Genomic DNA, 86,751 nt, shown 5'->3' with positions numbered 1-86,751 from the left:
CCGCAGTTCTACTTCCGTACCACTGACATCACTGGTGCGTGTGAACTGCCGGAAGGCGTTGAAATGGTAATGCCGGGCGACAACATCCAGATGTCTGTTACCCTGATCAACCCGATCGCGATGGAAGAAGGTCTGCGCTTCGCCATCCGTGAAGGTGGTCGTACCGTGGGTGCCGGCGTTGTATCCAAAATCATCGAGTGATCCACTCCTTGATTGATTGAGAAAAGCCCTCTTCGGAGGGCTTTTTTTGTGCCTGACGAAAAATTTACTGCCAAAAGTGGTTAAAAATTAAACTTTCAGTTGACGCTGAAATGGCCACTGAGTAAAATTTGCGTCCCCTTCATTCGAGGGGTGGTCGGCTATTGCCGTAAAAAAACTTACAGGAAATGCGTGATCAGAATGCAGAACCAAAAAATCAGAATTCGTCTGAAGGCTTTTGATCATCGCCTGATCGACTCATCCGCTCAGGAGATCGTTGAGACTGCCAAGCGGACAGGAGCTCAGGTGCGTGGTCCGATCCCACTTCCTACTCGCAAAGAGCGTTACACTGTACTGATTTCCCCGCACGTCAACAAAGACGCGCGTGATCAGTATGAAATTCGTACGCACAAGCGTGTCCTGGACATCGTTGAGCCGACAGAAAAGACTGTCGACGCACTGATGAAGCTGGATCTCGCTGCGGGTGTTGAAGTGCAGATCAGCCTCGGCTAATACGCACTGCGCAGAATTATTCAATTAATGAAGCGCTATTTGTGGAATGCACCTGAAAAGGGCAGCCATAGTGGGTGACAGCCCCGTACACAACTGGCAAGAGGTAAAAACATGTCTGTAGGACTTATCGGACGTAAAGCGGGTATGACCCGCATCTTCACAGAAGATGGCGTGTCCGTGCCAGTCACCGTCATCGAAATGGAACCGAACCGTGTAACCAGCGTTAAAACTGTCGAAAATGACGGTTATGCGGCGGTACAGGTGACTACTGGTAGCAAAAAGGCTAACCGCCTGAGCAAGCCGGAAGCTGGTCACTTTGCCAAAGCTGGTGTTGAAGCCGGTCGCGGTTTGTGGGAGTTCCGTCTGAATGGTGACGAGGAAATCAACGTTGGCGATTCGCTGACTGTTGAGCGCTTCGAAGCAGGTCAGAAAATCGATGTTACCGGTCAATCCAAGGGTAAGGGCTTCCAGGGCGGCGTTAAGCGCTGGAACTTCAGCACTCAGGATGCCACTCACGGTAACTCCATTTCTCACCGTGCTCCGGGTTCCATTGGTCAGTGCCAGACCCCGGGTCGTGTCTTCAAAGGTAAAAAGATGGCCGGTCACATGGGTGCCGAGCGTTGCACCGTACAGACTCTTGAAGTCGTACGTGTCGATGCTGAACGCAACCTGCTGATCGTCAAGGGAGCAATCCCGGGCGCCACCGGCGGCGATGTCATCGTTAAACCTGCTGTTAAAGCACGCGCCTGAGGAGGTTTGCCATGAATCTGAATCTGACTGGAGCCACTGGATCGGTTGAAGTATCCGATCTGGCATTTGGTAAAGAGTTCAATGAGACGCTGGTACACCAGGTTGTGACTGCTTACATGGCAGCTGGCCGTCAGGGTACCAAAGCGCAGAAAAACCGTTCCGCAGTATCTGGTGGTGGCGCCAAGCCGTTCCGTCAGAAAGGTACCGGTCGTGCCCGTGCGGGTACCAGCCGTTCACCGCTGTGGCGTGCGGGTGGTGTAACCTTCGCCGCTCAGCCGCGTAACTTCGCTCAGAAGGTCAACAAGAAGATGTACCGCGCTGCCATGCGTTGCATCATGTCTGAGCTGGTTCGTCAGGAGCGCCTGGTTGTCGTAGAAGACTTCCAGCTGGAAGCACCGAAAACCAAGCAGTTCGTAGCCAAGCTTGATGAACTCAAGCTGGATAACGCGCTGTTGATCACCGAAAACGTCGAGCAGAATCTGTATCTGGCTGCACGCAATGTTCCGCATGTGGATGTGCGCGATGCTGCCGGTATCGACCCGGTTAGCCTGGTTGGTTTCGAGAAGGTCCTGGTAACAGTGCCTGCTCTGAAGAAAATTGAGGAGGTGCTGGCATGAACCCGGAACGCATTTACAAAGTGCTGCTCGGACCGCACATCTCTGAAAAAGCCACTATCGTTGCCGAAGGCAGCGAACAGGTAGTATTCCGTGTAGCTAAAGATGCAACCAAGCCGGAAATCAAACAGGCCGTTGAAGAGCTCTTCAACGTGAAGGTTGCAGGCGTCAACGTTCTGAACATCAAGGGCAAGACCAAGCGCACCATGCGTGGCATGGGCAAGCGCAACGATGTTCGTAAAGCGTATGTCCGCCTGGCCGAAGGTTCTGAAATCGATTTCCTGGCGGGCGAATAAGAGGGGTTGAACCATGGCAGTTATTAAAGCGAAGCCGACCTCTGCTGGACGTCGTCATCTCGTCAAGGTGGTCAGCGAAGACCTGCATAAAGGCAAGCCGCATGCTGCGCTGCTGGAAAAGAAAAGCAAAAGCGGTGGTCGTAACAACAATGGTCGCATCACGACGCGTCACATCGGTGGCGGTCACAAGCACCATTACCGTGTAATCGACTTCCGTCGCAACAAGGATGGTATCCCGGCTCTGATCGAGCGTCTGGAATACGATCCGAACCGTTCCGCCCACATTGCGCTGGTTAAATACGCGGACGGTGAGCGTCGTTACATCATCGCACCCAAAGGCCTGAAAGCCGGTGCGAAGATTGTGTCCGGTGATGATGCCGATATCAAAATCGGTAACACCCTGCCGCTGCGCAACATCCCGGTTGGTAGCACTGTTCACTGTGTTGAGCTGAAGCCCGGCAAGGGTGCCCAGCTGGCACGTTCAGCAGGTGCTTCCGCACAGCTGGTAGCCCGTGAGGGTACTTACGCAACTCTGCGTCTGCGTTCTGGCGAAACCCGCAAGGTACTGGCTGAGTGTCGTGCAACCCTCGGTGAGGTGAGCAACTCTGAGCACAGCCTGCGTCAGCTGGGTAAAGCCGGTGCTATGCGCTGGCGTGGTGTTCGTCCGACCGTTCGCGGTGCGGCGATGAACCCGGTTGACCACCCGCATGGTGGTGGTGAGGGTCGTAGCTCTGGTGGTCGTCACCCGGTTACTCCGTGGGGCGTACCGACCAAGGGTCACAAGACTCGCAAGAACAAGCGTACCGATAAACTGATCGTACGCCGTCGTAAGGCTAAATAAGAGGAATCAGCTGTGCCACGTTCACTGAAGAAAGGTCCGTTTATTGACCTTCACCTGCTGAAGAAGGTAGAGGCTGCAATCGAAGCTAACGAACGTCGTCCGATCAAGACCTGGTCACGTCGTTCTACAGTTTTCCCGCAGTTTGTGGGGCTTACTATTGCAGTACATAATGGTCGTCAGCATGTTCCGGTATACATTACCGAAGACATGGTCGGCCACAAACTGGGCGAGTTCGCTGCGACACGTACATACCGCGGTCATGCAGCCGACAAGAAGGCCAAGAAGAAGTAAGGGGGTAGATGATGGAAGTTATCGCCAAGCACACAGGCGCTCGCATCTCCGCCCAGAAGGCCCGACTGGTCGCTGATCAGATCCGTGGTAAATCTGTGGGCGAAGCTCTGAATATCCTGGCGTTCAGCACGAAGAAAGGTGCTCACCTGGTCAAGAAGGTTCTGGAGTCTGCTATCGCGAATGCGGAGCACAACGAAGGCGCCGATATTGACGAGCTGCGCGTTTCAGCTGTCTTCGTTGATGAAGGTATGACCATGAAGCGCATCATGCCGCGTGCCAAGGGCCGCGCTGATCGCATCCTGAAGCGTACGTCACACATCACCGTCAAGGTGGCCGACTAACGGCTGATTGCTAGGAGATTTCAATATGGGTCAGAAAGTCAATCCGACCGGTATTCGGCTTGGCGTCGTCAAGGACCATGCGTCTGTATGGTATGCCGACAAGACTGAATACTCAGCAAAGCTGCTGAACGATCTTCAGGTACGTAAGTACCTGGACCAGCAGCTTAAAAATGCATCCGTAAGCCGCATCGAGATCGAACGTCCGGCTCAGAATGCCAAGATCACCATTTACACGGCTCGTCCGGGTATCGTGATCGGCAAGAAGGGCGAAGACGTCGAGAAGCTGCGCACTGCTGTTTCCCAGATGATGGGTGTGCCTGTGCACATCAACATCGAGGAAGTGCGCAAGCCGGACCTGGATGGAAAACTGGTTGCACAAAGCGTTGCCAGCCAGCTGGAACGCCGTGTGATGTTCCGTCGCGCCATGAAGCGTGCGGTACAGAACGCGATGCGTCAGGGCGCCAAAGGCATCAAGATTCAGGTTAGCGGTCGTCTCGGCGGTGCCGAGATCGCACGTACTGAATGGTACCGTGAAGGTCGTGTTCCGCTGCACACTCTGCGTGCGGACATCGATTACGCTACCTACGAAGCCCACACCACTTACGGTGTGATCGGCGTTAAAGTCTGGATCTTCAAGGGTGAGATCCTCGGTGGTATCGAACAGGTACGTGCCGAGAAGAACGCGCCCAAGAAGAAAGGTAAGTGAGGTAGACGTCAATGCTGCAACCGAAACGACTGAAATACCGCAAGGTAATGAAAGGTCGCAACCGCGGCCTGGCACAGCGCGGCAGCAAGGTCAGCTTTGGTGAGTTTGCACTGAAGGCGACCGGACGCGGCCGTATCACTGCGCGCCAGATCGAAGCGGCCCGTCGTACCATGACCCGTCACGTCAAGCGTGGTGGCAAGATCTGGATCCGTGTATTCCCGGACAAGCCGATCACCACCAAGCCGCTGGAAGTACGTATGGGTAAAGGTAAGGGTAGCGTGGAGTACTGGGTTGCCCAGATCCAGCCGGGTAAGGTCCTGTTCGAAATGAGCGGTGTACCTGAAGAGCTGGCTGCCGAAGCCTTTGCGCTGGCTGCTGCGAAGCTGCCGGTTTCTACAACTTTTGTTAAACGGACGGTGATGTAATGAAAGCTACAGAACTGCGTGACAAGTCCGTTGAGGAGCTTCAGCAGGCTCTGCTGGGTCTTCTGAAGGACCAGTTTAACCTGCGTATGCAGAAGGCGACTGGCCAGCTGGCACAGACTCACCTGCTGGGTCAGGTTCGTCGCGACATCGCTCGCGTTAAGACAGTACTGAACGAAAAGCAGGTGGCTAAATGAGCGCGGAAAAACGTACTCGGACTGTGACCGGTAAGGTCGTCAGTGACAAGATGGATAAAACCATCACTGTTCTGGTTGAGCGTAAAGAGAAGCACCCGATTTACGGTAAATTCGTTAAGCGCTCCACCAAACTGCATGCTCACGATGAGAAGAATGAGTGTCAGATGGGGGATCTGGTAACAATCGCAGAATCCCGTCCGCTGTCCAAGACCAAAACCTGGTCTTTGATTCGCATTGAAGAGCGTGCAGCAAAGGTGTAAACTTACGCACCTTTGCTCCATTACGCCAATTCACCGCGGCTGCCAGGAGCGGTTGCGGTGATGGTTTATACAGTTTGTGGAGTAGACCATGATTCAGACTGAAACGATGCTTGATGTTGCTGACAACAGCGGCGCCAAGCGAGTGCAGTGTATTAAGGTCCTGGGTGGTTCTCACCGCCGCTACGCCTCTGTTGGCGACATCATCAAGGTGACCGTCAAGGAAGCGATTCCGCGCGGTAAGGTGAAGAAAGGTCAGGTTCTTAAAGCTGTCGTAGTACGTACCCGTAAGGGTGTTCGTCGTCCGGACGGTTCACTGATCCGCTTTGATACAAACTCTGCGGTTCTGCTGAACGCGAGCGATGCCCCGATCGGTACTCGTATCTTCGGCCCAGTAACGCGTGAGCTTCGCAATGAGAAGTTCATGAAGATCATTTCCCTGGCGCCTGAAGTGCTGTAAAGACTCTGTTTAAGCTAGACAGTGTCTGTAAAAACGCCACTCCCGTAATGGGTTTGGCGTTTTTGAGCATGAGAGGGTAGCAGGAAAGACAAGGTAAGATAATGCGTAAGATTCGTCGCGACGATGAAGTCATCGTTATCGCAGGAAAAGACAAAGGCAAGCGCGGCAAGGTGATGCGCGTGCTGCAGAACGATCGTCTGATCGTTTCCGGCATTAACATGATCAAGAAGCACCAGAAGCCGAACCCGATGCTGGGTCAGCAGGGTGGTATCGTTGAGAAGGAAGCCGCTATCGCGACTTCTAACGTTGCCATCTTCAACCCGCAGACCGGCAAGGGCGATCGTGTGGGCTTCAAGCTGCTGGAAGACGGCACCAAGGTCCGCTACTACAAGTCCACCGGCGAAACCATCGTTGGTGCTAAGTAAGAGAGGTTGGTGCAAATGTCCAGATTGAAAGCGCTTTACGCAAACGAAATCAAGCAGCAGCTCAAAGACGAGCTGAACTGCCCGAACGTCATGGCTGTTCCCCGTATCACCAAGATCACCCTGAATATGGGTGTCGGTGAAGCACTGGGCGACAAGAAACAGCTCGAAAACGCCGTTGCCGACATGACTGCAATCGCCGGCCAGAAGCCGATCGTAACCAAGGCACGCAAATCCATTGCGGGCTTCAAGGTACGTGAAGGTTGGCCGATCGGCTGCAAGGTGACACTGCGTGGCGAGCGCATGTGGGAATTCCTGGACCGTCTGGTTGACGTTTCCATCCCGCGTATCCGCGACTTCCGTGGCCTGAACCCGAAATCTTTCGATGGCCGTGGCAACTACAGCATGGGCGTTAAAGAGCAGATCATCTTCCCGGAAATCGACTACGACAAGGTCGATAAGCTGCGTGGTCTCGATATTACGATCACCACTACCGCGAAGAACAACGACGAAGGTCGTGCACTGCTGTCTGCGCTGCAGTTCCCGTTCAAGAAATAAGAAGGGTTGAATAATGGCTAAGGTTTCAATGATTCAGCGTGAGCTCAAGCGCGAGAAAAAGGCTGCTAAATATGCTGCCAAGCGTGCCGAGCTCAAGGCAATTATCGCAAGCCCGAACAGCTCTGAAGATGAGGTTTGGGACGCACAGATCGCGCTGCAGAAGCTGCCGCGTGACGCTAGCCCGGTGCGTAAACAGCGTCGCTGCCAGATTACTGGCCGTCCGCACGCTGTATATCGCAAGTTCGGACTTTGCCGCAACCAGCTGCGTGAAGCAGCGATGCGCGGTGATGTCCCGGGCCTGAAGAAGGCGAGCTGGTAATCCGGCTCGCGAACGGTAAGCACAGTGGTCTGGGCAGGTAACTGCTACCGCACTGCGCTGCACTTAAGAGGACGTTAATAGCATGAGTATGCAAGACACCCTCGCGGATATGTTTACCCGTATCCGCAACGGCCACATGGCTGAAAAGGCCCATGTCGCCATGCCGTCTTCCAAGCAGAAAGTTGCCATCGCAACTGTGCTGAAGGAAGAAGGCTACATCACCGATTTTGCAGTTGAAGGTGATGTTAAGCCGGTTCTGTCCATCGAACTGAAGTACTTCGAAGGCAAGCCGGTTATCGAAGAGATCAAGCGCGTAAGCCGTCCGTCTCTGCGTATCTACAAGAACGCAGCCGAGCTGCCGAAAGTAGCCGACGGTCTGGGTATCGCTATCATCTCTACCAGCAAAGGCGTCATGACTGATCGCGCTGCTCGCAAGGCAGGCATCGGTGGTGAAGTGGTCTGCACGGTATTCTAAGAGGTATTCCAATGTCACGAATTGCGAAGAAACCCGTAGCAGTACCGGCCGGCGTAGAGGTGAAACTGGCAGGCCAGTCCCTGACTGTAAAAGGCAAGCAGGGTGAACTGAGCCTGGACATGCACCCGGCAGTGAGCGCCGAACAGACCGATGGTCAGCTGGTATTCGCTCCGCGTGATGGCGCCAAGCAGTCCATGGCACTGACCGGTACTACTCGTGCCCTGGTCAACAACATGGTATTGGGCGTAAGTGAAGGTTTTTCCAAGACCCTGACTCTGCTGGGTGTTGGTTACCGTGCCCAGGCTAAGGGCAAGGTACTGAACCTGACGCTTGGCTTCTCTCATCCGATCGATTACGAATTGCCCGACGGTATTACCGCCGAAACCCCGAACAACACGACTGTTGTTATCCGCGGTGCTGACAAGCAGCGCGTGGGTCAGGTGGCTGCAGAAGTTCGCGCATTCCGTCCGCCTGAGCCTTACAAAGGCAAGGGTGTTCGTTATGAAGACGAATATGTACGCCGTAAAGAGGCTAAGAAGAAGTAAGGCAGGGTCATGAACGTTAAGAAACAAGCTCGTGTTCGTCGTGCGCGTCGTGCGCGCATGCAGATGCGTGAGCAGGGCGCAGTTCGTCTGTGCGTTAACCGCTCACCGCGTCACATTTACGCGCAGGTTATCTCTGCTGACGGCAGCCAGGTTCTGGCCTCTGCTTCTACAGTAGAAAAGGATCTGCGTGAAGGTGCTACCGGCAACATCGAAGCAGCCAAGAAAGTGGGTGCTCTGATTGCCAGCCGTGCTAAAGAAGCAGGCGTATCCAAGGTAGCGTTTGACCGCTCCGGTTTTAAATACCACGGTCGTGTTGCAGCTCTTGCTGATGCTGCTCGCGAAGGCGGCCTGGAATTCTAAAGGTTTCTATTATGGCAAATCACGAACAGAAAGACGGTGAACTGCAAGAGAAGCTGGTTCAGGTAAACCGCGTCGCCAAAGTGGTGAAAGGTGGTCGTATCTTCGGTTTCACAGCGCTGACTGTCGTAGGTGACGGCAATGGCCGCGTCGGCTTCGGTCGTGGCAAGGCTCGCGAAGTACCTGTCGCTATCCAGAAGGCTATGGAGCAGGCTCGCCGTAACATGATCAGCGTTGAGCTGAACGGTCACACGCTGCAGTACCCGGTTAAAGCCCGTCACGGTGCATCCAAGGTTTACATGCAGCCCGCGTCTGAAGGTACTGGTGTTATCGCCGGTGGTGCGATGCGTGCGGTACTGGAACTGGCAGGTGTCCACAACGTACTGGCGAAGTGCTACGGCTCTACCAACCCGGTAAACGTGGTACGTGCAACCATCAACGGCCTGAAGCAGATGTCTTCACCTGAAGATGTTGCAGCCAAGCGCGGCAAGTCCGTGGAAGAGATTCTGGAGAGCTAAGCGATGGCCAAGACTATCAAGGTAACTCAGACTCGCAGCACCATCGGTCGTCTGCCGAAGCACATCCAGACCATCAAGGGCCTGGGTCTGCGTCGTATCGGCCACACCGTAGAGCTGGAAGATACCCCGGCGGTGCGCGGCATGATCAACAAAGTCAACTACATGGTCAGTGTAGAAGGCGAATAAGAGGAGTCACCCAATGCGTTTGAATTCTCTGCGCCCGGGCGCCGGTTCCAAGCACGCTCCCAAGCGTGTCGGCCGTGGTATCGGCTCCGGACTGGGTAAAACCTGTGGCCGCGGTCACAAGGGTCAGAAGTCCCGCTCTGGCGGAAGCGTCAAGCCGGGTTTTGAAGGCGGTCAGATGCCTATTCAGCGTCGTCTGCCGAAATTCGGTTTCACTTCTCGTCAGGCGCGTTACGTTGCTGAAGTTCGTCTGAACGAACTGGCGGCTGCCGGTGTTGACGTTGTCGACCTGGCTGCGCTGAAACAGGCTGACATCATTCGTGAAGAGATCAAATCTGCACGTGTGATTCTGTCTGGTGAGATCAAAAAGGCAGTCACCGTTAAAGGTCTGAAAGTGACCAAAGGTGCACAGGCTGCGATCGAAGCTGCTGGCGGTAAAGTCGAGGCGTAAATGGCTAAGCAAGGACAAATACCGGCGGGCATGCAGAGCGGACTGAAAGAGCTATGGTCTCGACTCAGATTCGTTCTGCTGGCGATCATCGTGTACCGGATCGGGGCGCATATCCCCGTTCCGGGCATCAATCCTGATCGTCTTGCCGCGCTGTTTGATCAGAATCAGGGGACGATCCTCAGTCTCTTCAACATGTTCTCGGGTGGTGCACTGGAACGCATGTCGATCCTGGCACTGGGTATCATGCCCTACATCTCTGCCTCTATTATTATGCAGTTGATGACCGTTGTGAGCCCGCAGCTCGAGCAGTTGAAGAAAGAGGGTGAGGCCGGTCGCCGCAAGATCAGTCAGTACACGCGCTACGGCACTGTGATCCTGGCCACCTTGCAGGCACTGGGCATGTCGGTTGGCCTGGCCAATCAGGGTGTCGCCTTTGCGGCGGACTTCAGCTTCTACTTTGTGGCTGTGGTAACTCTGGTGTCCGGAGCTGTATTCCTGATGTGGCTGGGTGAGCAGATCACTGAGCATGGCATCGGAAACGGCATCTCCATTCTGATCTTCGCCGGTATTGTGGCGGGTCTGCCCAGTGCGATCGGCCAGTCCTTCGAAGCGGCGCGTCAGGGTGATCTCAATATCCTGGCGCTGCTGGCCATTGCCGTGTTGGCGATCGCCACTGTTGGTTTTGTAGTGTTCATGGAACGCGGTCAGCGCCGCATCACCATTAACTATGCAAAACGCCAGCAGGGACGTCGCGTATACGCTGCACAGTCCAGCCATCTGCCGCTCAAGGTCAATATGGCGGGTGTTATTCCGCCGATCTTTGCGTCCAGCATTCTGCTGTTCCCGGCTTCCGTTGGCCAGTGGTTTGGTCAATCTGAAGGTATGGAATGGCTGCAGGATGTGGCTCTGGCTCTTGGGCCGGGACAGCCGCTGTACATCCTGCTGTTCGCTACCGCGATTGTATTTTTCTGCTACTTCTACACTGCGATTGTTTTCAATCCGCGTGACGTGGCAGATAACCTGAAGAAATCAGGTGCCTTTATTCCAGGGATTCGTCCCGGTGATCAGTCTGCACGGTACATCGATACTGTGCTGAGCCGCCTGACTCTGTTTGGTGCGCTTTACATCACAGCCGTTTCACTGATGCCCCAGTTCCTGGTGGTAGCGTGGAACGTACCCTTCTACTTCGGCGGTACTTCACTGCTGATCGTAGTGGTTGTGGTGATGGACTTCATGGCTCAGGTGCAGTCACACCTGATGTCTCACCAGTACGAATCACTGATGAAGAAATCGAATCTTAAAGGCGGCGCAGGACTGCTGCGCTAAGCCTAATGAGGTGGATCATGAAAGTACGTGCATCTGTTAAAAAGATTTGCCGTAACTGCAAGATCGTACGTCGCAACGGTTCCGTGCGCGTGATCTGCAAAGTGGAGCCCCGTCACAAACAGCGCCAGGGTTAATCCACAGCTGGCCGGGAGTGGAGGTGCGTAGCCTTGATTTATTTTTGATCAGGGTGTAGTATTGCGCGCCTTCCACGAACTAAAGAATGACTGGTTCTGGTGAGTATCTCCCAGGACATTAATATGGAGTACATTGAATGGCCCGTATAGCTGGCGTCAATATTCCTGACAATAAGCATGCGGTAATTTCTCTGACTTACATTTTCGGGATTGGCCGCACGACTGCCAAACAGATCTGTGAAGCTACCGGCATCGCGCCGAGCACCAAGATCGCAGAACTGTCTGAAGAGCAGCTCGATAATGTTCGTGGTGAAATTGCCAAGTTGACCGTAGAGGGCGATCTGCGCCGTGAAGTCAACATGAACATCAAGCGTCTTATGGACCTCGGTTGCTACCGTGGCCTGCGTCACCGTCGTAACCTGCCGGTGCGTGGTCAGCGCAGCAAGACGAACGCGCGTACCCGTAAAGGACCGCGTAAGCCGATCCGTAAGTAAGCGATAGGAATTTCCGAATATGGCTAAGCCAGGTAATCGCACTCGTAAAAAGGTTAAAAAGCAGGTAGCGGATGGGCTCGCGCACATCCACGCCTCTTTTAACAACACAATCATCACCATTACCGATCGCCAGGGTAACGCTCTGAGCTGGGCAACTGCCGGTGGTTCAGGCTTCCGTGGTTCCCGTAAGAGCACACCGTTTGCTGCTCAGGTAGCAGCTGAGCGTGCCGGTCAGGCAGCTCTGGAATACGGTCTGAAAAACCTCGACGTGTTTGTGAAGGGTCCTGGACCCGGTCGTGAATCCGCTGTTCGTGCTCTGAACGGCTGTGGTTACAAAATCACAAACATCACGGACGTGACACCGATTCCGCACAACGGTTGTCGTCCGCCGAAGAAGCGTCGCGTTTAATCTGGAGACGGTAATATGGCTCGTTATCTTGGACCCAAGTGCAAGCTGTCTCGTCGTGAAGGCACCGATCTCTTCCTGAAGAGTGGTGTCCGCGCGCTTGATAGCAAGTGCAAAGCAGAAACAGTACCCGGTGTTCACGGTGCCCGTCGCGGTCGCCTGTCTGAATACGGTCTGCAGCTGCGTGAAAAACAGAAAGTGCGTCGTATCTACGGCGTTCTGGAACGTCAGTTCCGTGGTTATTACAAAGAAGCAGCCCGTCGCAAGGGTGCAACCGGTGAAAACCTGCTGCAGCTTCTGGAAGGCCGCCTGGACAACGTTGTATACCGCATGGGTTATGGTTCTACCCGTGCCGAAGCACGTCAGGTTGTTTCCCACCGTCAGATCACTGTTAATGGTCAGGTTGTGAACATTCCTTCCTACCAGGTACAGCCTGGCGACGTAGTAGCTGTTCGCGAAAAAGCCAAAAACCAGCTGCGTATCAAACACGCACTGGAACTGGCTGGTCAGCGTGCCCCGGTTGAGTGGGTTGAAGTTGACGCTGCAAAAATGGAAGGGACTTTCAAAGCCCTGCCTGAGCGCAGTGATCTGTCAGCCGACATCAACGAGCACCTGATTGTCGAGCTCTACTCGAAGTAATTTTGAACTCTTGACTGGTGGAACTATGCAGCGTTCAGTAAACGAGTTTCTATACCCACGTCACATTGACGTGCAGGAGATCAGCAAGACCCGTGCGAAAGTGACTCTCGAGCCGCTTGAGCGTGGGTTCGGCCACACTCTGGGCAATGCGCTGCGCCGTATCCTGCTCTCTTCCATGCCGGGATGTGCCATCTCGGAAGTTGAGATCGAAGGTGTACTGCACGAGTACAGCAGCATCGAGGGTGTTCAGGAGGATGTCATTGAGATCCTGCTGAACCTCAAAGGTGTTGCCATCGCTCTGCACAACGGTGATGAAGCGCTCCTGACGCTTTCCAAATCGGAAGCGGGAGTTGTGACCGCTGGTGATATCCAGCTGAATCAGGACGTCGAGGTTGCCAACCCCGACCACGTGATTGCACACCTGAACCCGGGTGCCACACTGAACATGCAGCTGCGTGTGACCCGTGGCCGTGGCTATGTGCCTGCTGATGCACGCACCAGCGACGAAGATGAAACTCGTGCCATTGGTCGTCTGCTGCTGGATGCCAGCTACAGTCCTGTTCTGCGCGTGTCTTATGCAGTAGAAAGTGCACGTGTAGAACAGCGTACCGACCTGGATAAACTGGTAATCGATATCGAGTCTAACGGCACTATCGATCCAGAAGAGTGTATCCGTCGTGCAGCTACTATTCTGCAGCAGCAGCTGGTCGTATTCGTAGACCTTGAAGATGCTGGTGAGCAGACCCGTTCTGAGCCGGACGAGCCGGAGATCGATCCTGTTCTCCTGCGCCCGGTCGACGATCTGGAGCTGACTGTACGTTCCGCGAACTGTCTGAAAGCAGAGCAGATCTACTACATTGGTGACCTGATTCAGCGCACCGAAGTAGAACTGCTGAAGACTCCTAACTTGGGCAAGAAATCCCTGACCGAGATCAAGGATGTGCTGGCGTCCAAGGGCCTGTCTTTGGGCATGCGCCTTGAAAACTGGCCGCCGGCCAGCCTGAAAGGCGACGATAAAGTCGCCTCTTGAGTCTGATTTTCAGCCCTAAGTTGTAAAGGATTTAGAAAATGCGTCATCGTAAATCTGGTCGACACTTAAATCGTACAAGTGCGCACCGCAAAGCGATGTTCAAGAACATGGCAGTCTCCCTGTTCGAGCACGAGCTGATCAAGACCACTCTGCCGAAAGCGAAAGAACTGCGCCGTTTTGCTGAGCCACTGATTACTCTGGCCAAGACTGACTCGGTTGCTAACCGTCGTCTGGCGTTCTCCCGTACTCGCAGCAACGAAGCTGTTGGTAAGCTGTTCAACGAGCTGGGTCCGCGTTACGCGAACCGTCCCGGCGGTTATGTTCGCATTCTGAAATGCGGCTACCGTGCAGGTGACAAGGCTCCGATGGCTTACGTCGAGCTGGTTGATCGTCCTGCTGGCCAGGCTGTTGCCGACGAAACTGAATCTTCCGAAGATTAAGTTTCAGGCATTAAAAAACCCGGACTCCTCAGGGACTCCGGGTTTTTTTGTGCCTGTTTGCAGCGGTTGGGTGGCAGCCAGCCCGAGGCCGGCTGCGTCCAGGTTCAGAGAATTGGCTTCAGGAAGCGCCCGGTGTGAGAGGCTTCAACCTCTGCAACCTGTTCCGGTGTTCCGGTGGCGATAATCTGACCGCCGCCACTGCCGCCCTCGGGCCCCAGATCCACAATCCAGTCGGCGGTTTTGATCACATCCAGGTTGTGTTCGATCACGACGATGGTGTTGCCGTGGTCCCGCAGGCGATCCAGTACCGTGAGCAGTTGCTGGATATCGTAGAAGTGCAGCCCGGTTGTGGGCTCGTCCAGTATGTACAGCGTCTTGCCGGTATCACGCTTGCTCAGCTCGCGTGCCAGTTTCACGCGCTGCGCTTCACCGCCGGACAGTGTGGTGGCAGCCTGACCCAGCCGGATATAGCTCAGCCCCACATCAATCAGCGTCTGCAGGCGTCTTGCCAGTGCGGGTATGGCATCGAAGAACTCGCGTGCATCTTCGACGGTCATCTCCAGCACTTCATCGATGCTTTTACCCTTGTACTGCACTTCGAGTGTTTCCCGGTTGTACCGCTTGCCCTTGCAGACATCGCAGGGGACATAGACATCAGGGAGGAAGTGCATCTCGACCTTGATCACCCCGTCGCCCTGGCAGGCCTCACAGCGTCCGCCCTTTACATTGAAGCTGAAACGGCCCGGCTTGTAACCGCGTGAGCGCGCTTCCTGAGTGCCGGCAAAGAGTTCGCGGATAGGGGTAAAAATACCGGTATAAGTGGCTGGGTTGGAACGCGGAGTGCGGCCGATGGGGCTCTGGTCGATGTCGATCACCTTATCCAGATGCTCGAGGCCTTCGATGCTTTCATACGGCGATGCGTCCAGCGTCGTGGCATGGTTCAGCACCTGCGCCGTCACCGGATAGAGCGTGGTGTTGATCAGAGTCGATTTGCCGGAACCGGATACGCCGGTAATACAGGTCATCAGGCCCAGCGGGATCTCCAGATCAACTGACTTCAGGTTGTTCCCGGTGGCGCCGTTGAGCTTGAGCATGCGGTCGGGATCGATCGCCTTGCGGGTAGCGGGTACTTCGATGCGCCGGCTGCCGCTGAGGTATTGGCCGGTAACCGATTCCGGTGTATCCATGATGGTTTGCGGTGAACCGGCGGCGATCACCTGGCCACCGTGTACACCGGCCCCCGGACCGATGTCGATCAGGTAATCAGCCTTGCGGATGGCGTCTTCGTCATGCTCAACGACGATCACGGTATTGCCGAGATCGCGCAGGTGTTCCAGCGTATGCAGCAGCCGTTCGTTGTCGCGCTGATGCAGGCCGATGGAGGGCTCATCAAGTACGTACATGACGCCAACAAGGCCGGCACCGATCTGACTCGCCAGACGAATGCGCTGCGCTTCACCGCCTGACAGGGTTTCCGCACTGCGCTCCAGCGACAGATAGTCCAGTCCTACATTGACCAGGAAGGTGAGTCGCTCACGGATCTCCTTCAGGATTTTCTCCGCGATTTCGCCCTGCTTGCCACTCAGGCTGAGCTGCTGGAAATAGTGCTGTGCCTGGCCGATGGGCAGACGCACCAGGTCAGGCAGGGTCTGCCGGTCGATGAATACATGACGGGCATCACGTCGCAGTCGGCTGCCATGACAGCTGGGGCAGGCATGCATGTTCAGGTATTTGGCCAGATCGTCCCGCACGGTCTCGGATTCGGTTTCCCGGTAGCGGCGTTCCAGGTTATTGATAACCCCTTCAAACGGGTGCATTTTCTTCACCCGTTCGCCGCGGTCGTTGCGGTAGTAAAAAGCGACGGGCTCATCACCCGACCCGTGCAGCACGACCTTTTGCTGCTCCGCTGTCAGGTTTTCATAGGGCGTATCCAGGTCAAAGCCGTAATGCTCGGAAACGGCCTGCAATTGCTGGAAGTAGTACAGGCTGCGTTTGTCCCAGCCGCGGATAGCGCCCTGAGCCAGAGTCAGTGTCGGGTCCTGAATCAGCTTGCGGGCATCGAAATACTGCTTCACCCCCAGGCCGTCACAGGAGGGACAGGCGCCGTGCGGGTTGTTGAAGGAAAAAAGCCGCGGCTCAAGCTCCTGGATACTGTGTCCACAGGTCGGGCAGGCGAAGCGGGCCGAAAAGACCATCTCCTCGAGCCCGTCTTCCATCGGAATGACGCGGGCAATCCCGTCGGTCAGATCCAGTGCGGTCTCGAAGGATTCCGCCAGACGGGTCTGCAGATCATCCCGTACCTTGATGCGGTCCACCACGACTTCGATGTCATGCTTCTTGTTCTTGTCCAGCGCCGGCATGTCGTCCAGGTCGACCACCAGCCCATCGACGCGAGCACGGACAAAACCCTGGCTGCGGAGCTGGTCGATGAGGTGCAGGTGCTCACCCTTGCGGCCTTGAATCACCGGTGCCACCAGCATCACCTTGCTGCCTTCCGGCAGGGCCAGTACCTGGTCGACCATCTGACTGATGGTCTGGGCTGCCAGTGGCAGGTCATGATCGGGACAGCGCGGTTCACCGGCCCGTGCGAACAACAGACGCAGGTAATCATAGATCTCGGTGATGGTACCGACGGTTGAGCGCGGGTTGTGTGAGGTGGACTTCTGCTCGATGGAGATCGCCGGTGACAGGCCTTCGATATGGTCCACATCGGGCTTTTCCATCATGGACAGAAACTGGCGGGCATAGGTGGATAGAGACTCGACGTAGCGCCGCTGGCCTTCCGCGTAGAGGGTATCGAAAGCCAGAGAGGATTTTCCCGATCCTGACAGGCCCGTGATGACGATTAACTGGTCGCGCGGGATATCGAGGTCTACATTCTTCAGGTTGTGGGTGCGCGCACCCCGTACCAGAATATTGTCCATTATTGCTCCGCTGTCGCTGCAAAAGGTCCATTATAGAGCTTTGCCCGCAGCGGCTAAACCACAGCCTTGGCTGCGCGTGCACGGGGCACGACAGCCTTACTATCCAAAGCGGCGGTATGCTATTCTGAACGTTTGAATCCAGCGGCAGGATGCTGCAGATATGAACAACCGAAAACGGGAGAGAACTAGATGGCGCGTGGTATTAACAAGGTCATTCTTGTAGGCAATTTGGGGGCGGACCCGGAAGTGCGCTACATGCCCAGTGGCAATGCGGTGACCAACGTGAACCTGGCGACCAGCGACAGCTGGAAGGACAAGCAGACCGGTCAGATGCAGGAGCGTACCGAATGGCACCGGGTGGTGTTCTTCAATCGTCTGGCTGAAATCGCCGGTGAATACCTGCGTAAGGGCTCCAAGGTATACGTTGAGGGTTCTCTGCGTACGCGCAAATGGCAGGGTCAGGACGGCCAGGACCGCTACACCACCGAAATCGTTGCCAGTGAAATGCAGATGCTGGACAGCCGCGGTGGCGAGGGCGGTGGTTATGCACCTCAGGGCGATTCCATGGGCTATGGCCAGCCCCAGCAGCAGGCGCCGCGTCGTCAGCCGCAACAACCGCCGCAGCAGCCTCAGCAGCAGGCACCCCAGTCCCAGCAGCCGCCCGCACCGGGCTTTGACGACTTCGACGACGACATTCCGTTCTGATCAAGTCGCCACGTGCCGGTGCAAGCCCCTGTTTAGCAGGGGCTTTTGTATTTATGGGCGGTTAATTTTTTGCACTGCAGCAGGTGTGCAGCGCATTTGAATAGGGTATGCTCGAGTTATGTCTACCCATTCAAACAGGCATTAGAGAAGAGTCAGGTCGAGTTCATCCCCTATGGTCGCCAGCGCATATACACTTTCCGCCAAGGTGCTTATTTGTGGAGCCAATGGTCAGGTCGGCCATGCGCTCGCCGAGCTATTGGAGAAGGCCCCCGGTATTGAGGCGGTTCCCATGAGCCGTCGGCAACTCGATATCACCTCCACCGATGCTGTTTACAAACAGCTTGAAAAACACCTGCCCGATTATGTGATCAACTGTGCCGGTTTTAACCGGGTCGATGCGGCTGAGCGTCAGCCGGATCAGGCCATGGCCGTGAACCGGGACGGGCCGGCTCTGCTTGCCGCAGCCTGTGCTGCGCTGTCGATTCCGCTGATTCACCTTTCCTCCGACTATGTGTTTGATGGGCACTACGCCAGTGGCTACAGCGAGGATGATGAACCCGCACCGCTGGGTGTGTTTGGTCGCAGTAAATGGGAGGGGGAAGAGCAGATACGCCAGCATCAGCCTCAGCACCTGATTCTGCGGGTGAGCTGGATCTTCAGTGCTCGCGGCCACAACTATCTGTTGCGCATCCTGGAGCAGGCCCGTCAGCAGGCCGTTATTGATGCCGCTGACGACCGTCGCGGCTGTCCCACCTCGGCCGATGATGTGGCGCGTGTGCTCTTGGCCATGTTGCGGCAGCTGACCTGCGGCATTGATGTCTGGGGCACCTATCATTATTGCGGAGCCGAGATCACGACCCGCTACGGGTTCAGTGAGGCTATTCTGGCAGCGGTGCGACAGTATGAAGAACTGAAGGTGGAAAGCCTGAGGGCGGTTGCGACAGCGGATATGCACCCGCTGGTGGAACGTCCCGCGTCCTCGGTCCTGAAATGCCGCAAACTGCTGTCCACTTTTGGCATCCGCCAGCGCCCCTGGCGCTCGGAGCTTCAGCGAGTCATTCCCGACATCTACGGCGAGTAACGCGGGCCGCCGGCGGCGCGGCTAGAATATCCCCAGTGTCGGGGAGCGTGTGATGGCGACCCCCAACATATATCCCACACTGGCCAGCGCCCCCAGCAGTGCTAGACTTCTTGTACGCAGGTTGCGCCCGCGCTTGAGTGCAACCGTACCGAAACCGATGTACGCCACCAGCCCCAGTATCTTGGCGGTCAGCCAGTGATGCGTCAGCGGGTACTGGGAAATCGTCAGCATCAGGCCAATAGCGCTCAGCAGCAGCAGGGTATCAATCACATGCGGTGTAACCTTGAGCCAGCGCGCCTTCAACGCCCCGGGCCAGGCATACATGCAAAGTGCACGCAGTAAAAACAGTGTGATGCTCAACCCGACCAGTGTCAGGTGGGTGTGCTTCAGCATGAGATATACATTCAATTTGGCTACATTCCTATAACTGATTTCTATTTTCGACCTATACTGCTGCAAGGACCGTCGAGAGACAGGTCGCGTATACAAGAACTATAACGGGCGCGCACGGTCTTTTGAATCATGACACAACAGACAGACTCACTGGTCGATGGCTTCGGCCGACATATCCACTATCTGCGAATGTCCGTCACGGACCGCTGTGACTTCCGCTGTGTGTACTGCATGAGCGAAAACATGCAGTTCCTGCCTCGCGAACAGATACTGACGCTGGAAGAGATGCTGCGACTGTCGCAGGTATTCGTGTCGCTGGGGGTGCGCAAGTTGCGCCTGACAGGCGGTGAGCCGCTGGTACGTCGTAACCTGATGTGGCTGATGGAACAGCTGGGCGAGCTGCCGGCCGAGCTGGTGATGACCACCAACGGTTCCCAGCTGAGCCGGTTCGCGACAGATCTGGCCGGTGCCGGCGTGAGTCGGCTCAACATCAGTCTGGATACCCTGCAGCCGGAGCGTTTCCGCCAATTGACCCGCACCGACCGCCTCGAACAGGTCCTGAAGGGCATTGATGCGGCCTGTAATGCGGGCTTCAAGCGCATCAAGCTCAATACGGTCGTGCTGAAAGGGCGCAATGATGACGAAGTGCCCGCGCTGGTTGAGTTTGCCCGCCAACGCGGCCTGGACATCAGCTTCATCGAAGAGATGCCGCTTGGGCATATCAGTGAGCACGCCCGTGCCGAAACCTTCTGCTCCAGTGAGGAGCTGCGTGAACGCCTGTCAGCGCGTTACGAACTGCTGCCAACGGCGGAGCGTACCGGTGGCCCTTCACGCTACTACCGCATGCCGGACAGCGAGAGCCGTATCGGCTTCATCTCCCCGCACAGCCATAATTTCTGTGGTGACTGTAACCGGGTCCGTCTGACGGCGGAAGGGCGGTTGCTGTTGTGCCTCGGCAATGAGCACTCGCTGGATCTGCGTGCACTCCTGCGTGCCGGCGCAGATGATGATGCGCTCAGGGAAGCCATCATCGGGTCGATGGCCATCAAGCCGGAACGTCACCATTTCAATCTCGATGAAGAACCCCAAATCCTGCGTTTCATGAATATGACCGGCGGCTAGGCGTCGGCGTTAAGGAGAGACTGTGACCGAATCAATGCAGCCGCTGGATATTGCGGTATTGACCATTTCCGATACCCGTACCCCTGAAACCGACAGCTCGGGCGACCAGCTGGTCCAACGCCTGACGGAAGCGGGGCACCGCCTCGCTGATCGGGCGATCGTCCCGGATGATGTGTACCGGATCCGGGCCCAGGTATCGGTCTGGATTGCAGACCCGCGTGTGCAAGTCATTGTAAGCACCGGCGGCACCGGGTTTGCGCTGCGCGACTCGACTCCGGAAGCGGTTGCCCCTCTGTTCGACAAGTCGGTGGACGGCTTCGGTGAACTCTTTCGTCAGGTCTCCCATGACGAGATCGGCAGCTCCACCATCCAGTCCAGAGCGCTCGCGGGGCTGGCCAATGGTACCCTGATCGCCTGCCTGCCGGGCTCAACGGGGGCCTGCCGCACCGGCTGGGATCGGATCCTGCACGAGCAGCTGGACAGCCGTCACCGTCCCTGCAACTTCGTGGCCCTCCTTCAGGCAGCACGGGAGCGGGCTGAATGAGCGATTTGATGCCACTGGAAGAGGCACTGGATCGATTGCTCAGCCGGATTCCATTGCCTTCCGCAACGGAAGAGGTTCCGCTAGGGGAGGCGCTGGGGCGTGTACTGGCCGAGCCGGTCAGCGCGGCCACCGATGTGCCCCCCGCGGATAACAGCAGCATGGATGGCTATGCACTGGCGGGCCGGGATTTCCGCCCGGGCGAGCCCATGCCCATATCACAGCGTATTGCCGCCGGCTGTGCACCTGAGCCGCTGCGTGCGGGTACGGCGGCGCGCATCTTCACGGGTGCCGAAATTCCCCCGGGAGCGGATGCCGTGGTGATGCAGGAACAGGCAGAAGCAGAGGGCGGGCAGGTGCGCATCTTGGCCGAGATCAAACCCGGTCAGAATATTCGTTCACGAGGGCAGGATATGGCAGCCGGCACGCCATTACTGGAAGCGGGTGTGATGCTGCGGCCCCAGACGCTGGGCGTGCTGGCGTCGACCGGTATTGAGCGGGTCAGGGTGTACCGGCGTCCCAGTGTGGCCCTCCTGTCGACGGGGGACGAGCTGGTTCAGCCGGGACAGGCGCTGGGCCCCGGGCAGATCTATGATGCCAACCGGTTCCTGCTCACCGGCCTGCTGCAGCAGGCCGGGGTGGTGGATATTCGTCCGATGCATGTACCCGATGCGGCGGAGCCTACTGCACAGGCATTGCGGGAAGCCGCCCGGGCGGACCTGATTCTGTCCAGTGGCGGTGTATCCGTCGGCGAGGAAGACCACGTCAAGGCACAGGTGGAAGCGCTGGGCGAACTGAACATCTGGCGCATCCGGGTGAAGCCCGGCAAGCCCTTTGCCGCCGGTCGTGTGGGCGATACACCGTTTATCGGTTTGCCCGGTAATCCGGCGTCCAGTCTGGTGACCTTCTGCCTGCTGGCGTTGCCGGCTCTGCACCGTTTGCAGGGGCGCCAGGTGCAGCCGCCCTGGCAGTTGCAGCTGCCGGCCGGCTTCAGTCGTGAGCAGCCCCAGACACGGGACGAGTTCCTGCGGGTACGGGTTGAAAACGGACGCTTGCTGCCACAGGGAAACCAGAGCTCAGGCGTACTCAGCAATACGCTTGAGGCATCGGGCCTGGCACGGGTGCCGGCAGAGACCTCGGTGGCTGAAGGCCAGTTACTGACCTTCATGCCGTTCAGCAGTCTGTGCGGGTAAGCCGCCCAGACTGCAAAACAGCGCTATAACAGGGTAAAATGTGCGCTTTTGAGAAGCTAGAGGCTCAAGCCCCGCGCATGAACGCACAAAACCAGGTTACAGATCCCTTCCAGTCGATCCGTCCCTACCGGGATAACGAAGTTGAGGCGGTGCTGCAGCGCCTGATACGCGATGACGAGTGCATCTCGGCACTGACGCGATATCAGTTCCCGCGTGCATCCAGCAGCTTTGGCTGGCTGTTGAAGCCGCTGGTGCGTATTGCCGTTGCGGCGCGCGTGGGTGATATCGAGGATGTGCAGAGCTTCCAGATGCTGGTCGCCGACTATATGCAGAAAATGATTGCGCGTACGACCACACGTGTCAGCTGCTCCGGCCTGGAACGCCTGGACCCCAACGAAGCCTACCTGTTTGTGTCCAACCACCGTGATATCGCCATGGATCCGGCCTTCGTCAACTGGGTGCGGCATCAGGGCGGCATGTCCACGGTGCGCATCGCCATAGGGGATAACCTGCTGCGCAAGCCCTATGTCTCCGATCTGATGCGCCTGAACAAGAGCTTCATCGTCAACCGCTCGGCCAAGGGGCGCGAGCTGATGACGGCGCTGAACCAGTTGTCATCCTATATCGATCACAGCGTCTGCAACGGACATTCGGTCTGGATCGCCCAGCGTGAAGGGCGCGCAAAGGATGGCAATGACCGCACCGATCCGGCGCTGATGAAGATGTTCTACATGTCGCACCGCAAGCAGCGCAGCCTGTCTGAAATGGTCGAGCGGCTGAATATCGTGCCGGTGGCCATCTCCTACGAACTGGATCCCTGTGATGCGCTCAAGGCCGAAGAGCTTGCCGCGATCGCGTTGCACGGGGCCTACGAGAAAAGCGAGTTTGAAGATATCGCCAGCATCGTGCGGGGTATCACCGGTGACAAGGGAGCGGTTCACGTCGGTTTTGGTGAGCCGCTGGAAGGCACATTCGACTCACCGGAAGCCCTGGCTGCCGAGATCGATCGTCAGATTTACCTGAACTACCGACTGCATCCGAGCAATCTGGCTGCGGCCGGCGAAAGTGTCACGGCGGAACAGCAGGCCGCGTTTGACGCCCGTCTGGCGTCCGTCAGCGAAGAGGCACGTCCCTTCCTGCAGGCGATGTACGCCAACCCGGTACGCAACTACCATCTGGCCCAACAGGAGGGCGCATGAGCGAGCTGACACATCTGGACTCCCGTGGCGAAGCCCGCATGGTGGATGTGAGTGACAAGGCGGTGACCGTACGTGAAGCTGTGGCGCAGGGCCGGGTGCGCATGCAGCCCGAGACGCTCAACCTGATTCAGGAGGGCGGTCATCCCAAGGGGGACGTGCTGGCGGTTGCCCGCATAGCCGGCATTCAGGCGGCCAAGAAAACCTCGGATCTGATTCCCCTGTGCCACCCGCTGATGCTCAGTTCGGTCAAGGTTGAGCTGCAGCCCGACCCTGATCAGTCCGCTGTCCTGATTGAGGCGCGCTGCCGACTCAGTGGGCAGACCGGTGTAGAGATGGAAGCCCTTACGGCAGTGAGTGTCGCGGCGCTCACCCTGTACGACATGTGCAAGGCGGTCGACAAGGGCATGACGATCGAGGGCGTCGAGCTGATGCAGAAAACCGGCGGCAAGAGTGGCGACTGGCAGCGGGGGGACAACACATGAAACTGGTGTACTTTGCCCGCGTGCGCGAACAGCTGGGCTGTGATGAAGAACTGCTGGAGCGACCGGACGGTGTGGAAACGCTGGGAGATCTGGTGAATTGGCTGGCGCAGGCACGGGGTGAACCCTGGGCCAGGGTGCTGACCGCGCCCGATCTGATCTATGCCCTGAATCAGGAGGTGGCGAGTGCCGATGCCCGTCTGTCCGATCAGGATGAAGTCGCGTTTTTTCCACCGGTAACAGGAGGCTGAGGTGACAACACCCAAGGCCCGACCGCTGCTGTTTTTGCGGTCACTGCTGTATTACGCCGGTTTTTATCCGGTCACCATGGTGTATGCGTTTATCTGTCTGCTGATAGGACCGCTGCTGCCCTTTCGCCCCCGTTTCGCATTTCTGACGCTGATTAATTACTTCTATATCGCTTGGCTGCGGATCTGCTGTGGCGTGAAGGTCGAGGTCAGAGGCCGCGAGCACCTGCCCAAAGAGGGCAGTTATGTGGTCATTGCCAATCATCAGAGCGAATGGGAAACACTGTATTTCCAGTTGCTTATCCGTCCTCAGGCCGTTGTACTCAAGCGTGAACTGCTGCGCATCCCGCTGTTTGGCTGGGCGCTGGCGCTGCTCAAGCCGATTGCGCTGGATCGGAGCAAGCGCCGCGGGGCCCTCAAGCAGCTGCTGGAGCAGGGCAAGGCGCGTCTGGAAGAGGGGGTTCCCCTGTTGATCTTCCCGCAGGGGACGCGAGTACCGGTGGGCAAGCTGGGCAAGCTGAACAAGGGCGGTGCCATGCTGGCGGTCAGCAGCGAAGTGCCGATTGTACCGGTGGCACATAATGCCGGCCTGTTCTGGCCAGGCAAGTCCTTTATCAAATACCCCGGCACCGTTGAGGTCGCCGTTGGCCCGGCTATTGAAACCCGGGGCAAAAGCGTTGATGAAGTGCATGACGCCAGTACCGAATGGCTGGAGCAGGCGATGCGCCGTCAGGGCAGTCTGGACTGACTCCCGTCGGACATCAGGCATAAAAAAACCGCTCAATGAGCGGTTTTTTTGTATCGGCAGCAGGCCAGATGTCAGTCTTCGTACTTCTCGAATACCAGCGTGGAGTTGGTACCGCCGAAGCCGAAGCTGTTGGACATGACGCGCTTGAGGTCCACACCGTCCTTGCGTTCGGTGATGACCGGCATGCCTTCGGCTTCCGGATCCAGATCTTCGATGTTGGCCGATGCACAGATGAAGTCGTTCTGCTGCATCAGGATCGAGTAGATCGCTTCCTGCACGCCGGTGGCGCCCAGTGAGTGGCCGGTCAGCGACTTGGTGGAGCTGACGGGCGGCATGTCGTCACCGAAGGTCTCCTTCATCGCCTTCAGTTCCTGAATGTCACCGGCAGGCGTAGAGGTACCGTGGGAGTTGATGTAGTCGATCTTGCCGTCCACGGTGGACATGGCCTGCTGCATGCAGCGAACAGCGCCTTCGCCGGACGGAGCGACCATGTCGTAACCGTCAGAGGTCGCGCCGTAGCCAACCAGTTCGGCGTAGATCTTGGCGCCACGTGCCTTGGCGTGTTCCAGCTCTTCCAGCACCAGCATGCCGGCACCGCCTGCAATGACGAAACCGTCACGGTTGGCGTCGTAGGCGCGGGATGCCTTTTCCGGCGTTTCGTTGTACTTGCTGGACAGCGCACCCATGGCATCGAACATGACACTCAATGACCAGTGCAGCTCTTCACCGCCACCGGCAAAGATGACGTCCTGCTTGCCCAGCTGAATCTGCTCCATGGCGTTGCCGATACAGTGTGCGCTGGTGGCACAGGCCGACGTGATGGAGTAGTTGATACCCTTGATCTTGAAAGGGGTTGCCAGGCAGGCCGATACGGTAGAGCCCATGGTGCGGGTGACGCGGTAGGGACCTACGCGGCGTACGCCCTTGGTGCGCAGAATATCCGCGGTTTCCACGATGTCAGCCGAGGATGCACCGCCGGAGCCAGCGATCAGGCCGGTACGGACATTGGATACCTGGTCTTCACTCAGGCCGGAATCTTCTACGGCCTGCTTCATGGCCAGGTAGGCGTAGGCAGAAGCGTTGCCCATAAAACGGCGCAGCTTGCGGTCAATCAGGGCATCCAGATCGATGTCAATGCTGCCTGCTACCTGGCTGCGGAACCCCAGCTCTTTGTATTCAGGCTGGAATTTGATACCGGAACGGCCCTGCTTCAATGAATCCAGGACGGCTTCCTGATCATTACCCAGGCAGGAAACGATTCCCATACCGGTCACTACAACGCGTCGCATGTGTAGCCTCTCTTCAACTCGTTCAGAACTATCAGTCTTATTATATGGCAATCCGACAGGGTGGCCTAAGGCCGCCCTGGATCAGAAATTGTCGGTCTGCTTGAACAGGCCGACACGCAGATCCTTTGCGGTATAGATGACGCGGCCATCAACTGCCACGGTGCCATCAGCAATACCCATTACCAGCTTGCGCTCGATAACGCGCTTGAGCTCAATATGATAGGTCACTTTCTTGGCTTCTGGCAGAACCTGCCCCGTGAATTTGACCTCGCCGGAACCCAGAGCGCGACCGCGGCCTTCATTGCCTCGCCAGCCCAGGAAGAAGCCGACCAGCTGCCACATGGCATCCAGTCCCAGACAGCCGGGCATGACCGGATCGCCCGGGAAGTGGCACTCGAAGAACCAGAGGTCGGGATGGATATCCAGTTCAGCAATGATTTCGCCCTTGCCGTACTGGCCTCCCTCGGCATTGATCTCGAGGATGCGGTCCAGCATCAGCATGTTGCCAACCGGCAGCTGAGCATTGCCCGGGCCGAACATTTCGCCGTGGCCGCACTGCAGCAGCTCTTCGCGTTCAAATGAAGAAGGTCGTGTCATAAGAAACCGTATTTTTAGAGGCATTTCATCAAGATTTGGCCGATTATACCGGTTTGCGCGCATTCAGGCACGAGCTGAGTCATGTAAATTCCTCATTCTCGCGCAATCCGCACGGCGGTATCAGGGCAGGATCAGCCAGTAAGGGTGTGGGGGCTGGCAACGGGTGTGCAGGGCGGGCCCGGTCAGTACCCGCCGGTAGCGACATGCAGGGATCAGCGGGTACGGTCCAGCGCCTGCTCGGTCAGGGTGATCAGGGTATCGCGGAAAGAGCTTGCGGGCAGGGCGTCCAGCGCGTCAATGGCCTTGTTCAGCTCGGCTGCCGCCTGCTTGCGTGTGTAGTCGATGGAGCCGGTACGCTGCACGATATCCAGCACCGGCTGCAGGTCGTCGAGCCCGCCTTCGCGGATGGCACGGCGCACCAGTTTGCGATCTTCCTCGCTGCCTTCACGCATGGCGTGGATCAGCGGCAGCGTGGCCTTGCCTTCGGCCAGGTCATCGCCCACGTTCTTGCCCATGGTGGCGCTGTCGGACAGGTAATCCATCAGGTCGTCCACGATCTGGAATGCGATGCCCATATGACGGCCGTACAGGCGCAGGGCTTCACGCTCGGCGGCAGGGGCGTCTGCCAGAATGGCACCGACCTCGGTCGCGGCTTCAAACAGCATGGCCGTTTTGCCCAGAATGACCTGCATGTAGGCCTCTTCCGTGGTGTCCGGGTTGCGCTGGTTCAGCAGCTGCAGGACTTCCCCCTCCGCGATCACGGTGGTGGCATTGGAGATCACCTGCATGATTTCCATGCGGCCGATCTCGACCATCATCTGGAAGGCACGGGAATAGAGGAAGTCTCCGACCAGCACGCTGGGTGCATTACCCCAGGTGGCATTGGCCGTTGCATTGCCGCGGCGCAATTCGGAGTTGTCCACAACATCGTCATGCAGCAGCGTGGCGGTGTGAATGAACTCGATGACCGCGGCCAGCGGAATGTGATGATCGCCCTTGTAGCCACAGGCGTTGGCGCTGAGCAGAACCAGCAGCGGGCGCAGGCGTTTGCCACCGCCAGAGACGATATGGTGGCCGATTTTCTCAACCAGCGGCACGTTGGAACCAAGGTGGTTGAGGATATAGTCGGTAACGGCGTCAAACTGCGGCTCTATGGCCGGATTTAGCTGGTGTGGCTGCATCGGGACGGGTTCTATATGTGGATCAACACCCGCCGCATGCTAGGGGGCGGGGTGGGGGGTGTCAAGCACAGGGCCAGTCAGGGCACGCGGACACCACTAAAAACATGCTGAGTCCTTGCGCAGTTGGGGCGATTGCAGTAAAATTTCGCGCCTTAAACCTGTCCACCGACGCTCCCTACCATAGGGTGCCAGAAGCCGGTCGGCTTCGGCCATTAGAAGTAGGTTTCGTATCCAGTAGCCGGATAGGTTAAACCTTGGAGAAAAGCATGTTTGCAGTAATCGTAAGCGGCGGTAAACAGTACCGTGTGCAGGAAGGTCAGACTCTGAAACTCGAGAAGCTGGCTGCCGACGCTGGTTCCAGCATCGAATTCGACCGTGTTCTGCTGGTCGGCAATGGCGACGACATCAAAGTCGGCGCGCCGGTTGTTGACGGTGCCAAAGTGGCTGCAGAAGTTGTCGGTCATGGCCGCGGCGAAAAGGTCAACATCATCAAGTTCCGTCGTCGTAAGCACCACATGAAGCGTCAGGGTCACCGTCAGTGGTTCACTGAAGTGAAAATCACTGGCATCAGTGCCTGATAAACCGAATTAGGAGATTGAAGAATGGCTCATAAGAAGGCTGGTGGTTCAACGCGTAACGGACGCGACTCGGAATCGAAACGCCTCGGCGTTAAGCGCTTCGGCGGTCAGGCCGTTACCGCGGGCAACATCCTGATCCGTCAGCGTGGCACCAAGTTCCACGCCGGTGAAAACGTAGGTCTGGGCAAGGACCACACTCTGTTCGCCAAAGCGGACGGTGTTGTCAAGTTCGAGACCAAAGGCCCTCACGGCCGCAAATTCGTCAGCGTCGTTCCTGCCTAAGCCGGAATCTTCGCTGTACCGAAAAGCTCCGCCCAGGCGGAGCTTTTTTCGTTCTGAGCCCGGTGCAAGCAAGGCCGGGCGCCGCTTCTCGGGGTATACTCTGACGGGGTGGTGTATTCAAAGGGTTGGAGGTGACGATGAAATTTGTCGATGAGGCAACCATTACGGTGGAAGCCGGCAAGGGAGGCAACGGGTGTCTGAGCTTCCGGCGCGAGAAATACATTCCCAAGGGTGGCCCGGACGGCGGTGACGGTGGTGATGGCGGTTCCGTTTATGTGGAAGCGGATGAGTCGCTGAATACGCTGATCGACTACCGATTCACTCGCCGCTACAAGGCGGAGAACGGTGAAGCCGGCAGCGGCCGTAACTGCACGGGTGCCAAGGGTGAAGATATGACCCTCAAGGTGCCGGTGGGGACCACGGTGGTTGATGTGGATACCAATGAGGTATTGGCGGACCTGACCCGTGTCGGTCAGCGCGAGAAAATTGCGCAGGGCGGCTTCCATGGTCTGGGCAACACGCGCTTCAAGAGCAGTGTGAACCGTACCCCGCGCCAGACCACCAAGGGCAGCGAAGGTGAGTTGCGCCAGTTGCGACTGGAGCTGAAGGTGTTGGCGGACGTGGGTCTGCTGGGGTTGCCCAATGCGGGCAAGTCCACCCTGATTCGCTCTATCTCGGCCGCGCGGCCGAAGGTGGCGGACTATCCCTTTACCACGCTGGTGCCCAATCTGGGTGTGGTGCGCACCGAGTCGCATCGCAGCTTCGTGGTGGCGGATATCCCCGGTATCATCGAGGGTGCGGCCGAGGGTGCCGGTCTGGGGATTCGCTTCCTCAAGCACCTGGCGCGCAACCGAGTGCTGCTGCACCTTGTGGATATGGCGCCCTGGGATGAAAAGACACCGGCTGAGGCGGCCCTGACCGCCGTGCGCGAGCTGGAGAAATTCAGCCCCACGCTGGCCGAGCAGCCGCGCTGGTTGCTGCTTAACAAGCTGGACCTGCTGCCGGAAGAGGAGCAGGAAGCGGCCTGTCAGGCGGTGATCGACGCGCTGGGATGGACCGGTCCGATCTACCGCATTTCGGCGCTCAACAAGACAGGCCTGACACCGCTGGTGCATGATCTGCAGGAGTATCTGGATGCGCGTGCCGAAGCGGCGGCGGAAAATCCGGAGCTGCTGGAAGAAGAGCGCCGTATCCGTGCCATCATCGATGAAGAGGCACGGGAAAACCTGCGCCGCCTGAAAGCGGAAATGCGTGCGCGGCGTGAAGCGGAAGATAATCTGGATGATGATGACTTCGACGATGATGATTACGACGTCGAAGTGGAGTATGTGCGCTGACGGAGTGTAACAAGTGACAGCGGGACGCAAGGGGTTGGCCCAGCCGGGGCGCTGGGTGGTCAAAATCGGCAGTGCCTTGCTGACCAATGACGGTCAGGGGCTGGATCAGGGCGCCATCGCCGGCTGGGTCGACCAGCTGGTGGAGTTGACGCGCCGGGGTGTTGAGGTTGTGCTGGTATCGTCCGGTTCGGTCGCTGAAGGCATGACGCGTCTGGGCTGGTCCGAGCGACCGCGTGAGGTCTTTCGTCTGCAGGCCGCCGCCGCAGTTGGGCAGATGGGGCTGGTGCAGGCCTATGAGGCCAACTTCCGCCGTCACGGCATGCATACGGCGCAGGTGCTGCTGACACACGACGACATGTCCAACCGCAAGCGTTACCTGAATGCGCGCTCGACCCTGCGCACGCTGATCGAAATGGGTGTCGTGGCGGTGGTGAACGAGAACGATACCGTCGTCACCAGTGAAATCCGTTTCGGTGACAACGATACCCTGGGGGCGCTGGTCGCCAATGCGGTTGAGGCCGATGCGCTGATTCTGCTGACCGATCAGCAGGGGCTGTATACCGCTGATCCGCGCAACAACCCGGATGCCCGTTTGATTCCCGAAGCGATGGCCGGTGATGACCGTCTGACGGCCATGGCCGGTGGTGGTGGCAAGCTCGGTCGCGGTGGCATGGCGACCAAGGTGCGGGCCGCCAAGCTGGCAGCGCGTTCGGGGGCGGTCACGGTGATTGCCAGCGGGCGTGAACCGGATGTGCTGCTCAAGCTGCATTCGGCCGAGCAGGTTGGCACGCTGTTGCTGCCGGAGCGTGAGCCCATGGCGGCGCGCAAGCAGTGGATCGCCGGTCATCTGCAGGCGCGTGGCACGCTGGTGCTGGATGCGGGAGCGGTCAAGGCGCTGGTTGAGCGCGGCAAGAGTCTGCTGCCGGCCGGGGTGCGCTCTGTCACGGGTGATTTCTCGCGTGGCGAGATGGTCATCATGATGGATGAATCCGGGCGTGTGGTGGCGCGAGGTCTGGCCAACTATGGTGCCGAGGATGCGGTCCGCATTATCGGTCGCCCCAGTCAGGCGATTGAGGAAGCGCTGGGCTTCATGGGAGAGGAAGAGCTGGTGCACCGGGATAATCTGGTGCTGGCGTGAAGCCATTGATGGAACAACGCCAACGAACAGGCACAAAAAAACCGGCATTTGCCGGTTTTTTTGTGCCTTGCCAGTGGGCCTGTCTTACGCCATCGCTTTGATGCGAGCGGCCAGACGGCTCTTGGTGCGGGCAACCTTGTTCTTGTGGATGATGCCCTTGGTTACGGAGCTGTCCATAACCGGCTGAGCGGCTTTGAAAGCTTCCTGGGCAGCAGCCTGGTCACCGCTTTCGATGGCAGCAACAACTTTTTTCATGTACGTGCGCGCCATGGAGCGCAGGCTAGCGTTGTGCTGACGACGCTTCTCCGCCTGACGAGCGCGTTTTTTGGATCCTGCGGAATTAGCCACGATCCGGCTCCTTCAATAATTGGGTTGATCAGAAAACGGCGATGCAGTGCCGAAAAATTAGACGCGACATTATTCATGCAGGACGCTTGAATGTCAACTAAATGACCACGTCAGAACGCAGACTTTGTCTGTTTCCTAAACAGGGCTATGATCGACGCGGATTTTGACGAGGCAACCGGGAGGCCAGGTGGCGGACAACGAGAAAAACGAAGGCGGTGGACTGCTGCGCTCCAGCAGTGTGGTAGGCATCATGACGATGCTGTCGCGGGTGCTGGGGCTGGTGCGTGACGTGGTGATTGCGGGCTATTTTGGTGCCAGTGGCAGTGCGGATGCCTTTTTTGTCGCCTTCAAGATTCCCAACTTTCTGCGCCGGCTGTTTGCAGAAGGAGCCTTCTCGCAGGCATTCGTGCCGGTGCTGTCGGAATATCGCAGCCAGCGCGATCTGGCCGCGGTGCAACAGCTGGTCTACCGCGTGTCCGGTGCGCTCGGCTCGGTGCTGGTGCTGGTCACCCTGCTGGCGGTGTTGGGGGCGCCTGCACTGGCGGCGCTCTTTGCCCCCGGGTTTTATCTGGCCGGTGGTGAAAAGTTTGCGCTGGCCTCCGATATGCTGCGCATCACCTTTCCCTACCTGCTGTTGATCTCCATGACCGCCTTCTGTGGCGCCATCCTGAACAGCTACGGGCGTTTTGCGGTTCCTGCGTTTACCCCGGTGCTGCTGAACCTCAGCCTGATCGGCTCGGCCGTCTGGTTGAGCCCCCTGATGGAAACGCCGGTGATGGCGCTGGCCTGGGGGGTGATGATGGCCGGTGCGGTGCAGCTGCTGTTCCAGTTGCCTTTCCTTGCCCGGCTGCAACTCTTGCCCATACCGCGCCCGAATTTCCGGGACGAGGGCGTGCGGCGTATTCTCAAGCTGATGCTGCCGGCCCTGTTTGGTGTCTCGGTCGCGCAGATCAACCTGCTGCTGGATACGGTACTGGCGTCCTTCCTGCAGACCGGCAGTGTATCCTGGCTCTACTATTCCGATCGTTTGTCCGAACTGCCGCTGGGTGTATTTGGCATCGCCATCGCCACCGTCATCCTGCCCAGCCTGTCACGCAACCATGCCAGTCAGGATCCGCAGCGCTTTGCCCGCACCCTGGACTGGGCGATCCGCATGGTGCTGCTGATCGGCCTGCCGGCGGCGCTGGCGCTGGCGGTGCTGGCCGAGCCTCTGATCGCAACCCTGTTCCACTATGGCCAAATGACCGACCGTGACGTGCTGATGTCCGCCATGAGCCTGCGCGCCTACGCTTTTGGCCTGCTCGCGTTCATGCTGATCAAGGTGCTGGCGCCGGGTTATTTCTCGCGCCAGGATACGGCCACGCCGGTCAAGATCGCGGTCAGGGCGATGGTGGCCAACATGGTGTTCAACCTGATTCTGATCTGGCCGCTCGACCACGCGGGCCTCGCGCTGGCAACCTCCCTGTCCGCGTTCCTGAACGCCGGCTGGCTGCTGCAGGGGCTGATTCGCGAGCGGGTGTTCCAGTGGCAGACCGGCTGGGGATTGATGCTCACGCGCCTGCTGAGCGCCTCCGTGGCGATGGTGGCCGTACTGGTGCTGATCCAGATGCAGCTGGGCGACTGGCTGGAGGCCGGTCTCTGGGCCCGTGTACAGTGGATGGCTCTGCTGGTTGTGGCCGGGGTTGGCAGCTACCTGCTGGTGCTGGTGGTGATGGGGCTCAGACTGCGCCATCTGCGCAGTTGAGTATTTTATGAGCGGTACTCGACACCGGCTTAGTACGGTATACTGCGCAGTCCACATTTTTGGCGCTGGTTCAGCAACTGCATGGAACTGATACGAGGCTTACACAATTTGCGTGACCGGCATCGTGGCTGTGTAGCCACGATCGGCAATTTTGATGGTGTTCATCTGGGCCACCGCAAGGTGCTGGCGCAGGTGAAGGCGAAGGCCGCCGAGCTGGGTTTGCCCAGTGTTGCCATCATCTTTGAGCCGCAGCCGCGCGAGTTTTTTGGCGGCGACAAGGTCCCGGCACGCCTGACACGCTTTGACGAAAAGGTGCGCCTGTTGGCCGCTGAAGGCGTAGATCGTGTGCTCTGCCTCACGTTCAACGCACGTCTGCGCCAGATGTCGGCACTGGAGTTCATCGACGAGCTGCTGCTGAAGGGGCTCGCGGTGGAGCACTTTGTCGTGGGCGATGACTTCCGTTTCGGCTGTGATCGCCGCGGCGACTTCAACATGCTGATCGAAGCCGGCCAGCGCCACGGCTTTACCGTCGAGCATACCGCCACTTTCATGCTGGAAGGTGAGCGTGTCAGCAGCACCCGTATCCGCAATGCCCTGCAGGCGAAAGACTTTGCCATGGCGGAGCACCTGCTGGGCTGGCGTTATGCCGTTACCGGGCGTGTGATGCACGGCCAGAAACTGGGCCGTCAGCTGGGCGTGCCCACGGCCAACGTGCGCATGCACCGCTATCCCTGCCCGCTGCGGGGCGTTTACGCCGTCCACGCCCTGCTGGATGGACAGCGGCTCAAGGGTGTGTGCAACGTGGGGATGCGCCCGACTGTCAACGGGCGGCAACCGGTGCTGGAAGTACACCTGCTGAATTACAGCGGAGAGGAGATCTACGGCCGCCTGATGCGTGTCGAATTCCTCCATTTTATTCGGGATGAGTGCGCCTTTGATGGTATCGAGGCACTCAAGGCCCAGATCGAAACCGATATTGACCATGTCCGTGCCTGGTTTGACCAGGCGATCCGAGACTGACTTACCTCTGGAAGCGACCTGTTATGACCGATTACAAAGCCACACTGAACCTGCCGGAAACGGCCTTTCCGATGCGCGGCAACCTGCCCAAGCGCGAACCGGGCTGGCTGGAGCACTGGGACAAGATCGATCTTTACCGCCAGCTGCGCGAAGAGGGCAAGGGGCGCAAGACGTTTATCCTGCATGACGGACCTCCCTACGCCAATGGCAGCATTCACATAGGTCACGCGGTCAACAAGGTGATCAAGGACATGATCATCAAGTCCAAGACCCTGAGCGGTTTTGACGCTCCCTACGTGCCGGGCTGGGACTGCCATGGTCTGCCGATCGAGCACAAGGTCGAGACCCTGATCGGCAAGGCCGGAGACAAGGTCCCCTACCGCGAGTTTCGTCAAAAGTGCCGTGAGTATGCCGCTGAACAGGTCGCCGGGCAGAAAGCGGACTTCATTCGTCTGGGGGTACTGGGTGACTGGGACAATCCCTACCTGACGATGAACTTCGACACCGAAGCCAACATCGTGAGGGCGCTGGGCAAGATCATCGAGAACGGTCATCTGGTCAAGGGCTACAAGCCGGTCTACTGGAGCGTGGTGGGCCAGTCGGCACTGGCCGAAGCGGAAGTGGAATACCAGGACAAGACCTCCACCGCCATCGACGTGCGCTTCACTTTCGTGGAACAGGACAAGGTACTGGCCCTGTTCGGCGCCGAGGCCGTGGAAACACCGGTCTCCGTGGTGATCTGGACCACCACTCCCTGGACCATCCCGGCCAACCAGGCCGTCTCCATCAACGGCAACCTGGATTACGCGCTGGTAGAAGCGCACACCGAACAGGGGCTGGACCGCATGGTGCTGGCGGCCGAAATGGTGGATGACATCATGGCCCGCTGGGGTGTGGACAAATACGAAGTGCTGGCGACCTGCAACGGCAGTGCGCTGGAGCTGCTGCAGCTCAAGCACCCGATCTACGACAAGCAGGTGCCGCTGATTCTGGGCGATCACGTCACCACCGATGCCGGTACCGGTGCGGTGCATACGGCACCCGACCACGGCGTGGAAGACTTCATGGTCGGTCAGGCGTACGGCCTGAGCACCCTGAATCTGGTACAGGCCAACGGTACCTACACCGATGCGGCCGGCGAGTTTGCCGGTGTGCACGTGTACAAGGCCGATGGTCCGGTGTGCGAAGCGCTTGAGCGTGAAAGCAAACTGGTCCATATGAAGCGCTTCCAGCACAGCTACCCGCACTGCTGGCGCACCAAAACCCCGCTGATTTACCGCGCCACGCCACAGTGGTTCGTGTCCATGGAAGCCAAGGGTCTCAAGAGCCAGGCGCTGGATGCGATCAAGGGCGTGCAGTGGTTCCCGGAGTGGGGCCAGAACCGCATCGAATCCATGGTGGATCAGAGCCCGGACTGGTGTGTCTCCCGTCAGCGCACCTGGGGCGTGCCGATCACCGTGTTTACCCACAAGCAGACCGGTGAGCTGCACCCGCGTACCACTGAACTGATCGAGCAGGTTGCACAGCATATCGAGCAGGGCGGCATCGACGCCTGGTTCGAGCTGGATGCGGCCGAACTCCTGGGTGTTGAAGCAGCCGACTACGACAAGGTCACCGATACCCTGGATGTCTGGTTCGATTCCGGTGTCACCCATCATGCGGTCCTGCGTGAACGCGAGGGGCTGAGCTTCCCGGCCGACATGTACCTGGAGGGCTCCGACCAGCACCGCGGCTGGTTCCAGTCATCGCTGAAAACCTCCATCGCAATCAATGGCTGTGCGCCCTACAAGCAGGTGCTGACCCACGGCTTTACCGTCGACGAGAAGGGCTACAAGATGTCCAAGTCGCTGGGGAACGTGATTGCGCCCCAGGAAGTGACCGACACACTGGGCGCCGACATTCTGCGTCTGTGGGTTGCTTCGACCGACTACTCCGGCGAAATGGCCGTGTCCAAGCAGATTCTGCAGCGCACCGCCGACAGCTACCGTCGTATCCGCAACACCTCGCGCTTCCTGCTGGCCAACCTGAACGGCTTTGACCCGGCCACCGACTCCGTGGCTGCCGCCGACATGCTGGCACTGGATCGCTGGGCCGTGGATGCTGCCGCACGTCTGCAGGACAAGGTCGTTGAGGCCTACGACAGCTACCGCTTCCTCGACGTGTATCAGCAGGTGCACCACTTCTGTGTGCAGGAACTGGGTGGCTTCTACCTGGATATCATCAAGGACCGTCAGTACACCACCAAGCCGGACTCGCTGGCCCGCCGCTCCTGCCAGACGGCGCTGTTCCACATCGCGCAGGCACTGGTGCGCTGGGTGGCGCCGATCCTCAGCTTTACCGCCGAAGAGATCTACGCCGCGCTGCCGGGTGAAAAACGCGACTCCGTTCTGCTGACCACCTGGTATGACGGTCTGTTCCGTCTGGCCGAAGACGACCCGTTCGGCAGCGACTTCTGGCAGCGCGTGATGGCCGTGAAAGGGGCCGTCAACAAGTGCCTGGAAGATGCACGTAACGAGAAGCTGGTGAAGGCCTCGCTGGCCGCTGAAGCGACGCTGTTCGTGGATGACGACCTGCGCGCCGACCTGGCGCGTCTGGGCGAGGAACTGCGCTTTGTACTGATCACCTCCGAGGCCGGCCTGAAGCCGCTGTCCGATGCCGGTGAGCAGGCTCGCACCACGGACGTGGAAGGTCTGAAAGTGGCGGTAGCGGCGTCCGAACACGCCAAGTGCGGTCGCTGCTGGCACCACCGCGAAGACGTGGGCAGCCACGCCGAGCACCCGGAACTCTGTGGCCGCTGCGTGACCAACGTGGACGGTGAGGGTGAACAGCGCGACTTTGCCTGATGAATGACGCCCCCATTGAACGGTCCGATGCCAGCGCGCTGCGCTGGCTCTGGCTGACCCTGCTGGTACTGGTGGTCGATCTGGGCACCAAACATCTGGCCGACCGTCTGCTGACCTACGCCGATCCGGTGCCACTGCTGCCGGTGTTCGATCTGACCCTGCTGTACAACACCGGTGCGGCGTTCAGCTTTCTGGCAACGGCCGGTGGCTGGCAGCGCTGGCTGTTCGTGGTCATCGCCGTTGGCATGAGCCTGTTCCTGCTGCACTGGATGTGGCGCACCCCCTTTGCCCAGCGGGCGCTGGGGATCGGGCTGGCGCTGGTGCTGGGCGGTGCTCTGGGTAACCTGTTTGACCGTACCGTGCATGGGCACGTGGTGGACTTCATCTCGCTGCACTGGTCGGGCTATTACTTCCCGGCCTTCAACATTGCCGACTGTGCCATCACGGTGGGCACATTGCTGCTGTTGCTGGACATGTTCTGGCCCGGCAGCCGCACTTCTGAACACTAGGGTATACACGCACATGACTGATGCTGCTATCGGCCCGGGCAAGGCCATTACCATGCACTTTGCCATCAAGCTGGAAGACGGGCAGGTGATCGACAGCAATTTCGACACCGACCCGGTGCGCTTCACCTTCGGTGACGGCAACATCCCGGAAGGTTTCGAGCAGGCCCTGCTGGGCCTTCAGGTGGGCGATCACGTCAACCTGACCATCGCCCCCGAACGCGGTTTCGGGATGCACAACCCCAGCAACATCCAGGTGATGCCGCGCAGCCAGTTCGAGGACATGGACCTGGAGCCGGGGCTGGTGGTGTCCTTCCAGGAACCCGGTGGTGAACTGCCGGGCGTGATTACCGATTTCAACGACGACAAGGTCACCGTCGACTTCAACCACCCGCTGGCAGGCAAGACCCTGACCTTCGAAGTGGCGATCAAGGCGATCGACGCCGCTTGACGGCTGCCTGAAAAATGATCAGTCTCTGGAAACCGGTGCAAGGAATGCGCCGGCAGATGCGAACGCATATCACAGGGATGGATCATGAATACTCGCACTCCAGCGCTGCCGTCACGGCAGCAGGGGCTGAGCCTGGTGGAACTGATGGTGGCCGTTGCCGTACTGGCCATACTGATCGGTATCGGCCCCGGCACGTTTACGTCACTCATACACACCAGCCGCCAAAGCTCTGCCCAGAGCGATGTGGTCGGTCTGTTGCGCCTTGTGCGCTCCACGGCCTTGAGCCACAACCAGCGCGTCACACTCTGCCGCTCCCGCGACGGCACCCGGTGCGAGGGCACCAGCCGCAGTGGAAAACAGCGCTGGCAGGGGGCTTTGGCATTTGTTGATCTGGATCAGAACAGGCAGGTCGGGGGCGCGGAATCGGCGTTATACGTTGCCAATTTTGAATCGCCTGTGCGCATAATCTGGAACCGGGGCGACTCGCTGGTGTATCAGCCGGATGGCTCTGCACTGGGTGGCTCCAATGGAACCTTCACCATCTCCACGGCCGGTAGCACGTATTCACGCCTTGTCGTTGTATCGTTGTTGGGCCGCATTCGTACTGCTACCTCGGGTAGCTGAGATGCCGGGCATGGCGGGTGACTGTCAATCATCAGGGCTAGAGAGGATGAAATGTCTGATTTTGTAATTGTCGGTGCCGGCGTTATCGGAATGATGACGGCACGTTTTCTGGCACAGCAGGGTGCCAGGGTTAAGCTGATTGAGCGGAGCACCTGTGCCCGGGAAGCGTCCTGGGCCGGTGGCGGTATCGTCTCCCCGTTGTACCCCTGGCGCTATCAGGATGCGATTACGGCGCTGGCACTCTGGTCGCAAAGCAGTTACGTACACCTGGCGCAGGAGCTGCTGGAGGAAACCGGCTGCGATCCCGAGCTGCGCCAGAAAGGCATGCTGATGCTGGACGTGAAGCCGGAAGAAGAAAAGACCGCGCTGGACTGGGCCCGTCGTTACCACCGACCGCTGACCAAGGTCGATTCGGACTTCATCTACCAGACCGAGCCGCACCTGGCCGAAGGCTTCAAGTCCGCCATCTGGATGCCGGAAGTCGCGAGCATTCGCAACCCGCGTCTGGGGCAGGCGCTGCGTGAGAGCGTTCGCCTTAACCCGCGTATCACCCTGTGCGAAGAGAGCGAAGTCACCGGCTTCAGCCTCTTTGGCGAGCGCGTGCTGGGCGTCAAGACCGCTCGTGGCGAACATCAGGGGGGCGAAACCATCCTCGCCGGCGGTGCCTGGAGCGGTCAGCTGCTGGAACAGCTCAATCTGGGGCTGCCGGTGGAGCCGGTGCGCGGCCAGATGATGGTGTTCAAGGCGGTGCCCGGGGTCGTGGATCGGGTGGTGATGCTGGATGGCCGCTATGTGATTCCGCGCAGTGACGGCCGGGTGCTGGTGGGCAGTACGCTGGAGCATGTGGGCTTCGACAAGTCCACTACGGAAGAGGCCAGCCGCAGCCTGTTCGATACCGCCACCCGTATCGTGCCGGAACTGGCCGACTATGAGGTGGAGCACCACTGGGCCGGTTTGCGTCCGGGGTCACCGGAAGGCCTGCCCTTTATCGGGGCCGTACCGGGCTGGGAGGGTCTGCACCTGAACACCGGCCACTACCGCAACGGACTGGTGCTGGCGCCGGCATCCACCCGTTTGATGGCGGATCTGCTACTGGGGCGTTCACCCGTGGTCGATCCTGATGCATACTCTCCTGCTGGACGTTTAACCGCACGCTAAAACGCGCAGGAGATCGATGAGCACACCGATACGGGTCCTGATGGCCCAGCTGAACCTGCTGGTTGGGGATATCCCCGGCAATACCAGCCGTGTCATAGAGACCGCACTTGAAGCACGGGACCGGCATCAGGCCGATCTCGTGCTTTTTCCCGAACTGGCCCTCTGTGGCTACCCGCCCGAAGACCTGCTGCTGCGCCCCAGTCTGGAGCTGCGCATCGAGCAGGCCCTGCAGCGCCTGTACGACGAAGTGAAGGGCATCACGCTGGTGGTCGGGTATCCGCGTTACCGGGATGGCGCGCTCTACAACATGGCGGGCGTGATTCGGGACGGTGAACTGATCTGCGAATATGCCAAGCAGTGCCTGCCCAACTACCAGGTGTTTGATGAGCAGCGCTATTTCGTGGCCGGCTCCGAGCCCTGCGTATTTGAGCATCAGGGCACCCGCATCGGGCTGAGCATCTGTGAGGACATCTGGCACAGCGCCCCCACCGAACAGTTGGCCGGTGCCGGCGTGGATCTGGTGCTGAGCCTGAACGCATCCCCCTATCACATCGGCAAGGCGACCCAGCGTGCCGAGGTGGTGGCTGGCCGCGCCCGCCAGATGAATGCACCGGTGGTGTACCTGAACCAGACCGGGGCTCAGGACGAACTGGTATTCGATGGCAACTCGCTGCTGGTGTCGGCGCAGGGTGAAACCCTGTTCCGTGCCGCCCACTGTGAAGAGGGCCTGTACACGGCGCAGTTCGATCCGGCCAGCGGTCAGCTCACGCCGGAGCAGACCAGCATTGAAGAGCCTGACCAGAACGCCAGTGTGTATCAGGCTCTGGTCATGGGCGTGCGTGATTACGTCAACAAGAACGGCTTCAAGGGCGTGGTGCTGGGCCTGTCCGGCGGTATCGACTCCGCCCTGAGCGTGGCCGTGGCCGTGGATGCGCTCGGCCCCGAGCGGGTGGAAGCGGTGATGATGCCGTTCCGCTATACCTCCTCCATGAGTGTCGAGGATGCCGAGGCCGAAGCCAATGCATTGGGCATCAAGTACGACGTCATCTCCATCGAGCCGATGTACGACAGCTTCATGCAGCAGCTGCAGGGGCAACTGGCCGGCTACGCCCCGGATACCACTGAAGAGAACCTGCAGGCACGCTGTCGCGGCGTACTGCTGATGGCGATCTCCAACAAGAAGGGCTATCTGGTGCTGACCACCGGCAACAAGAGCGAAATGGCTGTGGGCTACTCCACGCTCTATGGCGATATGGCCGGCGGCTTTGACGTGCTCAAGGATATCCCCAAAACGCTGGTATACGCGCTTTCGCGCTACCGCAACACCCTGTCGCCGGTGATCCCCCAGCGCGTGATCGACCGTCCGCCGTCGGCGGAGCTGGCGCCGGACCAGACCGATCAGGACAGCCTGCCGGACTATGACGTACTGGACCGGATTCTGGAGCTGTACGTGGAGCGGGACTACTCGGCACAGGCGATCATCGACGAAGGCTTTGAGCCGGCCGATGTGAACCGGGTGCTGCGACTGGTCGACATCAACGAATACAAGCGCCGTCAGGCGCCGATCGGCCCCCGCGTCACCCAACGCGGCTTCGGTCGGGATCGCCGCTATCCGATTACGTCGGGCTGGAAGGCGGGCATCTGAGCCCGCTGTCACAGCGACAGGCACTCATAACGAAAAGGGCCCGCAGATGCGGGCCCTTTTGCGATTCAGACTCAAGCGGGGTGTTTATTCCGCTGGCGCGCTTTCTTCTTCGTCATCGAACACGCCGAAAGTCATGCGGCTGAACCAGGAGCGTTCTTCCTGCTCGGCCTTTTCATCGGAGGCACGTGACTGGGCATCGGCACGCTGACGGTCAGCCAGTGGCACCGGGCGGGCCGGTTCGGCCGGCGGTTCGCCGCCCAGCAGGCCGAAAGTGGCGGTCTGCAGCAGGGTTGCGCTGCGCTGCTTGAACGGACGTACTTCATACTCCGGGTAGTTAAGCTGCAGCACTTCACGGGAGTTGTTGGCCAGATCGTGCATGCCCAGCTCGGTGTAGGCTTCAGCCATGATCGCCAGTGCATCGGGCACGGCCGGGGTTTCCTGCAGGTTTTCGACCACGTAACGGCCACGGTTGGCAGCGGCCACCCAGGCTTCGCGCTTCATGTAATACGCGGCCACATGGATTTCGTGTGCGGCCAGGCGGTTCTTCAGGTACTGCATGCGCTTCTGGGCATCCGGCGCGTACTCGCTGTCCGGGTAACGGTTCAGCAGGGTGGAAAAACTTTCAAAGGACTCCAGTGCTGCACCGGGATCACGCTGGCTCACATCGATCGGCAGGTACTTTTCCAGGAAGGAGCGGTCCTGCTCAAACGCGGTCAGACCCTTCAGGTAGTAGGCGTAGTCGATGTTGTCGTGGTTCGGATGCAGGCGGATGAAACGATCGGCGGCGGCACTGGCTGATTCCGGCTCGTAGTTGCGGAAGTAGGCATAGATCAGCTCGAGCTGGGCCTGCTCGGAATAGCGCCCGAACGGGTAGCGCGCTTCCAGCAACTGCAGCTTCTCGACTGCCAGTTCATAGTTGTCCGCTTCCAGTGCACTGAGCGCTTCGTCATACAACTGCTGCTCGGGGACATCCGGCGCCACCTTCTCGTCGCCGCCAAACCAGGAGCAGGCGGAAAGCAGGCTGAACAGCACGAGGGTGACTAGGAGTTTCAAGGGTCGCATGTTTATCGTTCCTGATACTGGAGCCGGATTCGGCGTGAGCGGCCTGGTTCGGTTATACTGGCCTGAAAATTCCGGTCTATTTAACCATAACCGGAGCCCATGCCCAAACCTCCGCCGACGAAGAATCATACAGATGTCAGAACAGCTAGAACTCGATGTGCAGGTCCCGACCGAGATGTTTGGCATGCGCCTGGATCAGGCCGCAGCCCAGCTCTTTCCGGACTACTCCCGCTCCCGTATTCAGGGCTGGATCAAGGAGGGTACGCTCAAGGTGGACGGCGAGGTGAAACGCCCGCGCGACAAGCTCAACGGCGGCGAGTCGATCAGCGTGCGTACCGAGCTGCAACGGATCGAGCAGCACGAGGGCGAAGATATTCCGCTGGATATCGTCTATGAAGACGACGATATTCTGGTGATCAACAAGCCGGCGGGTCTGGTGGTACATCCGGCGGCCGGGCATGACAGCGGTACGCTGATGAACGCGCTGCTGCACCACTGCCCGAACATTGATCAGGTGCCCCGTGCCGGTATCGTGCACCGTCTGGACAAGGACACCACCGGCCTGATGGTGGTGGCCAAGACCATCGCCGCCCAGACCGAACTGGTGGCCCAGCTTCAGGATCGTTCCATGGGCCGCGAATACGAAGCGGTGGTCAACGGCGTCATGACCGGTGGCGGTTGCGTGGACGAGCCCATGGGACGCCATGCCAAAAACCGCCAGAAAATGGCCGTGGTCGGGCTGGGCAAGGAAGCGGTAACGCACTACCGCCTGCTGGAAAAATTCCGTGCCCACACCCACATCCGCCTCAAGCTGGAAACCGGCCGGACGCACCAGATCCGTGTCCACATGGCGCACATCAACTATCCTCTCGTGGGTGACCAGACATACGGGGGGCGCTTCCGTCTGCCCAAGGGCTGCAGCCCGGCGATGCAGAAAACGCTGCGCAATTTCCGCCGTCAGGCGCTGCATGCCAAGAAGCTGGAGCTCTGGCATCCGGCCACCGGGGAACTGGTCTCCTGGGAAGTGGATCTGCCCGAAGACATGCAACAACTGCTGGCGGTCCTGAAGAAGGACGCTGAAGAGTACGACTACGAGCTATGAAACTGATTCGGCCACAGCACCCGCTGGCGCCCGGTGTGCAAGCACTTACCACCACCCGTGATGGCGGCGTCAGCCAGCCGCCCTGGAACAGTCTGAACCTGGGTGATCACGTGGGGGACAACCCGGCGGCCGTGGCCGAAAACCGTGCGCGTCTGGAACAGGCGCTGGGCATTCAAACGCCTCAGTGGCTGTCACAGGTACATGGCATCAACGTTGTACCGGCCCGGGCCGATGGCCGGGTACGTGAGGCGGATGCCTGCTGGACGCGTATGCCCGGTGTGGTGTGCAGTGTGATGACGGCAGACTGTCTGCCGGTGCTCTTTGCCGATGAACGCGGTGATCAGGTGGCGGCTGCCCATGCCGGCTGGCGCGGCCTGCTGAACGGCGTACTCGAAGCAACGCTGGCCACCTTTCACGAGCCGCAGCGAGTACACGCCTGGCTGGGGCCGGCCATCGGCCCACTGGCGTTTGAGGTGGGGCCGGAAGTGAAGGCATCCTTTACCGCCCAGCATGCCGACGCCGAAGTCGCCTTTCAGCCCTCGCCCATGCATGACGGTCGCTGGCTGGCGGATCTCTACCGGCTGGCCGAGCAGCGCCTGCAACGGGCCGGTGTCGGCCGGATTACCGGCGGTGATCACTGTACCTTCACGGAGCAGTCCGATTTCTTCTCCTACCGCCGTGATGGCCAGACCGGTCGCATGGCCAGCCTGATCTGGATTGAGTAAGTACCTGCTTACTTGATGAAAAAAGGGGCTGACCGCCAAAGGGTTCAGCCCCTTTTTTGTGCTCAGCCAATGGCTCAGGCGCCGATCACGCCGCCATCTTCACGCTGTACCATCATGATGGTGGAGCGCGGCTTGCTGTCGCCGCCCGCCGGGAAGTGAGAGGGCGCGCCCTTTTCACCCGGATGCTGCACGCCGATGAAGACGGTGCGCTGATCCGGCGAGAAGGTCAGGCCGGTGATCTCACAGGCGATGGGGCCGGTGGCAAAACGGCGGATCTCGCCGGTCTGCGGATCGGCACAGAGCATCTGGTTGTTGCCCATGCCGGCGAAGTCGCCTTCGTTGCTGTACTTGCCGTCGGTCTGAATCCAGAGCCGACCGACCGGGTCGAAACCGATGCCGTCCGGGCTGTTGAACATGTTGTCGGCGTTGATGTTGTCGCTGCCGGCATAGAGCCCGTCCTGCACCACCGGGTTACCGGCAATGGCAAACAGATCCCAGTCGAAGCGGTTGTCCACATGGCTGCCCTGATGCGGCCACCAGCGCAGGATCTGACCGTAGTTGTTTTTGGCACGCGGGTTGGGGCCGCCCACCGGCTGATTTTTGCCTTCCACACCCCGGTTCTTGTTGTTGGTGAGGGTGCAGAACACCGCCTTGTTGTCCGGGTGTACGGCAACCCACTCCGGGCGGTCCATGGTGGTAGCACCCACCTGAGTGGCGGCTTCACGGGCGAAGATCATCACTTCTGCCTGGTCGGCAAAGCCGTTCTCGGCGGTCAGGCCGTTCTTGCCGTGGGTCAGTTCGATCCACTCGCCCTGTCCCTTGATCTCACCGTCATTGGCGGTGAAACGTGCCACGTAGAGCGTGCCTTCTTCCAGCAGATCACGGTTGGCCTGCTGATTGTTCGGGTTGTAGGTGCCTTTGGAGACGAACTTGTACAGGTGCTCACCGCGCTCGTCATCGCCCAGATACACCACCACATGACCGGAGTCATCGATGGTCAGGGCAGCGTTTTCATGCTTGAAGCGGCCCAGTGCGGTGCGTTTCTTCGGCGTGGCGTTCGGGTTCATCGGGTCGATCTCGACCACCCAGCCGAAACGGTGCGGTTCGTTCGGGTGCTTGGCCAGATCGAAACGCTCGTCGTGACGGTACCACTGGTAACGACGGTTGCCGGCTTTCAGGCCATAGCGGGTTTCACGGGCCGGCAGCTCGACTTCATCCTGAGCGGACGCAAAGTACCCGTGGAAGTTCTCTTCACAGGTCAGGTAGGTGCCCCAGGGGGTCTGGCCGTTGGCGCAGTTGTTGAACGTGCCCAGCGGCTTGCGACCGGACGGGTCGGCGGCGGTTTGCATCAGGGCATGGCCGGCCGCAGGGCCGGTCAGTTCCATCGGCGTGTAGGCGGTGATGCGGCGGTTGTAGTCGGACGCCGGGTTCAGCTGCCACTCGCCCTGAGCGTTGCGGCGAATCTCGAAGATGGAGACGCCGTGCGCCGCCTGGGATTTCTTCACTTCGTCAGCGGTCAGGTCCTGCTTGCCGCCGTGAGCAAACAGGTACTCGTAGTTGGTGTACTCGTTGTTGACCGCCAGCAGGGCGCGGTCTTCGCTGAGCGGGAACAGGCTCATGCCGTCGGTGTTGTCACCGAACTGGCCTGCCTGCGCTGCCGCGTTCTGGGTGCCGGAGGCATCAAACGCCGGTGCGCCTTTCAGAATGGGGTCGCCCCAGGAGATCAACGGCTTGGCGACGTAGCCTTCGGGCACCACAAAACGGTCGGCGGTGCTGGCGGCAACGGCCTTGAAGCCCATCAGTGTGCTCTGGGTCGGGTGCGTGGCAGCGGCAACGGCCCGAGCCAGCGGGCTGGCGGCCAGGAACAGGCCCATGGAGGCCGCACCGCCACGCAGGAAGTTGCGACGGCTCACGCCCTTGGCGGTAAGACGGTCAAAATCGGTCTGCTCAAGCTCCGGGTGGTCTTCAGGGTCAAAGCGATCGTGCTGATTCATGTCACAGGTCCTGTTATTGGTCGTTGCCGAAACAGGCAAGGTTTTATCAGTGTGCTATTACAAAAATAAGACGGTTTACTGCTGTATAAGAAATAACTAATTTAATTCCGCTCAGCTCTTGAAGCGCTCGCAACCGGCCATATCTATAGAGGTAACAGAAATGGCCAGAGGGTTCGGGTGTTTTGCCGGACAGACTGGCACAGCGAGATCCACAGGAGACCTCATGCGACCCGACAAATTTACATCACGACTTCAGGAAGCCTTGTCGGATGCCCAGTCACTGGCCATCGGCAAGGATCACAACATGATCGAGCCGATCCACCTGCTGGCCGCATTCCTGCAACAGCAGAACGGTTCGGTAGCGCCGCTGCTGCGTCAGGCCGGTGCCGACCGGATGAACCTGACCACCAGGGTGGGCGAAGCCCTCGACCGCCTGCCGGTAGTCAGCAACCCGGACGGCGAGATCCGCCTGTCCCAGAACATGGCGCGCCTGTTCAACGTGACCGATAAGCTGGCCCAGCAGCGCGGCGACCAGTACATTGCCAGCGAACTGATCCTGCTGGCCATGCTGGAGGACAAGAGCGACGCCGGCAAGGTGCTGAAAGAGGCGGGCGTTACCCGTCAGTCACTGGAAACGGCCATCAACAACATGCGTGGAGGCGACAGCGTGGACGACCCCAACGCGGAAGAAACCCGCCAGGCGCTGGACAAGTACTGCATCGACCTGACCGAACGTGCCGAGTCCGGCAAGCTGGACCCGGTGATCGGCCGTGACGACGAAATCCGCCGCACCATTCAGGTGCTGCAGCGTCGCACCAAGAACAACCCGGTCCTGATCGGTGAGCCCGGTGTGGGCAAGACCGCCATCGTGGAAGGGCTGGCGCAGCGCATCGTCAACGGCGAAGTGCCGGAGGGCCTCAAGCGCAAGAAAGTGCTGGCGCTGGATATGGGCGCGCTGATCGCCGGGGCCAAGTTCCGCGGCGAGTTCGAGGAGCGTCTGAAAGCGGTGCTGAACGAGTTGAGCAAACAGGAAGGCCAGATCATCCTGTTCATCGACGAGCTGCACACCATGGTTGGCGCCGGCAAGGGCGAAGGGGCCATGGATGCGGGCAACATGCTCAAGCCGGCACTGGCGCGCGGTGAACTGCACTGCGTGGGTGCCACCACCCTGGACGAATACCGCCAGTACGTGGAGAAGGACGCCGCGCTGGAACGCCGCTTCCAGAAGGTGATCGTGGATGAGCCCTCCGAGGAGGACACCATCGCCATTCTGCGTGGCCTGAAAGAGCGTTACGAAGTGCACCACGGGGTGGATATCACCGACTCCGCCATCATCGCGTCGGCCAAGCTGAGTCAGCGCTACATCACCGACCGTCAGTTGCCGGACAAGGCGATCGACCTGGTGGACGAGGCCGCCTCGCGTATCCGCATGGAGATGGACTCCAAGCCGGAAGAGATGGACCGCCTCGACCGCCGCCTGATCCAGCTGAAGATGGAACGGGAAGCGTTGAAGAAAGAGAAAGACGAGGCCTCGCGCAAGCGGCTGGAAGAGCTGGAGCACAACATCAGCCTGCTGGAGAAAGAGTACGCCGACTTTGAAGAGGTATGGAAAGCCGAGAAGGCCAGCGTGCAGGGCTCCCAGCAGATCAAGGAACAGCTCGATCAGGCCCGCGTGGAGATGGAGCAGGCCCGCCGCGCCGGTGATCTGGGCAAGATGTCCGAGCTGCAGTACGGCCGCATCCCGGAACTGGAGAAACAGCTTCAGGCCGCCGACACCAGCGAGCAGAAGGCGGAAGAACACAAGCTGCTGCGCAACAAGGTGACCGAAGAGGAGGTGGCCGAAGTTGTCTCCCGCTGGACCGGCATTCCGGTCAGCAAGATGCTGGAAGGCGAGCGCGACAAGCTGCTGCGGATGGAAGACGCCCTGCATCAGCGCGTGGTTGGACAGAGCGAAGCGGTGGTGGCCGTGTCCAACGCCGTGCGCCGTTCCCGTGCCGGTCTGGCCGACCCCAACCGCCCCAACGGCTCCTTCCTGTTCCTCGGCCCGACCGGGGTGGGTAAAACCGAGCTGTGCAAGGCGCTGGCCAGCTTCCTGTTCGATACCGAGGAAGCGATGGTGCGCATCGACATGTCCGAGTTCATGGAGAAACACTCCGTGGCGCGTCTGATCGGTGCACCTCCGGGCTACGTGGGCTATGAAGAGGGCGGCTACCTGACCGAAGCGGTGCGCCGCAAGCCCTATTCCGTGCTGCTGCTGGACGAGGTGGAAAAGGCGCACCCGGATGTGTTCAACATCCTGCTGCAGGTACTGGAAGACGGTCGCCTGACCGATGGTCAGGGCCGCACCGTGGACTTCCGCAACACCATCGTGGTGATGACCTCCAACCTGGGCTCGGATCTGATTCAGAACTACAGCGACGATGACGATTACGACCTGATGAAGAAGGCAGTGATGGAAGCCGTGGGTACCCACTTCCGCCCCGAGGTGATCAACCGTATCGACGAGGTGGTGGTGTTCCACAGCTTGCGCAAGGAGCAGGTGTCCGGTATCGCCGAGATCCAGCTCGACCGCCTGCGCAAGCGCCTGGCCGAACGCGAGCTGAGCATCAAGCTGACCAGCACCGCTCTGGACAAGCTGGTGGAAGTCGGCTTCGAGCCGATCTACGGTGCGCGTCCGCTCAAGCGTGCGATCCAGCAGTGGATCGAAAACCCGCTGGCGCAGCGGCTGCTGGCCGGCGAGTACGAGCCGGGCCGCGAGATCGTGGTGGATGTGGAAGCCGGGGAATTTGTGTTCCGCTGATGCTTGTCTGAGCGCATTACCTGTCTGAATAAAGGGCCTGCCGGGAAACCGGCGGGCCTTTTTTGCGTCAGCCCTTTGGCCTCACGCAGGTTAGCTGCCTGCGAAAGTGACGCCTGTTGCCCAGTTCAGCCTTCCTTTGCGTCGTATCCAAATATTGAATCGGCACGTACAGGTATGTGGAAGTAGCTGAACTATACTCAGACCGTTGAGTATCACTCAAAAGAGAGGTGGGTCATGTCCAGATTAAAAACCATGTGCTTTACGGCACTGTTAGCGTCAACGCTGTCTGCAACGGCTTTGGCGGGCCACTGCCCCATGGACGGCAAAGCGATAGAAAACGGACTCGCCAACATCAAGGTCAGCGATGAGGTGCGCACTCAGGTGATGCAGCTGCACGATGAAGGTATGGCCGCACACAAGGCTGGTGATCATCGGGGAGCCGAGAAGAAACTCGCCGAGGCTATGCGGATGCTGCTGAACGCCAGTTCGATGTAACGCCGGGCATCAGAATAGAAGCCTGCCGAGAGATCGGTGGGCTTTTTTTGTTTAGGGGGCAGAGTGCCGTATTCCGGTGTTCGGGATTTTACTTAGGTTGGGTAGTCAGCTCAGATTCGGCTGGCTATAGTGTTGGGAATGGATGACAGGGAGTACCGTGCCGGATAGTTGAAGGCACGGATGCAGTCAGCACGAAATGAAGGAGTATCAGGGATGGCCTCAACCCGCCTATGCTTTTCTCTCATGCCTTCATGGCTGCCTTTACGGGCATTATCCGTTGCACATGCTCCTGCCAATCGGTTTTACCTTTTTGGCAATCTTCTTAAAACTTTATTCTTACTGATCAGTTGGCTATATGGTGCTGAAAGAATTAAAAAGTATACCTGATAATGATTATTATGAGGTAGAAATCCTCATAATTGTGCTGTTAAATAACTATGTATAAAAAAAGATTTCTTCGATCAAAAATTCCTCATACTATGCTTGGGATTATAGTATGGCTTATCGTTTATATAACCTTTGTTAAAAACAGTGAAAAATTATCAACGCATCTAGTACTACCTATTACAAATTATTTTAACTTTTCTGGAAGTACTTACGAAAATATCTCGTTTGCGCTAGGGATTTTCACGGTTTTGGTCCTACATTTTTTTATTATTCCGAGATTGTTACCTACTAAATGTCCTAGGTGTCATAAACGGAGTCTATTGTTATATCTATATATACATAGTGTTGCCTATAAGTGTAAAAAATGTAGATGGACATCGGATAATGTTGGAAGTTTTCTTTAAAAAGGCACAGCATTTGCTCCCGCTAGTCGCCGGAACCGTCAAAATGCTACGCTTTTTGCCGGTCTCTGTGTGTGGCGTTAGAACGTGGGTTGAACGGAATAATTTTAGTATATAGGAAAAAGTAAAGTGAATGATCGAACAGAAAAAAATGAAATAGAAAATGAGTCTGAAGCGAATTTGAAAGGTGATAATAGTCCAGTAATGACATCAGAAGAACTTGAAGTTCCAGATGTAATTGACACCTTTCTCCACAGGATTCTTGATATTGAGGATTGTGCAAAGGAATATATTTTAGCGGCATTAAAAAGTTATGAAGATAATGCGAAAAAGCTAAAGGGTGATATTGAAAAATATCAAAAGGAAATTGAAGAGGATAAAGAAGAAACTGCTAGGGTTTTGACGATTAAGGAATTGAGGAAAACCATAAGGGAAATCGAAAGGCACAATAGGTCATCACCTGTAACTACTCTGGAAAGAAGCCTTTTTATAAGTCTATTTTCCGCATTTGATAAATTTGTTGGCGACCTAATAACTGTTTTGTATAGAAAAAATCCAGATTTATATAAAAATATCAATAAAGAGATTTCTTTACCGGAAGCATTGAAATATGAATCTATGGATGAACTTAGACAAGTATTTTTGGATAAAGAAATCGAAACGATCAGAAGAAAAAGCTATATTGAACAATTCAAGGATCTTGAAAACAAGTTCTCTATTAAACTTACCAAGTTTGATGAGTGGCCATACTTTATAGAGCGTGCCCAGAGACGGAACTTATTTACTCACTGCGATGGAATAGTCAGCAAACAGTACTTGGACGTTTGCCGAGAAGTTGGATGTAAAATAAAACAGGATATAGTAGAGGGCGATCAACTAGAAATAGGGGCAAAATATCTTTTCCAGTCATGCATGCTGATCGCTCATGTTGGGACTATGTTAGGGCATACTCTTTGGCGCAAAATATTTGATAAGGATATTGAAAAAGCTGATACCCACCTTAGCAATATCGTATTTAATTATTTGCATATGGAGCACTGGGGTAAAGCTATATCAATCAGCAAATTTGCTCAGAGTCTCCCAAATATATCTACCGACGAAATGGAACGGATATTTTCAGTAAATCATGCAATTGCACTTTGTTCGATTGACAAGCGAAAAGAGGCAAAGGAAATTTTAGATAAGAAGGATTGGTCAGCGACTACATATGATTTTAAGTTGGCCTATTCAATTCTTACAGGTGATTACTCTAAAGCAGAAGAAATAATGTGTAAGATTGGAAAAGAGGGTGAATTAATAAATGAGATCGCATATCACGATTGGCCGTTGTTTAGAGAGTTCCGTGATTCTAGCGAGTTCTATAGTGGTTACGAAAAGGTATATGGATATAAATACTCTTCTAAATTAAGTCAGATTGCAGAAACAAGAAAATCTGAAGTGGAGCAAGCTGAAGAGTTAGCGTGCGAATCGCAGTTCTAAGAAAGTTATGAAATTGACCTCAATACGCTGCGCTTCTTTCGGCAATTTATAACGGCGTTAAGCACCTACAAGGAGAGTGCTATGGAAATCAAAGTGAGAGTAGGCGATAGCGAAGAAAGGACTTGGCGCGATGATGCAACTACAGTTGGATAAATGAGCAAATAGGAGCTCGATTAAGCGCCGGAGTATCGGTATGCGTTATTGTTATCGTCAATGGTATTGGGGTGCGTAATCTAATATCCGCAGCTGGAGACTGTGCTGGTTCCGGAGGTGTAGGAGGAACTCCTAAATATAGCGGTGAAGAGCAGTATATAATCGATGCATGGCAGAATATTGGTGTGCAAGAAAGACCTGTAAATGCTGGGAAATTAACTGCGTTTATGTAGCAGGTAAGCCACTACTAAATTATCCATACTGTAAAGTGACAGTATTAATCTGACACGCCTCCCCGTATGAGTGAGTGCTGCAAGCGTTATTAAATATAGGAATACAATAAAATGGATTTTGTCCCACTTATCAGTCAGGTGTTCAGTACACTCTGGTATCTGATTCCTCTTTTTATCCTTGCAGGTGTTCTCAAGTCACCCTGGTTCAAGGGCGTGATGGGCGAGCTGATCGTTAACCTGTCAGCAAGGTACCTGCTGGATCAAAATCACTACCCCCTTATCAAGAATGTGACCCTGCCAGCCGCTGAGGGGACGACTCAGATCGATCATGTGATCGTGTCCGCTTACGGCGTGTTTGTGGTCGAGACGAAAAACATTCAGGGCTGGAGCTTTGGCAGCCCGCATCAGAAGCAGTGGACGCAGAAGATTTTCAAGCATTCCAGCAGGTTTCAAAGTCCGCTGCATCAGAACTACAAGCACCTCAAGGCGCTGCAAGGGCTGCTGAGTCTGGAAGAGTGTAAGTTGCATGCTTAAGCTTGGTGATAGCCTGAGCGAAGGGGCATCGTAACTGCTCAGGATCTGGCACCGAGACGTGAGGCACCTATGCGCTTCGGTGTGCGGTGCTGCCAAAACATGTATGAGCTCCGGAGGGGCCAGGAATTGTGAAGAGACTCTTGCTTGCGGTCGTTTCAATGCTCGTTGCCGGCACCGCTGCGGCCGAGCCGTCTGGTCCGTTGGTGGATACTCAGTGGCGGCTGGTGGAATTCCAGTCCATGGATGATGCGCAAGGAATCACCCGCCCCGATGAGCACGCGCTTTATTCCCTGTCGCTGCACGGTGATGGGTCTGCCAGTTTGCAGCTTGGCTGCAATCGCGTCACTGCCAGCTGGTCTGCGCAGCAGGCAAGCGATGCGACCAGTGGGCATTTTGAGTTGGGTGCGGTTGAGGGGGTGTCGGCTGTCTGCCCGCCCACGTCCTTGGAAAAACAGATCCTGTCGCAGGCCGGGTTCATCCGCTCGTACCTGCTGAAAGAGGGCCGCCTGTATATGAGCCTCATGGCCGATGGCGGCATTTATGCATGGGCGCCCAATACCGGTGGCTGGTCGGCTGCCGATGTGCCCGCTGCCCCGGAACAGGGCGGGCCGCGCAACTGGGAGGTGATGACGACGTTGAACCTGCGCGCGCAACCGAATACGTCTGCACCGGTGCTCACTCAGTACGCCGCTGGGGCGCTGCTCGACAATCTGGGCTGCCAACAGGGGCTGGGCCGATACTGGTGTGACGTTCAGCAGCTGGGCGGTGGCCCGCGTGGATATGTGGCCGCGGAGTATCTCCGCCCGGCCGTATCACCGGATGGCAGTGTGGCCTTGGGGCCGGATGACTCGGCACTGCGCGCCGGTCAGGGCGAGTATGATGCAACGGGCATGTTGCCGTGTGGACAACACACCGGGCAGCCAATGGGCCAGTGCGAGTTCGGCGTTGCCCGTGCAGGTGGCGGTTATGCGACGGTGGTTATCCACAAGCCTGATGGCCGTACCCGTGCGATCTTCTTCCGTATGGGCATCCCCATCAGTGCGGATGTCAGCGAGTCGGAAGGGTACCTCAAGTTCGGGGCAACGAAAGAAGATGACCTGCACCGTATTCGGGTCGGCAGCGAGCGCTATGAAATACCGGATGCGGTGGTACTGGGCGGATAATGGCCATCTTGCCGGATGACTTTCAAATGGGCTGCCTCGCACCTGAAACGGAATACCAGCCATCATGAATATCAGAAGTTACTTGGATGAGTGGTCGCGTGACATCGCAGACCTGTTTTACGCGTCTGTTCACGCCATTGATCCGGCTGTTTATACACAGGAACAAAAGGATGCCTGGGCACCCGCGCCTGTGGATTATGACCGCTGGTCTGCGCGACTGGCTGAGAAACAGCCTTTTGTGGCGTTGATGGAAGGCCGGGTTGCGGGCTTTATCGAGCTGGACCCTGATGGCCATATCGACTGCCTCTATACCCATCCGGATTATCAGGGCAGGGGTGTTGCTTCCTCGCTCTACGAATATCTGCTTGCAGAGGCGAAGCAGGCAGGCATCACGCGCCTGTATGTTGAGGCATCCCTTGTCGCGAGGCCCTTCTTTGAGCACCGTGGGTTTGCGGTCATCAAGGAGAACAGGGTGCACCGGAATGGGGTGGCGCTGGTCAATTTCTCTATGCAGAAGCAGCTTGGCCTCATCCCTGAGGCCAGCAGCACTTAGAGCGCTCGGATCTTGCTGATCTCTTCACTGGAGATACCCAGCGATTCGAGAAACTTCTGATGCTCTTCAGGTTCCAGTTCCTCAAACTTCTGATGCCACTTGGTCATGTCACTTTCAGTGAAGCCGGCGGCGGTCATAATGGCGACCCAACGTTCTTTATTCACAATCTTTTCCTCTAACAGATCAGGTTCTTGAAGCAGCACAACAACGGCTTTCTGCTGTGCTCGCAGGTTTTGGATCTCTCTCTCCAGCTCATTGAAATGGTCTTTCAATATCTGCGTTTGAGATTGTCCATCTCGCTTCAACAATGCATGGATGCTTGCAACCGGCAGTCCGTAGGAGCGGTAGGAGGTGATGGCTCTCAGGCGTTCAACCTCTTCCTCACCGTACCAGCGGTAACCGTTCTCGGAACGGCAGGCCGGCAGCAGCAGTTGCTCCTTTTCGTAATACAAAATGGTGGTTCGCGAGATACCAAATTGTCTGGCGAGTTGAGTGACTGTCAGCATATAAGCTCCATCGTTGACCGAGAATCTGCATCCTGAGCCCTGCACCTGTAGACGGGTCAACACTTGATTGTAACCGGCTCGGTTGCGCCTTCAGTTGACTTCTGCCGGGGGCTGGCGCTAATGTGTGCGCTCTTATCCATTCACCGGCCACAGATACAGGAGGTGCTCAATGTTCTCTTTCCACGCACACACAACCTCCAAGTCAGTGGCAACTCTCGCGCGAATCTGACGATTCCCCGCCTTTGATTGTCACTGATCCGATCTTTTTGATTTCAGGATCATGACATGTTTGAAACACTTGAACGTATTAACCGGCGGCCTGCCGTCTGGTCGCAGTATACGGCTGCGCAGCTGTGGAATGATGAGCATACCTCCAAACAGATGCTGGCTTTCCACCTCAATCCGGATGTGGATATCTCGTCACGTAACCGGGCCTTTATTGACCGCTCCGTGGACTGGATGCAACGCCGTTTTGATCTGGGGGAAGGCTCCCGCGTCTGTGACTTCGGCTGTGGGCCGGGGCTCTACACGAGTCGCTTTGCCGCACTGGGTGCGCAGGTCACGGGGATCGATTTCTCCACTCGGTCCATCCGCTATGCCCGTCAGCAGGCTGAAGCGGCTTCGCTGCCCATCCAGTATGTAAACCAGAACTATCTGCAGTTTGAAAGCAACGAACGCTACGACCTGATCACACTGCTGATGTGTGACTTCTGTGCACTCAATCCGCAGCAGCGACAGCAGTTGCTGGCGCGGTTTCATGCGCTGCTGGATGATGCCGGGCATGTCGTCTTCGATGTTTACAGTCTGGCAGGGTTTGCAGCCCGTGCTGAATCAGCGGCCTATGCGCCCAATCTGATGGACGGGTTCTGGGCTGAGGAGGCGTACTTCGGGTTTCACAATACCTTCCTGTACCCGGATGAGCAGGTCGCGCTCGATCAGTTTGTGCTCTTCACTCAGGAACGTGAGTGGGAGGTCTATAACTGGCTGCAGTACTTCAGCTCCGAGGCATTACGCCAGGAGGTGGAGTCGGCCGGTTTCAAGATTGAAGCCTTGCTGGGAGATGCAGCGGGAGGTGAGTACGATCAAAACAACAGTGAGTTCGCGGTTGTGCTGAGCAAAGGGTAAACTCAAAAAAATGGCCTGCTCAAGGGCAGGCCATTCCGTGTCCTTTGGCGGGTGCTTAACCCTGGCGCAGCGGCTTCAGCAGGAAGCTGAAAAACGCACGTACGCAGTCGCGCTGGGCGCGCATCTGGTCACGTTGCACCTGGTGCACATCAATGCCACCCTGACCATTCTGGTAACGGTGCGGAATGCTGCCGTGATCCGGTGCCAGATGGGGGATCTGAGCGTCATTGTTATCCTGGCGAGCCAACAAGCCGCCATCTTGAAAGTACTGCGCTTCGCCTGAAGCTATCATATGCTGACCTCCTTAGCCTCGCCCTATAACAGGTGCAGATGAGTTGAAATTTCTGGGCGCATGCTAATCACTTTCTATACTGCATACGATTCCATAAACGTGAGTACGGACTTTGCAAAAACGAACAGCAGGACAGGCGGCGATTCCCGCACGGATGACCTCGAAGTCGCGCAACCGTCTGGCGTGGAATGACTTCGAGATTGTGCTGGCCATTGCGACCACCGGATCCCTATCGGGAGCGTCCCGCGCACTGGGGGTGAGCCATGCCACGGTGTTCCGGCGACTGGCTGATGTGGAGCGGCGGTTGGGGGTCAAACTTTTCGAGCGCAGCCGCTACGGCTATCAGCCGACGCTGGCGGGGGAGGAGCTGGCGGAAACCGCCCGCATCATGGATCAGGCCGCCATTGCCGCCGAACGGCGGGTGGCCGGGCGCGATCTGGAGCCGCGGGGTGAAATCTGGGTGACGACCACCGATTCCCTGCTGATGGGGCTGCTGGCGCCGCTGTTTAAGGAGTTTCAGCACACCTATTCCGGCATCCTGCTCGATGTGGCGGTGTCGAACCAGTTGTTCAACCTCACGCGCCGAGAAGCGGATGTGGCCATCCGCCCCTCCAATGAGCCGCCTGAAAACCTGATCGGCAAACCGCTGAGTACCATCGGACAGGCCGTGTATGCGCATCGCAGTTTTGGCCTCACGCCGGGGGCGTCCATTGACGCGTTGGCCGGTTATCCCTGGATCGGGGCAGGACCCCGGTTGCAGGATTCGGAGCTGGACCAGTGGATGGAGATGAAGGGGCTGAGCAATGCCTGCGTATTCCGGGTGGATACGCTGGTGGGTATTCTCAGTGCGATCCGTTCACAGATGGGGCTGGCGGTGCTGCCCTGCTACCTGGCCGAGTCGGACCCGGATATTGTGCAGTTGACCGACCCCATCCCCGAACTGGAATACGGCCTCTGGTTCCTGATGCACCCGGACCTGCGCGGTGTGGTAAGGATTCACACGCTGATGGACTATCTGACCGATGCGATCCGCAGCCAGTCCGAACGCCTGGCCGGTCCGGCGCTATAATCGCTGTTTCGCGAATGAGCAATTGATACGGAGAGGCTGAATGTCCGGTTGTGGCTGTGAGATGGAAGCGCGCAACGCGCAGGAGCGCAAAACGCTGCTGATCGTGCTGGTGATCAACGCTCTGATGTTTCTGTTCGAGTTCGGGCTGGGTTGGGTGGCGCAGTCCACGGGCCTGGTGGCGGATTCACTGGATATGCTGGCCGATGCCTCCGTGTATGCGATCAGTCTCTATGCCATTGGCCGCAGTGCCCTGCTGAAGCAGCGGGCGGCGCGTTACAGCGGTTGGCTGCAGATCGGGCTGGCGCTGCTGGTGCTGGTCGATGTGCTGCGCCGCTTTCTGCTCGGCAGCGAACCGGTCAGCGGGCTGATGATGTCGGTGGGGCTGGTCGCGCTGGTGGCCAATGTGATCTGCCTGAGCCTGATCATGAAACACCGCGATGGAGGTGTGCACATGCGCGCCTCGCTGATTTTCTCTGCCAATGACGTGATCGCCAACGCCGGGGTGATTCTTTCCGGTGCGCTGGTCTGGTGGCTGGGCAGCCGCCTGCCGGACCTGGTGATCGGTCTCATCATTGCCCTGCTGGTGCTGCGTGGCGGCGTGCGCATTCTGCGCGAGGCGGCTGAAGAAGCGACAAGCTGTGAGGGAGGCGCGTGAGCAACCTCAAGGACAACATTCCGGCTGAGCTGCCACAGGAAGTGTTCACCGACCTGCTGGTGGCCGAGGGGGTACGGATCGAGCGCATTCTGTCGCAGGGGCACAGCTCACCGGCATCGGGCTGGTACGATCAGGACGAGCATGAATGGGTGCTGGTGCTTGAAGGTGCGGGCGAGCTGACGTTTGAAAACGGGGACAAGGTGCAGTTGAGGGCGGGTGATTATCTCAATATTCCGGCCCACACCCGTCATCGCGTGAGCTGGACCGACCCGGAGCAGCGTACCGTCTGGCTGGCGGTGTTCTACCGCTGAGGAAAGCCGAGCTCTGCCCTCGGGTTTAAACACCTGTTTTTTGCCTTGAAACAGGGCTCGGGGGTTCAGTCGCGGTTCACTTTGTGGGACAGTGTAAACAGTTATCCCGTTGTTCGGACAAACAGCTACCGATGAGCAAACTCAATATTCTGGTCGTGGATGATGCGCGCTTCATTCGTGAACGTGTGACGTCCATGGTCCGGGAGTCCTTTCCCGATTTCACGGTCATGGCCGTAGAGAATGGCGCCCAGGCCATCAGTGCCATGCAGCAGAGGCAGTTCAACCTGATCCTCTGCGACTGGGAGATGCCCGAGATGAGCGGCCTTGATGTGCTGCAGTGGTGTCGTGCCCAGGACGCGTATAAATCGACCCCCTTTTTGATGGTGACCAGCCGTGGTGAGCGCGAGTACGTGCTCAAGGCCATTCAGGCGGGCGTGAACGATTACCTGGGCAAGCCGTTCACCCGTGAGCAGTTGGTACAGAAAATGGTCAAGGCGCTCAGCAAGCAGCAGAAGCTGAGCCCGGAACAGCAGGCGCGCGCCGCGGCCATGCTGCAGGCCGATGAACAGAAAAAGGGCGGGGCGCCTGCCGCCCGCGCCGGTGCCGGCAAGCCCAAGGGGCTGGCCCAGATCCGCAACAGCAAGCAGACCTTCCGTTGCGCCATCAAGGATCTGAATCTGCGTGAAGTGAAAGTCGTCATCAAGAATGAAGGCAGCTTTCCACAGGTGCTGGAGCAGGTGGTGGTCGATATCGAACAGCTCTCCGGCGACAGCGTGGCGCGTATTAACGGCTTTGTGACGCTGGTGCAGGCCACCGAGCAGAAGCTGGATGCCGCCTATGTGGATGTGCTGGTCAGCTTCATGGACGATGATCCGGACAAGATGGCGCATCTGTCCAAATACATTTCCAGTGTGCGCTGATGAAATTGCTGACGGCTTTCCGAACCCCTGTGCTGCTGGCGCTGTTGCTCGCCGGCTGTGCCGCGCCACCGCCAACCCCGAAAGCGCCGCCTGCGCCTGAGATCAGTGTGACACCTGTGCCCTTGCACCCGCTGACGCTGCGCGTGTCAGGTCAGGGGCTGACCGACACTCTGGTGACACACTATCTGCAGGGGCCCTACTACCGTCTGTCATTGCCGCTGCTGCTGGATCAGCAGTACCGGCAGGTCGACAGCCAGCAGCCTGAGCCGCGCCGTTTTCTGGCGATCTATCGCAGCCAGCGGGACTGGGGCAGTGTCTCGGTCACGGCGGGCCGGGGCAGCATCATGAATGCGTTTCGGGTGCAGGGCGGTGGTCGTGATGGCTATGCGCTGGTGCTGAAGCAGGTGCGCATCTGCCTGAATGCCGATGCCGACAACGCGCCCTACTGGCAATCCGGTCGCTGGGTGTTTTCACCCTCGCGCCCCGGTCGCTTTGAATGCAGCGGCCGTACCCGCGGTTCCCTGTTTCAGAAAGGCTCCGGCCTGCCGGGCCTGCTGGGACCCTATGCCGAGGACGGTGATACCGTTCTGTTTGATACCGACTGGACGCGGCTGCAGCAGATTGCGGCTCGTCTGTCCGCTCGTTTCCCGCACCTGAGGGTGCCTCATATCCAATAGGGCCCGCTCGGGCCCCGGACCGTTTACATGCTCAGTTATCAGCACGGCTACCACGCCGGCAACTTCGCGGATGTGCACAAGCACCTCGTCCTGAACCTGCTGCTGCAGGCCCTGAATCGAAAGGCCAAACCCTGGAGCTACCTGGAAACCCACGGTGGCCGTGCCCGCTATGATCTGGAAGGTGATCAGGCACTGAAAACCGGTGAATATCAGGGCGGTATCGGCCGTCTCTGGCATCAGGCCCTGCCGCAGGACGCCGAGGGGTACATGGAGCAGGTGACGCGCGAGAATCAGGATGCGCTGACCTGTTACCCGGGCTCGCCGCTGCAGGCTGCCGGCATGGCGCGCGAGGATGACCGTATCAGCATCATGGAGCTGCACCCCGCCGAGGCGGATGCGCTCAAGGCGGTGTTTCGTCAGGATGCGCGCGTGGCTGTCCATCATCGGGACGGTTATGAAGGGGTGCTGTCACAGATGCCGCCCAGGCCCAATCGCGGCGTGGTGCTGATCGACCCGGCATTTGAGGTGAAGAAGGAGTATCAAGACCTGGTGCGTTTTATCACCAAGGCGTACAAGCACTGGCCCAACGGCTGCTTTGCCATCTGGTACCCGCTGCTGCCGGCCGATCTCTGGCGCAAAATGAAGCAGGATCTGAAAGACACGGGGATTCGCAAGATGCTCTGCGCCGAGCTGGAAATTATGCCCGCCAGCGGTGAGCGCGGCATGTACGGCAGCGGCATGCTGGTGATCAATCCGCCCTGGCAACTGGATCATACGCTGGAAGCGCTGTCGCCCTGGCTGACGGAACGGCTGGAACTGGAGAAGGGGCAGGGCACCTGGCGCGTGGAGTGGCTGGTGCCCGAGTAACGCGGATCAGTAGAGCGCTTTTTCGTCGCGCACCACGTCGATCAGCAGCTCAAGGAAGAGACGATCGGCATCGCTGTGCTCGATGGGAATCTTCACATTGGTGGTGGAGGTCAGCTCTTCGGCAATCAGCACTTCGGCGTTTTTCTCGTTGAAGTGCTTGCGGGCGATCTCCAGTGCCTTGTCACTGATATCCGGCTCTACCAGAACCTTGCGGATAAAGCGCAGCAGTTCATTGATGACGCGCTCCTTATTTTTAATCTCGGCAACACTCATCGTGTGCTCTCCGGCGCAAAACTGAAGTCGCACCTACTATACCGCCAATAAACGGTAACGCCCAGCCTCTAACCTTGGTGGTAGATGGCCGTTTCACGGGCGGTAGGCGGTTGATTGGAGGTTGTCAAGGTGCGAGAATGGAAGGCTATTTGTTTTCTAGGCTTGCGGTGGTAGGAAATCCCGAGACCGCGGGTGGTTTTAAGCGCTACCCGGCTTAAGTCTCAGACAGGTCTGTCCGGTAAGAAGATCCTCGCCTGGACAGTACCCGAACACGTGCCATCGAACGGGTTCCGCCTCGGAATCTGCATCGCGGTTGCGACACCATCAGACCGCGAGCGGCCGTGTTCAACGTTGCAGAAACGCTGAAACTGTTAGTTCACCGGCAAAGAGTGCCGGTGCTGAGTAGAGGGTACAACAGTGGAATTACTTTCAGGCGCAGAAATGGTCGTACGCGCCCTCAAAGACGAGGGCGTTCAGTACATCTATGGCTATCCGGGCGGTTCGTTGCTGCATGTCTACGACGCCCTGTTCCAGCAGGAAGATGTACAGCACATTCTGGTGCGCCATGAGCAAGCTGCAACTCACATGGCGGATGCTTATGCGCGCGCAACCGGCAAGGCCGGCGTCGCGCTGGTGACATCCGGCCCGGGTGCCACCAATGCCGTGACCGGCATCGCGACCGCTTTCATGGACTCCATTCCGATGGTGGTCATTACCGGTCAGGTCATGAGCCATCTGATTGGTGAGGATGCGTTCCAGGAAACCGACATGCTGGGCATCTCCCGCCCGGTGGTCAAACACAACTTCAGCGTACAGCGTCCGGAAGACATTCCGGCCATCGTGCGCAAGGCGTTTCATATTGCCGAAAGCGGCCGTCCGGGCCCGGTCGTCATCGACCTGCCCAAGGATATGACCACCCCGACCGAACGGTACCCGTACGAGTATCCGAAGCAGGTGAAAATGCGTTCCTACACGCCGATCACCCGCGGTCATACCGGTCAGATCAAGAAGGCCACCGATCTGCTGCTGAACGCCAAGCGTCCGGTCATCTATTCCGGTGGCGGCGTCATCATGGGTGATGCCAGCGAGCAGCTCACCGAGCTGGCCCGTCTGCTGAACTTCCCGGTCACCAACACCCTGATGGGGCTGGGTGGCTACCCGGGGACCGATCGTCAGTTCATCGGCATGCTGGGCATGCACGGCAGCTACGAAGCCAACATGGCGATGCACCATGCGGACCTGATTCTGGCCGTAGGCGCCCGTTTCGACGACCGTGTCACCAACGCGACCGACAAGTTCTGTCCGACCGCGAAGATCGTGCACATCGATATCGATCCGGCCTCCATCTCCAAGACCGTTCAGGCGGATATCCCCATTGTGGGACCGGCCAAGGTGGTGCTGGATGAAATGGCACAGCTGGTGAAAAACAGCAAGAAACAGCCGGATGCCGATGCACTTAAGGCCTGGTGGCAGCAGATCGACGAGTGGCGTCAGCGTCACGGCGGTCGCTACCGCACCGACGATTCCGAGCTGATGAAGCCGCAGCAGGTTATCGAAATGCTGAGCCTGGTCACCAACGGCGATGCCTTCGTGACCTCCGACGTGGGTCAGCACCAGATGTTCGCGGCGCAGTACTACAAGTTCAACAAGCCGAACCGCTGGATCAACTCAGGCGGCCTCGGCACCATGGGCTTCGGTCTGCCGGCAGCCATGGGCGTGAAAATGAACTTCCCGGATGCCGACGTGGCCTGTGTCACCGGCGAGGGCAGTATCCAGATGAACATTCAGGAGCTCTCCACCTGCAAGCAGTATGACCTGCCGGTGAAGATTCTCTGCCTGAACAACCAGTCGCTGGGTATGGTGCGTCAGTGGCAGGACATGAACTACGAGTCCCGTCACTCTCAGTCCTACATGCAGTCGCTGCCTGACTTCGTCAAGCTGGTCGAGTCCTACGGTCACGTGGGTATGAAGGTCGACAAGTATTCCGACCTGGAAGGGGCCATGCGCGAAGCCTTCGCGCTGAAGGATCGCCTTGTATTCATGGATATCGCGGTCGATCCGTTCGAGCACGTATATCCGATGCAGGTACCCCGTGGTTCCATGCGTGACATGTGGCTGACCAAGACAGAGAGGACCTGAGCATGCGCCATATCATTTCCGTCCTGATGGAGAACGAACCGGGTGCCCTGTCGCGTGTTGTGGGTCTGTTCTCCCAGCGTAACTACAACATCGAATCGCTCACCGTGGCACCGACCGAAGACGCGACCCTGTCGCGCCTGACCGTCACCACCATCGGCAATGACCGTGTGGTGGAGCAGATCACCAAGCAGCTCAACAAGCTGATCGACGTGGTGAAGGTGGTCGACCTGTCCGAAGGTGACCACATCGAGCGTGAAGTGATGATGATCAAGCTGAAGGCCAGCGGCCAGATGCGTGCGGAGATCAAGCGTACCTGCGATATCTTCCGTGGTCAGATCATCGACGTAACGCCGACCACCTACACCGTGCAGCTGGTGGGTGCATCCGACAAGCTGGATGCCTTCATCAGCGCGCTGGGCAGCGCTTCCATCATGGAAGTGGTGCGCTCGGGTGTGTGTGGTATTGCGCGTGGCGAGAAAGTCCTGAGCCTCTAAAAGCTATCTGCGTTGCCGATGCAGCGTTAAAAGCAGGCTCAAAATGCTCATTTAGTTTACTAAACTGCGCTTTTTCGCCAGCTTTTGCCTTGCCTCGGCTGCCTCGATGACGCTTTAGATGTAAGGCGCTTTTCCATAAAAAACCGCTGGTCGTATACACGGCCAGCGGTTTTTTGTTGCCCGCACGTCGGGTCAGTGGGCGTCCAGTCGGTTCTGCTTTTCCTGCCGCCAGAGGACGAAACCGGCAATGAGTACGGCCAGTGTCACCAGTGCCACGATGATGGTGGCCAGTGCGTTGATCTCCGGGCTGACACCCAGCCGCACGCTGGAGTACACCACCATCGGCAGCGTGGTGGCGCCGGGGCCGGAGACAAAGCTGGCCACCACCAGATCATCCAGCGACAGGGTAAACGCCAGCAGCCAGCCGGCTATCAGCGCCGGTGCGATGATCGGCAGGGTGATGGTGAAGAACACTTTCAACGGTCGCGCCCCCAGATCGAGCGCCGCTTCTTCCAGAGACAGATCCATGTGGGCCAGTCGGCTCTGCACCACCACCGCCACGTAGGCCATGGCAAAGGTGGTGTGGGCGATGACGATGGTGGTCATGCCGCGTCCGGCCGGCCAGCCGATCAGGCCTTCCATCGCCACGAACAGCAGCAGCAGGGACAGACCGATAATCACGTCCGGCATCACCAGCGGTGCTGTCACCATCACTTCCAGCGATCCGCGCCCGAGAAAACGACGGAACCGGACCAGTGCCAGTGCCGCCAACGTACCCAGCACTACGGCCAGCGTGGCGGTGAGTGCGGCGATCTGGACGCTGAGCCAGGCGGCCCCCAGGAGCTGTTCGTTCTCCAGCAGCTTGCTGTACCACTGGGTGCTGAACCCGCTCCAGACCGTGACCAGTCGGCTTTCATTGAAGGAGTAGACGATCAGGCTGGCGATCGGGATGTACAGAAAGGCATAGCCGAACAGCAGGATCGTAATCAGCAAGGGCAGGCGCTGCTTCATGGGTTGCCCTCCTCTGAACGGCGCTCAAAGTGGCGCAGCAGGACAAAGGGCAGAATCAGCACCACCAGCAGCAGTGCCGCCAATGAAGAGGCCAGCGGCCAGTCCTTGTTGCTGAAGAACTCGGTCCACATCAGCTTGCCCAGCATCAGCGTATCCGGGCCGCCCAGCAGATCGGGAATGACGAACTCGCCCATCACCGGAATGAACACCAGCATGGCACCGGCGATCACGCCCGGCATCGACAGCGGCAGGGTGATCAGCAGAAACTGCTTCCACGGGCGGCAACCCAGGTCGGCAGCCGCTTCCAGCAGCGTGAGGTCAAGCCGGATCAGGGTGGCATAGAGCGGCAGGACCACAAACGGCAGGTAGTTGTAGACCACGCCGATATAGACTGCCAGCGGCGTGTGCATGATCGCCAGTGGACTGTCGATCAGCCCCAGCCCCATCAACAGGTTGTTGAGCAGCCCGTTGGCCTTGAGAATGCCGATCCAGGCGTAGATGCGAATCAGAAACGAGGTCCAGAACGGCAGGATGATCAGCATCAGCAGCGGCAGTCGCCAGTGCAGGGGAGAGCGGGCGATGGCGTAGGCCATGGGGTAGCCGATCAGCAGGCAGAACAGGGTGGAAATGGCCGCCACCTTGAGCGAGCCCCAGAGCGCACTGAGGTAGAGCGAATCCTCCAGCAGCAGCTGATAGTTGCTGAAGTTGATCACCAGAGTGACGAAGCCGTCCTCGATTTCGCGAATCAGGTCCATGTAGGGCGGCTGTGCCAGCGTGGGCTCGGACAGACTGATCTTGAGCACGAACAGGAACGGCAGCAGGAAGAACAATGCCAGCCAGAACCAGGGCACCGCGATAATCAGGTGACGTGTCGAGGGGCGTGCGGAAGTTGGCTTCATTCGGTCAGGACTCCACAGCTGTTGGCGGACCAGCTCAGCACCACCTCTTCATCCCAGGTCAGAGGCTGCTCGGCCAGCGCCTGTACGTTGGATTGGGTGAACTGAACGCGCTTACCGCTGGCCAGCTCCACGTGGTAGATGGAGACATCGCCCAGATAGGCGATCTCCTTGATCACGCCGCGCAGCTGGTTGGGGGTATCGGCCTCGAGCTGATGGATCACACGCACCTTCTCCGGCCGCAGTGCAACCGTCACGGCCATGCCCGGCACCAGTGGCTGACTGTGCCGTACCTCAAGCTGAATACCGGCATCGTCACACTGTACCCGCACCTGATCATCGTTCTGTTCGGTCACGTAGCCATCGAACAGGTTGACCGAGCCGATGAAACTGGCGGCATAGCGGGTGGAGGGAAACTCATACAGGCGGCGCGGTGGGTCCACCTGCTCAATGCGGCCTTCATGCATCAGCGCGATGCGTGACGACATGGTCATCGCTTCTTCCTGATCATGGGTGACCACCACGAAAGTGATGCCCAGCCGCTCCTGAATGTTCACCAGCTCGAACTGGGTCTGTTCACGCAGTTTCTTGTCCAGCGCGCCCAGCGGTTCGTCCAGCAGCAGGATCTTGGGGTGCTTGGCCAGTGAGCGGGCCAGAGCCACGCGCTGGCGCTGACCACCGGAGAGCTGATGCGGTTTGCGCTTGGCCAGAGGTTCGATCTGAACCAGTGACATCAACTCGGCCACCCGGTCCTGCCGTTCCGACTTGGGCATGCCTTCCTGCTTGAGTCCGAACGCGATGTTGTCCGCCACGTTCATGTGTGGAAACAGCGCGTAGGACTGGAACATCATGTTCACCGGACGCTCATAGGGCGGAATGTCGGTGACGTCCTGCCCATCGATTAACAGGCGTCCGCTGGTGGGTGTCTCGAAACCGGCCAGCATGCGCAGCAGGGTGGTCTTGCCGCAGCCGGAAGGGCCCAGCAGCGAAAAGAACTCACCGGCATGGATGTTCAGGCTGATATCGTCCACGGCGTAGAAGGCACCAAAACGTTTGGTGACGTTCTCCAGGCGCACAATGGGCTCGCCCTCTGGCGCCTGCCAGGGTTCTTCGGGTTTGAACTGACGTGCAGTGCTCATCGAAGCACGGATCTCCCCTAAAAAAGATGCCCCTGAAGTCAGGGGCATGTGTCGGTTGCGGGTGCGGTGTTACTGGCCGGTTTTGACTCGGGTCCAGCTGCGGTTGAGGGCCCGGATCTGCCGCTCGGAAGGCGTCGGCGTTACCTGCAGCTTGGCCTGGGTTTCTTCCGGCGGGTAGATGCCCGGATCGTTACGGATCTCTTCGTCCACCAGTTCGGTGGCTGCCCGGTTGGCGTTGGCGTAAGCCACGTAATCGGTGATCGGGGCGATCACTTCGGGCTTCAGCAGGTAGCTGATAAAGGCATGGGCGGCTTCCGGGTTGGGGGCGTCGGCCGGAATCGCCATCACATCGGTCCAGACCAGTGCGCCTTCTGAGGGGACGGCATAGGCGATGTTGACGCCATTGTCCGCTTCGGCTGCACGGTCACGCGCCTGCAACACGTCACCGGAGTAGCCGTGCGCGACACAGATATCGCCGTTGGCCAGGTCGTTGATGTACTGGGAGCTATGGAAGTAGCGGATATCGTCACGTACGGCGGCCACTACCTCGCTGGCGGCCTTGATGCCGTCACGGCTGAAGTCGTCCGCGTCAGCGCCGCGGTAGATGTTGGCGGCCACCAGCACTTCGGTGGGGTCATCCATCAGGGTGACGCCGCAATCGGCCAGCTTGGCTACGATCTCGGGATCAAACAGCAGGCGCCAGGTGTCCTTGGGCATGTCGTCGCCAAGAATCTCGCGAACCTTGTCCACGTTGTAGCCGATACCGCTGGAACCCCACATGTAGGGCACCAGATGGGCATTGTTCTTATCGATGCTGGCCAGTGAATCCATGATGACCGGGTCCAGGTTGTCCAGGCCTTCAAGCTTGGCCTTGTCCAGCGGCTGGTAAAGGCCCGCCTGAATATGACGCTCGGCGAAGGGGCGTGCCGTGGGGAAGATCAGGTCGTAGCCGCTGCGGCCGGCCAGCAGCTTGGCTTCCATGACCTCGTTGGCGTCGTAAACGTCGTAGACCACCTCAATGCCGGTGGCCTGCTCGAAGTTTTCGATGGTGTCTTCGGCTATATAGTCCGACCAGTTGTAGATGTGCAGTTCATCAGCGGCGCTGGCGGTAGCGGCGCCGGCAAGCAGACAGGCTGGGAGGAAAGTGTGAAGCAGTTTTTTCATCGCCTCGGGTCTCCGGCAGTACAGGGTGAATGATGTGGGAACGGCAATGTCCCCGAGCGATATCGGCCGCGAGTGCAGCAGACGGTTAAAGCGCGAAATATGAAACAAATGACAGTCAAAAAAAAGCCTTTTTGCCTTCGTTTTGAAACTTTTTGTCATATCGGGGCAGGGCTCCAGTCAGCCGCTGTGGTCGTACCCCGATTGACTATAGTTGAGTCGTACTCAAGAAAGGATAGACGATATGTGTGATCTGCATGGCTGTAACCGGTCAGACGATGACCGGCCCTTGCCCCAGGCGACCTCTGCACAGCGGCGCCTGTTTCTGAAAGGCATGCTGAGCCTGCCGCTGGCTGTCGTACTGGCCGACCCCCTGCTGGCGCAGGCGGCGGGTGCCCGAACCCAGGCGGTGAAGCTGGGATTGGGCAGTGGCGCTGAAGTTGGTGCACATCTGGCCGTGCCCGCGGGCGATGGTCCCTTCCCGGCGGTGGTACTGATTCACGAATGGTGGGGGTTGAACAACCAGATCAAGGCCGTGGCAGCCGAGCTGGCGGAGCAGGGGTTCATTGCGCTGGCGGTTGACCTTTACGGTGGTGGCGTGGCCGATACCCGTGAAGGGGCCATGGCGCTGAAAAACGGTGTGGACGATGCCCGTGCTACCGAAACGCTGGTGGGTTGGATCGAGTGGTTGCGTCAGCATGACCTTTGTAACGGCAAGGTCGGTACCCTTGGCTGGTGCTTTGGCGGCGGCTGGTCGCTGGAAGCATCGCTGGCAACACCGGTTGATGCCACCATTGTCTACTACGGCAACGTGCGCCGCACGCCGGAGCAGCTGGCATCACTGCAGAGTCCGGTGCTGGGCCATTTCGGTACGCTGGACAAGAGCATCGACGAGGCGATGGTGGGGGATTTCGAGCGCGCCATGGCCGAGGCCGGCAAGACCGACCTGCAGGTCCACTGGTACGTGGCCGACCATGCCTTTGCCAACCCCACGGGCGCCCGCTATGACGAGGAAAATGCCGCTCTGGCCTGGTCCCGTTCGCTGGCGTTCCTGTATCAGCACCTGAGCGGCTGATCAGAACGGGAACAGCAGCGGTGTCAGCGTCAGGGTGAGCACCAGTGCCAACACCTGCAGCGGGATGCCCACGCGGGCGAAGTCGGCAAAGCGGTAGTTGCCCGGAGACAATACCAGCGTGTTGACCGGTGATGCGATCGGTGTGGCAAAGGCCGTGGAGGCGGCAATGGCCACCGAGATCATTACCGGTTCAGGGTTGACTCCCATCAGCTGGGCCGTGCTCAGTGCCACGGGCGCGACCAGCACGGTGGTGGCCGTGTTGGAGATGAACTGGCTCAGGACCGATGTCACCAGAAACAGGCTGGCGCAGAGCATCAGCGGGCTGCTGCTCCCGATCAGGCCGATCAGGTGTTCCACCAGATAATCCAGTGCACCGCTGCGTTCCATGGCCAGCGCCATGGGCAGCATCCCGGCGATCAGAATCAGACTGGTCGCGTTCAGCGAGCGATAGGCTTCCTTCAGGTTGACGCACCCGGTAAGGATCATGGCCAGTGCCGACAGCAGGATGGCACTGAGGTTATCCAGCCAGCCGGTGGTCATGGTGACCAGCATGGCGCCGAGAATAGCCAGCGCAACCGGGGCTCTTCGGCCATGCGTGGGGACTTCCTCCAGCTCCGGCGGCGTATTCAGTACCACCAGTTCCCGGCTTTGGCTGAGCGTACGGATCCGGTCCCAGCTGCCGGCCAGCAGCAGGGTGTCACCGGCTGCCAGCTCGGTGCTGGTGAAGTGGAGCTCCGTCAGAGCCCGGTTACGGCGCAGGCCGATCACGCTCAGGCCCAGGCGCTCGCGCAGACGCAGTTGCTTGAGTGTTTGCCCGCAGAAGCTGGAATCCGGCGGCAGCAGTACCTCCGCCAGCCCGGCACTTTGTTCCAGTCGGCTGATCTCGCTGGCCGGGCAGGGCAGTACGCGCAGTGCCTGTGCCTGACAGAACCGTTCGAGGTCCTCGGGCGTGGCGTACACCAGCAACTGATCACCGTACTGCATGCGCGTATTGGCCAGCACCGGAATCAGGCTGGACAGCCAGCCGCCGCTGCGCGAAATGGCGATCAGTGTTACTTCATACTCGGTTCTCAGTGCGGCTTCGGCCGGCGTTTTCTGGGCCAGCGGGCTGCCCGGCAGCAGTTCCAGCTTGTGTAACTGGCGTGACAGGTCATAGCCCTCATACAGGGCACGAATGCCCACACCGGTTTGTGCTGCTGGCTCGTGGGTCGGCAACAGCCGTCGTGCCACCAGCATCAGGTAGGCCATGCCGACCACCAGTACGGCCAGCCCGATCGGGGTAAAGTCGAAAAAGTGGAAGGGTTCCAGCCCGCTGCTGCGCATCTGGCCACTGACAATCAGGTTGGGTGGTGTACCGATCAGGGTCAGCATGCCGCCGATCAGGGCGGCAAAGGCCAGCGGCATCAGCAGGCGCGACGGCGCAAACCCCGAGCGCCGTGACAGGCTCATCACCACCGGCAGCAAAAGGGCAACAGCGCCGGTGGAACTCATGAACGCCGACAGCAGTGCCACCACAGGCAACAGGAACAGCAGCAGGCGGGTTTCACTGTCCCCGCCGACACGCAGCAGCCAGCTGCCGGTGGCGCTGGCGATGCCGGTCCTCAGCAGACCTTCGCCCACCACGAACAGGGCCGCGATCATCACCACCACAGGCTCCCCGAATCCGGACACGGCCTCGGCCGGGGTGATAATCCCGCTCAGTGCCAGGCTCACCACCACCAGCAGTGCCACCAGATCCATGCGGATCCGGTCGCTCAGAAACAGGGCGATGGTGACACCCAGCAGGGTAAAGACGAACCACATGTCGGCGCTCATGGTAACTCCTGTTGTACCTGTGAGGGCTGGTCGGGCTGAGGGTCCAGCAGTGACCAGAAAGCGTTGATGATGGGGGACTTGAGTTTGCGCTCCAGCGCAAAGAGGCCGATCTCGTAAGGCTCCAGCGCCGGGGTGACCGGCAATACCTCGACCCGGTCCGACAGGGGGCTGTTTTCCAGCACAATCTGCGGCACCACGCCGATCCCGAACCCAAGGCTCACCATGCTGACGATCGCCTCGTTCCCGGTCACCTGGGCATAGATATCCGGCTGTATCGCCTGTTCGGCAAACCACTGGTTGATACGCTCCCGGGATACGCCGCTCTCGGGCAGGATCATGGGGCGTTTGCGCCAGTCTGGCTGGTCGAACTCGCCCTGTACCGGCGCAATGAACAGCAGCGGAGTGCGGTCCATGGGCCGGAAGGCAATGCCCGCGGGCAGCTGGGCCGGGCGTGCGGCAATGGAGATCTCTTCCCGGCCACCCTGTACCCGGGCGACGGCGTGCTCGGGGTCGCCCGTGTGCAGCTTGATTTCAACCCGTGGATAAAGACGGCGGAAGCGGCTCAGCAGGGAGTACAGAAAGCTGTAACTGGCTGTCACCGAGCAGTAGACGCTGATTTCGCCCTGCAGCTCACCGGCACTTTCCTGCAGGGAGTGACAGACCTGCTCCCATTGCTGCAGGGTGTCGCGGGCATAGTGGGCAAAGCGTGTGCCCTCGGCGGTAAGCTGTACGCTGCGGTTGTCCCTCAGAAACAGGGCCACGCCAAGATCATCTTCCAGCTGCTTGATGGCGCGGCTCAAGGTGGAAGGGCTGACGTGGCAGGCTTCACTGCAGCGACCGAAATGCAACGTCTCGGTCAGGCTGAGAAACAGCCGTAACGTGCGGATATCCATGGTATTTCACTTTATGAAATGTTGTGTTGCAAATATATCATTTTACGCAACAAAGTGGATCCCTTAAGGTTAGCAACCATTGCTATAGTTGCTGCGGCAAGTCCGCTCCGAATTACTGAACTCAAGTCAAAGGATTCAAACCATGCAGGTTTATTACGACAAAGACTGTGACCTCTCCATCATCCAGGGCAAGAAAGTATCCATCATCGGTTACGGTTCTCAGGGCCACGCGCACGCGTGCAACCTGAAAGACTCCGGTGTTGACGTGACCGTCGGTCTGCGTGCCGGTTCCGCGTCCCGCGCCAAGGCTGAAGCGCACGGCCTGAAAGTTGCTGACGTAGCGGATGCCGTTGCCTCTGCCGATCTGGTCATGATCCTGGCGCCGGATGAGCTGCATGGCAAACTGTACAACGAAGTGATCGAGCCGAACATCAAGCAGGGTGCGACCCTGGCGTTCGCGCACGGCTTCTCCGTACTGTACAACCAGGTTGTACCGCGCAAGGACCTGGACGTGATCATGGTTGCGCCGAAGGCACCGGGCCACACTGTACGCTCTGAATTCACCAAGGGCGGTGGTATCCCCGACCTGATCGCGATCCACCAGGATGCGTCCGGTAACGCCAAGAACGTTGCCCTGTCTTACGCATCTGGCGTGGGCGGTGGTCGTACCGGCATCATCGAAACCACCTTCAAGGACGAGACCGAAACCGACCTGTTCGGTGAGCAGGCTGTTCTGTGCGGTGGCTGTGTCGAGCTGGTTAAAGCCGGTTTTGAAACCCTGACCGAAGCCGGTTACGCGCCGGAAATGGCCTACTTCGAGTGTCTGCACGAGCTGAAGCTGATCGTTGACCTGATGTACGAAGGCGGCATCGCCAACATGAACTACTCCATCTCCAACAACGCCGAGTACGGTGAATACGTAACCGGTCCGGAGGTGATCAACGAGCAGTCCAAGGAAGCGATGCGCAACGCGCTGAAACGCATCCAGAACGGTGAGTACGCCAAGATGTTCATCAACGAAGGCGAAACCAACTACCCGTCCATGACTGCGCGTCGTCGTAACAACGCCGCTCACCCGATCGAGCAGACTGGTGAGAAGCTGCGTGCAATGATGCCCTGGATCGCGGCCAACAAGCTGGTCGACAAGGAAAAGAACTGATCTCGGTTCCGACCTGATCCTTCACCACCGGGCCTTCCGGTGGTGCATGCCTGCCGCCGGGGCGCCGCCTCGGGGCAGGCATTTTTTATTCTATCCCGCCCGGCTTTCCGCCAAACGCCCTGCCGTACTGACACTCTGCTGTCATACTCTAAAACCACACTTTTCAGAAGGTTTTGGCATGCGCTCTGCATGGTCTCTGACTGACTCAGTGGGACTTGAGCAGCGGACATGGAAGGACATGCCAAAGTCGCATACCCACTTGAGTTTTTATTGACCCAGATCCTGGATCCGGGTTTGTCGGGTTGCATTCGGTCAGGGTCGCACTATTTTACGTGCTAATAAAAATAACATCAGACAGTGCGTATCGGGCTTGTGCCTGTGACCGGATGCAGTTGCGTACTGTCCAAGAGTCAAGGATGCGTTTCATGAGTGAAATTGACTTTACTGTTCTGAGTGAGCAGGCGAAGGCTTATTCCGGTTTTGAAGCTGAAGATGAAGCCCTGCTGATCGCTGAAGCCGAACGGCTCTCTCCCTACCTGCAACAGATCACCGATGCCTTTTATGAAGAGCTGCAAACCATTCCGGAAGCGGCTCCCTTTCTGGAAGGGCGTATCGATGCCCTCAAAACCACCCATACCGCCTGGTTGAACAGAATCTTTCAGGGCCCCTACGATGCGGACTTTGCGCAGTACATGCACCAGGTGGGTGTGGTGCATGTGCAGGTCAAGCTGCCCGAGAAGTTCATGACCAGCGGCATCGGCCTGATCAACAAGCACCTGATCCCGCTGTTGCCGGAGATCTATCCGCAGGATGCCGCCAAAATCGGCGCACTGCTGAAGGCACTGAATGCGGCTACCAGCTACTGCCTGCTGATCATGCTGGAGTCCTATCGCGGGCACGAGCTGGAGCGCTTCATGGAAGTGACCGGCATCAGCCGGGTGCTCTACAACAACCTGGCGGCAGCCTACCGAAGTGCGCGTGGTCAGGCTGCCTGATCGAATGGCCGTATCGGTCGTATACTGTTAAGGCCGGTCAGGTTGTTCGAGACCGGCCAGGGATTGCTTTTTGTCGCACTTCGGACCAATCTGAAATGGATGTGCGGTATCGCAGTAACAGTCTCCGACAGGCAGCCGTCGGGGCATAAAAACAAGGAAGATGGATGCGATCGACTGACTTTAACCAGCTGAACCAGCAGGCAAAATGCTTTGCGGGTTTCGAGCCCGATGACGAGGCGGTATTGAACCAGGCCAGCAGTGCACTGGTGCCGCATCTCGATCAGGTGACAGATGCCTTTTATGCCGAGCTGATGCAGATCGAGGAGGCCAAGCCGTTTCTGGAAGGGCGGCTGGACGCGCTCAAGGCAACCCACCGCAGCTGGATGGAAAAGATTCTGACCGGACCCTACGACGCAGACTTCGCTCAGTACATGCACCATGTGGGAGTGGTACATGTGCAGGTTCGCCTGCCGGAAAAATTCATGGCCAGTGGCATCGGCTTGATCGGCAAGCATCTGGTGCCGGTGTTGACTCAGGTGTTTGAAGAGGACGCTCGGCAACTGGGCCGAGTGATGCGTGCGATTAACGGTGTGACCACCTATTGTCTGATCATCATGCAGTTGTCCTTCCGGGAGCATGAGCTGGAGCGCTTTATGGAAGTGACCGGCATCAGCGAGGCGCTGTATGCGAATCTCGCCGCGGCCTACCGTGACAAAACCGGTGTGTCCGCGGAGTGAGGCGCACAGCCCGGCACCACTGGGCAGCTTGATCTTTGCTTTACCCATGCGAGAATAGTGGCTTTTTTGCAGCGGACCTCCCGCTGCATGTGGGTAACTGATCAAGGATGTGTATGAGCCAAATGGACTTCATGGAGCTGTGTCAGCGCAGCAAGCTGTGTGCGGGATTCGACGCCGAAGATGAGCAGACCCTGCTGAACGAGGGCCATCGCCTGCTGCCCTACCTGTCCCGGGTCACGGATGGCTTTTATGCCGAGCTGCAACAGATTCCGGCGGCGGCCCCCTTTCTGGAAGGGCGCATCGACGCGCTCAAGTCCACCCATCTTGCCTGGCTCGAAACCCTTTTCTCCGGACCCTACGATGCGGCCTTCGCTGCTCACATGCACCGTGTGGGCGAGGTACACGTGCAGGTCAAACTGCCGGTGGAATTCATGTCCAGCGGTACGCTGCTGATCAAGAAGCACCTGGTCCCCATTCTCGTGGAGGTCTACAGTGAGGATGCCCTTAAGCTGGCGCAGATGATGAAAGCGGTGAATGCTGTCTCGGGGTTTTGTCTGATCATCATGCAGGAGTCCTATCAGAGCTCATTGCTGGCGCAGGAGCTGGACAAGTTCATGGCGATCACCGGGATCAGTCGCGCCCTGTTCAATAACCTGGCATCCGCCTACAAGGATACGGAAGCGGGAGCCGCCGCCTGAGTTTGGGGTTGGCCGCTTTGGTCGAGTAGAATGCGGCTTCAGAGTTTTCAAAAGGTGTACTGACATGTCCGAACAGCAGCAGGAGCCTGAAGTCGCAGCAGACACAGGCGAACATGAAAAGCAGGAAGGGCCTCGCCGTCGACGGGGGGTATACCTGCTGCCCAACCTGTTTACCACCGGTGCACTCTTTTCCGGTTTTTACGCGGTCGTCGCCGGCATGAATGGCCAGTTCGAAGCGGCCGCCATCGCCATCTTCGTGGCCATGCTGCTGGACGGTCTGGATGGCCGTGTCGCCCGCATGACCAATACGCAAAGTGCCTTCGGTGCCGAATATGACTCGCTGGCCGATATGGTGTCCTTCGGCGTGGCACCTGCTCTGGTCGCCTACAACTGGGCGCTGGTGGATCTGGGCAAGCTGGGCTTCTTCGCGGCCTTTGTGTACGCGGCGGGCGGCGCACTTCGACTGGCGCGCTTCAACACCCAGATCGGGTCGGTGGACAAGCGCTACTTCATTGGCTTGCCCAGCCCGGCGGCTGCGGCAACGGTCGCGGGTCTGGTCTGGTTCTGCTATGAATTTCAGGCTTCGGTGCAGGGGCTTGAGATGCTGGTGGCGCTCTACGTGGCGCTGGCGGGTGTGCTGATGGTCAGCAATACCCTCTACTACAGCTTCAAGGACGTGGATTTCCGCGGCAAGGTGCCGTTCTGGATTCTGGCCCTGATTGCGCTGGCAATCGGTGTCATCTCGATCAGTACGTCGCTGTCCCTCTGGCTGCTGTTCCTGGCCTATACGCTGTCCGGCCCGCTGTTGTGGAGCTGGCGCAAGATGAAACACCGCTGATTGAATCAAGCAGGCTTCGGCCTGCTTTTTTGTGTCCGGTTGACCGAAACGGGAACCCCTTGCGTAGAGTGCGTCTAAGCTGAATAGGTGAAGATGTGTGAGGTTTCCCCATGTTAATACGCAAGGCACCGGACATTCGCCCGTCCGAAATCACCCCCGAGTCGATCTATCGTCAGCGGCGTCAATTCATCAAGGGGCTTGCTGCCGGCAGTGCCTTGCTGATGAGTGGTCAGGCGTCCGCACTGGCCCGTTACGAGCTGGATGACGAACAGGTCCGTTATCCGGGGCCTGACTGGCTGCAGCAAAAACTGCGTGCCGCCACTCGCGCTGACGGACTCTCGACCGATGAAAAGCTCACGCCCTATGAGCATGTCACCGGCTATAACAATTTTTATGAGTTTGGCCTTGGCAAGGACGACCCCAGGGCCCGGGCACAGAATCTGAAGACAGACCCATGGAGCGTTGAAATCAGTGGCGAGGTCCACAAGCCGGGGACCTATCAGCTGGAAGATATACTCAAGGGTGTGGACCTGGAGGAGCGCATCTATCGGCTGCGCTGTGTAGAAGCCTGGTCGATGGTGATCCCCTGGGTCGGTTTCCCGCTGGCGGAGTTGCTCAAGCGCTTCGAGCCCAAGGGCAATGCCCGCTATGTCGCCTTTACCACGCTGCATGACCCGGAACAGATGCCCGGGCAGCGCTCGCGCTTCGGCACCATTGACTGGCCCTACGTGGAAGGGCTGCGTATGGACGAGGCGATGCACCCTCTGACGTTGCTGGCCGTGGGGGTCTACGGCGATGCCCTGCCGCCACAGAATGGTGCGCCTCTGAGGCTGGTGGTGCCCTGGAAATACGGTTTCAAGAGCATCAAGTCCATCGTGCGCATTCACCTGACCGAGCAGATGCCGCCGACGAGCTGGAATCGAACCGCGCCTCAGGAGTACGGTTTCTACGCCAACGTGAACCCGGCGGTGGATCATCCCCGCTGGAGTCAGTCCACCGAGCGGCGCCTGCCGTCTTCGCTGTTCAGCCCGAATATCATTGATACTCAGCCGTTCAACGGCTACGGCGAGCAGGTGGCACAGCTCTATTCAGGCATGGATCTGCGCAAATGGTATTGAGCATGACGGCACTGCACCGCTCAACGGCGGGGCGCTGGCTGGTATGGTCGTGTCTGTTTTTCGGCAGTCTGATTCCACTGGGCTGGATCACCTGGGAGGCGGTACAGCAGCGTTTGGGGGCTGACCCGGCGCAGGTCATCGTGACCTTCCTCGGTATCTGGGCCCTGCGCTACCTGTGGATAACGCTGTCGGTGACACCTGCACGGCGTCTGCTCGGGTTCGGCTGGCTGCAGCGTTATCGGCGCATGCTGGGGCTGTATGCGCTGTTCTATGCCAGCCTGCACCTGCTGGCGGTGGCCACCTTTATTCTCGGGTGGCGGCCGGATCTACTGCTGCGTGAGTTGACCGAGCGCCCCTATATCATCGTCGGCTTTACGGCCTGGCTGCTGCTGATTCCCCTCGGGATTACTTCAACCAGGGGCTGGCAGCGGCGTCTGGGCAAGCGCTGGAAAACGCTGCACTGGCTGGTCTATCCGATTTCACTGCTGGTGTTGCTGCACTTTGCCTGGCTGATCCGAGCCGGCTATCTGGAAGTTCTGATCTACGCCCTCGTACTGGCGTTTCTGCTGGGATATCGCCTATACCTCAAGTGGAGGTGAGTGCCATGTCCGATAAATCCACTTTCTGGCAGACACTGCTGAGTGTGCTGTCCAGCTTCTTCGGGGTGCAGTCCGAACGGAACCGTGAACGCGACTTCCGTGAAGGGCGGCCCCTGCACTACGTTTTGACAGGTCTCCTGATGGCGGCCGTGTTCGTGCTGGCCGTGATTCTGCTGGTCCGCTGGGCACTGAGTCTCGCCGGCGCCTGAAACCTTCACATTGCGCTTGCGCTTTCAGACGGGCTGCTATACTCGAGTTAACCGGATCACCTGTGAGGGAGCACATTGAGCCTCTCTTAGGGTCAATACGGGGAGGCCTGAATGATGGTAAGGACAAGAATAATAACCATCGGCTCGGGGCTTGGATTGACGGCAGTTTCCGCATCGGCGCTGGCCGCATGGGAAGTCAATCTGACACCTGGTGTCACGGATGTCAGCCGTTCGGTTTTCGACCTTCACATGACGATCTTCTGGATCTGCGTTGCCATCGCTCTGGTGGTATTCGGTGTCATGTTCTGGTCCATCTTCCACCACCGCAAGTCACGCGGTGCGCAAGCACATCACTTTCACGAAAACACCGTGGTTGAGGTGATCTGGACGATCATCCCGATCGGTATTCTGGTGGCCATGGCCGTTCCGGCAACGGCGACGCTGGTGCAGATGTACGATACCAGCGAAGCGGAGCTGGACGTTCAGATCACCGGCTACCAGTGGAAGTGGCGTTATGACTATCTGGATCATGATCTGGACTTCTTCAGCAATCTCTCCACACCGCGAGAGCAAATCACCAACGAGGCGGACAAGCAGGAAAACTACCTGCTGGAAGTGGACCGCCATCTGGTGTTGCCGGTGGATACCAAAATCCGCTTCCTGCTCACCTCCAATGACGTGATTCACAGTTGGTGGGTGCCGGCGCTGGCGGTGAAAAAGGATGCCATTCCCGGTTTTATCAACGAAGCCTGGACGGTCATCAACGAGCCGGGGATTTACCGTGGCCAATGCGCCGAGCTGTGCGGCAAGGACCACGGTTTCATGCCGGTGGTGATCGAAGCCGTCACTCAGGATGAATTCCAGCAATGGCTTGCCGATGCTCGTGAAGCCAAGGCTGCCGAGGCTGCCGCTGCCGAACGGGTATGGACGCTGGATGAGTTGATGCAACAGGGGGAACAGGTCTATCTCAGTGCCTGCTCTGCCTGCCACCTGCCCAACGGTGAAGGCGTGCCGGGCGCATTCCCGGCCCTGAAGGGCAGCCCGATAGCGCTGGGCGATGTGGCGGCACACATCGATATCGTGCTGAATGGCAAAAGCGGTACCGCCATGCAGGCATTTCGTGACCAGTTGAGCGCAACCGAACTGGCCGCCGTGATCACCTATGAGCGCAACGCCTGGGGCAACAGTCTGGGTGAAGCAGTGTCACCGGCCCAGATTGCGCAACTGCTGGAGCCCACAACAGGGGAGGCGGAGCAATGAGTACGCTGGATACGACCCTGCATGCCGACGAGCACGCACACCACGGACCGGCCAAGGGACTGGGGCGCTGGTTGTTCACCACCAACCACAAGGATATCGGCTCCATGTACCTCTGGTTCAGCCTGCTGATGTTCTTCATTGGTGGCTGTATGGCGCTGATGATTCGCGCCGAGCTGTTTCAGCCGGGGCTGCAGCTTGTGGAACCCGGGTTCTTCAACCAGATGACCACCATGCACGGTTTGATCATGGTGTTCGGTGCCGTGATGCCCGCCTTCGTGGGGCTGGCCAACTGGATGGTGCCGATGATGATCGGCGCTCCTGATATGGCGCTGCCCAGGATGAACAACTGGAGCTTCTGGATCCTGCCGTTCGCCTTTGCCATGTTGATCTCCACCCTGTTCATGGATGGCGGTGCGCCCAATTTTGGCTGGACCTTTTACGCACCCTTGTCGACCACCTATGCCCCGCCCAGTGTGACCTACTTCATCTTCGCCGTGCACATGATGGGGATCAGCTCGATCATGGGGGCGATCAATATCATTGCCACCATCCTGAACATGCGGGCGCCGGGCATGACCATGATGAAACTGCCGTTGTTCTGCTGGACCTGGCTGATTACGGCCTTCCTGTTGATTGCGGTGATGCCGGTTCTGGCCGGCGTGGTTACCATGATGCTGATGGATATCCACTTCGGCACCAGCTTCTTTGATGCAGGCGGGGGCGGTGACCCGGTACTGTTCCAGCACGTGTTCTGGTTCTTTGGCCATCCTGAGGTCTACATCATGATCCTGCCGGCATTCGGGATCATCAGCCAGATCATACCGACCTTTGCCCGCAAGCGGCTGTTCGGCTATGCCTCCATGGTATATGCCACCGCCTCGATCGCGATCCTCTCCTTTCTCGTATGGGCACACCACATGTTCACCGTGGGGCTGCCGCTGGTAGGGGAGCTGTTCTTCATGTTCGCCACCATGTTGATAGCGGTCCCGACCGGGGTGAAGGTGTTCAACTGGGTCGCCACCATGTTTCGGGGCTCCATGACGTTTGAAACGCCGATGCTGTTCGCGATTGCCTTTGTGGTGCTGTTTACCATCGGAGGCTTTTCCGGGCTGATGCTGGCGATTGCCCCGGTGGATTTCCAGTACCACGATACCTATTTCGTGGTGGCGCACTTCCACTATGTGCTGGTGCCCGGTGCGGTGTTCGCCATCATGGCCGGTGTCTATTACTGGCTGCCCAAGTGGACCGGACACATGCTCAACGAACGCATGGGCAAGCTGCATTTCTGGGTCAGCTTCATCGGCGTCAATATCACCTTCTTCCCGATGCATTTCATCGGTCTGGCAGGCATGCCAAGGCGTATCCCGGACTATGCGTTGCAGTTTGCCGACTTCAACATGGTGGCATCCATCGGCGCCTTCATATTCGGCCTGTCGCAGTTGATCTTCCTGTGGAACGTGATCGCCTGTGTGCGGGGTGGACAGAAAGCCGAGGCGCGGGCCTGGGAAGGTGCTGAGGGGCTTGAGTGGGAGGTGCCGTCGCCGGCGCCCTATCACACCTTTGCAACGCCGCCGCGCTTGCCGGAGTCGCTGCAATGAGTGCCCGCGGCGACACGCCACGTCTGGTCCGGCGGCTGGTGCTTGGGGCGGTGCTGATGTTCGGCTTCGGTTTCGCCATGGTGCCGCTCTACGACGTGTTCTGTGAGGTCACCGGACTGAATGGCAAGATCACCAATACCGGGCCGGTCGCCACCGCGGAAGCGGATACAGCGCGCAGCATCAAAGTGCGTCTGATTGCCGTGCACAACGAGGGTATGCCCTGGGAGTTCAGTCCGCTTGAAGGTGTCGTGCGTGCACACCCCGGAGAGATGCGTCAGACCGCTTTTGTCGCCGCCAATCCGACGGCGCGCGACATGGTGGCGCAGGCCATCCCCTCGGTAGCACCGGCCGAAGCGGCGCAGTATCTGCACAAGGTGAACTGCTTCTGTTTTGAGCGGCAGCCCCTGCAATCCGGCGAGTCCGTCGAGATGCCGCTGGTGTTTGTGATTGACCGCAAACTTCCCGAGCATATTCGCTCGCTCACCCTGTCCTATACGCTGTTTGATATCTCACCCGAGGTGTCGGCGGTGACGCAGGATAAGAAGGAGCAACGCTTATGAGCAGCTCTACTTACTATGTTCCCGAACAAAGTCGCTGGCCGATTCTGGCATCCATTGCCCTGTTTCTGCTGGCGTATGGGGCCGGCACCCTGATGAACGCATTGAGTGCCGAGCAGGGCGGTGGTGTCGGACTGGTGTTGCTGCTCGCCGGGGCGCTCATGATGGGCCTGATCATGATCGGGTGGTTCGGGAACGTGATTCACGAAAGCCGAGGTGGGCTCTACTCCGAGCAGATGGATCGTTCGTTCCGCTGGGGCATGAGCTGGTTCATCTTCTCGGAAATCATGTTCTTCGCCGCCTTTTTTGGCGCGCTGTTCTATGTCCGTGTGCTGGCGGTGCCCTGGCTGGGCGGTGAGGGCGACAAGGGTGTGAGCCAGATGCTCTGGCCCGAGTTCACGGCACAGTGGCCGTTGTTCAACCCGCCGGATGCCGAGCGTTTTCCGGGGCCGGCAGCCGTTATCAGTCCCTGGCATATCCCGTTGCTCAACACCTGTCTGCTGGTCACATCAAGCTTCACGCTGACGCTGGCGCATAAGGCACTGCTGAAAGATGAGCTGATGCAGGTGCGTCGCTGGATGTTCCTGACCATCGTGCTGGGCCTGATCTTCCTGGGCTTTCAGATATACGAATATATGGAAGCCTATCAGGAACTGGGGCTTACTCTGCAGGCAGGCATTTACGGCGCCACCTTCTTCATTCTGACCGGTTTTCACGGCCTGCACGTGACGCTGGGAACCCTGATGCTGATCATCATCCTCGGGCGTGTGGTGCTGGGGCATTTCGACTCCCGTCAGCACTTCGGCTTCGAGGCGGTTGCCTGGTATTGGCACTTTGTGGATGTGGTCTGGATCGGGCTATTCCTGTTCGTGTATGTGATCTGAGCCTTGCCAGGGGGCATGAGGTCTCAGGTGCCCGGTGCTGAAACCATAGATCAGCGTGATAACCAGCAGGGCGCTGAGAATGACCCGCCAGAGGAGCCGGTTGGCCGTGGTGCCGTCACCAGACGGGTGTCTCAGCAGAGACCATAGGCTGCTGAACAGTGCGACCAGAATCGCGACGAAAAGCACAACAATCAGAATGCGCAGCATGGGAGTTCTCCTTGGCGGACACACTCAGTAAAGCGGATAGCCGGCGCCGATTCAAATGGTTGCGAATAGTGCTCTGGGTGTTGGGCGTTCCGTTGCTGCTGACGCTGGGAAGCTGGCAGTGGCAGCGGGCGGAGCAGAAACAGATATGGCTGGAGCAGCTGGAACAGGCGCCGGCCACGACGCCGGATGTGGCTGTCAGCCGCTTGTCCGAAAGTGATTGGGTGCCGGTGCGGTTTGATATCGAGCTGCTGCCCGACAAGGTGTTTCTGCTGGATAACCGCACCTGGCAGGGGCGGGTCGGATACGAAGTGGTCGTACCCGCGCGCGTAGACGAGGGGCCGTACTGGCTTGCCAGCCTGGGGTGGACACCAGCGCCCGAGCGTCGTGATCAGTTGCCGGAGGTTAACCTGCAGCGGCAGTGGTTACGTGTGAAAGCGGTGGTGACGCGTCCTCTGGAGTCGATCACCTTGTCCGGTAACCGCTTTGAACCCGGCTGGCCAAGGCGCATTCAGGCATTGGATATGGAGCAGATCAACGCGGCCCTGTCACAACCGGTGGAACCGCTGGTGCTGCATGTGCAGACCGCCGTTAACCAGCAGGTCCTGCCCCGGGAGCAGATCTACACGGGAATTCCGCCGCAGCGCCATACCGGCTATGCGGTGCAGTGGTTCGGTTTGGCACTGGCGCTGAGCGCCTGGCTGATATGGGCCGGAATCAGTGAGCGCAGAAGGAGATCCTGATGACGAATCGAAATGTGTTCTGGGCCATCTGGATACTGGGGCTGCTCCCCGTTGCGCTGGCCATCACCATCTGGGCGACCGGGGTGGGCTTGCCACAGGGACACACCAATCGCGGGGTACTGCTGGAGCCCATACAACCGCTGCAGCAGTGGGGCGGTGATGCGGAGGCGCACACGGGTCATTGGACGCTGCTGCTGGTGCCGGGCAACGCCTGCACGCAGGACTGTGATGCTGAGCTGGAGGATCTGCGCCGGGTACATGACGCCCTCGGGCGCGAATCAACCCGTGTGAGGGTGATGCCGCACTCGGCACCTGAGCTGGAGGCCGGTGTGTGGGTGGTGGACCCACTGGGCAATCTGGTGTTGCAGTACCCGCTGTCATTCAAAGGCAAGGCACTGCTGGGTGACATGCGCCGTCTGCTGAAAGCATCGAGGCTGGGATGATGAAACTGCCCGTTCGCGTCGCAACACTGGCAATAGGCCTCGCATTGGTGGTGGTTTTGCTGGGCGGCTGGACCCGGCTCAATGATGCCGGGCTTGGCTGCCCCGACTGGCCGGGCTGCTACGGCACCTGGGTGCTGCCGGATGATCATACTGAGCTGGCAGCCGCACATCCCGATGCGCTGATCGATCTGCGCAAGGGATGGATTGAGATGATCCATCGCTATGCAGCCGGCACTCTGGGGCTGCTGGTGCTGTGGCTGGCGGTGCTGGGCTATCGTTATCGTGAACGGGCAGAGTACCCATCGGCCCTGTCGGGCGGCCTTCTGGTGCTGGTTGTGGCACAGGCGATATTCGGAATGTGGACAGTCACTCTGCAACTGTTGCCGGCTGTGGTCACACTTCACCTGTTGGGAGGCCTGAGCACGCTTGCGCTGCTGGTGGTGCTGCGACAAAGGCTGCTGCGCGCTGAAGCGGAATCCGCACCCACCCGTTCACACCCCTGGATCAGGGTAATGTTTCTGGCGCTGTTCATTCAATTGGCGCTGGGAGGGTGGACCAGCACCAATTATGCGGGCTGGGCCTGCAGTGACTGGCTCTACTGTCATCAGGACAACCATCCGGGGTATGACTTTTCCACCGGCCTGAACCCCTTCATGGCCGTGGGGCCCAATTACGAAGGCGGGCTTCTGCATGCGGATGCTCGAGCAGCCATTCAGGTCACACACCGAGCTGGCGCATTGCTGCTCATCTTCGTGTCGCTGCTGGGAACGCGCGCGCTCTGGAGGCGGCCCGAACTCAGGCGTGGACTGGCGGCCTACTGGAGTCTGTTACTGGTACAGGTGCTGTTGGGAGTGGCCAATATCATCTGGATGCTGCCGCTGGGCCTGGCCGTAGCGCACCATGCGGGTGCGGTGGCGGTCATGCTGGCCCTGTTGCATCTGAACGGGCGTGTACGGAAACCTGCTGGGGAGATCAATCATGGCTACGCTATCGCTCACTGAACGTCAGGTACAGACCGCAGGCTGGAGAGATTATCTGGCTCTCTGTAAGTTGAAAGTCGTGGCGGTCATGCTGCTGACACTGGTGGTCGGGTTCTGCCTGGCTTCCCCCGGCATGCCTGACCTGTTCCTGATGACCGTGACCTTACTGGGGGTGGGGCTGGCTGCAGCCTCTGCCGCCGCGGTCAATCATGTGCTGGATGCCAGTATCGACTGCCGTATGGCCAGAACTGCACGCCGGCCACTGCCGCAAGGTAAAATCAGCCCCGTACATGCGCTTGTGTTCGCGGCCTGCCTGGGGATCACCGGGATCGGCCTGCTGAACATCCTGGTCAATCCGCTGACTGCCTGGCTGACACTGGCATCTCTGATCGGGTATGCCGTGGTGTATACCGCCATTCTGAAGCGTGCCACGCCACAAAATATTGTTATCGGAGGCGTTGCGGGGGCCGCGCCGCCCTTGCTGGGCTGGACCGCCGTCAGCGGCAGCGTGGGCTACGAAGGGCTGTTGCTGATGTTGATCATCTTCGTATGGACGCCGCCTCACTTCTGGGCCTTGTGTATCGCACGCCGGGACGACTATGCGCGGGCAGGTATCCCCATGCTGCCTAATACGCACGGCCTGGCATACACGCGCACACAGATCCTGCTCTATAGCCTGCTCACACTGTTGGCAACCCTGTTGCCCTTTGTGACGGGCATGAGCGGATGGATCTACCTTCTGGGTGTCAGCCTGATCAATATCCGGTTCATGCACTGGGCGCTGGTTCTATTCCGCTCAACGGATGCAGCGGTTCCAATGAAAATGTTTCGCTACAGCATTGTGTACATCATGTGGTTGTTTGCCATACTTCTGGTAGACCATTACTGGCCTGTTTTCGTATGAGAAAGAGGAGATAACCACAACAACGAAAGGATTCGGGCTCTGACCAATAAAGATAAAATGTAGCCCGGTAGACCCGGACTGCGAGGAGGATAGCAATATGTTCCTGCAGCACATGATGGGCGTGTTTTACCACCCCAAAGAGGAATGGCGCTCGATACGAAATGAGCACTATTCTGCCATGCATGTATTTCTGGCCCAGATCAGTATTCTGGCGGCTATACCTGCCATCTCACTTTTCATTGGTACCACTCAGATAGGCTGGACTCTGGACGGTTCGGAGTTCGTACTGCTCAGTGTATCCAGTGCGCTCCCTGCAGCGTTGGCGTTTTATGTCGCCATGTGGGTAGCGGTCGGCTTCATTGCCTGGTCGATCCACTGGATGGAGCGTACCTACGGCGGTAACGTGAGCTACGAGGAGTGTCTGGTACTGACAACCTTTACTGCCACACCTCTTTTCCTGTCCGGCCTGGCCGGTCTTTACCCCATGCTCTGGTTCAACGTAATCGTGGGCATGATTGCACTGTCCTACACCGTTTACCTGCTGTACACCGGTGTGCCCGAAATCATGCAGATTCCGGAAGACCGTGCGTTCTTCTTCTCCACCTCCATCCTGACCGTCGGGCTGTGTGTGCTGGTAGGTCTTATTGCGACCACCGTTATTCTGTGGGGAACAATAGTACCGCTGAGCTTTACCAGCGGATAAATAAAGAAAACGCTTCAAAAAGCAGGCGCAGCGCGCCTGCTTTTTTGTCTTTGTAACTTTTTTACCAAAAAAACGTTGACACCCCGGCAGGGGTCTGTAGAATTCGCGTCCTCGCTTGGGGCGACAGGGTTCACGGAACACTGGGCAGCACCAATGAGCAAGTGAT

The 86,751-nt window shown here is 58.5% G+C and carries 103 protein-coding genes; 85 read left to right on the top strand and 18 right to left on the bottom strand.

The window, feature by feature from the left end:
• The 29 genes from H9C73_RS11380 to rplQ all read left to right on the top strand — a co-directional run.
• Positions 1-201 (top strand): EF-Tu C-terminal domain-related protein (locus H9C73_RS11380; protein ID WP_456238098.1); only part of this gene is annotated, 201 nt, incomplete at its 5' end.
• Between the two features lie 198 nt (positions 202-399).
• Complete coding sequence (gene rpsJ, locus H9C73_RS11375; RefSeq protein ID WP_209287949.1) at positions 400-711, top strand: 30S ribosomal protein S10; 312 nt, start codon at positions 400-402, stop codon at positions 709-711.
• A gap of 111 nt (positions 712-822) precedes the next feature.
• On the top strand, positions 823-1,461 hold the full coding sequence (gene rplC, locus H9C73_RS11370) for a 50S ribosomal protein L3 (RefSeq protein WP_209287942.1): 639 nt from the start codon (positions 823-825) through the stop codon (positions 1,459-1,461).
• 11 nt (positions 1,462-1,472) lie between these two features.
• Entirely contained in the window at positions 1,473-2,078 is a 606-nt protein-coding gene (rplD, locus tag H9C73_RS11365; RefSeq protein ID WP_209287941.1) for a 50S ribosomal protein L4, read from the top strand.
• Positions 2,075-2,371, top strand: coding sequence for a 50S ribosomal protein L23 (gene rplW, locus H9C73_RS11360; RefSeq protein WP_209287940.1), 297 nt, complete (start codon positions 2,075-2,077; stop codon positions 2,369-2,371). The genes rplD and rplW overlap by 4 nt, the downstream gene beginning before the upstream one ends.
• A gap of 13 nt (positions 2,372-2,384) precedes the next feature.
• Positions 2,385-3,212 (top strand): 50S ribosomal protein L2, encoded by an 828-nt coding sequence (gene rplB, locus H9C73_RS11355; RefSeq protein ID WP_209287939.1) that lies wholly within the window; start codon positions 2,385-2,387, stop codon positions 3,210-3,212.
• A gap of 12 nt (positions 3,213-3,224) precedes the next feature.
• The gene (gene rpsS, locus H9C73_RS11350) at positions 3,225-3,503 is read left to right on the top strand and encodes a 30S ribosomal protein S19 (RefSeq protein ID WP_209287938.1); all 279 of its coding nucleotides are present in this window, start codon (positions 3,225-3,227) and stop codon (positions 3,501-3,503) included.
• An 8-nt stretch (positions 3,504-3,511) separates the two neighbouring features.
• Positions 3,512-3,844 carry a 50S ribosomal protein L22 gene (rplV, locus tag H9C73_RS11345; protein WP_456238097.1) on the top strand — a complete coding sequence of 111 codons (333 nt, stop codon included), beginning with the start codon at positions 3,512-3,514 and terminating at the stop codon, positions 3,842-3,844.
• 25 nt (positions 3,845-3,869) lie between these two features.
• Positions 3,870-4,550: a 30S ribosomal protein S3 gene (rpsC, locus tag H9C73_RS11340; RefSeq protein ID WP_209287937.1), complete on the top strand. Its 681-nt coding sequence runs from the start codon at positions 3,870-3,872 to the stop codon at positions 4,548-4,550.
• An 11-nt stretch (positions 4,551-4,561) separates the two neighbouring features.
• Positions 4,562-4,975 carry a 50S ribosomal protein L16 gene (gene rplP / locus H9C73_RS11335; protein WP_091826405.1) on the top strand — a complete coding sequence of 138 codons (414 nt, stop codon included), beginning with the start codon at positions 4,562-4,564 and terminating at the stop codon, positions 4,973-4,975.
• On the top strand, positions 4,975-5,169 hold the full coding sequence (gene rpmC, locus H9C73_RS11330) for a 50S ribosomal protein L29 (protein WP_010324096.1): 195 nt from the start codon (positions 4,975-4,977) through the stop codon (positions 5,167-5,169). Before rplP ends, rpmC begins: the two co-directional genes overlap by 1 nt.
• Positions 5,166-5,429 (top strand): 30S ribosomal protein S17, encoded by a 264-nt coding sequence (rpsQ, locus tag H9C73_RS11325; protein WP_010324095.1) that lies wholly within the window; start codon positions 5,166-5,168, stop codon positions 5,427-5,429. Before rpmC ends, rpsQ begins: the two co-directional genes overlap by 4 nt.
• A gap of 88 nt (positions 5,430-5,517) precedes the next feature.
• Positions 5,518-5,886 carry a 50S ribosomal protein L14 gene (gene rplN / locus H9C73_RS11320; RefSeq protein WP_209287936.1) on the top strand — a complete coding sequence of 123 codons (369 nt, stop codon included), beginning with the start codon at positions 5,518-5,520 and terminating at the stop codon, positions 5,884-5,886.
• A 101-nt stretch (positions 5,887-5,987) separates the two neighbouring features.
• Positions 5,988-6,311 carry a 50S ribosomal protein L24 gene (gene rplX, locus H9C73_RS11315; protein ID WP_209287935.1) on the top strand — a complete coding sequence of 108 codons (324 nt, stop codon included), beginning with the start codon at positions 5,988-5,990 and terminating at the stop codon, positions 6,309-6,311.
• Positions 6,312-6,326: 15 nt separating this feature from the next.
• Positions 6,327-6,866 (top strand): 50S ribosomal protein L5, encoded by a 540-nt coding sequence (gene rplE / locus H9C73_RS11310; protein ID WP_209287934.1) that lies wholly within the window; start codon positions 6,327-6,329, stop codon positions 6,864-6,866.
• Positions 6,867-6,879: 13 nt separating this feature from the next.
• Positions 6,880-7,185, top strand: coding sequence for a 30S ribosomal protein S14 (gene rpsN, locus H9C73_RS11305; protein WP_209287933.1), 306 nt, complete (start codon positions 6,880-6,882; stop codon positions 7,183-7,185).
• 82 nt (positions 7,186-7,267) lie between these two features.
• On the top strand, positions 7,268-7,660 hold the full coding sequence (gene rpsH / locus H9C73_RS11300) for a 30S ribosomal protein S8 (protein WP_209287932.1): 393 nt from the start codon (positions 7,268-7,270) through the stop codon (positions 7,658-7,660).
• Positions 7,661-7,671: 11 nt separating this feature from the next.
• Positions 7,672-8,205, top strand: a complete 534-nt coding sequence (rplF, locus tag H9C73_RS11295) for a 50S ribosomal protein L6 (RefSeq protein WP_209287931.1) — start codon at positions 7,672-7,674, stop codon at positions 8,203-8,205.
• Between the two features lie 9 nt (positions 8,206-8,214).
• A complete protein-coding gene (gene rplR / locus H9C73_RS11290) occupies positions 8,215-8,565 on the top strand; it encodes a 50S ribosomal protein L18 (RefSeq protein ID WP_209287930.1) in 351 nt (116 codons plus the stop codon).
• An 11-nt stretch (positions 8,566-8,576) separates the two neighbouring features.
• The gene (rpsE, locus tag H9C73_RS11285) at positions 8,577-9,080 is read left to right on the top strand and encodes a 30S ribosomal protein S5 (protein WP_209287929.1); all 504 of its coding nucleotides are present in this window, start codon (positions 8,577-8,579) and stop codon (positions 9,078-9,080) included.
• A 3-nt stretch (positions 9,081-9,083) separates the two neighbouring features.
• Positions 9,084-9,266, top strand: a complete 183-nt coding sequence (rpmD, locus tag H9C73_RS11280) for a 50S ribosomal protein L30 (protein WP_209287928.1) — start codon at positions 9,084-9,086, stop codon at positions 9,264-9,266.
• Between the two features lie 13 nt (positions 9,267-9,279).
• On the top strand, positions 9,280-9,714 hold the full coding sequence (rplO, locus tag H9C73_RS11275) for a 50S ribosomal protein L15 (RefSeq protein WP_209287927.1): 435 nt from the start codon (positions 9,280-9,282) through the stop codon (positions 9,712-9,714).
• On the top strand, positions 9,715-11,040 hold the full coding sequence (secY, locus tag H9C73_RS11270) for a preprotein translocase subunit SecY (RefSeq protein WP_209287926.1): 1,326 nt from the start codon (positions 9,715-9,717) through the stop codon (positions 11,038-11,040). It abuts the gene before it with no gap.
• Between the two features lie 17 nt (positions 11,041-11,057).
• The gene (rpmJ, locus tag H9C73_RS11265) at positions 11,058-11,174 is read left to right on the top strand and encodes a 50S ribosomal protein L36 (protein ID WP_007021200.1); all 117 of its coding nucleotides are present in this window, start codon (positions 11,058-11,060) and stop codon (positions 11,172-11,174) included.
• 137 nt (positions 11,175-11,311) lie between these two features.
• The gene (rpsM, locus tag H9C73_RS11260) at positions 11,312-11,668 is read left to right on the top strand and encodes a 30S ribosomal protein S13 (RefSeq protein ID WP_010324083.1); all 357 of its coding nucleotides are present in this window, start codon (positions 11,312-11,314) and stop codon (positions 11,666-11,668) included.
• A gap of 19 nt (positions 11,669-11,687) precedes the next feature.
• The gene (rpsK, locus tag H9C73_RS11255) at positions 11,688-12,077 is read left to right on the top strand and encodes a 30S ribosomal protein S11 (protein WP_106591399.1); all 390 of its coding nucleotides are present in this window, start codon (positions 11,688-11,690) and stop codon (positions 12,075-12,077) included.
• 15 nt (positions 12,078-12,092) lie between these two features.
• The gene (gene rpsD, locus H9C73_RS11250; protein ID WP_209287925.1) at positions 12,093-12,713 is read left to right on the top strand and encodes a 30S ribosomal protein S4; all 621 of its coding nucleotides are present in this window, start codon (positions 12,093-12,095) and stop codon (positions 12,711-12,713) included.
• A 25-nt stretch (positions 12,714-12,738) separates the two neighbouring features.
• Positions 12,739-13,743, top strand: a complete 1,005-nt coding sequence (locus H9C73_RS11245; RefSeq protein ID WP_209287924.1) for a DNA-directed RNA polymerase subunit alpha — start codon at positions 12,739-12,741, stop codon at positions 13,741-13,743.
• 38 nt (positions 13,744-13,781) lie between these two features.
• On the top strand, positions 13,782-14,183 hold the full coding sequence (gene rplQ / locus H9C73_RS11240; protein WP_209287923.1) for a 50S ribosomal protein L17: 402 nt from the start codon (positions 13,782-13,784) through the stop codon (positions 14,181-14,183).
• Between the two features lie 104 nt (positions 14,184-14,287).
• Here rplQ and uvrA read toward each other — a convergent pair whose 3' ends face one another.
• Positions 14,288-17,107, bottom strand: a complete 2,820-nt coding sequence (uvrA, locus tag H9C73_RS11235; protein ID WP_209287922.1) for an excinuclease ABC subunit UvrA — start codon at positions 17,105-17,107, stop codon at positions 14,288-14,290.
• Positions 17,108-17,296: 189 nt separating this feature from the next.
• On the opposite strand from uvrA, the gene ssb reads away from it, so the two are divergent.
• Both ssb and rfbD read left to right on the top strand, forming a co-directional pair.
• Entirely contained in the window at positions 17,297-17,812 is a 516-nt protein-coding gene (gene ssb / locus H9C73_RS11230) for a single-stranded DNA-binding protein (RefSeq protein WP_209287921.1), read from the top strand.
• A gap of 172 nt (positions 17,813-17,984) precedes the next feature.
• Entirely contained in the window at positions 17,985-18,893 is a 909-nt protein-coding gene (gene rfbD / locus H9C73_RS11225) for a dTDP-4-dehydrorhamnose reductase (protein ID WP_209287920.1), read from the top strand.
• 21 nt (positions 18,894-18,914) lie between these two features.
• Here the strand turns inward: rfbD and H9C73_RS11220 are convergent, their stop codons facing one another.
• A complete protein-coding gene (locus H9C73_RS11220) occupies positions 18,915-19,286 on the bottom strand; it encodes a SirB2 family protein (RefSeq protein ID WP_236014234.1) in 372 nt (123 codons plus the stop codon).
• A gap of 129 nt (positions 19,287-19,415) precedes the next feature.
• On the opposite strand from H9C73_RS11220, the gene moaA reads away from it, so the two are divergent.
• The 7 genes from moaA to H9C73_RS11185 all read left to right on the top strand — a co-directional run bounded on the left by moaA (position 19,416) and on the right by H9C73_RS11185 (position 24,816).
• A complete protein-coding gene (moaA, locus tag H9C73_RS11215) occupies positions 19,416-20,408 on the top strand; it encodes a GTP 3',8-cyclase MoaA (RefSeq protein WP_209287918.1) in 993 nt (330 codons plus the stop codon).
• A 34-nt stretch (positions 20,409-20,442) separates the two neighbouring features.
• Positions 20,443-20,952 carry a molybdenum cofactor biosynthesis protein B gene (moaB, locus tag H9C73_RS11210; RefSeq protein WP_209287947.1) on the top strand — a complete coding sequence of 170 codons (510 nt, stop codon included), beginning with the start codon at positions 20,443-20,445 and terminating at the stop codon, positions 20,950-20,952.
• Positions 20,949-22,142 carry a molybdopterin molybdotransferase MoeA gene (locus tag H9C73_RS11205; protein ID WP_209287917.1) on the top strand — a complete coding sequence of 398 codons (1,194 nt, stop codon included), beginning with the start codon at positions 20,949-20,951 and terminating at the stop codon, positions 22,140-22,142. Before moaB ends, H9C73_RS11205 begins: the two co-directional genes overlap by 4 nt.
• Before the next feature lie 77 nt (positions 22,143-22,219).
• Positions 22,220-23,341, top strand: coding sequence for a 1-acyl-sn-glycerol-3-phosphate acyltransferase (locus H9C73_RS11200; protein ID WP_209287916.1), 1,122 nt, complete (start codon positions 22,220-22,222; stop codon positions 23,339-23,341).
• Entirely contained in the window at positions 23,338-23,823 is a 486-nt protein-coding gene (moaC, locus tag H9C73_RS11195) for a cyclic pyranopterin monophosphate synthase MoaC (protein ID WP_209287915.1), read from the top strand. The genes H9C73_RS11200 and moaC overlap by 4 nt, the downstream gene beginning before the upstream one ends.
• Complete coding sequence (gene moaD / locus H9C73_RS11190) at positions 23,820-24,071, top strand: molybdopterin converting factor subunit 1 (protein WP_209287914.1); 252 nt, start codon at positions 23,820-23,822, stop codon at positions 24,069-24,071. The genes moaC and moaD overlap by 4 nt, the downstream gene beginning before the upstream one ends.
• Before the next feature lies 1 nt (position 24,072).
• A complete protein-coding gene (locus tag H9C73_RS11185) occupies positions 24,073-24,816 on the top strand; it encodes a lysophospholipid acyltransferase family protein (RefSeq protein ID WP_209287913.1) in 744 nt (247 codons plus the stop codon).
• A 71-nt stretch (positions 24,817-24,887) separates the two neighbouring features.
• Here the strand turns inward: H9C73_RS11185 and fabB are convergent, their stop codons facing one another.
• The 3 genes from fabB to ispB all read right to left on the bottom strand — a co-directional run bounded on the left by fabB (position 24,888) and on the right by ispB (position 27,883).
• Positions 24,888-26,105, bottom strand: coding sequence for a beta-ketoacyl-ACP synthase I (gene fabB / locus H9C73_RS11180; protein ID WP_209287912.1), 1,218 nt, complete (start codon positions 26,103-26,105; stop codon positions 24,888-24,890).
• Positions 26,106-26,186: 81 nt separating this feature from the next.
• On the bottom strand, positions 26,187-26,702 hold the full coding sequence (gene fabA / locus H9C73_RS11175) for a 3-hydroxyacyl-[acyl-carrier-protein] dehydratase FabA (RefSeq protein WP_209287911.1): 516 nt from the start codon (positions 26,700-26,702) through the stop codon (positions 26,187-26,189).
• Between the two features lie 212 nt (positions 26,703-26,914).
• Complete coding sequence (ispB, locus tag H9C73_RS11170) at positions 26,915-27,883, bottom strand: octaprenyl diphosphate synthase (protein ID WP_209287910.1); 969 nt, start codon at positions 27,881-27,883, stop codon at positions 26,915-26,917.
• A 266-nt stretch (positions 27,884-28,149) separates the two neighbouring features.
• Between ispB and rplU the strand changes: the two genes are divergently transcribed.
• The 4 genes from rplU to proB all read left to right on the top strand — a co-directional run bounded on the left by rplU (position 28,150) and on the right by proB (position 31,218).
• Positions 28,150-28,461 (top strand): 50S ribosomal protein L21, encoded by a 312-nt coding sequence (rplU, locus tag H9C73_RS11165; protein WP_209287909.1) that lies wholly within the window; start codon positions 28,150-28,152, stop codon positions 28,459-28,461.
• Positions 28,462-28,485: 24 nt separating this feature from the next.
• Complete coding sequence (gene rpmA / locus H9C73_RS11160; protein WP_209287908.1) at positions 28,486-28,743, top strand: 50S ribosomal protein L27; 258 nt, start codon at positions 28,486-28,488, stop codon at positions 28,741-28,743.
• Between the two features lie 137 nt (positions 28,744-28,880).
• Complete coding sequence (cgtA, locus tag H9C73_RS11155; RefSeq protein ID WP_209287907.1) at positions 28,881-30,080, top strand: Obg family GTPase CgtA; 1,200 nt, start codon at positions 28,881-28,883, stop codon at positions 30,078-30,080.
• 13 nt (positions 30,081-30,093) lie between these two features.
• Positions 30,094-31,218 carry a glutamate 5-kinase gene (proB, locus tag H9C73_RS11150; RefSeq protein WP_209287906.1) on the top strand — a complete coding sequence of 375 codons (1,125 nt, stop codon included), beginning with the start codon at positions 30,094-30,096 and terminating at the stop codon, positions 31,216-31,218.
• Between the two features lie 84 nt (positions 31,219-31,302).
• On the opposite strand, the gene rpsT is transcribed toward proB, so the two are convergent.
• Entirely contained in the window at positions 31,303-31,566 is a 264-nt protein-coding gene (rpsT, locus tag H9C73_RS11145; RefSeq protein WP_209287905.1) for a 30S ribosomal protein S20, read from the bottom strand.
• A gap of 187 nt (positions 31,567-31,753) precedes the next feature.
• On the opposite strand from rpsT, the gene murJ reads away from it, so the two are divergent.
• From murJ to H9C73_RS11105, 8 genes are all read left to right on the top strand, one after another.
• Entirely contained in the window at positions 31,754-33,310 is a 1,557-nt protein-coding gene (gene murJ / locus H9C73_RS11140) for a murein biosynthesis integral membrane protein MurJ (RefSeq protein ID WP_209287904.1), read from the top strand.
• An 81-nt stretch (positions 33,311-33,391) separates the two neighbouring features.
• Entirely contained in the window at positions 33,392-34,330 is a 939-nt protein-coding gene (gene ribF / locus H9C73_RS11135) for a bifunctional riboflavin kinase/FAD synthetase (protein WP_209287903.1), read from the top strand.
• Positions 34,331-34,353: 23 nt separating this feature from the next.
• Positions 34,354-37,173, top strand: coding sequence for an isoleucine--tRNA ligase (gene ileS / locus H9C73_RS11130; protein ID WP_209287902.1), 2,820 nt, complete (start codon positions 34,354-34,356; stop codon positions 37,171-37,173).
• Positions 37,173-37,682: a signal peptidase II gene (lspA, locus tag H9C73_RS11125; protein ID WP_209287901.1), complete on the top strand. Its 510-nt coding sequence runs from the start codon at positions 37,173-37,175 to the stop codon at positions 37,680-37,682. Before ileS ends, lspA begins: the two co-directional genes overlap by 1 nt.
• Positions 37,683-37,695: 13 nt before the next feature.
• Positions 37,696-38,130: an FKBP-type peptidyl-prolyl cis-trans isomerase gene (locus tag H9C73_RS11120; RefSeq protein WP_209287900.1), complete on the top strand. Its 435-nt coding sequence runs from the start codon at positions 37,696-37,698 to the stop codon at positions 38,128-38,130.
• Positions 38,131-38,214: 84 nt separating this feature from the next.
• Positions 38,215-38,754 (top strand): GspH/FimT family pseudopilin, encoded by a 540-nt coding sequence (locus H9C73_RS11115; RefSeq protein WP_209287946.1) that lies wholly within the window; start codon positions 38,215-38,217, stop codon positions 38,752-38,754.
• 51 nt (positions 38,755-38,805) lie between these two features.
• Positions 38,806-39,912 (top strand): glycine oxidase ThiO, encoded by a 1,107-nt coding sequence (gene thiO / locus H9C73_RS11110; RefSeq protein WP_209287899.1) that lies wholly within the window; start codon positions 38,806-38,808, stop codon positions 39,910-39,912.
• Between the two features lie 16 nt (positions 39,913-39,928).
• Positions 39,929-41,557 carry an NAD+ synthase gene (locus H9C73_RS11105; RefSeq protein ID WP_209287898.1) on the top strand — a complete coding sequence of 543 codons (1,629 nt, stop codon included), beginning with the start codon at positions 39,929-39,931 and terminating at the stop codon, positions 41,555-41,557.
• Between the two features lie 84 nt (positions 41,558-41,641).
• On the opposite strand, the gene H9C73_RS11100 is transcribed toward H9C73_RS11105, so the two are convergent.
• Positions 41,642-42,619, bottom strand: coding sequence for an outer membrane protein assembly factor BamD (locus H9C73_RS11100; RefSeq protein ID WP_209287897.1), 978 nt, complete (start codon positions 42,617-42,619; stop codon positions 41,642-41,644).
• Positions 42,620-42,752: 133 nt separating this feature from the next.
• Here H9C73_RS11100 and rluD point away from each other — a divergent pair, with 133 nt between their 5' ends.
• Positions 42,753-43,721 carry a 23S rRNA pseudouridine(1911/1915/1917) synthase RluD gene (gene rluD / locus H9C73_RS11095; RefSeq protein ID WP_209287896.1) on the top strand — a complete coding sequence of 323 codons (969 nt, stop codon included), beginning with the start codon at positions 42,753-42,755 and terminating at the stop codon, positions 43,719-43,721.
• The gene (gene pgeF, locus H9C73_RS11090; protein ID WP_209287895.1) at positions 43,718-44,446 is read left to right on the top strand and encodes a peptidoglycan editing factor PgeF; all 729 of its coding nucleotides are present in this window, start codon (positions 43,718-43,720) and stop codon (positions 44,444-44,446) included. Before rluD ends, pgeF begins: the two co-directional genes overlap by 4 nt.
• Before the next feature lie 74 nt (positions 44,447-44,520).
• Here the strand turns inward: pgeF and H9C73_RS11085 are convergent, their stop codons facing one another.
• Entirely contained in the window at positions 44,521-46,440 is a 1,920-nt protein-coding gene (locus H9C73_RS11085) for a PhoX family protein (protein WP_209287894.1), read from the bottom strand.
• Between the two features lie 223 nt (positions 46,441-46,663).
• Here H9C73_RS11085 and clpB point away from each other — a divergent pair, with 223 nt between their 5' ends.
• From clpB to H9C73_RS11055, 6 genes are all read left to right on the top strand, one after another.
• The gene (gene clpB / locus H9C73_RS11080) at positions 46,664-49,240 is read left to right on the top strand and encodes an ATP-dependent chaperone ClpB (protein ID WP_209287893.1); all 2,577 of its coding nucleotides are present in this window, start codon (positions 46,664-46,666) and stop codon (positions 49,238-49,240) included.
• A 234-nt stretch (positions 49,241-49,474) separates the two neighbouring features.
• Positions 49,475-49,735, top strand: a complete 261-nt coding sequence (locus H9C73_RS11075; RefSeq protein ID WP_209287892.1) for a hypothetical protein — start codon at positions 49,475-49,477, stop codon at positions 49,733-49,735.
• A gap of 917 nt (positions 49,736-50,652) precedes the next feature.
• Positions 50,653-52,002, top strand: coding sequence for a hypothetical protein (locus H9C73_RS11070; protein ID WP_209287891.1), 1,350 nt, complete (start codon positions 50,653-50,655; stop codon positions 52,000-52,002).
• 497 nt (positions 52,003-52,499) lie between these two features.
• On the top strand, positions 52,500-52,922 hold the full coding sequence (locus H9C73_RS11065; RefSeq protein ID WP_209287890.1) for a nuclease-related domain-containing protein: 423 nt from the start codon (positions 52,500-52,502) through the stop codon (positions 52,920-52,922).
• A gap of 128 nt (positions 52,923-53,050) precedes the next feature.
• Positions 53,051-54,085: an SH3 domain-containing protein gene (locus H9C73_RS11060; RefSeq protein WP_209287889.1), complete on the top strand. Its 1,035-nt coding sequence runs from the start codon at positions 53,051-53,053 to the stop codon at positions 54,083-54,085.
• Positions 54,086-54,149: 64 nt separating this feature from the next.
• Positions 54,150-54,638 (top strand): GNAT family N-acetyltransferase, encoded by a 489-nt coding sequence (locus H9C73_RS11055; protein ID WP_209287888.1) that lies wholly within the window; start codon positions 54,150-54,152, stop codon positions 54,636-54,638.
• Here the strand turns inward: H9C73_RS11055 and H9C73_RS11050 are convergent.
• Entirely contained in the window at positions 54,635-55,207 is a 573-nt protein-coding gene (locus H9C73_RS11050) for a MerR family transcriptional regulator (protein WP_328797970.1), read from the bottom strand. The genes H9C73_RS11055 and H9C73_RS11050 overlap by 4 nt on opposite strands.
• A gap of 222 nt (positions 55,208-55,429) precedes the next feature.
• Here H9C73_RS11050 and H9C73_RS11045 point away from each other — a divergent pair, with 222 nt between their 5' ends.
• Entirely contained in the window at positions 55,430-56,269 is an 840-nt protein-coding gene (locus tag H9C73_RS11045) for a class I SAM-dependent methyltransferase (protein WP_209287887.1), read from the top strand.
• A gap of 55 nt (positions 56,270-56,324) precedes the next feature.
• Here the strand turns inward: H9C73_RS11045 and H9C73_RS11040 are convergent, their stop codons facing one another.
• The gene (locus H9C73_RS11040; RefSeq protein WP_209287886.1) at positions 56,325-56,561 is read right to left on the bottom strand and encodes a hypothetical protein; all 237 of its coding nucleotides are present in this window, start codon (positions 56,559-56,561) and stop codon (positions 56,325-56,327) included.
• A gap of 112 nt (positions 56,562-56,673) precedes the next feature.
• Here H9C73_RS11040 and H9C73_RS11035 point away from each other — a divergent pair, with 112 nt between their 5' ends.
• From H9C73_RS11035 to H9C73_RS11010, 6 genes are all read left to right on the top strand, one after another.
• Positions 56,674-57,630 (top strand): LysR family transcriptional regulator, encoded by a 957-nt coding sequence (locus tag H9C73_RS11035; protein WP_328797969.1) that lies wholly within the window; start codon positions 56,674-56,676, stop codon positions 57,628-57,630.
• 40 nt (positions 57,631-57,670) lie between these two features.
• The gene (locus tag H9C73_RS11030; protein ID WP_209287885.1) at positions 57,671-58,285 is read left to right on the top strand and encodes a cation transporter; all 615 of its coding nucleotides are present in this window, start codon (positions 57,671-57,673) and stop codon (positions 58,283-58,285) included.
• Positions 58,282-58,596: a cupin domain-containing protein gene (locus H9C73_RS11025; protein ID WP_209287884.1), complete on the top strand. Its 315-nt coding sequence runs from the start codon at positions 58,282-58,284 to the stop codon at positions 58,594-58,596. The genes H9C73_RS11030 and H9C73_RS11025 overlap by 4 nt, the downstream gene beginning before the upstream one ends.
• Before the next feature lie 131 nt (positions 58,597-58,727).
• On the top strand, positions 58,728-59,516 hold the full coding sequence (locus H9C73_RS11020) for a response regulator (RefSeq protein ID WP_209287883.1): 789 nt from the start codon (positions 58,728-58,730) through the stop codon (positions 59,514-59,516).
• On the top strand, positions 59,516-60,193 hold the full coding sequence (locus H9C73_RS11015; RefSeq protein ID WP_209287882.1) for a hypothetical protein: 678 nt from the start codon (positions 59,516-59,518) through the stop codon (positions 60,191-60,193). Before H9C73_RS11020 ends, H9C73_RS11015 begins: the two co-directional genes overlap by 1 nt.
• A 27-nt stretch (positions 60,194-60,220) precedes the next feature.
• Positions 60,221-61,060, top strand: coding sequence for a 23S rRNA (adenine(2030)-N(6))-methyltransferase RlmJ (locus H9C73_RS11010; RefSeq protein ID WP_209287881.1), 840 nt, complete (start codon positions 60,221-60,223; stop codon positions 61,058-61,060).
• Positions 61,061-61,066: 6 nt separating this feature from the next.
• On the opposite strand, the gene H9C73_RS11005 is transcribed toward H9C73_RS11010, so the two are convergent.
• Complete coding sequence (locus H9C73_RS11005; protein WP_209287880.1) at positions 61,067-61,333, bottom strand: hypothetical protein; 267 nt, start codon at positions 61,331-61,333, stop codon at positions 61,067-61,069.
• Positions 61,334-61,750: 417 nt separating this feature from the next.
• On the opposite strand from H9C73_RS11005, the gene H9C73_RS11000 reads away from it, so the two are divergent.
• On the top strand, positions 61,751-63,472 hold the full coding sequence (locus H9C73_RS11000; RefSeq protein ID WP_209287879.1) for an acetolactate synthase 3 large subunit: 1,722 nt from the start codon (positions 61,751-61,753) through the stop codon (positions 63,470-63,472).
• A gap of 2 nt (positions 63,473-63,474) precedes the next feature.
• Positions 63,475-63,966: an acetolactate synthase small subunit gene (gene ilvN, locus H9C73_RS10995; protein WP_209287878.1), complete on the top strand. Its 492-nt coding sequence runs from the start codon at positions 63,475-63,477 to the stop codon at positions 63,964-63,966.
• A gap of 192 nt (positions 63,967-64,158) precedes the next feature.
• On the opposite strand, the gene H9C73_RS10990 is transcribed toward ilvN, so the two are convergent.
• The 4 genes from H9C73_RS10990 to H9C73_RS10975 all read right to left on the bottom strand — a co-directional run bounded on the left by H9C73_RS10990 (position 64,159) and on the right by H9C73_RS10975 (position 68,176).
• On the bottom strand, positions 64,159-64,977 hold the full coding sequence (locus tag H9C73_RS10990) for an ABC transporter permease subunit (protein WP_209287877.1): 819 nt from the start codon (positions 64,975-64,977) through the stop codon (positions 64,159-64,161).
• Positions 64,974-65,876: an ABC transporter permease subunit gene (locus tag H9C73_RS10985; RefSeq protein WP_209287876.1), complete on the bottom strand. Its 903-nt coding sequence runs from the start codon at positions 65,874-65,876 to the stop codon at positions 64,974-64,976. Before H9C73_RS10985 ends, H9C73_RS10990 begins: the two co-directional genes overlap by 4 nt.
• Positions 65,873-67,012, bottom strand: a complete 1,140-nt coding sequence (locus tag H9C73_RS10980) for an ABC transporter ATP-binding protein (protein WP_209287875.1) — start codon at positions 67,010-67,012, stop codon at positions 65,873-65,875. Before H9C73_RS10980 ends, H9C73_RS10985 begins: the two co-directional genes overlap by 4 nt.
• A 69-nt stretch (positions 67,013-67,081) precedes the next feature.
• On the bottom strand, positions 67,082-68,176 hold the full coding sequence (locus H9C73_RS10975) for a polyamine ABC transporter substrate-binding protein (protein ID WP_209287874.1): 1,095 nt from the start codon (positions 68,174-68,176) through the stop codon (positions 67,082-67,084).
• 241 nt (positions 68,177-68,417) lie between these two features.
• Between H9C73_RS10975 and H9C73_RS10970 the strand changes: the two genes are divergently transcribed.
• Complete coding sequence (locus tag H9C73_RS10970; RefSeq protein ID WP_209287873.1) at positions 68,418-69,248, top strand: dienelactone hydrolase family protein; 831 nt, start codon at positions 68,418-68,420, stop codon at positions 69,246-69,248.
• On the opposite strand, the gene H9C73_RS10965 is transcribed toward H9C73_RS10970, so the two are convergent.
• Together H9C73_RS10965 and ilvY are read right to left on the bottom strand one after the other, a co-directional pair.
• On the bottom strand, positions 69,249-71,063 hold the full coding sequence (locus H9C73_RS10965) for an SLC13 family permease (RefSeq protein WP_209287872.1): 1,815 nt from the start codon (positions 71,061-71,063) through the stop codon (positions 69,249-69,251). It abuts the gene before it with no gap.
• Complete coding sequence (ilvY, locus tag H9C73_RS10960; protein ID WP_209287871.1) at positions 71,060-71,956, bottom strand: HTH-type transcriptional activator IlvY; 897 nt, start codon at positions 71,954-71,956, stop codon at positions 71,060-71,062. Before ilvY ends, H9C73_RS10965 begins: the two co-directional genes overlap by 4 nt.
• Positions 71,957-72,089: 133 nt before the next feature.
• Here ilvY and ilvC point away from each other — a divergent pair, with 133 nt between their 5' ends.
• The 12 genes from ilvC to H9C73_RS10900 all read left to right on the top strand — a co-directional run bounded on the left by ilvC (position 72,090) and on the right by H9C73_RS10900 (position 82,608).
• Complete coding sequence (gene ilvC / locus H9C73_RS10955) at positions 72,090-73,115, top strand: ketol-acid reductoisomerase (protein ID WP_328797971.1); 1,026 nt, start codon at positions 72,090-72,092, stop codon at positions 73,113-73,115.
• Between the two features lie 425 nt (positions 73,116-73,540).
• Positions 73,541-74,110, top strand: coding sequence for a protoglobin domain-containing protein (locus H9C73_RS10950; protein ID WP_209287869.1), 570 nt, complete (start codon positions 73,541-73,543; stop codon positions 74,108-74,110).
• Positions 74,111-74,274: 164 nt separating this feature from the next.
• Positions 74,275-74,847, top strand: a complete 573-nt coding sequence (locus H9C73_RS10945) for a protoglobin domain-containing protein (protein ID WP_209287868.1) — start codon at positions 74,275-74,277, stop codon at positions 74,845-74,847.
• A gap of 113 nt (positions 74,848-74,960) precedes the next feature.
• Entirely contained in the window at positions 74,961-75,545 is a 585-nt protein-coding gene (locus H9C73_RS10940) for a protoglobin domain-containing protein (protein WP_209287867.1), read from the top strand.
• A gap of 64 nt (positions 75,546-75,609) precedes the next feature.
• The gene (pssA, locus tag H9C73_RS10935) at positions 75,610-76,383 is read left to right on the top strand and encodes a CDP-diacylglycerol--serine O-phosphatidyltransferase (RefSeq protein WP_209287866.1); all 774 of its coding nucleotides are present in this window, start codon (positions 75,610-75,612) and stop codon (positions 76,381-76,383) included.
• A 110-nt stretch (positions 76,384-76,493) separates the two neighbouring features.
• A complete protein-coding gene (msrP, locus tag H9C73_RS10930; protein WP_209287865.1) occupies positions 76,494-77,501 on the top strand; it encodes a protein-methionine-sulfoxide reductase catalytic subunit MsrP in 1,008 nt (335 codons plus the stop codon).
• 2 nt (positions 77,502-77,503) lie between these two features.
• Positions 77,504-78,100 carry a protein-methionine-sulfoxide reductase heme-binding subunit MsrQ gene (locus tag H9C73_RS10925; RefSeq protein ID WP_236014232.1) on the top strand — a complete coding sequence of 199 codons (597 nt, stop codon included), beginning with the start codon at positions 77,504-77,506 and terminating at the stop codon, positions 78,098-78,100.
• 5 nt (positions 78,101-78,105) lie between these two features.
• On the top strand, positions 78,106-78,309 hold the full coding sequence (locus H9C73_RS10920) for a DUF2970 domain-containing protein (protein ID WP_209287863.1): 204 nt from the start codon (positions 78,106-78,108) through the stop codon (positions 78,307-78,309).
• A gap of 111 nt (positions 78,310-78,420) precedes the next feature.
• Complete coding sequence (gene coxB, locus H9C73_RS10915) at positions 78,421-79,569, top strand: cytochrome c oxidase subunit II (protein ID WP_209287862.1); 1,149 nt, start codon at positions 78,421-78,423, stop codon at positions 79,567-79,569.
• Positions 79,566-81,167 (top strand): cytochrome c oxidase subunit I, encoded by a 1,602-nt coding sequence (ctaD, locus tag H9C73_RS10910; RefSeq protein WP_209287861.1) that lies wholly within the window; start codon positions 79,566-79,568, stop codon positions 81,165-81,167. The genes coxB and ctaD overlap by 4 nt, the downstream gene beginning before the upstream one ends.
• Positions 81,164-81,727 (top strand): cytochrome c oxidase assembly protein, encoded by a 564-nt coding sequence (locus tag H9C73_RS10905; RefSeq protein WP_209287860.1) that lies wholly within the window; start codon positions 81,164-81,166, stop codon positions 81,725-81,727. Before ctaD ends, H9C73_RS10905 begins: the two co-directional genes overlap by 4 nt.
• Positions 81,724-82,608 carry a cytochrome c oxidase subunit 3 gene (locus H9C73_RS10900; RefSeq protein ID WP_209287859.1) on the top strand — a complete coding sequence of 295 codons (885 nt, stop codon included), beginning with the start codon at positions 81,724-81,726 and terminating at the stop codon, positions 82,606-82,608. Before H9C73_RS10905 ends, H9C73_RS10900 begins: the two co-directional genes overlap by 4 nt.
• Here the strand turns inward: H9C73_RS10900 and H9C73_RS10895 are convergent.
• The gene (locus tag H9C73_RS10895) at positions 82,582-82,815 is read right to left on the bottom strand and encodes a DUF2909 domain-containing protein (RefSeq protein ID WP_209287858.1); all 234 of its coding nucleotides are present in this window, start codon (positions 82,813-82,815) and stop codon (positions 82,582-82,584) included. The genes H9C73_RS10900 and H9C73_RS10895 overlap by 27 nt on opposite strands.
• A gap of 11 nt (positions 82,816-82,826) precedes the next feature.
• Between H9C73_RS10895 and H9C73_RS10890 the strand changes: the two genes are divergently transcribed.
• The 5 genes from H9C73_RS10890 to H9C73_RS10870 all read left to right on the top strand — a co-directional run bounded on the left by H9C73_RS10890 (position 82,827) and on the right by H9C73_RS10870 (position 86,585).
• Positions 82,827-83,555: an SURF1 family protein gene (locus tag H9C73_RS10890; protein ID WP_209287857.1), complete on the top strand. Its 729-nt coding sequence runs from the start codon at positions 82,827-82,829 to the stop codon at positions 83,553-83,555.
• On the top strand, positions 83,555-83,998 hold the full coding sequence (locus tag H9C73_RS10885; RefSeq protein WP_209287856.1) for a hypothetical protein: 444 nt from the start codon (positions 83,555-83,557) through the stop codon (positions 83,996-83,998). Before H9C73_RS10890 ends, H9C73_RS10885 begins: the two co-directional genes overlap by 1 nt.
• Positions 83,995-84,999 (top strand): COX15/CtaA family protein, encoded by a 1,005-nt coding sequence (locus tag H9C73_RS10880; protein ID WP_236014231.1) that lies wholly within the window; start codon positions 83,995-83,997, stop codon positions 84,997-84,999. The genes H9C73_RS10885 and H9C73_RS10880 overlap by 4 nt, the downstream gene beginning before the upstream one ends.
• Positions 84,977-85,882, top strand: a complete 906-nt coding sequence (gene cyoE, locus H9C73_RS10875) for a heme o synthase (protein ID WP_209287855.1) — start codon at positions 84,977-84,979, stop codon at positions 85,880-85,882. Before H9C73_RS10880 ends, cyoE begins: the two co-directional genes overlap by 23 nt.
• 97 nt (positions 85,883-85,979) lie before the next feature.
• A complete protein-coding gene (locus H9C73_RS10870) occupies positions 85,980-86,585 on the top strand; it encodes a Yip1 family protein (RefSeq protein WP_209287854.1) in 606 nt (201 codons plus the stop codon).
• Positions 86,586-86,751 lie beyond the last annotated feature (166 nt).

Source organism: Marinobacterium alkalitolerans (assembly GCF_017776525.1).
Taxonomy (GTDB): Bacteria; Pseudomonadota; Gammaproteobacteria; order Pseudomonadales; family Balneatricaceae; genus Marinobacterium; species Marinobacterium alkalitolerans.
The sequence above is the reverse complement of the archived record's forward strand: the minus strand, read 5'-3'. Positions and strand labels throughout refer to the sequence as shown.

Bases quoted from the DNA above. Each gene is read 5' to 3' on its own strand.
- rpsJ (WP_209287949.1), top strand. From the start codon at position 400: ATGCAGAACCAAAAAATCAGAATTCGTCTGAAGGCTTTTGATCATCGC.
- rplC (WP_209287942.1), top strand. From the start codon at position 823: ATGTCTGTAGGACTTATCGGACGTAAAGCGGGTATGACCCGCATCTTC.
- rplD (WP_209287941.1), top strand. From the start codon at position 1,473: ATGAATCTGAATCTGACTGGAGCCACTGGATCGGTTGAAGTATCCGAT.
- rplW (WP_209287940.1), top strand. From the start codon at position 2,075: ATGAACCCGGAACGCATTTACAAAGTGCTGCTCGGACCGCACATCTCT.
- rplB (WP_209287939.1), top strand. From the start codon at position 2,385: ATGGCAGTTATTAAAGCGAAGCCGACCTCTGCTGGACGTCGTCATCTC.
- rplV (WP_456238097.1), top strand. From the start codon at position 3,512: ATGATGGAAGTTATCGCCAAGCACACAGGCGCTCGCATCTCCGCCCAG.
- rpsC (WP_209287937.1), top strand. From the start codon at position 3,870: ATGGGTCAGAAAGTCAATCCGACCGGTATTCGGCTTGGCGTCGTCAAG.
- rplP (WP_091826405.1), top strand. From the start codon at position 4,562: ATGCTGCAACCGAAACGACTGAAATACCGCAAGGTAATGAAAGGTCGC.
- rpmC (WP_010324096.1), top strand. From the start codon at position 4,975: ATGAAAGCTACAGAACTGCGTGACAAGTCCGTTGAGGAGCTTCAGCAG.
- rpsQ (WP_010324095.1), top strand. From the start codon at position 5,166: ATGAGCGCGGAAAAACGTACTCGGACTGTGACCGGTAAGGTCGTCAGT.
- rplN (WP_209287936.1), top strand. From the start codon at position 5,518: ATGATTCAGACTGAAACGATGCTTGATGTTGCTGACAACAGCGGCGCC.
- rplX (WP_209287935.1), top strand. From the start codon at position 5,988: ATGCGTAAGATTCGTCGCGACGATGAAGTCATCGTTATCGCAGGAAAA.
- rplE (WP_209287934.1), top strand. From the start codon at position 6,327: ATGTCCAGATTGAAAGCGCTTTACGCAAACGAAATCAAGCAGCAGCTC.
- rpsN (WP_209287933.1), top strand. From the start codon at position 6,880: ATGGCTAAGGTTTCAATGATTCAGCGTGAGCTCAAGCGCGAGAAAAAG.
- rpsH (WP_209287932.1), top strand. From the start codon at position 7,268: ATGAGTATGCAAGACACCCTCGCGGATATGTTTACCCGTATCCGCAAC.
- rplF (WP_209287931.1), top strand. From the start codon at position 7,672: ATGTCACGAATTGCGAAGAAACCCGTAGCAGTACCGGCCGGCGTAGAG.
- rplR (WP_209287930.1), top strand. From the start codon at position 8,215: ATGAACGTTAAGAAACAAGCTCGTGTTCGTCGTGCGCGTCGTGCGCGC.
- rpsE (WP_209287929.1), top strand. From the start codon at position 8,577: ATGGCAAATCACGAACAGAAAGACGGTGAACTGCAAGAGAAGCTGGTT.
- rpmD (WP_209287928.1), top strand. From the start codon at position 9,084: ATGGCCAAGACTATCAAGGTAACTCAGACTCGCAGCACCATCGGTCGT.
- rplO (WP_209287927.1), top strand. From the start codon at position 9,280: ATGCGTTTGAATTCTCTGCGCCCGGGCGCCGGTTCCAAGCACGCTCCC.
- secY (WP_209287926.1), top strand. From the start codon at position 9,715: ATGGCTAAGCAAGGACAAATACCGGCGGGCATGCAGAGCGGACTGAAA.
- rpmJ (WP_007021200.1), top strand. From the start codon at position 11,058: ATGAAAGTACGTGCATCTGTTAAAAAGATTTGCCGTAACTGCAAGATC.
- rpsM (WP_010324083.1), top strand. From the start codon at position 11,312: ATGGCCCGTATAGCTGGCGTCAATATTCCTGACAATAAGCATGCGGTA.
- rpsK (WP_106591399.1), top strand. From the start codon at position 11,688: ATGGCTAAGCCAGGTAATCGCACTCGTAAAAAGGTTAAAAAGCAGGTA.
- rpsD (WP_209287925.1), top strand. From the start codon at position 12,093: ATGGCTCGTTATCTTGGACCCAAGTGCAAGCTGTCTCGTCGTGAAGGC.
- H9C73_RS11245 (WP_209287924.1), top strand. From the start codon at position 12,739: ATGCAGCGTTCAGTAAACGAGTTTCTATACCCACGTCACATTGACGTG.
- rplQ (WP_209287923.1), top strand. From the start codon at position 13,782: ATGCGTCATCGTAAATCTGGTCGACACTTAAATCGTACAAGTGCGCAC.
- uvrA (WP_209287922.1), bottom strand. From the start codon at position 17,107: ATGGACAATATTCTGGTACGGGGTGCGCGCACCCACAACCTGAAGAAT.
- ssb (WP_209287921.1), top strand. From the start codon at position 17,297: ATGGCGCGTGGTATTAACAAGGTCATTCTTGTAGGCAATTTGGGGGCG.
- rfbD (WP_209287920.1), top strand. From the start codon at position 17,985: ATGGTCGCCAGCGCATATACACTTTCCGCCAAGGTGCTTATTTGTGGA.
- H9C73_RS11220 (WP_236014234.1), bottom strand. From the start codon at position 19,286: ATGCTGAAGCACACCCACCTGACACTGGTCGGGTTGAGCATCACACTG.
- moaA (WP_209287918.1), top strand. From the start codon at position 19,416: ATGACACAACAGACAGACTCACTGGTCGATGGCTTCGGCCGACATATC.
- moaB (WP_209287947.1), top strand. From the start codon at position 20,443: ATGCAGCCGCTGGATATTGCGGTATTGACCATTTCCGATACCCGTACC.
- H9C73_RS11205 (WP_209287917.1), top strand. From the start codon at position 20,949: ATGAGCGATTTGATGCCACTGGAAGAGGCACTGGATCGATTGCTCAGC.
- H9C73_RS11200 (WP_209287916.1), top strand. From the start codon at position 22,220: ATGAACGCACAAAACCAGGTTACAGATCCCTTCCAGTCGATCCGTCCC.
- moaC (WP_209287915.1), top strand. From the start codon at position 23,338: ATGAGCGAGCTGACACATCTGGACTCCCGTGGCGAAGCCCGCATGGTG.
- moaD (WP_209287914.1), top strand. From the start codon at position 23,820: ATGAAACTGGTGTACTTTGCCCGCGTGCGCGAACAGCTGGGCTGTGAT.
- fabB (WP_209287912.1), bottom strand. From the start codon at position 26,105: ATGCGACGCGTTGTAGTGACCGGTATGGGAATCGTTTCCTGCCTGGGT.
- fabA (WP_209287911.1), bottom strand. From the start codon at position 26,702: ATGACACGACCTTCTTCATTTGAACGCGAAGAGCTGCTGCAGTGCGGC.
- ispB (WP_209287910.1), bottom strand. From the start codon at position 27,883: ATGCAGCCACACCAGCTAAATCCGGCCATAGAGCCGCAGTTTGACGCC.
- rplU (WP_209287909.1), top strand. From the start codon at position 28,150: ATGTTTGCAGTAATCGTAAGCGGCGGTAAACAGTACCGTGTGCAGGAA.
- rpmA (WP_209287908.1), top strand. From the start codon at position 28,486: ATGGCTCATAAGAAGGCTGGTGGTTCAACGCGTAACGGACGCGACTCG.
- cgtA (WP_209287907.1), top strand. From the start codon at position 28,881: ATGAAATTTGTCGATGAGGCAACCATTACGGTGGAAGCCGGCAAGGGA.
- ribF (WP_209287903.1), top strand. From the start codon at position 33,392: ATGGAACTGATACGAGGCTTACACAATTTGCGTGACCGGCATCGTGGC.
- ileS (WP_209287902.1), top strand. From the start codon at position 34,354: ATGACCGATTACAAAGCCACACTGAACCTGCCGGAAACGGCCTTTCCG.
- lspA (WP_209287901.1), top strand. From the start codon at position 37,173: ATGAATGACGCCCCCATTGAACGGTCCGATGCCAGCGCGCTGCGCTGG.
- H9C73_RS11120 (WP_209287900.1), top strand. From the start codon at position 37,696: ATGACTGATGCTGCTATCGGCCCGGGCAAGGCCATTACCATGCACTTT.
- H9C73_RS11115 (WP_209287946.1), top strand. From the start codon at position 38,215: ATGAATACTCGCACTCCAGCGCTGCCGTCACGGCAGCAGGGGCTGAGC.
- thiO (WP_209287899.1), top strand. From the start codon at position 38,806: ATGTCTGATTTTGTAATTGTCGGTGCCGGCGTTATCGGAATGATGACG.
- H9C73_RS11105 (WP_209287898.1), top strand. From the start codon at position 39,929: ATGAGCACACCGATACGGGTCCTGATGGCCCAGCTGAACCTGCTGGTT.
- H9C73_RS11100 (WP_209287897.1), bottom strand. From the start codon at position 42,619: ATGCGACCCTTGAAACTCCTAGTCACCCTCGTGCTGTTCAGCCTGCTT.
- rluD (WP_209287896.1), top strand. From the start codon at position 42,753: ATGTCAGAACAGCTAGAACTCGATGTGCAGGTCCCGACCGAGATGTTT.
- pgeF (WP_209287895.1), top strand. From the start codon at position 43,718: ATGAAACTGATTCGGCCACAGCACCCGCTGGCGCCCGGTGTGCAAGCA.
- H9C73_RS11085 (WP_209287894.1), bottom strand. From the start codon at position 46,440: ATGAATCAGCACGATCGCTTTGACCCTGAAGACCACCCGGAGCTTGAG.
- clpB (WP_209287893.1), top strand. From the start codon at position 46,664: ATGCGACCCGACAAATTTACATCACGACTTCAGGAAGCCTTGTCGGAT.
- H9C73_RS11075 (WP_209287892.1), top strand. From the start codon at position 49,475: ATGTCCAGATTAAAAACCATGTGCTTTACGGCACTGTTAGCGTCAACG.
- H9C73_RS11065 (WP_209287890.1), top strand. From the start codon at position 52,500: ATGGATTTTGTCCCACTTATCAGTCAGGTGTTCAGTACACTCTGGTAT.
- H9C73_RS11055 (WP_209287888.1), top strand. From the start codon at position 54,150: ATGAATATCAGAAGTTACTTGGATGAGTGGTCGCGTGACATCGCAGAC.
- H9C73_RS11045 (WP_209287887.1), top strand. From the start codon at position 55,430: ATGTTTGAAACACTTGAACGTATTAACCGGCGGCCTGCCGTCTGGTCG.
- H9C73_RS11040 (WP_209287886.1), bottom strand. From the start codon at position 56,561: ATGATAGCTTCAGGCGAAGCGCAGTACTTTCAAGATGGCGGCTTGTTG.
- H9C73_RS11030 (WP_209287885.1), top strand. From the start codon at position 57,671: ATGTCCGGTTGTGGCTGTGAGATGGAAGCGCGCAACGCGCAGGAGCGC.
- H9C73_RS11020 (WP_209287883.1), top strand. From the start codon at position 58,728: ATGAGCAAACTCAATATTCTGGTCGTGGATGATGCGCGCTTCATTCGT.
- H9C73_RS11015 (WP_209287882.1), top strand. From the start codon at position 59,516: ATGAAATTGCTGACGGCTTTCCGAACCCCTGTGCTGCTGGCGCTGTTG.
- H9C73_RS11010 (WP_209287881.1), top strand. From the start codon at position 60,221: ATGCTCAGTTATCAGCACGGCTACCACGCCGGCAACTTCGCGGATGTG.
- H9C73_RS11005 (WP_209287880.1), bottom strand. From the start codon at position 61,333: ATGAGTGTTGCCGAGATTAAAAATAAGGAGCGCGTCATCAATGAACTG.
- ilvN (WP_209287878.1), top strand. From the start codon at position 63,475: ATGCGCCATATCATTTCCGTCCTGATGGAGAACGAACCGGGTGCCCTG.
- H9C73_RS10990 (WP_209287877.1), bottom strand. From the start codon at position 64,977: ATGAAGCAGCGCCTGCCCTTGCTGATTACGATCCTGCTGTTCGGCTAT.
- H9C73_RS10985 (WP_209287876.1), bottom strand. From the start codon at position 65,876: ATGAAGCCAACTTCCGCACGCCCCTCGACACGTCACCTGATTATCGCG.
- H9C73_RS10980 (WP_209287875.1), bottom strand. From the start codon at position 67,012: ATGAGCACTGCACGTCAGTTCAAACCCGAAGAACCCTGGCAGGCGCCA.
- H9C73_RS10975 (WP_209287874.1), bottom strand. From the start codon at position 68,176: ATGAAAAAACTGCTTCACACTTTCCTCCCAGCCTGTCTGCTTGCCGGC.
- H9C73_RS10970 (WP_209287873.1), top strand. From the start codon at position 68,418: ATGTGTGATCTGCATGGCTGTAACCGGTCAGACGATGACCGGCCCTTG.
- H9C73_RS10965 (WP_209287872.1), bottom strand. From the start codon at position 71,063: ATGAGCGCCGACATGTGGTTCGTCTTTACCCTGCTGGGTGTCACCATC.
- ilvY (WP_209287871.1), bottom strand. From the start codon at position 71,956: ATGGATATCCGCACGTTACGGCTGTTTCTCAGCCTGACCGAGACGTTG.
- H9C73_RS10950 (WP_209287869.1), top strand. From the start codon at position 73,541: ATGAGTGAAATTGACTTTACTGTTCTGAGTGAGCAGGCGAAGGCTTAT.
- H9C73_RS10945 (WP_209287868.1), top strand. From the start codon at position 74,275: ATGCGATCGACTGACTTTAACCAGCTGAACCAGCAGGCAAAATGCTTT.
- H9C73_RS10940 (WP_209287867.1), top strand. From the start codon at position 74,961: ATGAGCCAAATGGACTTCATGGAGCTGTGTCAGCGCAGCAAGCTGTGT.
- pssA (WP_209287866.1), top strand. From the start codon at position 75,610: ATGTCCGAACAGCAGCAGGAGCCTGAAGTCGCAGCAGACACAGGCGAA.
- msrP (WP_209287865.1), top strand. From the start codon at position 76,494: ATGTTAATACGCAAGGCACCGGACATTCGCCCGTCCGAAATCACCCCC.
- H9C73_RS10925 (WP_236014232.1), top strand. From the start codon at position 77,504: ATGACGGCACTGCACCGCTCAACGGCGGGGCGCTGGCTGGTATGGTCG.
- H9C73_RS10920 (WP_209287863.1), top strand. From the start codon at position 78,106: ATGTCCGATAAATCCACTTTCTGGCAGACACTGCTGAGTGTGCTGTCC.
- coxB (WP_209287862.1), top strand. From the start codon at position 78,421: ATGATGGTAAGGACAAGAATAATAACCATCGGCTCGGGGCTTGGATTG.
- ctaD (WP_209287861.1), top strand. From the start codon at position 79,566: ATGAGTACGCTGGATACGACCCTGCATGCCGACGAGCACGCACACCAC.
- H9C73_RS10905 (WP_209287860.1), top strand. From the start codon at position 81,164: ATGAGTGCCCGCGGCGACACGCCACGTCTGGTCCGGCGGCTGGTGCTT.
- H9C73_RS10900 (WP_209287859.1), top strand. From the start codon at position 81,724: ATGAGCAGCTCTACTTACTATGTTCCCGAACAAAGTCGCTGGCCGATT.
- H9C73_RS10895 (WP_209287858.1), bottom strand. From the start codon at position 82,815: ATGCTGCGCATTCTGATTGTTGTGCTTTTCGTCGCGATTCTGGTCGCA.
- H9C73_RS10885 (WP_209287856.1), top strand. From the start codon at position 83,555: ATGACGAATCGAAATGTGTTCTGGGCCATCTGGATACTGGGGCTGCTC.
- H9C73_RS10880 (WP_236014231.1), top strand. From the start codon at position 83,995: ATGATGAAACTGCCCGTTCGCGTCGCAACACTGGCAATAGGCCTCGCA.
- cyoE (WP_209287855.1), top strand. From the start codon at position 84,977: ATGGCTACGCTATCGCTCACTGAACGTCAGGTACAGACCGCAGGCTGG.
- H9C73_RS10870 (WP_209287854.1), top strand. From the start codon at position 85,980: ATGTTCCTGCAGCACATGATGGGCGTGTTTTACCACCCCAAAGAGGAA.